Annotated in this window: 120 protein-coding genes and 1 pseudogene; 25 read left to right on the forward strand and 96 right to left on the reverse strand. The window is 51.8% G+C overall.

What is annotated here, in order from left to right:
* Positions 1-57: 57 nt before the first annotated feature.
* From MKX42_RS30390 to MKX42_RS30400, 3 genes are all read left to right on the forward strand, one after another.
* Entirely contained in the window at positions 58-1356 is a 1299-nt protein-coding gene (locus MKX42_RS30390) for an ABC transporter substrate-binding protein (protein WP_340757003.1), read from the forward strand.
* Between the two features lie 82 nt (positions 1357-1438).
* The gene (locus MKX42_RS30395; protein ID WP_340757005.1) at positions 1439-2323 is read left to right on the forward strand and encodes a carbohydrate ABC transporter permease; all 885 of its coding nucleotides are present in this window, start codon (positions 1439-1441) and stop codon (positions 2321-2323) included.
* A gap of 54 nt (positions 2324-2377) precedes the next feature.
* Positions 2378-3256 carry a carbohydrate ABC transporter permease gene (locus MKX42_RS30400; protein WP_340757007.1) on the forward strand — a complete coding sequence of 293 codons (879 nt, stop codon included), beginning with the start codon at positions 2378-2380 and terminating at the stop codon, positions 3254-3256.
* A 122-nt stretch (positions 3257-3378) separates the two neighbouring features.
* Here the strand turns inward: MKX42_RS30400 and MKX42_RS30405 are convergent, their stop codons facing one another.
* On the reverse strand, positions 3379-4161 hold the full coding sequence (locus tag MKX42_RS30405) for a hypothetical protein (protein ID WP_340757008.1): 783 nt from the start codon (positions 4159-4161) through the stop codon (positions 3379-3381).
* A gap of 240 nt (positions 4162-4401) precedes the next feature.
* Positions 4402-4785, reverse strand: coding sequence for a hypothetical protein (locus MKX42_RS30410; RefSeq protein WP_340757009.1), 384 nt, complete (start codon positions 4783-4785; stop codon positions 4402-4404).
* A 119-nt stretch (positions 4786-4904) separates the two neighbouring features.
* Here MKX42_RS30410 and MKX42_RS30415 point away from each other — a divergent pair, with 119 nt between their 5' ends.
* Together MKX42_RS30415 and MKX42_RS30420 are read left to right on the forward strand one after the other, a co-directional pair.
* The gene (locus MKX42_RS30415; RefSeq protein WP_340757011.1) at positions 4905-5687 is read left to right on the forward strand and encodes a class I SAM-dependent methyltransferase; all 783 of its coding nucleotides are present in this window, start codon (positions 4905-4907) and stop codon (positions 5685-5687) included.
* Positions 5688-5713: 26 nt separating this feature from the next.
* Positions 5714-6232 (forward strand): GNAT family N-acetyltransferase, encoded by a 519-nt coding sequence (locus tag MKX42_RS30420; RefSeq protein WP_340757012.1) that lies wholly within the window; start codon positions 5714-5716, stop codon positions 6230-6232.
* Here the strand turns inward: MKX42_RS30420 and MKX42_RS30425 are convergent.
* The 3 genes from MKX42_RS30425 to MKX42_RS30435 form a co-directional block, all read right to left on the reverse strand.
* Positions 6229-6663, reverse strand: coding sequence for a hypothetical protein (locus MKX42_RS30425; protein ID WP_340757013.1), 435 nt, complete (start codon positions 6661-6663; stop codon positions 6229-6231). The two genes, MKX42_RS30420 and MKX42_RS30425, sit on opposite strands and share 4 nt — an antisense overlap.
* A gap of 356 nt (positions 6664-7019) precedes the next feature.
* Positions 7020-8045 (reverse strand): carbohydrate-binding protein, encoded by a 1026-nt coding sequence (locus tag MKX42_RS30430; RefSeq protein WP_340757014.1) that lies wholly within the window; start codon positions 8043-8045, stop codon positions 7020-7022.
* Positions 8046-8154: 109 nt separating this feature from the next.
* A complete protein-coding gene (locus tag MKX42_RS30435) occupies positions 8155-8331 on the reverse strand; it encodes a hypothetical protein (RefSeq protein WP_340757017.1) in 177 nt (58 codons plus the stop codon).
* A 154-nt stretch (positions 8332-8485) separates the two neighbouring features.
* On the opposite strand from MKX42_RS30435, the gene MKX42_RS30440 reads away from it, so the two are divergent.
* The gene (locus MKX42_RS30440; protein WP_340757019.1) at positions 8486-10645 is read left to right on the forward strand and encodes an ATP-binding protein; all 2160 of its coding nucleotides are present in this window, start codon (positions 8486-8488) and stop codon (positions 10643-10645) included.
* Positions 10646-10652: 7 nt separating this feature from the next.
* Complete coding sequence (locus MKX42_RS30445) at positions 10653-11342, forward strand: response regulator transcription factor (protein WP_340757021.1); 690 nt, start codon at positions 10653-10655, stop codon at positions 11340-11342.
* A gap of 39 nt (positions 11343-11381) precedes the next feature.
* Here the strand turns inward: MKX42_RS30445 and MKX42_RS30450 are convergent, their stop codons facing one another.
* From MKX42_RS30450 to MKX42_RS30505, 12 genes are all read right to left on the reverse strand, one after another.
* A complete protein-coding gene (locus MKX42_RS30450) occupies positions 11382-11951 on the reverse strand; it encodes an SF0329 family protein (protein WP_340757023.1) in 570 nt (189 codons plus the stop codon).
* Positions 11952-12068: 117 nt separating this feature from the next.
* On the reverse strand, positions 12069-13295 hold the full coding sequence (locus MKX42_RS30455) for an RtcB family protein (RefSeq protein WP_340757024.1): 1227 nt from the start codon (positions 13293-13295) through the stop codon (positions 12069-12071).
* A gap of 252 nt (positions 13296-13547) precedes the next feature.
* Positions 13548-13994, reverse strand: a complete 447-nt coding sequence (locus MKX42_RS30460; RefSeq protein WP_340757026.1) for a copper amine oxidase N-terminal domain-containing protein — start codon at positions 13992-13994, stop codon at positions 13548-13550.
* A 128-nt stretch (positions 13995-14122) separates the two neighbouring features.
* Positions 14123-14839 (reverse strand): M24 family metallopeptidase, encoded by a 717-nt coding sequence (locus MKX42_RS30465; RefSeq protein WP_340757028.1) that lies wholly within the window; start codon positions 14837-14839, stop codon positions 14123-14125.
* A 154-nt stretch (positions 14840-14993) separates the two neighbouring features.
* Positions 14994-15404 (reverse strand): hypothetical protein, encoded by a 411-nt coding sequence (locus MKX42_RS30470; RefSeq protein WP_340757031.1) that lies wholly within the window; start codon positions 15402-15404, stop codon positions 14994-14996.
* A 42-nt stretch (positions 15405-15446) separates the two neighbouring features.
* A complete protein-coding gene (locus MKX42_RS30475) occupies positions 15447-15602 on the reverse strand; it encodes a hypothetical protein (RefSeq protein WP_340757032.1) in 156 nt (51 codons plus the stop codon).
* Positions 15603-15604: 2 nt separating this feature from the next.
* Complete coding sequence (locus MKX42_RS30480; RefSeq protein WP_340757033.1) at positions 15605-16324, reverse strand: SDR family NAD(P)-dependent oxidoreductase; 720 nt, start codon at positions 16322-16324, stop codon at positions 15605-15607.
* Entirely contained in the window at positions 16321-17325 is a 1005-nt protein-coding gene (locus MKX42_RS30485) for a tRNA dihydrouridine synthase (RefSeq protein ID WP_340757035.1), read from the reverse strand. The genes MKX42_RS30480 and MKX42_RS30485 overlap by 4 nt, the downstream gene beginning before the upstream one ends.
* Before the next feature lie 64 nt (positions 17326-17389).
* Positions 17390-17638: a hypothetical protein gene (locus MKX42_RS30490; RefSeq protein WP_340757037.1), complete on the reverse strand. Its 249-nt coding sequence runs from the start codon at positions 17636-17638 to the stop codon at positions 17390-17392.
* 18 nt (positions 17639-17656) lie between these two features.
* Positions 17657-19621 (reverse strand): ABC1 kinase family protein, encoded by a 1965-nt coding sequence (locus MKX42_RS30495; protein ID WP_340757039.1) that lies wholly within the window; start codon positions 19619-19621, stop codon positions 17657-17659.
* A gap of 91 nt (positions 19622-19712) precedes the next feature.
* Positions 19713-22037, reverse strand: a complete 2325-nt coding sequence (locus MKX42_RS30500; protein WP_340757895.1) for an ABC transporter permease — start codon at positions 22035-22037, stop codon at positions 19713-19715.
* Position 22038: 1 nt separating this feature from the next.
* Positions 22039-22743: an ABC transporter ATP-binding protein gene (locus MKX42_RS30505; RefSeq protein WP_340757897.1), complete on the reverse strand. Its 705-nt coding sequence runs from the start codon at positions 22741-22743 to the stop codon at positions 22039-22041.
* Positions 22744-22842: 99 nt separating this feature from the next.
* Between MKX42_RS30505 and MKX42_RS30510 the strand changes: the two genes are divergently transcribed.
* The 4 genes from MKX42_RS30510 (at position 22843) to MKX42_RS30525 (ending at position 26296) form a co-directional block, all read left to right on the forward strand.
* The gene (locus MKX42_RS30510) at positions 22843-23211 is read left to right on the forward strand and encodes a GntR family transcriptional regulator (RefSeq protein WP_340757041.1); all 369 of its coding nucleotides are present in this window, start codon (positions 22843-22845) and stop codon (positions 23209-23211) included.
* Positions 23212-23216: 5 nt separating this feature from the next.
* On the forward strand, positions 23217-24086 hold the full coding sequence (locus MKX42_RS30515; RefSeq protein WP_340757042.1) for an ABC transporter ATP-binding protein: 870 nt from the start codon (positions 23217-23219) through the stop codon (positions 24084-24086).
* Between the two features lies 1 nt (position 24087).
* Entirely contained in the window at positions 24088-24771 is a 684-nt protein-coding gene (locus MKX42_RS30520) for a hypothetical protein (RefSeq protein WP_340757043.1), read from the forward strand.
* A 304-nt stretch (positions 24772-25075) separates the two neighbouring features.
* A complete protein-coding gene (locus MKX42_RS30525; protein ID WP_340757044.1) occupies positions 25076-26296 on the forward strand; it encodes an MFS transporter in 1221 nt (406 codons plus the stop codon).
* 97 nt (positions 26297-26393) lie between these two features.
* Here MKX42_RS30525 and MKX42_RS30530 read toward each other — a convergent pair whose 3' ends face one another.
* Together MKX42_RS30530 and MKX42_RS30535 are read right to left on the reverse strand one after the other, a co-directional pair.
* Positions 26394-27224 (reverse strand): CPBP family intramembrane glutamic endopeptidase, encoded by an 831-nt coding sequence (locus MKX42_RS30530; RefSeq protein ID WP_340757058.1) that lies wholly within the window; start codon positions 27222-27224, stop codon positions 26394-26396.
* Positions 27225-27243: 19 nt separating this feature from the next.
* On the reverse strand, positions 27244-27816 hold the full coding sequence (locus MKX42_RS30535; protein ID WP_340757060.1) for a TetR/AcrR family transcriptional regulator: 573 nt from the start codon (positions 27814-27816) through the stop codon (positions 27244-27246).
* A gap of 274 nt (positions 27817-28090) precedes the next feature.
* Here MKX42_RS30535 and MKX42_RS30540 point away from each other — a divergent pair, with 274 nt between their 5' ends.
* From MKX42_RS30540 to MKX42_RS30555, 5 genes are all read left to right on the forward strand, one after another.
* A complete protein-coding gene (locus MKX42_RS30540; RefSeq protein WP_340757061.1) occupies positions 28091-29968 on the forward strand; it encodes a leucine-rich repeat domain-containing protein in 1878 nt (625 codons plus the stop codon).
* A 194-nt stretch (positions 29969-30162) separates the two neighbouring features.
* Positions 30163-32001, forward strand: a complete 1839-nt coding sequence (locus MKX42_RS30545; protein WP_340757063.1) for an HSP90 family protein — start codon at positions 30163-30165, stop codon at positions 31999-32001.
* Positions 32002-33060, forward strand: a complete 1059-nt coding sequence (locus MKX42_RS30550; RefSeq protein ID WP_340757065.1) for a hypothetical protein — start codon at positions 32002-32004, stop codon at positions 33058-33060.
* A 219-nt stretch (positions 33061-33279) separates the two neighbouring features.
* Positions 33280-33354 (forward strand): putative holin-like toxin, encoded by a 75-nt coding sequence (locus MKX42_RS33530; protein ID WP_442792678.1) that lies wholly within the window; start codon positions 33280-33282, stop codon positions 33352-33354.
* A 326-nt stretch (positions 33355-33680) separates the two neighbouring features.
* On the forward strand, positions 33681-34175 hold the full coding sequence (locus MKX42_RS30555; protein WP_340757066.1) for a helix-turn-helix domain-containing protein: 495 nt from the start codon (positions 33681-33683) through the stop codon (positions 34173-34175).
* A 59-nt stretch (positions 34176-34234) separates the two neighbouring features.
* On the opposite strand, the gene MKX42_RS30560 is transcribed toward MKX42_RS30555, so the two are convergent.
* Together MKX42_RS30560 and MKX42_RS30565 are read right to left on the reverse strand one after the other, a co-directional pair.
* Entirely contained in the window at positions 34235-34468 is a 234-nt protein-coding gene (locus MKX42_RS30560; protein WP_340757068.1) for a hypothetical protein, read from the reverse strand.
* A 6-nt stretch (positions 34469-34474) separates the two neighbouring features.
* Positions 34475-35338, reverse strand: coding sequence for an AraC family transcriptional regulator (locus tag MKX42_RS30565; RefSeq protein WP_340757069.1), 864 nt, complete (start codon positions 35336-35338; stop codon positions 34475-34477).
* A 145-nt stretch (positions 35339-35483) separates the two neighbouring features.
* On the opposite strand from MKX42_RS30565, the gene MKX42_RS30570 reads away from it, so the two are divergent.
* Complete coding sequence (locus MKX42_RS30570; protein ID WP_340757071.1) at positions 35484-36239, forward strand: SDR family NAD(P)-dependent oxidoreductase; 756 nt, start codon at positions 35484-35486, stop codon at positions 36237-36239.
* A 128-nt stretch (positions 36240-36367) separates the two neighbouring features.
* Here MKX42_RS30570 and MKX42_RS30575 read toward each other — a convergent pair whose 3' ends face one another.
* The 5 genes from MKX42_RS30575 to MKX42_RS30595 all read right to left on the reverse strand — a co-directional run bounded on the left by MKX42_RS30575 (position 36368) and on the right by MKX42_RS30595 (position 47401).
* A complete protein-coding gene (locus tag MKX42_RS30575) occupies positions 36368-40405 on the reverse strand; it encodes an S-layer homology domain-containing protein (RefSeq protein WP_340757073.1) in 4038 nt (1345 codons plus the stop codon).
* A gap of 399 nt (positions 40406-40804) precedes the next feature.
* Positions 40805-45106, reverse strand: a complete 4302-nt coding sequence (locus tag MKX42_RS30580) for an S-layer homology domain-containing protein (protein WP_340757075.1) — start codon at positions 45104-45106, stop codon at positions 40805-40807.
* A 63-nt stretch (positions 45107-45169) separates the two neighbouring features.
* Positions 45170-45982, reverse strand: a complete 813-nt coding sequence (locus tag MKX42_RS30585; protein WP_340757076.1) for a DUF6273 domain-containing protein — start codon at positions 45980-45982, stop codon at positions 45170-45172.
* A gap of 186 nt (positions 45983-46168) precedes the next feature.
* Positions 46169-46750 carry a Type 1 glutamine amidotransferase-like domain-containing protein gene (locus MKX42_RS30590; RefSeq protein ID WP_340757078.1) on the reverse strand — a complete coding sequence of 194 codons (582 nt, stop codon included), beginning with the start codon at positions 46748-46750 and terminating at the stop codon, positions 46169-46171.
* Positions 46751-47194: 444 nt separating this feature from the next.
* On the reverse strand, positions 47195-47401 hold the full coding sequence (locus MKX42_RS30595) for a transcriptional regulator (protein WP_340757080.1): 207 nt from the start codon (positions 47399-47401) through the stop codon (positions 47195-47197).
* A gap of 440 nt (positions 47402-47841) precedes the next feature.
* On the opposite strand from MKX42_RS30595, the gene MKX42_RS30600 reads away from it, so the two are divergent.
* Positions 47842-48084: a DUF7667 family protein gene (locus tag MKX42_RS30600; protein WP_340757082.1), complete on the forward strand. Its 243-nt coding sequence runs from the start codon at positions 47842-47844 to the stop codon at positions 48082-48084.
* On the forward strand, positions 48081-48308 hold the full coding sequence (locus MKX42_RS30605; RefSeq protein WP_340757084.1) for a hypothetical protein: 228 nt from the start codon (positions 48081-48083) through the stop codon (positions 48306-48308). Before MKX42_RS30600 ends, MKX42_RS30605 begins: the two co-directional genes overlap by 4 nt.
* A gap of 28 nt (positions 48309-48336) precedes the next feature.
* On the opposite strand, the gene MKX42_RS30610 is transcribed toward MKX42_RS30605, so the two are convergent.
* The 45 genes from MKX42_RS30610 to MKX42_RS30830 all read right to left on the reverse strand — a co-directional run bounded on the left by MKX42_RS30610 (position 48337) and on the right by MKX42_RS30830 (position 83085).
* Positions 48337-48741, reverse strand: a complete 405-nt coding sequence (locus tag MKX42_RS30610; RefSeq protein ID WP_340757086.1) for a hypothetical protein — start codon at positions 48739-48741, stop codon at positions 48337-48339.
* Positions 48742-48832: 91 nt separating this feature from the next.
* Positions 48833-49465: a hypothetical protein gene (locus MKX42_RS30615; protein WP_340757088.1), complete on the reverse strand. Its 633-nt coding sequence runs from the start codon at positions 49463-49465 to the stop codon at positions 48833-48835.
* Positions 49466-49606: 141 nt separating this feature from the next.
* Positions 49607-49885 (reverse strand): holin, encoded by a 279-nt coding sequence (locus MKX42_RS30620; RefSeq protein WP_340757090.1) that lies wholly within the window; start codon positions 49883-49885, stop codon positions 49607-49609.
* Position 49886: 1 nt separating this feature from the next.
* Positions 49887-50570 carry an N-acetylmuramoyl-L-alanine amidase gene (locus MKX42_RS30625; protein ID WP_340757092.1) on the reverse strand — a complete coding sequence of 228 codons (684 nt, stop codon included), beginning with the start codon at positions 50568-50570 and terminating at the stop codon, positions 49887-49889.
* Complete coding sequence (locus MKX42_RS30630) at positions 50570-50974, reverse strand: hypothetical protein (RefSeq protein WP_340757093.1); 405 nt, start codon at positions 50972-50974, stop codon at positions 50570-50572. Before MKX42_RS30630 ends, MKX42_RS30625 begins: the two co-directional genes overlap by 1 nt.
* 75 nt (positions 50975-51049) lie before the next feature.
* On the reverse strand, positions 51050-51181 hold the full coding sequence (locus MKX42_RS30635; protein WP_340757094.1) for an XkdX family protein: 132 nt from the start codon (positions 51179-51181) through the stop codon (positions 51050-51052).
* Positions 51181-51666 carry an XkdW family protein gene (locus tag MKX42_RS30640; RefSeq protein ID WP_340757097.1) on the reverse strand — a complete coding sequence of 162 codons (486 nt, stop codon included), beginning with the start codon at positions 51664-51666 and terminating at the stop codon, positions 51181-51183. The genes MKX42_RS30635 and MKX42_RS30640 overlap by 1 nt, the downstream gene beginning before the upstream one ends.
* A 12-nt stretch (positions 51667-51678) precedes the next feature.
* Positions 51679-52926, reverse strand: coding sequence for a hyaluronate lyase N-terminal domain-containing protein (locus tag MKX42_RS30645; RefSeq protein ID WP_340757098.1), 1248 nt, complete (start codon positions 52924-52926; stop codon positions 51679-51681).
* Positions 52927-52941: 15 nt separating this feature from the next.
* Positions 52942-53805: a hyaluronate lyase N-terminal domain-containing protein gene (locus tag MKX42_RS30650; protein WP_340757101.1), complete on the reverse strand. Its 864-nt coding sequence runs from the start codon at positions 53803-53805 to the stop codon at positions 52942-52944.
* 14 nt (positions 53806-53819) lie between these two features.
* On the reverse strand, positions 53820-54644 hold the full coding sequence (locus tag MKX42_RS30655) for a hypothetical protein (protein WP_340757102.1): 825 nt from the start codon (positions 54642-54644) through the stop codon (positions 53820-53822).
* Positions 54595-54834, reverse strand: a complete 240-nt coding sequence (locus tag MKX42_RS30660; protein ID WP_340757104.1) for a hypothetical protein — start codon at positions 54832-54834, stop codon at positions 54595-54597. The genes MKX42_RS30655 and MKX42_RS30660 overlap by 50 nt, the downstream gene beginning before the upstream one ends.
* Before the next feature lie 69 nt (positions 54835-54903).
* On the reverse strand, positions 54904-55425 hold the full coding sequence (locus MKX42_RS30665; RefSeq protein ID WP_340757106.1) for a hypothetical protein: 522 nt from the start codon (positions 55423-55425) through the stop codon (positions 54904-54906).
* A 64-nt stretch (positions 55426-55489) separates the two neighbouring features.
* The gene (locus MKX42_RS30670) at positions 55490-57673 is read right to left on the reverse strand and encodes a hypothetical protein (protein ID WP_340757107.1); all 2184 of its coding nucleotides are present in this window, start codon (positions 57671-57673) and stop codon (positions 55490-55492) included.
* Between the two features lie 3 nt (positions 57674-57676).
* Positions 57677-58036, reverse strand: coding sequence for a DUF6711 family protein (locus tag MKX42_RS30675; protein WP_340757109.1), 360 nt, complete (start codon positions 58034-58036; stop codon positions 57677-57679).
* A 13-nt stretch (positions 58037-58049) separates the two neighbouring features.
* Positions 58050-61061: a phage tail protein gene (locus MKX42_RS30680; RefSeq protein WP_340757110.1), complete on the reverse strand. Its 3012-nt coding sequence runs from the start codon at positions 61059-61061 to the stop codon at positions 58050-58052.
* On the reverse strand, positions 61062-61451 hold the full coding sequence (locus MKX42_RS30685; protein ID WP_340757898.1) for a Gp15 family bacteriophage protein: 390 nt from the start codon (positions 61449-61451) through the stop codon (positions 61062-61064).
* Positions 61411-61716: a hypothetical protein gene (locus tag MKX42_RS30690; protein WP_340757112.1), complete on the reverse strand. Its 306-nt coding sequence runs from the start codon at positions 61714-61716 to the stop codon at positions 61411-61413. Before MKX42_RS30690 ends, MKX42_RS30685 begins: the two co-directional genes overlap by 41 nt.
* The gene (locus MKX42_RS30695) at positions 61716-62174 is read right to left on the reverse strand and encodes a phage tail tube protein (RefSeq protein WP_340757114.1); all 459 of its coding nucleotides are present in this window, start codon (positions 62172-62174) and stop codon (positions 61716-61718) included. Before MKX42_RS30695 ends, MKX42_RS30690 begins: the two co-directional genes overlap by 1 nt.
* Before the next feature lie 9 nt (positions 62175-62183).
* Entirely contained in the window at positions 62184-62573 is a 390-nt protein-coding gene (locus MKX42_RS30700) for a minor capsid protein (RefSeq protein WP_340757116.1), read from the reverse strand.
* Complete coding sequence (locus MKX42_RS30705) at positions 62570-62962, reverse strand: hypothetical protein (RefSeq protein ID WP_340757118.1); 393 nt, start codon at positions 62960-62962, stop codon at positions 62570-62572. The genes MKX42_RS30700 and MKX42_RS30705 overlap by 4 nt, the downstream gene beginning before the upstream one ends.
* Entirely contained in the window at positions 62963-63289 is a 327-nt protein-coding gene (locus MKX42_RS30710; protein WP_340757120.1) for a hypothetical protein, read from the reverse strand.
* Positions 63289-63654, reverse strand: a complete 366-nt coding sequence (locus MKX42_RS30715) for a hypothetical protein (protein ID WP_340757122.1) — start codon at positions 63652-63654, stop codon at positions 63289-63291. The genes MKX42_RS30710 and MKX42_RS30715 overlap by 1 nt, the downstream gene beginning before the upstream one ends.
* A gap of 8 nt (positions 63655-63662) precedes the next feature.
* The gene (locus MKX42_RS30720) at positions 63663-63920 is read right to left on the reverse strand and encodes a hypothetical protein (protein WP_340757124.1); all 258 of its coding nucleotides are present in this window, start codon (positions 63918-63920) and stop codon (positions 63663-63665) included.
* 19 nt (positions 63921-63939) lie between these two features.
* The gene (locus MKX42_RS30725) at positions 63940-64821 is read right to left on the reverse strand and encodes a capsid protein (RefSeq protein WP_340757125.1); all 882 of its coding nucleotides are present in this window, start codon (positions 64819-64821) and stop codon (positions 63940-63942) included.
* 27 nt (positions 64822-64848) lie between these two features.
* Positions 64849-65433: a phage scaffolding protein gene (locus MKX42_RS30730; RefSeq protein ID WP_340757127.1), complete on the reverse strand. Its 585-nt coding sequence runs from the start codon at positions 65431-65433 to the stop codon at positions 64849-64851.
* 110 nt (positions 65434-65543) lie between these two features.
* Positions 65544-65843 carry a hypothetical protein gene (locus MKX42_RS30735; RefSeq protein WP_340757129.1) on the reverse strand — a complete coding sequence of 100 codons (300 nt, stop codon included), beginning with the start codon at positions 65841-65843 and terminating at the stop codon, positions 65544-65546.
* A gap of 52 nt (positions 65844-65895) precedes the next feature.
* Positions 65896-67011, reverse strand: coding sequence for a phage minor capsid protein (locus MKX42_RS30740; RefSeq protein ID WP_340757132.1), 1116 nt, complete (start codon positions 67009-67011; stop codon positions 65896-65898).
* Positions 67004-68497, reverse strand: coding sequence for a capsid protein (locus MKX42_RS30745; protein ID WP_340757134.1), 1494 nt, complete (start codon positions 68495-68497; stop codon positions 67004-67006). Before MKX42_RS30745 ends, MKX42_RS30740 begins: the two co-directional genes overlap by 8 nt.
* A gap of 4 nt (positions 68498-68501) precedes the next feature.
* Positions 68502-69896: a phage terminase large subunit gene (terL, locus tag MKX42_RS30750; protein WP_340757900.1), complete on the reverse strand. Its 1395-nt coding sequence runs from the start codon at positions 69894-69896 to the stop codon at positions 68502-68504.
* The gene (locus MKX42_RS30755) at positions 69889-70383 is read right to left on the reverse strand and encodes a helix-turn-helix domain-containing protein (RefSeq protein ID WP_340757136.1); all 495 of its coding nucleotides are present in this window, start codon (positions 70381-70383) and stop codon (positions 69889-69891) included. Before MKX42_RS30755 ends, terL begins: the two co-directional genes overlap by 8 nt.
* A 61-nt stretch (positions 70384-70444) precedes the next feature.
* Positions 70445-70903, reverse strand: coding sequence for a hypothetical protein (locus tag MKX42_RS30760; protein WP_340757138.1), 459 nt, complete (start codon positions 70901-70903; stop codon positions 70445-70447).
* 24 nt (positions 70904-70927) lie between these two features.
* Positions 70928-71125 carry a sporulation protein Cse60 gene (locus MKX42_RS30765; RefSeq protein WP_340757140.1) on the reverse strand — a complete coding sequence of 66 codons (198 nt, stop codon included), beginning with the start codon at positions 71123-71125 and terminating at the stop codon, positions 70928-70930.
* A gap of 150 nt (positions 71126-71275) precedes the next feature.
* On the reverse strand, positions 71276-71746 hold the full coding sequence (locus MKX42_RS30770) for a sigma factor-like helix-turn-helix DNA-binding protein (protein ID WP_340757142.1): 471 nt from the start codon (positions 71744-71746) through the stop codon (positions 71276-71278).
* Positions 71743-73128 (reverse strand): DEAD/DEAH box helicase, encoded by a 1386-nt coding sequence (locus MKX42_RS30775; protein WP_340757144.1) that lies wholly within the window; start codon positions 73126-73128, stop codon positions 71743-71745. The genes MKX42_RS30770 and MKX42_RS30775 overlap by 4 nt, the downstream gene beginning before the upstream one ends.
* A complete protein-coding gene (locus MKX42_RS30780) occupies positions 73125-73406 on the reverse strand; it encodes a VRR-NUC domain-containing protein (RefSeq protein WP_340757146.1) in 282 nt (93 codons plus the stop codon). Before MKX42_RS30780 ends, MKX42_RS30775 begins: the two co-directional genes overlap by 4 nt.
* Before the next feature lie 283 nt (positions 73407-73689).
* The gene (locus MKX42_RS30785) at positions 73690-76041 is read right to left on the reverse strand and encodes a virulence-associated E family protein (protein ID WP_340757147.1); all 2352 of its coding nucleotides are present in this window, start codon (positions 76039-76041) and stop codon (positions 73690-73692) included.
* A gap of 33 nt (positions 76042-76074) precedes the next feature.
* Positions 76075-76296, reverse strand: a complete 222-nt coding sequence (locus tag MKX42_RS30790; RefSeq protein WP_340757149.1) for a hypothetical protein — start codon at positions 76294-76296, stop codon at positions 76075-76077.
* Positions 76297-76619: 323 nt separating this feature from the next.
* A complete protein-coding gene (locus MKX42_RS30795; protein WP_340757151.1) occupies positions 76620-78584 on the reverse strand; it encodes a DNA polymerase in 1965 nt (654 codons plus the stop codon).
* Positions 78585-78982: 398 nt separating this feature from the next.
* On the reverse strand, positions 78983-79576 hold the full coding sequence (locus tag MKX42_RS30800; RefSeq protein ID WP_340757152.1) for a DUF2815 family protein: 594 nt from the start codon (positions 79574-79576) through the stop codon (positions 78983-78985).
* A gap of 5 nt (positions 79577-79581) precedes the next feature.
* On the reverse strand, positions 79582-80778 hold the full coding sequence (locus tag MKX42_RS30805) for a DUF2800 domain-containing protein (RefSeq protein WP_340757154.1): 1197 nt from the start codon (positions 80776-80778) through the stop codon (positions 79582-79584).
* Positions 80775-81161, reverse strand: a complete 387-nt coding sequence (locus tag MKX42_RS30810; RefSeq protein WP_340757155.1) for a hypothetical protein — start codon at positions 81159-81161, stop codon at positions 80775-80777. The genes MKX42_RS30805 and MKX42_RS30810 overlap by 4 nt, the downstream gene beginning before the upstream one ends.
* 17 nt (positions 81162-81178) lie before the next feature.
* Positions 81179-82075: a hypothetical protein gene (locus tag MKX42_RS30815; protein ID WP_340757156.1), complete on the reverse strand. Its 897-nt coding sequence runs from the start codon at positions 82073-82075 to the stop codon at positions 81179-81181.
* Between the two features lie 67 nt (positions 82076-82142).
* Positions 82143-82361, reverse strand: a complete 219-nt coding sequence (locus MKX42_RS30820) for a hypothetical protein (RefSeq protein WP_340757157.1) — start codon at positions 82359-82361, stop codon at positions 82143-82145.
* Positions 82362-82585: 224 nt separating this feature from the next.
* Positions 82586-82891 carry a helix-turn-helix domain-containing protein gene (locus MKX42_RS30825; RefSeq protein ID WP_340757158.1) on the reverse strand — a complete coding sequence of 102 codons (306 nt, stop codon included), beginning with the start codon at positions 82889-82891 and terminating at the stop codon, positions 82586-82588.
* 2 nt (positions 82892-82893) lie between these two features.
* Positions 82894-83085: a helix-turn-helix domain-containing protein gene (locus MKX42_RS30830; RefSeq protein WP_340757159.1), complete on the reverse strand. Its 192-nt coding sequence runs from the start codon at positions 83083-83085 to the stop codon at positions 82894-82896.
* 844 nt (positions 83086-83929) lie between these two features.
* On the opposite strand from MKX42_RS30830, the pseudogene MKX42_RS30835 reads away from it, so the two are divergent.
* The 3 genes and pseudogenes from MKX42_RS30835 to MKX42_RS30845 all read left to right on the forward strand — a co-directional run.
* Positions 83930-84049 (forward strand): annotated as a pseudogene (locus tag MKX42_RS30835) (helix-turn-helix domain-containing protein); the annotation flags it as partial.
* 7 nt (positions 84050-84056) lie between these two features.
* On the forward strand, positions 84057-84515 hold the full coding sequence (locus MKX42_RS30840) for an ImmA/IrrE family metallo-endopeptidase (protein ID WP_340757161.1): 459 nt from the start codon (positions 84057-84059) through the stop codon (positions 84513-84515).
* 75 nt (positions 84516-84590) lie between these two features.
* On the forward strand, positions 84591-85817 hold the full coding sequence (locus MKX42_RS30845) for a tyrosine-type recombinase/integrase (RefSeq protein ID WP_340757163.1): 1227 nt from the start codon (positions 84591-84593) through the stop codon (positions 85815-85817).
* Here the strand turns inward: MKX42_RS30845 and rlmD are convergent.
* From rlmD to MKX42_RS30865, 4 genes are all read right to left on the reverse strand, one after another.
* Positions 85802-87286, reverse strand: a complete 1485-nt coding sequence (gene rlmD, locus MKX42_RS30850) for a 23S rRNA (uracil(1939)-C(5))-methyltransferase RlmD (RefSeq protein ID WP_340757164.1) — start codon at positions 87284-87286, stop codon at positions 85802-85804. The two genes, MKX42_RS30845 and rlmD, sit on opposite strands and share 16 nt — an antisense overlap.
* A 319-nt stretch (positions 87287-87605) precedes the next feature.
* The gene (locus MKX42_RS30855) at positions 87606-88499 is read right to left on the reverse strand and encodes a diacylglycerol kinase (protein WP_340757165.1); all 894 of its coding nucleotides are present in this window, start codon (positions 88497-88499) and stop codon (positions 87606-87608) included.
* A gap of 242 nt (positions 88500-88741) precedes the next feature.
* Positions 88742-89506: a sirohydrochlorin chelatase gene (locus MKX42_RS30860; protein ID WP_340757167.1), complete on the reverse strand. Its 765-nt coding sequence runs from the start codon at positions 89504-89506 to the stop codon at positions 88742-88744.
* 3 nt (positions 89507-89509) lie between these two features.
* A complete protein-coding gene (locus tag MKX42_RS30865; protein ID WP_019913624.1) occupies positions 89510-89800 on the reverse strand; it encodes a YerC/YecD family TrpR-related protein in 291 nt (96 codons plus the stop codon).
* 374 nt (positions 89801-90174) lie between these two features.
* On the opposite strand from MKX42_RS30865, the gene MKX42_RS30870 reads away from it, so the two are divergent.
* Positions 90175-90723 (forward strand): tyrosine protein kinase, encoded by a 549-nt coding sequence (locus tag MKX42_RS30870; RefSeq protein ID WP_340757168.1) that lies wholly within the window; start codon positions 90175-90177, stop codon positions 90721-90723.
* 26 nt (positions 90724-90749) lie between these two features.
* Here the strand turns inward: MKX42_RS30870 and corA are convergent, their stop codons facing one another.
* The 13 genes from corA to MKX42_RS30935 form a co-directional block, all read right to left on the reverse strand.
* Positions 90750-91709 (reverse strand): magnesium/cobalt transporter CorA, encoded by a 960-nt coding sequence (gene corA, locus MKX42_RS30875; protein WP_340757169.1) that lies wholly within the window; start codon positions 91707-91709, stop codon positions 90750-90752.
* A gap of 202 nt (positions 91710-91911) precedes the next feature.
* Positions 91912-92814 carry a response regulator gene (locus tag MKX42_RS30880; protein ID WP_340757171.1) on the reverse strand — a complete coding sequence of 301 codons (903 nt, stop codon included), beginning with the start codon at positions 92812-92814 and terminating at the stop codon, positions 91912-91914.
* Positions 92815-92817: 3 nt separating this feature from the next.
* On the reverse strand, positions 92818-94107 hold the full coding sequence (locus tag MKX42_RS30885) for an ATP-binding protein (protein ID WP_340757173.1): 1290 nt from the start codon (positions 94105-94107) through the stop codon (positions 92818-92820).
* 87 nt (positions 94108-94194) lie between these two features.
* On the reverse strand, positions 94195-94845 hold the full coding sequence (locus tag MKX42_RS30890) for an amino acid ABC transporter permease (RefSeq protein WP_340757175.1): 651 nt from the start codon (positions 94843-94845) through the stop codon (positions 94195-94197).
* 29 nt (positions 94846-94874) lie between these two features.
* The gene (locus MKX42_RS30895) at positions 94875-95525 is read right to left on the reverse strand and encodes an amino acid ABC transporter permease (RefSeq protein ID WP_340757177.1); all 651 of its coding nucleotides are present in this window, start codon (positions 95523-95525) and stop codon (positions 94875-94877) included.
* A gap of 185 nt (positions 95526-95710) precedes the next feature.
* Positions 95711-96559 (reverse strand): glutamate ABC transporter substrate-binding protein, encoded by an 849-nt coding sequence (locus tag MKX42_RS30900; RefSeq protein WP_340757902.1) that lies wholly within the window; start codon positions 96557-96559, stop codon positions 95711-95713.
* Between the two features lie 39 nt (positions 96560-96598).
* Positions 96599-97327 carry an amino acid ABC transporter ATP-binding protein gene (locus tag MKX42_RS30905; protein WP_340757179.1) on the reverse strand — a complete coding sequence of 243 codons (729 nt, stop codon included), beginning with the start codon at positions 97325-97327 and terminating at the stop codon, positions 96599-96601.
* Between the two features lie 431 nt (positions 97328-97758).
* Positions 97759-98748, reverse strand: coding sequence for an inorganic phosphate transporter (locus tag MKX42_RS30910; RefSeq protein ID WP_036693255.1), 990 nt, complete (start codon positions 98746-98748; stop codon positions 97759-97761).
* A gap of 11 nt (positions 98749-98759) precedes the next feature.
* Positions 98760-99377 carry a DUF47 domain-containing protein gene (locus tag MKX42_RS30915; RefSeq protein ID WP_209875491.1) on the reverse strand — a complete coding sequence of 206 codons (618 nt, stop codon included), beginning with the start codon at positions 99375-99377 and terminating at the stop codon, positions 98760-98762.
* A gap of 204 nt (positions 99378-99581) precedes the next feature.
* Positions 99582-100697, reverse strand: a complete 1116-nt coding sequence (locus MKX42_RS30920; protein ID WP_340757181.1) for a DUF3048 domain-containing protein — start codon at positions 100695-100697, stop codon at positions 99582-99584.
* A 169-nt stretch (positions 100698-100866) separates the two neighbouring features.
* Positions 100867-101643, reverse strand: a complete 777-nt coding sequence (locus tag MKX42_RS30925) for a DODA-type extradiol aromatic ring-opening family dioxygenase (protein WP_340757183.1) — start codon at positions 101641-101643, stop codon at positions 100867-100869.
* 83 nt (positions 101644-101726) lie between these two features.
* Positions 101727-102557 carry an alpha/beta hydrolase family protein gene (locus MKX42_RS30930; protein ID WP_340757185.1) on the reverse strand — a complete coding sequence of 277 codons (831 nt, stop codon included), beginning with the start codon at positions 102555-102557 and terminating at the stop codon, positions 101727-101729.
* 203 nt (positions 102558-102760) lie between these two features.
* Positions 102761-102961 (reverse strand): hypothetical protein, encoded by a 201-nt coding sequence (locus tag MKX42_RS30935; RefSeq protein WP_340757187.1) that lies wholly within the window; start codon positions 102959-102961, stop codon positions 102761-102763.
* Between the two features lie 185 nt (positions 102962-103146).
* Between MKX42_RS30935 and MKX42_RS30940 the strand changes: the two genes are divergently transcribed.
* Both MKX42_RS30940 and MKX42_RS30945 read left to right on the forward strand, forming a co-directional pair.
* Complete coding sequence (locus MKX42_RS30940) at positions 103147-103809, forward strand: DUF1129 family protein (RefSeq protein WP_340757189.1); 663 nt, start codon at positions 103147-103149, stop codon at positions 103807-103809.
* Between the two features lie 41 nt (positions 103810-103850).
* Positions 103851-104789 (forward strand): hypothetical protein, encoded by a 939-nt coding sequence (locus MKX42_RS30945; RefSeq protein WP_340757191.1) that lies wholly within the window; start codon positions 103851-103853, stop codon positions 104787-104789.
* A 94-nt stretch (positions 104790-104883) separates the two neighbouring features.
* Here the strand turns inward: MKX42_RS30945 and ilvA are convergent, their stop codons facing one another.
* The 8 genes from ilvA to purH form a co-directional block, all read right to left on the reverse strand.
* Positions 104884-106146 carry a threonine ammonia-lyase IlvA gene (gene ilvA, locus MKX42_RS30950; RefSeq protein WP_340757193.1) on the reverse strand — a complete coding sequence of 421 codons (1263 nt, stop codon included), beginning with the start codon at positions 106144-106146 and terminating at the stop codon, positions 104884-104886.
* 127 nt (positions 106147-106273) lie between these two features.
* Positions 106274-108358 (reverse strand): methyl-accepting chemotaxis protein, encoded by a 2085-nt coding sequence (locus MKX42_RS30955; protein WP_340757196.1) that lies wholly within the window; start codon positions 108356-108358, stop codon positions 106274-106276.
* A gap of 312 nt (positions 108359-108670) precedes the next feature.
* Positions 108671-109207, reverse strand: a complete 537-nt coding sequence (locus MKX42_RS30960) for a PadR family transcriptional regulator (RefSeq protein WP_340757904.1) — start codon at positions 109205-109207, stop codon at positions 108671-108673.
* The gene (locus tag MKX42_RS30965; protein ID WP_340757197.1) at positions 109208-110050 is read right to left on the reverse strand and encodes an NmrA family NAD(P)-binding protein; all 843 of its coding nucleotides are present in this window, start codon (positions 110048-110050) and stop codon (positions 109208-109210) included.
* 56 nt (positions 110051-110106) lie between these two features.
* The gene (locus tag MKX42_RS30970) at positions 110107-110406 is read right to left on the reverse strand and encodes a hypothetical protein (protein ID WP_340757200.1); all 300 of its coding nucleotides are present in this window, start codon (positions 110404-110406) and stop codon (positions 110107-110109) included.
* A gap of 48 nt (positions 110407-110454) precedes the next feature.
* Positions 110455-111777 (reverse strand): SEC-C metal-binding domain-containing protein, encoded by a 1323-nt coding sequence (locus MKX42_RS30975; RefSeq protein ID WP_340757202.1) that lies wholly within the window; start codon positions 111775-111777, stop codon positions 110455-110457.
* 228 nt (positions 111778-112005) lie between these two features.
* A complete protein-coding gene (gene purD / locus MKX42_RS30980) occupies positions 112006-113271 on the reverse strand; it encodes a phosphoribosylamine--glycine ligase (RefSeq protein WP_340757204.1) in 1266 nt (421 codons plus the stop codon).
* Positions 113272-113294: 23 nt separating this feature from the next.
* The gene (gene purH, locus MKX42_RS30985) at positions 113295-114842 is read right to left on the reverse strand and encodes a bifunctional phosphoribosylaminoimidazolecarboxamide formyltransferase/IMP cyclohydrolase (RefSeq protein WP_340757206.1); all 1548 of its coding nucleotides are present in this window, start codon (positions 114840-114842) and stop codon (positions 113295-113297) included.
* Positions 114843-115343: the final 501 nt, after the last annotated feature.

Raw genomic sequence — 115343 nt, forward strand, 5'->3', positions numbered from 1 at the left:
GAATCGCGTAGTCGCATCAGCTTATTGGCCCATACAAATCGAAGGAGCGATGAACAAATGAACAAAAGGAATATTGCACTGGTCTCAACGCTGCTGGTTACCGCCTTGACGGGCTGCTCTTCCGCAGCCTCTAATGACAGCTCAGCCAATAACGGCGGGTCCGGTGCTAAACAGGATACCCTCCGGATTGCTATGGGCTCGCCCGGCGAAGGCTTGATCAAGGTCTGGGAGACGATCGGCAAGGAGTTCGAGGCACAGCATCAGGGGATGAAGGTGGAATTCAACTATCAGGACGATGACACGTATCAGACGATTGGATTGCCCAATCTGCTAAGCGGCAAGAACGCTCCTGACCTGTACTTCGAATGGGCCGGACAGCGTCTGCAGACCCGAGTCACGGATGGTTATGCCGCAGATATTACCGGACAGCTTGAGAGCTCCGGACTGAAGGATATGTTCGCCGAAGGTACCTTCAATGGGATGGTGATCGACGGCAAGACGTATATGATTCCCACTGCGGGCGATGTGACGAACGTAATCTTTTACAATAAAAAGATGTTCAATGATCTGGGCCTTCAGCCGCCAGCCACCTGGGAGGAATTCCTGAAGGTATGCGAGACTATTAAGCAGGCAGGCATCACCCCGCTCGTCATCGGCAACTCCGATCTGTGGACGGCAGGCAACTGGGTCGCCCATATCCTCTCACGTGTTGTGGGCGAGGACGCCTACAGCGAGGCTATGCAGCTCAAGCAGCCGTTCAATTCCCCTGATTTCGTCAAAGCCTATGGTTATGTGAAGGAGCTCTGGGATAAGGGCTATATTAATGACAATATTACTGCCGCAAGCGACAGCGAAGCGGATATGCTGTTCCTGAACGGCAGCGGTGCTATGCATCCGATCGGCAGCTGGCTGGCCGCAACCGCTGTGGAAGAAACCCCTGACCTTGAGCTGGGCTACTTCAATACACCGGCCATGCCGGACGGCAAGGGCAATCAGGAGAGCGTAATCGGTGTGTTGAACGGAATGGTAGTCAATAAGAACTCCAAGCTGATCGACGAGGCCATTGAATTCATGAAGCTCTACAGCTCCCCCGAATCCTCGAAGAAGCTCTCAGACGCCGGTGCTGTGCCTATTACCAAAGACGGGATCGACAAGAAGACCATGCTTCCGCTCTCGCTGGAGTTGAACGATCTGATGGAGAATGCCCCGGTGCTTGTGTCGCCGCCCGATACCGGCTATTCCATTGAGGTCGCCAACGCGCTTAATATGGCCACCTCTAAGGTTATCGGAGGCGCGGAGTCCCCTGAAGCTGCTCTGGCTGAGCTGGAGACTACCATTGCCCCTCTGAAAAAATAACGGTGAATCCGCCGCAAGGCGGCTTCATCCCGAAAACCGAAATTATGTACTACCTTGTACATCAAGAATTGGAGGTGGCCCCATGTCCGGCCGAAGCAATAAGCTCTCTCCCTACCTGTTCATCTCTCCCGCCCTCCTGCTGTTTGGCTTCGTTGTTCTGGTCCCCGTGCTGATGACCTTCGTCTTCAGCTTCTACGACTGGAACGGGATCGGCACGATGCATTTCACCGGCTTCGACAATTACATCCGCGCTTTTCAGGACCAGGTCTACATTAACTCTTACGGACACACGCTTATCTATATTGTTGCTACGGTCCTGGTTGAGGTCATTGCCGGACTCGGACTCGCTGGCTTAATCACGATGGGCCGCAAGGGCAGCGGACTCTTCCGGCTCGCTTTCTTCGTACCCGTCATGCTGCCGATGATTGTCGTCTCCTACCTGTGGAAGTTCGTCTATAACTCCGATTTTGGCCTCATTAATATCCTGCTGGAGAAAATTGGCCTGGAGAGCTGGACCCGTGTCTGGCTGGGCAACCCCGATACCGCGCTGTATGCCATCTGTATCGTGTCCGGCTGGGTGTACGCAGGCTTTTATATGACCATCTTTTATTCCGGAATCCAGCGCATCTCCAAAGAAGTCTACGAATCGGCCTATCTGGACGGCGCAGGGGAAGCACAGATCTTCTTCAAGATCAAAGTCCCTATGATCCGCAATCTGGTGGAGACAGGCATCATGCTGTGTGTGCTCACCGGCTTCCAGTCCTTCGATCTGTTCTATGTAATGACTAACGGCGGACCGTACAATTCAACCGAGATCGTGACCACCTATCTGGTCAAAGTCGTCTTTACCCATATGAGCATCGGCTACGGCTCCGCGCTGGCTGTCATTATGACGATTGTAATCGCGGTGATCGGGCTTGTGGCCGGCAAAATGAAGAAGAAGGACGACGGTGTACTGGAGTATTAGCGGGGAACCCGGAGCATGTAAACTGTGACATTATGAGAAAGTGAGGTGTATCCCTTGACGACCACGGCCCTGGATATCAAGAAAAACTCCTATAACAGCGGGGAAGCCGCCAGCCGCAGACCGTTCCCGCATATCCTGTATTATCTGTTCATGATCGTCATTTCCTGCTTCTATGCCTACCCGATCCTCTGGCTTATTCTCTCTTCCTTCCGGGAGAACCGGGAGATCTTCTCCTCTCCGTTCGCGCTGCCGGAACAGATTAATCTGCAGAACTGGTCCAAAGCCTGGACGGTCGGCAATATGAGCACCTACGCCAGCAACAGTGTAATTGTCACCTCGGTCACGGTTGCGGGCATTCTGCTCTTCGCCAGCCTCGCAGCCTTCGCCTTCAGCAAGCTGCGCTTCCGCGGCAGCAGCCTGCTGATGCTGCTGTTCGTCTTCGGACTGTTCATGCCGCTGCAATCCTTTTTCATTGCCCAGAGCTATATTTTTGAGCAGCTGAATCTGAAGGATTCTTATATGGGCTTAATCCTCCCTTATATCGGCACCGGACTGCCGCTGGCCATCTTCCTGCTCAAGGCTTACTTGGACTCGATCCCGAAAGAGCTGCTGGAGGCTGCCCGGATTGACGGCTGTGGCGACTGGCGGATGTACGGCAGAATCATTCTTCCGCTCTTGATTCCGAATATGGCCACCGTGGGGATCTTCTCTGCGCTGAATGCCTGGAATGAGCTGCTGCTGGCCATGCTGTACATCCAAGACGACTCCCTGAAGACGATTCCGGTGGGTCTGCTGGCCTTCTCCAGCCGCTATATGACCGACTATAAGCTGCTGTTCTCCGCACTGGCGATGATTACGCTCCCGATGATTATTGTCTACCTCTTCTTCCACCGCTATATCGTGGCCGGCCTGACCGAAGGGGCACTGAAATAAGCGGCTGGCAGTAAGGTCATCCGTATGAACAACGAATAGCCCCTTCAGCAGACATAACCGGAACCATGACCTCATGAGATTCCAAGTCTATGCTGCCTGGAGGGGCTATGTTGCGAACACTCTCATGCTATCTTCGGATTCGGGGGGAACCATGAGCTTAGCCTTAGCAGGACAATGGTGATCACCACCACAGCCCCCAGCAGCATCATATTCCAGCGGTCAAAGGTCCGGTGGAACAGATCCGGCGACAGGTACGCTCCATTCTGATACAGTGCCTCGTCAATAAGCCGTGCGAAGGCATGCGCCCCCCGGTTCAGGGTCCAATATTCCTGACGTACCACAGTGAGAAAAGGCTTGTTTGCTCTAATCGCTGATTTCATTACAGCCTCTATGCTATCTATTCTAATATAATAATACTCCTCGCCCAGTCCAGGGCTTGCCGCCTCTGCCGTCTTGAACGGCCGGACATACCGCCACCCCTTCTCATACGTAGGATAGCTGGTATACCCGTACCCTAACTCATAGAATGAAGATTCCGGGGAATACTGCGGAATGGCCTCAATGGCCGTCCCCTTGGGGATATGTAGGGCAACCGCCGTATCCTTGCTTGGAATCTCACTATAATATTGCAGAGACACAGGCGCTTCTACAAAATGCGTTATCGAATAGGCAGGCTCTCCAGATATACCGGGAAAATAAGAGCTATACATGCTCAGATCCATCTGCTCCAGCGGAATGCCTTGTTGATAGGGACTGGCTGGTGCCGCAGCTGAGAAATCATTACGCAGCTGATGGTTGTGATCCAGGGCGGACCCTGTCCGGTAGACAACAACGCCAAAGAGGATAGTCACCGTCAACACGGCACACCACCATAGCAATGATCTGGAAGCAGCGGGAACAGACACGTCATTATCCTCCTTATGGGTCCATTTAAGTTAATTAACCTTTACGATGGAAGCTGGCAAGCTATGCGTAGTAATTAGGTAATGAGTACCCCACCCCGAACCCCAATTCCTTTGTCGCTTCAGATTTAAACCTTGCTATCCAAGAATGACTATCTCTATAATAAAAAAGCTTCACTGACAACTGCTGTCGGTGAAGCTATGTAAGCTGAACATATTTCCTTAAGTCTAACGCTTACTCTTTCACTTCAGGCCATATATTTCGCTCACAATCTCTGATGTGAACTCCCGTTCCTTACCGTTTGGCTCAACAATAGACATCTGTTCAGGCTGATGTTCCAGGCTTTTTCCTCTAACCAGCAGCTGCCCGCCCCCTTCTATTTGGTACTTTCTTATATACACTCCTGAACCGGTATCCTCGAACGGATACTTGTCGAAGTCATTCCAGCTTAGTAGGGTTCCCTTTTCAGATAAGCTCTTTAATTCATGTAAAGAAATAAATTCACCTGCTTTCTCTTCCTCTTTATTTTGGCAGGATGTAAAGATCAATAATACAAAAAACAATGTCATTAAAAGCTTAAGGCATCTGGATAATGTCATATAGGCTCCTCTCACCTTCCTAATCATTTCCTTTCCATCCTATCAATAAAAAACGGCTATAATCAACAGTTCCATCCCCCCCCTATTAACAGCTATGCTATCTTACCATTATGCACTTATATTGTATTGGCAAGGAGGAGCTGGCATTGACTGCGCACAACAATCTGGAAGAGTACCGGGACCCGATCAACTATGATCTGGAGTTCGGCGGGGAGACACGGAAATATCAGTTCTATCTGGAATGGGCCAAGGCGTCTGCCGGAGAGGTTATGGAGCTGGCTTGCGGTACCGGATTGACGACGCTGCCGCTGGCTCAGGCGGGAATAGTAATGACTGGCGTCGATATTGCTTCCTCTATGCTGGCTTATGCGAGGGTGAAGGCCGGGAACTTGCCTGTAGCGTTTATTGAAGCTGATGCGCGAACCTTCCGTTCCGATAAGAAGTTCGCTATGATTTATTTGACGGGGAATGCGTTTCAGGCATTTTTGAGTGATGAGGATCAAGCCGCCTTACTCGGTACAGTCTACAATCATCTGGAGCCCGGAGGACGTCTGATCTTCGAGATGCGCAATCCCGCAGGAACTGACCTGTCCGATGAAAGGGAGACGGAATGGGGCCAATTCATTGATTCAGACGGCAACGTAGTCAAGGTATCGGGCACACAGACCTACGATGCGGAACGTTCCATCATGCACTGGGTAACCTTTCGCGATTGGGGCTATAAGCGGACAGAGTCCCGGATCGACTGCCGGTTTACAACATACGCGGAGCTGACGGAGTTACTGACCCGTTACGGATTTCGTATCGAGCATCAGTATGCGGACTGGGACCGCACACCGTTCACCCCCTTCTCCCCACTCCTTATTAGCGTATGCACTACAATGGTTTGCTCACCTTCAGTTTGTCGTCTGAAGAACTCAGGACACTGAGAAGAGAATAATATATGGAGGTTACTATGATGACCACAATTCAACGAATAACAGCTACAAACAAAGAAGCATTTGCGAACTTATTTAATTACTATCTCTATGAGCTCTCTGCTTACTCACGGGAGGATATTGGAACAGAGGGCACCTTCGTAATGGAAGATATCTCACCCTATTATAGGGACGAAAGGTTATATCCTTACTTCATCACATTTAATGAAACAATCGTCGGATTTGTTCTGGTCACCTCCCCTCCTTATGTTGCAGAAGAAGTGGACTATTCGGTGCAAGAGCTGTTTGTATTGCCCAAGTATAGAGGCACGGATATAGCCAAAGATGCTGTCATGCAAATCTTCAAACTATATTCGGGCCGTTACGAGGTAGGGATGTTCAAATTGAATCTAAAAGCCGTTAAGTTCTGGACAAAATTGATATCAACACTTGAAATCCCAGTCTTCGTAGAAGATGGTTCCATTGAAATTGAAGGAAATGTAGTGCAGACAACTAGTATGAAATTCACGGTATCCTGCGGGTCTATTAGTCACTAATTTGAGAATGAATCTACCCTTTCCTTAATCAAGCCGAGGATCTGCTCCAGCTCCTGTTGGTTCAGGACAGCATACCAGCGGCTGGTGGTGTTATCCTTGCTAATTTTCAGCAGAAGCAGCTCCTTCTTATCTTCGGAGACATTCAGAATCACTCTTATGCTGCCCTGGACGTCTAGCCATATGGAGTCGAAGTGATCGGGCCCTTTGTGGTCACTTTTGGTCTTCTCCTTCACTTGCAGGCTGGAGAGCCGGTTCAGCAGGTCGCTAAGATGATTATCGCCGGTAATCTTGAATTCGTTCTCCGGGTCATTGCCCGGAAGGAAGGTCAGTGTGGTGATCTCCTTGTCAGGTAAGGCAGTAACCACCCCTAACGTTGTGGTTACGGGATTGAGCCAGATCCTAATGGTGTCGCTATAATTGCGGATCAACATAAGCGCTATACGCTGCGGATATTCAGCTCTAACCTCTCGGCGATCTGCTGCGCGGTCAGCTTCCCGCCCGTGTTCAGCATCCATAGGATGGCTGGCAGGTTATCTTTTTGGGCATAATGGGAACCCTCATTCGTCTTGACATCGTTGTGACATTCACCCCCAAGTATATCATAAGCTGGTGAAGCCCTCCTGTCCGCGCGGCAAAGACGCCGCAGGTGAACCCGGGCGTCCTCTGTTTCTTCTATATAATTCTTCTAACTCATCGCTTGCTGAGGGTTGCCGTGCCCGATAAGATGCAGGGAGTAAGTAAGGAATTAAAATATGCAGCGGGCATGATAATTAAACCTGACGCTGTATTAGTTCTTGCCGCCATACCCCTTATACGTCGCGTATACGGCATTCGCATACTGATCCGCCAGAATCGGGCGGCCGTAGGAATCGGTAGCGCCTGGATACCAGTTGTCGCCCCCGTTGTAATGTAAGAGTCCGTTGTAGATATTGCCGAATCTTGCGATCTTCTCATCGAGAATCAATCCGCCTAGAGCTACCTGATCCTGTTCGCTGCTGTGATTATACGTGCGGCCGAATTTGGCGCTGAATTGGGAGGCATACGCGGCGCGTGTATTCGGTTCGACCTGCATCAAGCCGTCACCGGCGGATGGACTGCCGGGCAGGCCTGCTCCGAAGCTGCTCTCCTTCTTGATCACCGCGCTCAGGAGTAGAGCGAAATCTCCGCCTTTGCCGAATTTATTGTCCACATTCATGGCATACGTCCAGATCTGGCTGGGCACCTCGGAGGGGCGGGTGACGCCGGTTGCGGGCGGCGAACCGGTGTAGATTTTGACCGAAGACATCTTGTCATTCACACTGTCGCCGACCCAGGAGGAGCTTGATGTATAGATCCACTTCGTGCCGCTGAAGTTATCGTCGGCATACACTTCCACCGTCCAGCCATTCGGTACCTTGAGCGAGGACATCCAGTCATTCGGAATACCCGCATTGTTCAGCTGGGACAGCACATAATTGCCTGTTCCCAGGGTGACGGCCTTGCCGCCATAGTCCCTGTCTGCATAGAAGATGGCTCCGTTCGTAGCTGGTGGCGTTGTGGGCGTGGGCGTGGGTGTCGGTGTGGTGGTGCTGCCGCTTTTCCATAGTGCAGGAACATTCGGCGGCTCCCAGCCGGTCAGGGACGTATGCGCCTGAAGACAGGTATATGTACCTCCGCCATAGGTTACGGTGTCATTCACCGCATAGGCCGTGTTCGGCGACCACGCTCCTCTCGCGGCTGCATTTGCATTCGGTAAGGCAGTGAAGAACACGGAGAGCAGTAATGCGAATGCGGCCAACAGGGATACAGCTCTAGCTGACACTTTGGTATACAATAGTCAAGCCTCCTTAGATCGTTTGCCCTCATAAAATAACCCCACAAAGCCCCAAAACATAACACCAAGCGGAAACGGCATTGCCGTCCTTATAAAGGACGGTACCGTTTCAGCGAGAAAGATAAGGATCATTATAGCGGGAAGCATATAAATTCTTATCTTTTAAAAAGAGCCCTCCAGGGGGCCATCCATCAGGGTAGTATATTTTATTACCGATTTTGTAATTCATTCCAACATTTTTGTAGTTTTTAATCACCCCGAAAAACTTACAATTTTCTACATTCATGTCAACTTGCCTCGCATTCTTCACAGGAATTCAGCCTGTTCATGAAAGAAAAGAAAACTTTAAATAGTGCAATTTCACACAATTTTCGGCAATGATGCTATCATTAAGGCAATGAGCTTAAGAATGACGAATTTTGTAGATTGGGGTCGGCTTCATGATGAGGGGTATACTAAGGTCCGGTTCTCGTAATATCTGGTTACATATCGCTGTGGTCGTAGTTATCGGGCTGATCGCAAGCTATCCCATCCTGTCTGCAACGCCGGATGCCCCTAAGCCTCGAAGCAAGGAAGGCCTTCTGGATCTCACGCATACCTCTATCCGGATGAATCCGCTGAAGTTACAGGGAGAATGGGCCTTCTATTGGCACAAGCTGCTCTCGCCCGAGGATATACGAAGCCTGATCGCAGACGGGGAACCAGCCGACCAGGACCGGTATATCAACATCCCCAGCTCCTGGCTGGGCTACCCGCTGGACGGTCAAGCGCTGAAGGGCGAAGGCTATGCCACCTTCCGGCTGGTGATCCGGCTTAGTGAGCAGGATAGCAAGGAGCAGCTGGCTCTGCGGCTGCCTACTATTTTTCATGCGTATAAATTGTGGGTGAATGGAGAGCTGCTGACAGAGGTCGGTGTGGTCGATCAGGACAAGAAGGGCATGACGCCGAGTCTGGCGACGAGACTGGTGTTCTTCCAGCCTGAAGGCGACACGGTGGAGCTGGTTATGCAAGTAGCGAACTTCCATCATAAGCGGGGCGGCATCACTAAGAATATTGAGCTGGGCGGCAGTAATGTGTTAACGGTCCGGACCCATCTGAAGATTGCTGCGGATATGTTCATCACGGCCAGCCTGCTGGTGATCGGCGTGTATCATCTGCTGCTGTTCATGCTGCGGCGTAAGGACCGGGCCCCGCTATACTTCGGTCTGTTCACTGTGATGTTCACTATCCGCTCCCTGCTGAACGGCGAGCTGATGCTTACCCAGTGGCTGCCTCATTTTCCGTGGGAATTGCAGTTCAAGCTGGAGTATCTGATCCTCTGCCTCGGCGGATGGGTGATCACGATGTATTTTGAGTGCATTTTCCCGGATTACGTGTCGCGGTGGTTCCGCTATGGCAGCCGGATCGTCACTGGCGCACTCTGTCTGGTGGTTATGGTGACCCCTGCCCTCGTCTATTCCCGGATGCTGGTGCTGATCGGTGTGGTCGTGGTTCTCCATATGGTATATCTGATGGTCGGACTGGCTCATGCGGCCTTGCGGCGGATGGAGGGAGCGCTGATCTTCCTGCTGGTGTCGGTGGTGGCTCTGGCTACGGTGATTAACGATTTCCTCTATTATAACGAATGGTCCCCCATCGGGAACAGCTCGCCGTTCGGGCTCCTCATCTTCACGGTTGCCCAGATGCTGCTGCTCTCTTCAAGATTCACGCGGGCGGCAACGAATGAAGAGCGGATCGCGCGGGAGCTGCAGGAGGCCAATCTCAAGCTGACCGGGATGAATGCCAATCTGGAGCAGATTGTGCTGGAGCGCACCCATGCCTTATCCGCAGCCCACGAAGATCTCCGCCTGTCGTATGAGCGGTTACTGCACTCCGAAGAAGGCAGGAAGAAGCTGCTAGCCTATATTACGCACGATCTGCGGATGCCGCTGTCCAGTATGCTGGGTTATGTCGAGGCGGTGATGGACAGGGTGAAGCCGGAGCGCAATGAACAGTACCTGCAGTATATCCGCGATAACACGATAAGGATTAACCGCATGATCGGGGAGCTGAGCTTCTTGTCGCATCTGGAGACAGGGCAAGTGGAATACCGGATGGAGCCGGTACAGGTCATTCCGTTCCTGGACGGCTTCTATGAACAATATGAGCTGGTGGTGCGGGATGCGGGGCTGGATTTCGATCTGGACATCGGGGATACAGCAGACCCAATCGCTGACCTGCCCGTTGCCCGGATCGATACGCAACGCTTAGGACAGGCGTTATTCAATCTGGTGTCGAACGCGATGAAGTTCACGCCTGGCGGCGGGCTAGTGCGCCTTACGTTGGCCGTGGACGAAGTGAACGATACGCGGTGTGCGGTCATCAGCGTACAAGACTCCGGCATGGGTATTCCTCCAGAGCAGCTGGAGCAGATCTTTGACCGCAATTACCGGGTGGACCGGCCGGGGCTGGACATGGGCGTAGAAGGTAGCGGGCTGGGGCTGGCGATATGCAGGGAAATTGTTCAAGCGCATGGCGGGAGTGTCCGGGCGGAGAGCGACGGGAAGACGGGGTCGATTTTCCAGGTCATATTGCCATTGATTCAGGAAGCAGGAGAGTGACAATAGAATGGACACATACCGAATTATGATCGTCGACGACGATCCCCATATCTGTGAGATTGTTCAGCTATACTGCCAGCGGGAAGGCTTCGAGTCCTCATCTTGCCACAGCGGGGCCGATGCTATGCTGCTGCTGGCGTCATTTAACCCGGATCTGATTGTGCTGGATGTGCTGCTGGCGAATGAGAACGGCATTGACTGGTGCAAGAACGCACGAAATTACACGAATGCCCCGATTGTGTTCCTAAGCAGTCAAGAGGAGGATGAGGTGAAGATCAGCGCCTTGTCCTATGGCGGAGATGATTATGTGACCAAGCCGTTCAGTCCGGGCGTACTCATGGCCAAGATCAAGGCCCATCTCCGCAGGGTATCCACGGGCAGAAGGGAACAGCTGCTGGAGCTGCCGGGACTAACGCTGGATTTCTATGCACAGTCTGTCCATATGGGCCGCAGAACGATTTTTTTGTCGAAAAAAGAATTCAGCCTGCTCTCCTACATGGCACAGAACGTGAATCAAGTGGTCACTGCCGACACGCTGTTTCACCTCATCTGGGGGATGAAGAGTCTGGAGGATACGCGAACAGTGGCGGTCCACATCAGTAATCTGCGCAAAAAAATCGAGGACGATCCTGTTCATCCCGAGCTGATCATCACCGTCCGGGGGGCCGGATATATGCTGGTTGCCGGCAAGCGCTGAACCAGGCGAATCGCGCTAACGGCTGCCGCTATAACACAATCATCGTGCCCCGCGCCGCAGATCATAGAAATACTCCACCGCCGGATGCTTCCGCTGCATCTTCACGCCCATCCCCTCGATCCGCTTCCGCCCGACTCTCCGGTCCATCAGAGCCAGGATATTCAGTACTATATCACTGCTCTCCAGGCTCTCCCCGATAGGAGTAACCAGGAATTTATTCGCCACCACAATGAAATTCGATTTCGTCAGGGCAGCCTGGGCCAACATTAATGCTTTGGCGTGTTCGGTGGTTAAGCGGCTTCGGGCCATGATGATTAGGCGATCCTCAGGGATGGGCCCCTTGGCCGTCAGTCTGACTGCTTCAATGTCTTCATTGGTGACGGAAATATGGAGCTCCGGGTCATTCTTGACCTCCAGCTCGGACGAGTACCAGCGGATAGGGCTGGACTTATCAGTCATGCTGAGAATGTTCTTCTTGTCCACCGTAATATAACAGGTGCCTGATTTATCAGGCGAATAGCGGTAAGCGGGCGCCCGGTACTCTACCCGTCCTTCTAAGGATGGGCTGAGGAAGCCCTCCAGTTGTTGCTTGAGTTTGCTCCAGGACATGTAATCCCTCCATCTTGAAAATGGGAAAAGGCCTGTCGGCCTCTTCCAGAAGTTCTATGTTACCATACTTCCCGTCCTTGTTGCCCGCCTGGGAGACTTCGTGATGGATTATCCCTCTCAATCCTTATACGGATCGAACTCATCCGCGCCGGCCATACATACGCCCACCGGCTTCAGCACATGCATAACCTCAAGGGTCCCGGCGTGCGCGTCCAACACATCTTGCAGCTTCCGGTAGACAAAAGGACTCTCGTCCGTCCCCGCGCCGCGCAGCACTACGCCGAACTGCCGGACCGCCTCCAGCATTTGCGCTGTCGTAATTTGACCGCCGCTGCGGGTACGGGTTTTATAGTTCATCCGGCCCGCAGCCTGGGTCCGGCTCATGATTCGGCCCGCTCCATGAACGGTGCTGTAATAAGCCTCCCGGTTCTCCTCACTGTCCTTCCCCCGGACGATTACGGAGATGTCTCCCATGCTGCCGCCAATGAAGCCCATCTGGCCGGGTGCGGATGGGGTAGCCCCTTTGCGGACGACGATGACTTCCTGGCCGTTATGTGTCTCTTTCCAGGCATAGTTATGATGGTTATGCACTTCCAGGTCCGCCTCTGTCCCCAGAATCGCCAAGACCTGCTCGATGACATAGTCTCTTCCCGCATAAGCATAGCGACCGGCCAGCTTCATGGCTCTGTAATACATATCGCCCAGCTCACTGTTCAGGTCGAGCAGTACGGGCGGCTGATCCATCTTTTCCCCGGGGGCATTCGCCAGGAAGTCTCTGCCTGCCGCCAGGTTAAGAAATCCGCTCGCCGTCTTATGCCCGAACCCCCTGCTGCCGAAATGGTTGGCGATCCATACCCGGCCGGTTGCGTCTTCTTCTAGTATGTCTACGAAGTGGTTGCCGCTGCCGACGGTACCCAGCTGATTCTGCCCCAGGACCTTCAGCTTATCATGTACTCCGCTGCCCACCGCCTTGAACACCGCCCAATCCGGGTCGTCGAACAGCTCGTGGTCCACCCGCTCATTATTGATCCGGCCTATGCCGAAGGAGATTCTGCGGGCAATCTCGTCCATGATTCCTGAGAGCCGCGGCCGCAGCTCCTCTATCTTCAAGCCGGTCCGCACCGCCTTATTCCCGCATCCGATATCGTAACCCACGCCAGACGGAGAGATCTGTCCATCGTACACGACTACCCCGCCGATCGGCTGGCTGTAGCCTTTATGATGATCCGCCATCAGCAGAGTCTGCACCACATTTCCGTTCTCCGCACACATCCGGGCCTGCACCAGGGCTCCTTCGTCCGGCTTCCCCCAGACCCGCACACCGTCAATATTCTGATAAGCCATTATCGTTCAACCTCCTATAATCGGGATCACCGCGATGGTACTGCGGCATCCTCCATGCCCACTTAAGCTTCTGTGTCTATATTCGCTTATCGGGGGACCAAAGTACATGGCGGAAGTATTACGAGTTGGGGATATCTAACAATGTAATATAAGTTATCGGAATTCAGGAACCTAAATAGACCGCCCCGGTAAAGGAATCGGCCTATTTACTATCACATAAGATTATATTCTTTCTGTACGATTACACGGAGTTTATTTAGTGTCTATAGTTGCAATCTTCTTCACATTATCCCAGCTTATAGTTGCCCCTACGGCTTGACTAATACAACGGAGGTTCACATAAACCGTGCCTTCAGGTGTATTAAATGGCGTTTGAGTTAAAGTGAATTCTTTGCCATTGGCATTGGCCTTAAGGCTATCCACTGTCATTTTAATCGTTATCCCTGTGGTTTGGGCCGTAACATTTCCGGTTTTGGAATCCCATTGGACATTCATATTTAAGGCTTCAAATATTTTACGAAACGGTACCATCGTGTTCCCATTGATGATGATGGGCTTATCATCGAAGCCAAGTGGCTTCCCGTCTACAATAACGGAGCCATACGTGGTTGGTGTCGCTGCACTCACACTGGAGACTGAAATACAGTCTACTGAGGCCATGATGAAAACAAGAAACGGTATTATAAATTTCAATTTCATAAGGCTCACCTCCATTACTCCTTCATCCCTACGCATTCGAGTCCAGCATCGCCGGAATAATGATTTCCTTCAAACAGGAAGCCTTGGACATTGTGTACGTATCCTCTTATGCATATATCCGTACGTTCTTATAAAATAAGTAATTTTCCATCACGGAAATAATAAATATTCTCCCGTTTAAAACCGTACAATCCATTTCTGTGCTTAATATGCGGCTCAAATGTAAATAGTGATCCTTCACTAAGCTTCATCTTATTCCCGGACTCAAAGTATTTTCTGTGATCTTTATCGAATTCGATGGTATGCCCCAAATTTCCGGAAAAATCAAGATTAATGTAACCAAGTTGTTGGATAACCTCATTCATATATAAGTAGACTTCTTCAAAAGTCATGCCCGGTCTTACAAAATCAATAAATTTGTTATGGAGCTCCTTTTCGGCGTTAATTCCATGTGAAAATTCTAGTGCAGATTCATTATTGGTATGTGCAAGTGCGTCTTCGGCAATTACTTTTCCATCAATCACTATTAGTGTTCGTGCATAGTCTCCCCAATAGGCGTTAATCTCTGGACTAAGATCTATGGTCACGATATCATTTCTGCGGACAAATGTATCCGAAGGCTTATACTCCTTACCCGACTCGGACCTAATTGTTCTCTTCCCAACGTGAACAAATGCCCCTACACCATGATACCAAAAACTATGAATCCCCTTATCTCTCATAATCTCTTCGGTTCTATAGACGATTTCCTTTTCTGTGATGCCTTCTTTAATTATCCCTCGCAATTGACTTATAGTAGCTTTTGCGATCGATTGAACGTAAGTATACTGTGACAGATGCTCCACTCTAAAACCTCTCTCCCCTTGACCGCGCGGATCGCGGCTGCTGGCATTCTATTAAGTCTGATTCTCCGCAAACCTAAGGCAAGCCATAGGCCTGATGAAAGAGTGACGGCCCCAAAAAGCACCCAAAAAGAGTGCTTTCTTCGGGTTGGACTTGTTAGGATGAATCTGAGGTTCCAGGCAACACGATCACTGTCGGATAACCGATATCCTTGCCACCATGGGCTTGATAATTGAGACCCTTGATCCCGTCTTCTCTTAACTCTGCGGTCTGCCCGCTTCCATAAGTGAATTTATCTTGCTCTATGCGAACCGTTGCACTAAGCTTATCCATTTCCGCTCCACGAAGGATATGAAGCATACGCTCTTTGAGTATGTCGTACTCCTCTTGCAGCATATTCGCCAGATCATCCCGGGTGTATATTGCAGCATCATATCCGAATACAATCTCGCCGCTGATCGATGCCCAATATTCTTCACTTACCAGTTCATTTACAGCTTTATGATATTGTCTATATGATTTATGAAGGTTAAGGAGATTATACTTATTCTGTTCAACGGTCCTCACCTGCTCCACCATCTGAGCTTTTATAGCTCATGCTCCTCCCCCTTACCTGCCGATTGTCTGAGCCACTGCGTAATAATTGCGGTTATCGTCTATCAATCTTGCGGCCCCGCCATATTTACGCACCAGGTCTCTTGGCGTCAGCTGCCCGCCTGCTTCTATGGGCCCCCGAAGCTCTTCTAACCGCGCAACATCCTTCATCCCTACGCATTCGAGTCCAGCATCGCAGGAATGTTAATCTCTTTTACACAAGAAGCCTTGGACAGGTTCATGACGCATTGCACCAGGGATACGATATCCTGAAGCGGGATCTGTGCACCGTTATAGGCGGACAAGACAGGCTCAGCCCCCGCCTCCAGCGGAATCTGGGTAGCAATCTCCCCGGGATTGATGACAGTCACACCGATGCCGTACGGCTTCACATGCTCCCTCACCGCATTGGCAATCCCGCGCAGACCGAACTTGGACGCGGCGAACGAGACCTGGGTGTAGTCATTATGATCCAGGCCTGCCGTAGAACCGATCAAGAAGAGGTTGGCATGCTCAGACTGCTTCAGATTCGGTAAAAGCTTCTGGATGCACGTAATCGCCGCAGTCACATTGATGTTAATGATGCTGGCAATCTCAGCCGGGTCGTCCTGTTCAAAATCATAGTCAGCGCTGAAGCCCTTGCTCTCCCAGACGCCAACATTATAGATGAATACGTCCAGGGTAACGCCGTTCAATGATTCTGCAATTCGCCCCGCAGCATCCGGCTTCGCCAAGTCGGCCTCAATCCAGGTCCGCTGCACTCCATCCTCCAGCTTCATGCTGTCCGGATACGTTCTGGAGACCACCCAGACCTGATCGCCCGGCACCGGCAGCGCCTTGACGAAGGCCTCTCCTAAGCCCTTGCTTGCTCCGAAAATAATAAATTTTCTCATACGCCCTCCCTCGAATCCCCAAGCTCCTCCGCCCCGTCTTGTTCCTTGGCTGCGAATTCATCCAGCAGCGCACGAACCTCGCGGGTGGACTTGGTGTTCATTAGATTATTTCTGAGTTCACTGGCGCCGCGGAAGCCGCGGACGTAGATTTTGAAGAAACGGGGCAGCGGCTTGAAGGAACGGGATTCCAGCGCCGAATAGTGGTCATGGAGATCCAGATGCAGCCGTAGCAGATCCATGAGCTCCTTGCTGCTATGCTCCCTCGGCTCCTGCTCGAACGCATACGGATTCTGAAAAATCCCGCGCCCGATCATAATCCCGTCCACCCCATACTCTGCGGCCAGCTTAAGGCCAGTCTCCCGGTCCGCAATGTCACCGTTAATCGTCAGCAGGGTATCCGGCGCGATCTCATCCCGCAGCTTTTTAATCTCAGGAATCAGCTCCCAGTGGGCATCCACCTTACTCATTTCCTCCCGCGTACGCAGATGGATGGACAGATTCACAATATCCTGCTGCAAAATATGAGTCAACCAGCCCCGCCATTCGTCCACGCTGCTGAATCCGAGCCGGGTCTTGACGCTGACGGGCAGTCCTCCGGCCTTCGCCGCCTGAATGATCTCCGCTGCGGTCTCCGGACGGCAGATCAAGCCGCTGCCCTTCCCGTTCTCAGCTACATTTGCTACAGGACAACCCATGTTCAGATCGATGCCCTTGAAGCCTTCTTCGGCCATACTGATGCTCATCTTCCGGAAATACTCCGGCTTGTCCCCCCAGATGTGCGCGACCATCGGCTGTTCATCCTCGGTGAAGGTTAACCGCCCCCGCACCGCCTGCTTCCCCTCCGGGTGAGCATAGCTCTCTGTATTCACGAACTCCGTAAAAAACACATCCGGCCGGCCCGCCGCGCTCACCACATGACGAAACACCACATCCGTCACATCCTCCATCGGGGCCAGTATAAAGAAAGGGCGTGGCAATTCACGCCAGAAATTATTTATCATATGAAGTACCTCTCTATGTGCGCCAGGATAATCCCTTATCCGGCCATAATAAAGCTAAATTATATCATATCTCTGCCTGTCCGGGCAGACAGTAAGGCTCCGGTTCAGTGGCAGGCTCCCAGATGAAATCCTCAAGACCGTGCACTGTCCCGTACAGATCCCAGGGGAACACCTGGCTCCCGCTGCCGGTCTCGAAGGTATTATCGTAGAAATGCAGCCCCTCCCGGAAGGCGACCACAATCTGCGACTGGATGAAGTTCGGATGATAGAACCAGATTCTCAGATAAAAAGGTTCACTGAATACACCCGCCATAATCTCTTCTGCCCTCCGTTAACTCTTGGGTTTCAGCTGCTTAATCACAGACATCATCAGGATAATCATCCCCGTGCCGAATCCTGACATTGATAAGGGAGCCAGGACGAACCGCATGATCTCCCCCTGCACCCAGAAACTTGCCAGCATAACGGACATACAGATCACGGTGAACATCCCAACCGTCAGCGTCCCGATGAAATCCGTCAGACTATGATTGTCCTCACGCGCCAGAGTGATCCGGTTCTCCTTCAGCAGCGGCAGCTCCAGCAGCTTCGGGATATAATCCTCCAGCCGCCCCTTCACCTTGCTTAGCTGCTCCTTGACGATCTCTCCCGTATCCATCTGGTCTGCGAAGGACTGGCTCGCTGCCGATAAGGAGTACGACTCATCCACAGAGGACAAGGTCCCGTCCAGGGTGATAATCGCCCGGAAGGCCCCGGCCACCGTCGGCTTCAAGGACATGCCCAACTCGGTAATCATCGACATCAGCCGTCTCATCATGACACTGGTAGGATCAGGCGAGAACGAGGCTTCGGACAAAAGTCTGCCGAGGCGCCGCTCGATCATCCGCACATCCAGCAGCTCCCCTTCTTCACAGACCCCGGCCAGGCCCTGGGCCATCTGCTTCGTCTCCTTCCGGCTGTAGCCCATCAGGAAGTGGAGCATCCCGGCCCGCTCCTCCTCCGTCAGATACCCCACGGAACCGAAGTCAATCAGCGCAACCTTCCCGTCCTGGGTCAGCATCAGATTGCCGGGATGCGGGTCGGCGTGGAAGATACCGATCATCAGAATCTGCTGCAGGAAGGCATGCATAATCATTTCCGATACTTCATTTGTAACCTTTCGGGTGAACCGGTGCCCTTCAATATATTCCATGGTCAGAATCTGCTTGGTCGAGTACTCGGCGTAGATCTTCGGCACTTGGATCGGAATATCGTGTTCCTTGAACGCTTGGCGCAGCAGGTTGGTATTCAGCGCTTCAATATCAAAGTCTGTCTCTTCGATCAGATTCGTTTTGAAGCCTTGGGCAAGCTGAACTAAGCCGAGTCTTTGGATTTTGGGGGAGCGCTCGGAGAGCCGGCTCACGAATTGGATTAATAAATCCAGATCCACGCTCATCTTCTGCTTCACATCCGGACGCAGGATTTTGACAACTACCTTCTCGCCTGTGGACTTCAGCCGCGCCAGATGCACCTGACCGATCGAAGCGGCTGCGATAGGCTGCATCCCGAAATCTTCATACGTCTCCTCCAGATCGCCGATCCGGCTGTCGATGATCTCCTTCAGCTCCTTCCGGCTGAGCGGCTTGACCTGGTCATGCAGGCTGGAGAACGCTTCGATGTATTGTGCCGGGAGCATATCTTTTTTGGTCGATAAGACCTGCCCGAACTTCACGAAGACCCCGCCCATGTTATCCAGAATGGCAGCAATCACCTGCGGCAGCTTCGCATGATCCTGCTGGAGCAGATGATTCAGCCCTTTGCGCGAAGCGATCCACAGCAGACGGACCATACGCCTGAAGCCGCGCACCTTGCCCATCATATACCCGAGCGGGTTCCCGGACTGCAGCAGCTTGAAATTGAACACGCTAAGCAGCATGTAGACATAACAGGAGATAAATAGAATCAGCAGCGGGTAATAGATGAACATCACCCTGACCATCTCCGCTTCGGAGGGAACCACAGGCTGCTTGAAGTAGGTTGAGGTTAGGATCAGAGTTACAATAGATGTGCTGAACAAGATAGCTACCATCAACTGGAACTGTTCATGCTTGAAGGTCCTGATGCTGCTTATGATGAAATACAGAATGAACGTCACGACAATAATGCTGCTCATATAGAATTGCTCCAGCACCTGGACCAGCATACTGACCGCCACCGCGCTGATAAGCGGCATCACGAGCTTATGCTTCGCATTGAATATATAGGCAAGCGCTGTGAACACACCGAAACCTACAAGCATTACTATGAAAAAGAACATCCTCCAGCCCCCTGTATCCGCTTCATTATTCCCAATATAGCACACTAGGCTGAAGATGCGGAAACAGGATAAAGGCGCAGCCACCCCGCCGCTATTCCAGCCCCTTAAGCGATTCGATCATGTTGATCCGGGTCACCTTGCGTCTAAGCAGCAGGTTAGCCATAAGGGTAAGCGCGAACGCAACCACCACCGACATCAGGAGGCTGGCAATGCCTAATTGATCCGGGATCTGCTGGTGAGTGCTGGATAATGCTTTTACGACCAGTGCATACACATAGCCGCAGATCGGCAGGGCGGCCATGACGGCCACTGTGGTGATTATTATATTTTCCCGGAAAATAAGCCGGTTGATCTGACTCCTGTAATAGCCTAATACCTTGAGCGTCGCCAGCTCGCGGTTCCTCTCATACATATTGATCGACGAGATCGTGTAGATCGCGCCAAAGGACAGGATCACCGCGCAGACAATAAACATAATAAAGACAAAGCTGTTCTGCTGCAAAATATAACGGCCTTCCTTCTCCAGCTCCTCCTTGCCTGAGATAGCTTCCACCCTTGGATCTTTCCCGAACCCGCTCCGAATACCGGTTAGAGCTCCCGGAGAATCAGCTTCCACCAGCAGGGCGGACGGTTTGTACACGATCCCGAAGCTTGCCAAATAGTCTGGCGTGATATAAAAGGCCGGGCTTGAATATTGTGTAGAAATACCGAGCACCTTCATCTCTACCGCCTTGTTCCCCAGCTCAGGCGCCGCAAATGCAATGTTTAGGGTATCCCCTTCCGCAATACTGTAATGGTCCGCGTATGATTTGGGCACCAATACGCCATGGTCCTCCAGATGCAGCGGATGGTCTTTGTCATCATAGAAATGAATGAGCCGGTTATCCCGCTCCGTGACGATCAGCTCCGCTTTTTCGGACTGCTGGTTCTTGTTCAGTTCAATGGGGAAGGCGGACAACGCATAATGGCTCTTGATGCCTGAAGGAAGAGGCTGCCCGGCCAAGACTTCTCCCGCTTTATAATCGACACGAAGGTCATAGGTGTACACTTGCCGGAACTGGCCGGCTACCTTTTGCAGGGAGGCTTGGGTGCCGAAAGCGGTTATTAGCAGCACTGTACTGACCATCACTCCGGCCGAGCTTGCCAGCACCTTAACCTTGTTCAGAAAAATATTCCGCAAAATCAGCTTGTACCTGTACGGCAGCCGTCCCCAGAGCCCCGGAATTCTCTCAATGAGTATAGGTTGTATGGATTTGGGCGGCTTGGGGCGCATGGCCCGTGACGCACTTTCCTTCAACAGGCTTCTTCCGCTGAAATAACAAGCGAACATCCCGAACAGGCTGGAGACGAGCATGGGCGGAAAGATCAATCCAACCGACAGGTCAAATTGTATGCCCGGCAGAGTGAAGGACCTGGCATTCGATACCGCGATAAGGGGCACAAATACAGCCGCAGACAGGATATATCCCAGAATCGAACCTGCTACGCCAACCAGCACGGGATAGCCCATATAATGAAGCATGATGCTGCTCCGGCTCACACCGAGTGCCTTCATGATGCCCACCTGATTCCGCTGGGAATCAATTATTCTGGACATGGCCAGGAATAAGATAATCGCTTCGATCAGGAAGAGCACCAGCGGAATGACCTTGCTCATTAACCCGTTATTATGGAGCGTAGCCTTCAGGCGCGAATAGCTGAATGAGCGTTCCTTGCTCTCTTGGCCCAGATATTGCAGCCCTTGGGATTTCTCTTCTATAGACTTGCCGATTTGATCCACATCGTAGCCTTCCTTGGCATCTACCAGCAGTTCATTATAGACCAAAGCGCCTGCAACCTCAGGGATAGAGGCCTCGCTGACGTAAGCAACGCCCTCATGCTTATGATCCTGTGTTTCATTCTTTTTGGCGTGCTCCACATTCTCCCCTAAGCCGCTGATCCTGAAGGTCAGTTCTTGGTCTTGAACGCGGACCGTCACGTGATCCCCAACCCCGTAGTCATGCTCGGCGGCATAACGGGAATCCAGTACAATCTCGTTGGCCCCGGACGGAAGTCCTCCCTCCAGCATCGCCAGCGTGTTGATTTCATTATTCACAGGGATGGAGTGAATCCTAAGTGTAGAACGGTAACCGTCAAATGTCTCTGTGGCATTGAAGGTATACCGCCCTTCCAGCTTACGGATGCCCTCCACTTGGCTGAGCGGCGCGATCCTCTCCGGCGGGAGCTTGGTGTAATAGAGATTCAAATCGCTTAATGCGTGTTCTGCAAAATAAGCCTTGGTATAATCATTCAAATGATTGCTTAAGGTCGCCAGCCCTGTATAGAAAAAAGCACCTACTGCGACAATCAGCACGAAGGAGAAAAACTGGCCGGGCGACTGCCTGATATCCCGGAACAGCTTGAATAGAAGCTTCATCTCACCACTCAATCCCTTCAGCACTTTGTCTGTGTTCATTCATCGTAATACTTTCAATTCTGCCGCTCTTCACTTTAATGATCTTGTCCGCCATCTGGGCAATCGCCGAATTATGCGTGACCAGCACGACGCATTTGTGCGTCTCCCTGTTCAAGTCCTCCAGAAGCTTCAATACGGCTTTGCCCGTCACATAATCAAGTGCCCCGGTGGGTTCATCACAGAGCAGAAGCAGCGGATTCTTGGCAACGGCTCTGGCGATCGCCACCCGCTGCTGCTCGCCCCCGGATAGCTGGGACGGGAAGTTCCGGTTCCGGCTGCTTAACCCCACCTTATGCAGTACCTCCTTGGCATCCAGATGATCCTTGCACACCTCAGCAGCAAATTCGACATTCTCCAGTGCATTCAAGTTGGGGATAAGGTTGTAGAACTGGAACACAAAGCCAACCTTCTCCCCGCGGTAGCGGGTCAATTTCTTCTCGCTGTATTTCGTGATGTCCTGGCCACCCACAAGAACTTGGCCTGATGTAGCCGCATCCATGCCTCCCAGAATGTTAAGAATAGTGCTTTTACCTGCTCCGCTTGCTCCTAGTACAACGACGAACTCCCCTTCGGATATGGAGAAGTCTACGCCGTCAAGCGCCCGGATGGTCACCTCCCCAACTTGATACTCTTTGGCTACATCCTTGAACTCAATCAGCTTATTCACTGCTGCTTCCATCCCCTCTGCTTCTCTGAAAGGTCTACAACCGCATGACTGGGGCTGTTATTTACGCCTTCAGTATGTTAGAGGACGAATGGTGAAGCCATGACCATCACTTTTGACGATAATCTACCGATATTCCAGCAAGTCGCCCATATCATTGAGGATGATATTCTGAACGGCACGTTTCAGGTGGACGAGCAGATTCTTTCGGTTGTCCAGTTCTCCCAGCTGTTTCAGATTAATCCGGCCACTGTGGTTAAGGGGATTGGCTTATTGGTTAATGAGGAGATCCTGTACAAAAAAAGAGGGCTGGGCATGTTTGTCGCGGCCGATGACAAAGAGAAAATTCACTTGAAACGAAGAGAGCGGTTTACGAAAGAGCTCTTGTCCGATCTGCTGAACGAAGCCGACAAGCTTGGGCTGACCACCGGAGATATCATTGACATGATCACACAACTGAGAAAGGACTGAAATCCGTGAGTATAGCATTAGCTTGCGGCCATCTGACCAAATCCTTCGGCTCTGCTCCGGCTCTGCGGGCGCTGGATCTACAGCTGGAGGAAGGCGTCATTTACGCATTGCTCGGGCGAAACGGTGCCGGCAAAACCACTTTACTGAATACCATTGCGGGTGGAATTGCGGCAGATTCCGGTACGATTGAGGTTGGCGGGAGGCGGCTGCGCAGGGGAGAATTGCCGAAGGACTTGTGCTATGTGCGCGATCACTACCAGCACTTCGGGGGAGCGAGAGTCATCGAAGCTTTGCAGATCGCCGCAGCTTTTTATCCCAGATGGGATGGGTCTTATGCCCGCGAACTGCTTGACCTTTTTCTAATTGATAAGGACCAGAAGATCCGGCAGCTCTCCAGCGGTAACCAGTCGCTGCTCCAGAATGTAATCGGACTGGCCAGCCGGGCGCAGTTAACCTTATACGACGAGCCTGTGCTACGCCTTGATGTGTTGATGAGGGAACTGTTCTACAAGGCACTTATGGAGGATTACGCCAATTATCCGCGCACGATTCTGCTGTCCACGCATTTGATCGATGAGATCGCACCGGTCGCTGAGAGAATGATTATCCTTGAGTCAGGCTCCCTCCTGCTTCAGGATGATATGGAGCAATGCCGCCAGTCGGCTTATCTGATCCGGGGACATTCGGAGGCTGTAGCTTCTTATACATCCGGCAAACGGGTAATCTACCGCGAGGACTATGGAAGAGGTACGCTGGCCGCTCTTTACGAGAAGCTGAGTGACAAGGATAAACGGTTAGCCCGTGAGCAGGACATATCGCTTGAAGCGCTGAGTCTGCAAAAGCTATTCCTGTATTTGATCGAGGGAGGTCTCTAGATTGAGTGCGTTGACCGTTCATTTAAAAGCAACCTACAGACAGCTTAAACTATATATCTGGCTGGTTCCGATGATTATTGTGCTTGGCCGGACGACAGAGCTTATGATTACCCTCCTGACAGACACGATGGGTGCCTCCCGTCTATCCGAGAGCAATATGCTTATTCTTCTATTGCCATTGTTCGCCGTCACGCTGCCGCTGAGCTATTACAAACGAATTGTTCATTTGGGCGCCAGCCGGGTGCAATATTATAGGGGGATGCATGCCGTTTTTGCCGTCTGGGCGGCAGCCGTCGCCTTGGTGAACTCCCTATGGCTCGCCTTGCAGGTCCATGTTTTTCACAATTATGATAACGCCATTGATCTGATCGCCGCCTTTCATTGGAACGACTATGGCTTTGCCGGTTCTTTTCTGTATCAAACAGCCTTTTACCTGATGGTAATGGCTTTGCTGAGTATGCTGGTCTCGGGATTCTTCACCCCCGCAGGCTGGCTGCTGTCTATACTGATTGTTGCGGCCATTCCGGTTGGAACAGCAATCCCTGAGCTCCGGGTTCACGTGGCCTCCTTCTTCCGCACCTTGCTGCTGAGCGATTCTCTGTTACTTGGCACCGGGTTCAACCTGCTGCTTTATCTAGTTTTCGCGGCTGGCGGCTGGCTGTTTACGAGAAGACGGATACATTGATGATTGAACCGGGTCCGATCCTATTGACACCCCCAAGATTTCAATGATAAGCTTCGGCTATAAAATTTGAGGAGGATGGCAGCCGATGATTCCACGTATATGGTAAGCACGCCCAACAAAAGCTGATTTCTCACCAAGTGTGGGCTTTTTTTGAGCTGCTGCTATTTACGTTAAGGACATCGGTTGCGATCCGCTACGGCTTATTTCACTATGCCCGGTTTCGCACTGTCCCATCATGTAATTGTTGCAGACCCAAGCCCCTATGCGGACTTGGGTCTGTCTTTATTAGGGAGGGTACAAACTTATGAATATTCAATGGAAAAAGACGTTCGCCTTCATCTTCAGCGGGCAAATCTTCTCAATACTAACTTCTGCAATGGTTCAATTCTCCATTATCTGGCACTTGACCGCGACGACGGGTTCGGCCGCCGTGTTAATGCTTGCCGGTCTGGCCGGGTTCCTGCCGCAAGCGCTCTTAGGCCCGTTCATTGGTGTCTGGCTGGACCGGTGGAACCGTAAGCTCACCATGATCGCCGCGGACAGCGCCATTGCACTAACCAGTCTGATTCTGGGTGCTTATTATCTATGGGGCGAGCCCAACCTATGGATTGTGTATTCCATCCTGCTCATTCGTTCGGCAGCTTCGTCCTTCCATGCCCCTTCGTTTCAGGCTGCGATTCCTCTGATTGCGCCGGAAGACCAGCTCACGCGGGTGGCAGGCTGGAACCAGCTCATCTTCTCCGCTTCCAGCGTCCTTGGACCAGCGCTTGGAATAGCGGTATACTCGGCTACTTCACTAGGAACAGTGTTACTTTTAGATGTGGCAGGTGCCTTAATCGCTAACCTTATGCTTCTGTTCGTTCAGATTCATCAACCGAAGCCGGAAATGGTAGAGACTCCTTCGTTCCGCAAGGAGTTCATTCTTGGCTGGAGAGCATTCCTGTCACACAAGCCCATTGTAACGATAACGGTTGCCATGGCGGTCTTCAGCGTTGTATTCATGCCGCTGGCGATGCTGTTTCCCTTGATGACGCTATCCCATTTCGGACGCGGCGGTTACAGTGCCAGCCTGATTGAGGCCGTATTCGGGATGGGGATGATCCTTGGCGGTGCGCTGCTGTCAGTGCTTGCCTCCAAGTGGAAGGACACCACCTACATGAGTGTGAGTCTGGTTGTGATTGGGCTCACCTGTGTCCTGAGCGGGATGGCCGGGCGCGAGGCATTCCTTGCTTTTACCATCCTCTCGTTCCTGATGGGTGCCGCAGCACCCTTGTTCAACGGCCCTTACATGGCGATGATCCAGAAGTCTTATGAGCCTGAGCTCCTGGGGCGCGTGCTCTCCTTCGTGACGAGTATCGGACTCTTGTCTTCTCCGGTCGGGCTTGCACTGGCGGGTCCAGTGGCCGGCCGGTTCGGCGTTCCGTTCTGGTTCTTCTGGTCGGGGATCGTTGTGGTCCTGATTGGATTATTCGTATTTGTCAGGTTCGCGGGGAAAGGTACAGACAAGCAACCTGCTAGTAAGTAAATGATGCTAAATAGACCGTCCTCCTGTAAGTGGGAAGGCGGTCTATTTGCCTTACATCAGCGCTATTCGCCCGAACTGCCGCAGGACTTCACCAAGTTTATCTATCTGCAAAGCGCTTCAACCGTCTAGATCTGAGCCATAAGCCGAATCCGATGAACAGAATCGTTGTAAACACGCCGGTCGTCGGGCTAAACCACAGTTCGCCTGCCGGCGTGAAGGTAATGATCCCCGCAACCGATACCAGCAAAGTAGGCACTCCATCCTCCACTGCGTGCATGAGTACACACGGCCACACCGATTGTGTAAGACGATAGATTTCAACATACATGATGGACCAAGCAACCATCAGCACACATCCTATGATGACATAGCCCCATCTCGTGGTTGTCCCGAAGTAAGTATCCGGCAGGAAAACCAGATAATAAGCCGTATGCCACAGCGCCCAGACCAGACCGGACACAAGATAGATCATCCAGTCATTCAGCTTCAACGCGATCAGCTTCGGAGTCAGGTAGCCGCGCCAGGCGAATTCCTCGAAGATGTTCTTAACAAAGCTGCCAGCGAGCGATATCCCAACCAATGACAGAATCGTATGTAGTTCGACCTCTGAAGCGTTGGCGCTATTAAATAGCAGAGCAAGCCCCACCACAATAACCATGATTACCGGATAGACGGCAAAGGCTGCACCGTACCACTTCCTATTTTCTCTAAAATTGAACCTTACGCCAATATCCTTCCAATCACGGTTCACCAGCCGCAGTACGAGCATGGCGATCATCGGCAATATCAGCCATACGCCCATTCCCAGCGAATTCCCTTCCGGCTGATCCGGCAGCTTCGTATCCACCCATACCCCAATCCAGCCGCTGGCCAGCACAATAACGATGAACAATAGAAGACTAAGCTTATTTGTTCTACCTGCTGTCATATGATCATCCCCTCCGGGTTCAAGATTTCTCCGAGCTACGCTTCGCTGTGCTGATGACATCCTCTGCCGCGCTGTTCAATAGCTGAATCATCTGTTCCTCCGTATAATCGTCCGGCAGCAATTCGTTCGCAACCATTACACTCATCCCGACCTGGAACATCTTCATCTTGAGCAAAATCATCCTCAGTTCATCATCGGTTAATCCATTCAGATCCGGGTCCGTTCGCATCATCTGAATGAACCCTTGCGTCTCTGCCTCATTGTGTTTCACCTGACCGTCCTTCTTCATCACCAGATCCCGGAACAGCACCGGATACTCCCTGGCAAAACGGATGCTGGCCACCCCGATATCGTGGAACGGATGCCCGGAGTTCTGCTCCAGCAGAATCTGTCTGCTCACCGTAAGCGTTCTCTGATACACTTCCTCCACCAGTTCACCAGCCTCTTCGAAATTGACATAGATGGGGGCGATGGAGCCTCCCAGCTTCTCCGCCACCTTGCGGATGGTCACGGCATCTAATCCTTCAGTCCTCGCAATCTCAAACGCCGCATCGATGATTTGTTCTTTGGTGTACTTTTTTTTGGGTGCCACGGGCTTCCTCCTGAAATAGAGCATTAAATGCATAACTAATGATATATATCAGATGATATATATAAAACGTCCCAGGTGTCAACCTAATCTTAACGGCTTGATTCTCCTTTTTAACAACTGTTGTGTTCTGAGCATTTATTCATATAGAATCAAATTATCAGCTTCTCTCCAGAGAATAATGGAACAAATCAGCGTAACTCACGTAAATTCCGATAAGTTAATTCAAGTGATACCGGCGCAATTTCATCATCACATCATGAAGGAGGCGGAGCCCGTGGCATTTATCCCGTTAAATTGTCCCAATTGCAGCGGAAGAATTGAATACAAGGAAGGCGCGATTCTCAAGTGCCCTTATTGCCAGACCGAGCTTCTGCTCAAGCAAAATAATGTCTACTATGTGGATCAGACCATTAATCATTATCACGGGGCACCCCCTCCCAAGGCCGCGCCGAAGCCACCCGTCTCCGTCTCTATCCCCATTAGGCTTGTGCTAATTCTGCTGCTGGTGCTGGGCGGGGCCATCGGTACTTATTTCTATTACAGCCTCAGCTCTCCGCAGCAGTCAACCAAGGCTAATCTGTCTGTACGGACGATGCCCGAAAGCGAGGTCCTGCTCACCTTCCTGCGGGAGACCCTGGGTAAAGGCTCTGCCATGCCGACAGAGGAGGAATTGGCCTCATTGCGTTATTTAACTGTGGAGCGTTCGAAGAATGACCAGTGGCAGTTCACTTACAGCTTCTCCGATCCGTTCAGTGATGCGCAGGCCGAGAAGCTCACTTATGTGACTCAGGATAAGCGGCTGAATACCCAGCGGATTGATCAACGGGATTTCGAAGCCTTCAAGGGACTGACGGCACTGAACCTGACGAATACCTACGAGATCAACCAGGCGGACCAGACAACGCTTGCCCATATGCCCGGATTAAAAAGCTATGGCGGCGCCTTCAACGAATCCTTCAGCACCTTCTCCGGTTATTTCGGCGATAAATCTAAAATTACGGAGCTGTCCACCCAGCTGCGCAGTAATCAGGAAGTGGCCCTGCTGCTGGAATTTCCCAATCTAAGCTCACTATCCATTACCTATGTGGATGAGTCTATAACGGATTTGCATCTGCTTAATAAGCTGCCGCTGAAGTCCCTGTCCCTTACCTTCGTCAATGACCTGGGGTGGTTATCGTCCATGACCGGGCTGTCTTCTCTGGCTATCTATCACAGTGAAACCACAGATCTGCAGCCGTTATACGCCTTAACCGGGCTCCAGGAGCTTAAGCTTTCCTATTTATCCAATGTGAAGTCGATCGACTTCCTGCAGAACATGCCTGCACTGCAGACGCTTGATCTCGAAAATGTGAATTTCTCCAGCCTGGAGCGTCTGGCCGGCAAAACCTCTATTACCTCGCTCCGCCTGGCTTCCTTAAGCCAGCTTGGCTCGGTAAAGGCCGTGAATAGCTTGTCCTCGCTGCGGGAATTCACCTTGGACGGTTATTACGAGCAACCAGACAGCCTTACTTTGCCGGGCGTCAAACGGGTGGAAATCCCAGCTTCCTTCCTCTCCGGGCTGAAGGCCCCTGCGGTAACGGATCTGACACTCCGGGGCGGAAGCGGGGAGCTTAATATGGCTGAGCTGAAGAAATTCCCTGAGCTTGGAGAGCTGTCCCTCTGGGGGGTTGATGAAATGGCTGGTCTCGCCGCCCTCGACAAATTGCCCCGCCTACAGAAGCTAAGCATCTTCGACTCGTCGCTGTATATGGAGAGCGATGCCTTATTCCGTCTGAAGCAGGTGAACACGCTGGTATGCTCGGAATGCCGCCTGAATTTCAAGCAGACAGCAGCAACGAATAGTGTGCTTGAGCATCTGACCTTGGACCGGCCATACTTCTCCATGAACAACAACTCCGTTAGTGAGGTTGACCAGGTGATGCCTTACTTCGCGGGCCTGACTGCCCTGCGTTCCTTCACCCTGCAGGACAACAACCTGGCTTCTCTGGCCTTCATGAGCAAGTGGCAGGCCATCGAGGAGCTTCATCTGGAGAACAACGCGATTTCCAATATAGAGCTGCTAAGTAAGCTGCCTAACCTGCAACAGGTATTCCTATCTGGTAATTCCGTGGCGAACAAGTCCGTGCTTGATGCGGGCGTGCTGGTATATTAATTCCCATGTATACGCAAATAGACCGCCCTCCCGTCAGAGGTTCGCGGTCTATTTTTCAATGATAGAGAACGCTTGGGAATATATGTTTCTCCTCATGCAGATTCTGGGTAATACATAGAGTTGTCTCTGTCTACATAGAAACTGATTGTTGGCATGAAGCATAATCAAAATGATTACAGAACAGGAGAATCAAGATGGAGAACCAAAACCGGGATACCTACCGCTTTCAGGTGAACTTAAGCGGTATGATCAACATTTTGTCTAACCATTTGTATAGCAGCCCGAAGGTATTCTTAAGAGAGCTGCTCCAGAATGGCATCGACGCGATTACTGCACGGCAGGCCTATTCCCCTGCTGGATATGAAGGCAAGATTCATGTCGAGGTCAGCGGAACCTCCACCCGGGCGACTTTATTGGTCGAAGATAACGGAATCGGGTTAAACGAGGCCGAGATTCATGAGTTCCTGGCCATGATCGGACAATCCTCCAAGCGGGGTGAGGACTTCCTCTCCACCAATACCTCTTTTATCGGCCGGTTTGGCATCGGGCTGTTGTCCTGCTTCATGGTGAGTGACGATATCGTCATGGTTACCCAATCGGCCAAGGGCGGCCCTGCCCTGGAATGGCGCGGGAAGCCGGACGGCACCTACACGATCCGCAAGCTCGAGGGACAACATGCTCCTGGTACCAAGGTTTTTTTGCGTTGCAAAGAAGGCTCCGAAGCCTACTTCGAGGAGAACAATCTGCAGGAAGGGCTGTTCCATTACGGCGCTCTGCTGCCTTATCCGATCCAGCTGGTGTCTGACCGTAACACCCGCCTGATTAATCCGTTGACCCCGCCGTGGGTCAAAGATCCGCAGCTGGCCCGGAAGCATCGTGACGAGGTGCTGTCCTTCGGTAAGCAGGTGCTGGGGGAGACATTCCGTGACTTCATCCCTCTGCACACCGCCTCGGGCCGGACGGGAGGCATCGCCTTCATTCTGCCGCACGCGGTTAATCTGAATGCCAAACGCAATCACCGGGTGTACCTGAAGCACATGCTGGTCTCCGAAGCTGCCAGCAATATCCTGCCGGACTGGGCATTCTTCGTGAAATGTCTGATCTGGACCGATGAGCTGCAGCCGACCGCTTCCCGGGAGCATTTCTACGAGAATGCCCAGCTGGAGCAGGTGCGGGAAGAGCTAGGGAACTCCATTCGTCAGGAATTGATGCGGATGGCCGAGTACGACCCGGACCGCCTGCAATCGATCATTTCATTGCACGCCTTATCGATGAAGGCGCTCGCGGTGGAAGATTCGTCGTTCTATTCGATCATTCATGAGTGGTTACCGTTTGAGAGCACGTATGGCAGAAAGACACTTGGTGAGCTGAAACAGCAGCCTCCCCTGTACTTCACGGCGACGCTGGACGAATACCGCCAGATTACCCACGTGGCTTCGGCCCAATCCATGCTGGTGGTGAACGGCGGGTATATTTATGATGCCGAGCTGCTGGCCAGGCTGCCGCTCATTGACCCGGATGTGCAGACAGAACGGCTGCTGCCGGAGGAGGTGTCGTTATCCTTCACCGATATCACTCCTCAAGAGCGGCTGGACTACTATGAATCCGTAAGACTCGCAGACAGTGTACTTCAGAAGTTCCGCTGCCAGGTGCAGCTGCGCCGCTTTAAGCCAGAGGAGATTCCGGTGCTCTACACGCTGTCTGAAGAGTCTGCCCAGTGGCGTGTAATGGAAGCGACCAAAGAAGTGAGCACCGATGCCCTGGCCTCCGTGCTGGGCAGCTTGGGCGCTTCGCTTAAGGAGACGGCATACGCCACACTCTACTTTAACCTGAATAATCCTGTCATCGGGCGGGCCTTTCAACAGGCGAACCAGAAGATGCTGCCCTCCATTGTCGAGATGCTGTACTGCAATGCGCTATTAATGGGACATTATCCGATGAACCGCCAGGAGATCGCGCTGTTGAACCAGGGCATTATTCAATTCATTGATTGGGGATTGACGGCTAACCAAGTCACAGGAGGAGACGAATAGATGAACCTTACCGAGATGGATTTTGACGATCTGATGGAAGAAGCCTATGGCCTGCCCGGAGGCAAGGCTAAGCTTGCGCTGCTGGAGCAGGCGGTACGGGTAGCCGATGCCGCAGGAGATATCGACCAGGGCTATGAGGCCCGCAGCGAAATCGTAGAGCTGGGCAGCTTCCACGGCTATCCGATGAAGGCGCTGGTCGCCTTTTCCTGGCAGCTGGGGCAGTATGACAAGAACCCGGGCCGGTTCGATGATTACAGTCTGATGTGGTCGTACAAGTGGGTGCTGGACCGCATTACCGCTTTTGCAGATATTAGCCGCACTCAGATTGAGAACCTGCTGGAGGATATGAAGACCCGCTACGAAGCCGAAGGCTACAGCAGCCGGACCTATCACTATTACCGGGCGAATATTCTCGAAGATTTCGGGGAGCTGGAAGCTTCACAGGCCGAATGGGCGATTGTCCAGAGCATGGACCGGGACGAGATGAGCGATTGTGAAGCTTGTGAGCAGCATGGATTGGTCGAGTTCCTGGCGAAGCAAGGAGACGATGAAGCAACCGTTAAGGCGGCAGAACCGATTCTTCAGGGGAAAATGAGCTGCGGCGAGGTCCCTCATGTGACCATCACGAAGGTGCTGTTCCCCCTCCTGCGGCTGGGCCGCCAGAAGGAAGCCGATAAGCTGCAGAAGAAAGGCTATAAGCTGGTCAAAGGAAACCGCGATTTCCTGTATCACCAGGGAGAGCATATTGGCTACCTGACCTTAACCGATCCGGTCAAGGCGCTGGAGGTCTTCGAAGAGTATATCGCATCCTCGCTCGATCATGAGAACCCGGCCGATCAGATGATCTTCAACGCTTATTCGGCCAAGATGTTCCGCCGTCTGTCTGAGGAATCCATCCGCTTCCAGGTCAAGCTTCCGGCTGGGCATCCGTGTGAGCGCCAATCCGAAGACGTAGCTTCGCTTGCGAAGTACTTCAAGCAGTTAGCTCTGGCCACAGCGGAGAAGCTGGATAAGCGGAATGGCAACGGCTATTATACTGAGCTGATAGAGAAGCTGTAGGCCTGCGTTCCGGCAGCATCCTATAAGGACAAACGCAAATAAGAGCAGCTCCCGTATTGGGGGCTGCTCTTTGTGTATTTCAAATACGCATTTACGTCAAAAATTCTCCAAATTCAGGAAATACCGAGGCATTTGATATGTTATACTGATTGAGCAATAGAATAGGCTTAAAAGGGTCGGTCGGCTACCTCTCTCAGAAGGGAGGGATGCCTTGTGACAGTGTTTGAAGCAATCATGCTGATGCTAACCTTTGGTTTGCTTATCGTAGCGCTGCTGTCCAATACACACAAATAGACCGCCCTCGACAAAGGCTTGCGGTCTATTTGTCGTATCCTGTTGTTGATGCCTACCGCCCTTAAAAGCGGCTATTGCTCTAGAGAGTCGTGTTAGCGCACGGCTCTCTTAGCATTGTACGCCCGATATGCTTATACTATACCACAGCCGTTAACGCATGTTAACAGTGGTTAACAGATTTGTGAGCACCAGTTCGAAGACGTAGTTGCGCTTCTTTCCAACCCAGTGTTGGAAAATCCTTAGGGATATCCAAGCAACGCTATATGGCAAACGTTAGGCTCCGGATGTACAATGATTCCGTACCAAGCGTAAAGGAGGAACACATAATGAAAACAACGGGTATACATAAGCAATTTCAGGAACTGCGCAAGAACAAGGGAAAGACGCAAGAAGAGCTCGCGGAGGTCTTCGGTGTAACCAATCAAGCCGTATCCAAATGGGAAAGCGGGGCTTGCTATCCGGATACCGCTTTATTACCCGAGATCGCTAATTATTTCGGAGTCAGCCTTGACTTTCTATTCGGCCGTGTCCCGGATATCAATGATCAGAGTGTAGTGAAAGACATCAAGCTTCTGTTTGAACAGACCCCTGCCAAGGAGCGTTTCACGCTGGCCTGCCAGATAGCCTTCTACCTGCATGAGGGCATCGTATCCAATGGTTACAAGGGCTACCTGCCCTGGGACCCGATAAGACGTATGATCAGCAGACTTGGGGAACCTCTATTTGCAGCGAACCGGAAGGAGTTACTATTGCCAGACAAGGGATGCTCTTCTTTTCCGATCACGCCGATAAACGGGAACTCGCTCCAGATCAACTGTTAAGCCTGTACGGTGTGCTTCGGGCCTATGCGGATGCTGACAGATTAACGGTATTATTCGCATTATATCAGTTGACCAGGCATGACTTTGACTCCTTTGTTTCTATGGAGAATATCGTAAGAGCAGCCGGTCTGGATGAGAGAACCATAGGGGATGCATTCCTGCATTTGCCGGTTCACTGCAAAAGGCTTGAGGACAGCAGCATAGGTTACCGGATTGAAGCCAGCAATATGCATCTCCCTGCGCTGCTTATGCTCTTCATGCCGTTCTATTAAGCTGGAATTGGCTCTTGGCATGACCTTCTAATCCCTCATGCTTTCAATTTGTCTTAAGCTCTCCGTGTCACGTGCTGGAGATGCACCGAAGAATCGGGAATACTCTCTACTGAACTGTGAGGGACTTTGATAGCCAACATGATATGCGGCACTTGCTACTGGATAGCCCTCGAAGGCAATGAGGTTTCTGGCCTCCAGGAGCCTTAATTGCTTTTGAAATTGAATAGGACTTAACCCCGTAGCCCGTTTAAACTGCCGGTGAAAGGTATTTATAGCCATCCCCGATTTCGAAGCCAGCTCACCAATGTCTATGGGCCTCATAAAATTACTCCGAAACCATTTTACAATTTGGGATATCCTGGATAAATCACTTTCCCGCTGACCAAATTGCCTCAGATACCCTCCTTGTGGTCCCATCAGTACGCGATACAGGATTTCGCGCTCATAAGCTGGTGCAAGAGCCGGAATATCTCTTGACGCTTTCGATAATCGCAATAAACGCAGCCATGCCTCCATCAATTCAATATCCATGTCGCAAGCTGCGAATTGCCCGGAAGCAGCCGGTAATAGATGCTCTTGGAGATCTCTTAGCAGACTCTGAAGAACATTCTGATTCAACTTGAGACCAAGAGACATGTATGGATGGCCATCACGGTCTGGATGTACAACCGCCGTTGCAGGAACGTGCACTGGTAACACGTAATAAGATGGTCCTGCCAGTTCCGTGCTGCGCCCCCCTATTGATAGAATCTTTCTTCCTTGAACCGTAAAGCCAATCATCGGCTCGTATAGCGCTGCAAGCTGATGATGAGGGATCGCTCCCTTAATCATACTCAGCCCCGGTACTCCGGTTTCAATCTGCCTGGTGCCCGCATCTTTCATCAGATCCATTATTTCTTCAAGGACATTTTTCATGCACATAGTTTATCACACGAATGGTGCTTTTAGGCAATCAATAGGCATTTTCAGGTCTATTTTGGTGGCGCAGCTGCGGCTACAATTAGAACCAAGCCAAACACAAACCAAGGAGGATCTTATGACAATTGCGATAGTAACGGGTGGAAGTAATGGCATTGGAAAAGCGGCGGCGCTGGAGCTTGGCAAGCGCGGAATTAGCGTCATTCTCACCTATAATTCCTACAAGGAACGTGCAGAAGATGTGGTTAAGGAAATTGAGAAAAATGCAGGTGTCCGGGCAGCCGCACTGAAGCTGGATCTGACGCAGATATCAACCTTTGCAGGCTTTATTCAAGAAGTGAAGGAGAGTCTCCAAAACATTTGGAACCGGACAACCTTTGATTACTTGGTGAATAATGGCGGTATCGGCGGACCCATGCTGTTCACTGAGATGAGTGAAGAATATTTCGACAAGATTCTGAATACAAACTTCAAAGGACCTGTTTTTCTAACACAACAGCTTGCCGGATTCATGGAGGACGCCGGAGCTATTGTCAATACCACGAGTTCATCGAAAAATCAATCATTTCCGGGCTACTCCGTCTACGGCTCGTTAAAAGCAGCCTTCTCAACTTGGACCCGCTATATTGCCAAAGAGCTTGCACCGCGCCATATTCGGGTCAACGCCGTGTCGCCTGGTCCTACGCACAGCAATTTCGGCGATGGAGTATTCGATAAACATCCCGAATTCATTAAGCCGCTGGCTGAGCAATCTGTATTTGGCAGAATCGGCCACCCCGAAGATATAGCGAAGGTTATTGTGAGCTTGTTGTCCGATGAGTTCGGGTGGGTTACAGCCCAGGACATTGAAGTGTCTGGCGGACATTTGCTTTAATTCTGCTCAAGTGGAAACGGCTTAGCCGTCCTTTTAAGAAAAGGTCACTGTCCCATATATGCCAAAAGACCGTCCTCCCGGCAAAGAAGTACGGTCTTTTGGACGTATTCTGTTCCTATGCGAATCTCTTACTTATTGTACAATCTGTAGAGGAATACCGCCGCTTCTGCTTTGGTGGTATTGCCGGCCGGATTGATCTTGTTACCGCTGCCTTGGATAAGCCCTTCCTTCACCATGGCGGCTACGCTGCTCATCGCATAGGAAGCCACCTTGGACTTGTCGGAGAATTTCTCCAGATCCGCAGTTGTACCCTGGGTATTCAGCTTTTTCTCCAGCTTCAGGGCCCGTTCGGTCAACACCATCATGTCCTGCCTTGTAATCTTCTGATCGCTGCCGAAGCTGCCGTTGTCGAGGCCATTCGCAATTCCAAGCGCTTTGGCAATGACAAGTTCATTATAGTAGTAAGCATTCTTCTGTACATCGCTGAAATTGCCCTCTGCCTTCGCAGTCAACCCAAGTGCTCTGACAAGGGAATACAGGAAATCCGCTCTGGTGATGTCCGTTGACGGATTGAATAACTGTCCTTCTGTCTTGAGAATATCCTTCGATGCAAGAACTTCGACCGCGTTCTTCGCCCATGTCACCTTTCCGAGATCTGTGAATGTCTTGGATGCGTAAGATACTGCGAAATCGCCGAAATGAGTAGTTGTGAAGGTGACCCTACCAGTCTTGGAAACATACCGTCCGCTTGGTACGGTCATCAACTTTCCACTTTCGTCCATGTACCGGATAACGATCATTTCAGGATTCTTCAATTCATCCGCAGTTGGCTGGTAAGGCACGGATACCGTTACAGGTGCACCGGGATTGCTCCAGGTTGTTTCTTTGCCATCCACCTTAAGGCTAAGCTGAATGAACGGTCTATCGCCTAGAGCCGCCTTTTCTTCCGCTGTGAGCCCCAACTTGTCGCCTTTTCCAATCTCCAGCGCTACTTCCTTGCCGCTGCTTTCAGGTGTGCCTGTCAATAGATTACCGGAAATGACAACCTGACCGAATTCGGTGGAAATAGTCAGTTTGTTATCCTTGGTTCCGCTGGTCAGTGCTGCGGCAGGCAAGCCTACCGAGTATGAATTCACTCCTTGCACGGCAGGAATGTCCAGCGTCACATTTTTCCCGATGAATTCCTTTGCTTGTGCCAGATCCGATACCTTAACTGATGCAGTCGTATTGTTCACTGTTGCCTGCATGGTTACTTTCTGGCCTTCTACAACGGGTGCTGCAGGTGTTGGAGAAACTGCTGGTGCAGACGTTGCATAGGTTCCAGGTGCAGACGTTGCAGGCGCAGGTGTTGCTGGTTCAGGTGTTGGTGATGGTGTTCCAGGCTTGGGAGTGGCCGGAGTCTCCGTCTTACTGTTGGTTACTTTCAGGGTATAGGTCTTTACCCTTCCGTCTACCCCTGTAACCTCAACCTTTATATCTGTTTTGGTGCCCGGTGTCAGCATTATAGCTTCGGAAGCTGTACCGCTGGCAACCACCGTATCGTTGACTTTCAGGGTTGACCTGCTGTCTGCCGCCGCCGCTGTCACGGTAATGCTGCTGGCATCCTTCAGGGACACATCATACTCTGTGGTGGCCGCGTTGAACGCTGGCTCTAGTGTTCCTGCACTCAAGGACAAGCTGCTGAGGTCGGCGTTCACGCTATTAGGTGTATAGACTCCAAGATCGCCAAGGTCGATGGCATTATTCCCGATGGCCTGATATTCGCCAGTAAAATAATCATCCAAATAAGAATGTCCCAGAATGAACCGGTCCGGCTTCATAGCGCCATAGTACCCGGCATTCGCATTACTTTGGCCGTCAAACAGGACATAGCTTCCCTGCCATCCGGAACCGGTTACGCCCCAGCTGATGATGTGATCAATATACGGGGCGAACTTGTTAAACATTTTGTAGAGCAGTGCGTACTGATAACCAAGAGCGTCCGACTGTCTGACATTAAGCACTGCCGGAGCAGTTGCGCCTCCTCCAGGGGCATCGGTCGGCACCTTAAGATCCAGCTCTGAATAGGTAATACCCGACAGCAGGCCCCGGTCAACGAGAGAGGCATAGAGGGCCATCGCATATTGGTTGTCACTTGCAAGGGTCTTACCTACCGCATCATGTCCCTGGATTCCGATATCTTCGATCAGGGGTCTTCCGTCATACAGCGGATCAGAACGCCATGCGGTGTTTAATTCGAGAACCATATTGTATACGGTTCTAGCTTTGCTGCGGGTGGCAAGCCCGTAATCGTTGTAAGTCAGCTTCGGAGGATTGTCAACGATGTAGCTGTCAATGCTGCCTTTGGTGTCGTGTCCATCCAGCTTCATATACTCTGGAAGGTTAGCGTAATTGGCTTTGTAAGCTTCCGCCATCTTGGCGTTGGGGGCCGCGATGTGCGCGTTTTTGAACAGCAGGTATACGTAATGATCGGTGATGTCGCCGCCAATCTGATCATCCGACATGGCAGCAAGCCAGTTAGTATGCTTCAGGCTCGTTCTCCAGCTGTTCGCATCCTTAGGGATAATCTCGCTGTGGCGGCTCTCGTGTACTTCTTCGTTCAGCACATCCCACGAATTGAAAGGAATGACGCCCCGGGCTTCACTGGAGCCGTATTTCGTATCTGTGGTCAGGAAGTGCCGCATCACATACATCGTATGGTTAAACTGCACTCTTCTCGCCATTTCTTTGTCTACCTTAACCGTAGTCGTAACGCCGTTGCCAAGTCCGTAGAACTCGGCACTGCCGTTATACCCGGAGGGCAGGCTTGCAGGGATCATCTGCGCCATCCAACCAGGGGCCTGGTTATACCATGCCAGAACATGACCGTGAGACTTGTACTGTCCAGGAGTTCCCGAATCCCGGATCGCCTGATAAGAGTTAGTCGGGAAGCTGTATTCCGCTAAGCCAGGGGCAGTGGTTGCGCCGTTCATAGCCTCGCCGTTCACGTTCTTCAGCCATTCCGGCCCACGGGGGTGCGTGCCTTCGGCCTTCAGATTGTTGCCGTCGACGAAGATCTCATAGTGATTGGCTCTGGTTCCGGTTACGGGCCCTGTGCCGATCGCGCCGACCATGAACAAGCCATTCTTCTTATTGTACAGACTCTTTAGAGGCGCTACGACACTCTGGTTTTCCTTGTTGACTACGTTCGGAAGGGCCTCGCCATTCGGATCTGGAGCAGTGATCTGGATGTTCGAGACCAGCAGCATACCGGTTTCTGCAGGACGGGAATTCTCTCCATGAAGCTCCAGAACGAAGTTTGAGGAAAGCCCCGTTGAGGCATTAATGCTATGATGCGCCTTCAACCAGGATTCTCCGTTGTAGCTGCCCACCCAGTCCGGATTGAGATTGTTGTATTGGTAATCTCTGAGGTAGCTGTCGCTGGGAGAAGGAGTGTTATTATTATTTCTGATTCTCCATCTCATGAATTTGCCTTGTGCGCTCTTGGGATAGTAGACATCGAATTCAATTGTTGAACCCTCTGTAACATTGACGGCCGGGGACAACGGGGATTCCAGACTTATGCCGCCGAAGGTGCTTTTCCCGTTGTGGGCGTAATTAATCTGGAGCACTTCCGATTTACCTTGGGCATCTGCAAAAGGATACGCGATCGTCTTGAATGTGCCGCCGGCAAAGTCGGCAGGAACGCGGTTGTCCAGCGGAGTTCTAGCCGTCCAGCCGTTAGTGGCCGCAGTAACTTTTACAGAAACCTTACCGGGACCCGGATCAAGACGGAAATAAGGATCGGAGCCGTCTGATTTAATATTTTTGCTGAAATTCATTATTGCTTCTTTAAGTGTTGCAACAGCTTCGTCATTGGGAGTGTTCGCATTACGCGCGAGCTCAATCGCATCATTCAGAGCTTGGAGCTCGTCAACATGCACCCACGGCCAGGCCTGCTTCACATCAGAACCATAAACTGATCCATACACGGAATGGCTGACTTGGAGCGGGAACTCCGTATTGCCGGTTTTTAGAGCTTCGGCCTCTGCAATGAGACCGCTCAGTTCAACGGACGGTTCCTCTCCAGCCGCAGCCGCCGGGACCGGAGTATACGTGAAGATGGAGAACAACATGATGATAACGAGAAGGCGGGAGATGCTGATTACATATTTTCTACTGTTCATCTAAGTTTGACTCCTTTTCTTATGAAGATTCTTACCCTTGGTTACGCCAAGCCTGGCTTGACAGTCAATCCCGCACCTCCCTCTGAACCTAATGGCAGACAATGTTTGTAAACGCATTCACAAAAGCGGATGATTAGGCTGTAACAGCTTTCATATTAGCAACTGGAAGGGAAAGTCTAAATACGGGAAATGCACGAATGATTTTAATATATTACGAAAATAGACACACTTCTCAGCCGAGTCTGACAGTAAAAAGGAAATATGGTGCAGGAATGGGATTTGGTGAACGCAAATAGACCGCCCTCCCACCAAAGGTTTGCGGTCTATTTGTCGTGTCCTGTTTATAACTCTGCGTATTCTATTCGAGCGCTTGTCAAGGTTCAATCCCCAGGTTCGGGGTTACTTATGATGGTAATTTTCCAGTTCGTGCAGAACCGTTGCGCTCTCTGCGCGTGTAAAGTAACCTTTCGGATCAAATAATTGATTTTCTTTGCCTTTGAGCACACCCGCATTTGACCAGTATGCCACCGCATCAATCGCCCAAGCCGAAATTTCTTTCTTGTCGGTATATGCAAGGGATAACCCTGTAACCGGCGGTTTTTTATGAATGTTATACAAAATAACAGCCACTTGCTCGCGCGACAGGTTATCATTAGCCCCAAATCTGCCGTTGCCATAACCAGTAACTATTCCATTCGCCGCTGCCCAGCCGATATATTTGCTGTACCACGCACTTTCGGACACGTCCGTGAACGAAACTTCGCCATAACTCTCCACATCAGCTCTATAGTATCGTGCCAGCATCGCTACAAATTCAGCCCTTGTAACTGGCTTAGCTGCAGCAAATTCCCCGTTCCCTATACCGCTTACGATTCCATTCTTAACGGCCCACATAATGTGTTCATAGTACCATGCACCCTCAGCAACATCCGTGAATGTATTTATAAATGCAGGTTCGTCTGATTTAATCAGGGAGTCTCCTTGTACTACAATTACACTCTTAGTAATGCTTGAGCCATTGTAGTTACCTTCACCCGGATAAGATATAACTATCGTGTGTTTGCCTACAGCCAAATTAGATAATGTGTATACTTCACCAGATTTTGCATCAGTGACGGCGACACCATTAACCGTTAACTTCAGTGCTTTCGATAACTTTATCGAGCCTGAATTCAGCACGGGTGTAAACGAATAAACCTCACCCCGTTTGATTGTATCTTTAGCATCCGGAAGCGACAGCGAAGTGGATTCCATACTAATGGATAGCTGCGGTGCAGGCGGATTATATCCTCCTCCTCCTCCAGATGCTTCTGCTCTTGTTACTGTTATCGTGTATGTCTTCTTTGACTTGTTATCCTTAGCAGTAACGGCTACGTTTATCGTATTTTCCCCAACACTCAGAGATTTCAAGCCTATTCCGCTAATGGTAGCGCCAGGATCACTGGAGGCCGCAGTTACTGTTATGCTTGAAATGCCATTACCAACACTTGCAGTATAACCGGTATGCTCCGGACTGAACGCAGGTGTAAAAGCGATATCCTTACCAAGCGAGAGCGTAGCCAGATTAGCATCACTTGAGACTGTACTTACAAATCTGGCGGTTATATTCGAATCACTATCCACGCGGAATCTATACGCTGCATCTTTAGATATAAGCACCTTATCATCCTTATACCAACCCAGGAACTGACTATCGTCATACGCAGTTGCTTCAACTTGGGCAAATGTTCCCAGCTGTCTCGTACCAGAACCCTGCACCAATCCAAGCCTTTCATCATTCGTTGAAGCATTTATTGTAAAATAGGCAGAAGTAGCCTTTTCACCTGATAAGTCATCACTTGAGGTAATCTCAGTTCCTTTTGTTTCCAAGCGATATACAGTATCCGATGCTTCCTCAGCTGTGTTGTTTAAGGAAGAAGGATTGTACGCCGGCACTACGCCAGAAAGCTCTTGACCGGTTACAATCGGCACATCGTTGTAGTTAATGAGCCTGTTCACTTCACCAGCTTCAGGACTGTATTCATTTATAGAATAAGTCATCCGGTCATCACCAGTAGCCGTAATTACAACCGTATACTTTTCCGATGCAGGCAGGAAGACTAATTTCTCCCCATCCTCATTAAGTGCAGATATAATCGTGCTTACTTCTTGAGGCACATCGTCAATAATCGAGGCGACCAGTTGGTTGTCATTGTTGAACACTTGCACATCAACCGGACAGTTGATCCGCACAATTCTGTACTTGCCGCTTGAGAATCCTACCGCACCGCCAGGTGTATAGTAAGAGTCCATAGATTGCATCCACGCAAGCGCCAGCTCCGGATGATGGGCTTGCCCAATGCCACCGATGTTCTTAACCATTGTCGTTGCCAGGTTCGGATGGTTAGTCAGAACAGCTGCAACCAGGTCTAGCAGAGTAACTACTGCATTATCGAATTCAGTCTGTGAGTAAGCTGTAATTCCAGCCTCGTCCAGACTTTCTTTCAGATACTGGGCGACCTTTTCATAGGCATCCTTTTCATTGTTTCCCCAAGGATTTAGATTGGGCTTAAGCAGCTCATAGGCCAGCCAACCCCATTTACTGGAGAATTTCTCCGTTGCTGCAGCAATTAACTTCTCACTTTGCGATGAACTTGCTCCAAAGAACAGGCCGCATATATCCCTAATTCCGTTTTGGAACTTACCCACAAAGTTCGACCGGCTCTTCAGGAAATCCTTAGTCAGCATTGTGATATACGCATTCAGGAAGGCATTCTGGGACTGGGCGTTCTTCGTATCGTCAATGATACTAATAAACGGATCGCCGCCGGGAAGTATTTTCCACCCGTCAATATTAATCTTCTTCATCAAAAAATCATCTACGACATACGGTGCAGCTTCTTCTAAGGCATTGTAACGCGCAAGCATTTTCGATAAACTTTCGCTGTAGATTTTTTCCGAATCTGTCTCTGCACTTGGAAGCCACTTGTCAATACCATAGCGGGTAAAAGACCACACTGCAGGAGCTACCTTCGGTACTAAATCACTAGGATTAATAATATTAAATATATTTCCGTACACATCACTATTCATGTCGGATAACAGTGCACCTGCTGGCGTTTCGAACGTATAGGCATACATATCTTGGAGTGCAAGTGTTGTTCCAGGGAAGGTTACTCCACCCTCATCAATTTTACCTGCAACCATATTTGCTGTTGCCGCACCACGGCTAAATCCCGTAATCCACAATTTAATGTCGCCTTGGATCTCTTTGTCACTTATGTATTCTTGTAAAAAGGTGAGTACTTGGTCACGGGCCTCACTGAAGCCTTGATGTTGACCACTCTCACCGATAGTAAAGTTACTTGCCCACTCGCTTTCGTATCCGCCTCCGCGAACAGCTAAAGCGACGAGAGTATAATCTTTACCGTCTTCCGTAATTTTCTTGCGGGCTGCAACTGCACCGATAGAGTCTTTTGTCGGCTTTATTTTGAACCAGTCATTCGATTCGAAGTCAGTAAACCCTATGTCGGTTAGAAGGTTATGTGCATTGTTACTTTTATTATCATAGGAGTCACCCACATCTGCACTCGCCCAAGCCGAAAGTTCAAGATTGAGAGACATTGTAGCAAGATGTTCATTGTATAGATATGAGCTATTATAGAAGTAGGAGTCCTCGTAATAATAGGTCGCGCTGTAGTCCCGGCCAACCCCCAGATACTTAAATGTACCGGTTTTCTTGACAATGCTATTAGCCACTTCACCGAACACAAACTCTAAGTCATTTGGATCCTTCACATCATAAAAGTGCTGTGTTGATGTCGCCCAGTCCAGGGCACTCAGCTTGAAGAACTGCGCTACTTCCTTTCCTTCTTCCGGCATGCCCTCAAATGTCTGAAAAAGCCCGATGGTGTTTAGGGTTGCCTTTTTCTTAAGAGCTTCCGCCGCTTCATACGCTACGTTCGCATACGCATATAATCGGATTTCCGTATCCATGCGCCGCCATTTGCTGCCAACCGTACTTTCATCATAGTGACCATTATAATTAGACTTTCCATCATTGGTCATCCCGGTCGTAACAAGAACAACATTTTTCACTGCAGAAGGTTCAGATATGTCACTGATTAGCTTATCCGCAGCTTGAAGTCCGGCTGCAACATTCCGGTTATTTTTTGATGCATAAATACTATCAATTGCTCTCCCTAATGCCTTCACATCAGTTGAAAACGGAGAAACAACGGAAGCTTGGGAGCCTTTATAAGAAACGATAGCCACGTAATTCGTTCCATCTGCAACTTGAGTGGCTTCAATAAATTTCTTCGCAGATGTCTTAACATAATCTATAGCTGTATCAGCAGTGTAAAAAACATGGCCTTTCGAATCTACGAAATCAGAAGAAGCTGATGTATCCAGCACGAGAACAGAATAACGAAGCACTTCGTTCGTAGGCAATGGTAATACTTTTGCTGCTTGGAGCCTCTGATTGGATTGCAGCGGTTGAGCAGCCGTCATATGAACTTGTGGCGGATGAATAGGCAAATAAACCTCACTGGTCACTGTTTGACCTTCTGTAAGATCCTCACCAGAGGAAATTGCCTGCATCATACCAGACATGTTATCCGGTAACTCTTCTGCATAAACCGCTGCATTTAATAGAGGTAATGAAGCCCCTCCCGTTATAAGACAGACTGCAAGTAAAATAATCAATAAACGTTTAAACAACCTAATCATCCTCAATTCTTCTTTATATGATAACGCATATAAGCGGTACCTTCTCTACGTGCATCATTCAATAACAAAAACCTTCTGCCCGCTTATTATGTCTGAACGCTGCTTATACACAGTAGATCCTTCCAAACAAAAAGCCGGGCGGACCCCGCTGTGTATATCCGCACCCCCTGCACCTGTTGCCTTGGGGCCTATGGTAAAAACGATGGAGGTCTCCCAAGTTTCAGGAGTGCGTGTCCAGTATGGATTCGCTTCCTGATTGGGTAAATACGCTACTCTTCTCTTATAATCGTCGTCAAAGAACTTTAGCGTCTTGCCTTCGGCAACACTTGCCCTTGAGTCCGCACCATTCAATTCTTTCAACGACAACAAGAATACTTTACGCGAAATTTCAATCGTACTATTACCTGTAACCCCTATACTAGCTTTGTCCGTAATAGTAATATCGCTACTAACCATAGCCTCTTGTGTTGCCTGACTGAATCTGCTGATAAATTCGCCATTCAGGTATTGATCTATGGAACTATCCTCGTAATATGCTCCGTATTGACTCCGGGCCCACATATGCCTCTCATTCTTATTGAACGGCATCATCGTTTCTAGCAGTTCTCTTCTTAATAGCAGCACATTACCGCCATAGTTCGATGAAACCACAAGGTAGGGTACATACCCGCTGTCTTCTTTGAGATACACCGTGTAGCCTTTCTTCGGATTACGATCATAAGCTAAATCCAGGAGCTGCTCTTTCTTATCTGCTGAGAATAGAAATGTACCTGCCTCCAAGGCAGAAAAAGCATCGCGGCCTTTAAATACAGCTATGCAAAGAAGGCACAGAATCAGAAAAAACCAAACTTTTTTGTTGGTTATCATGGTTAAATTCTCCTAATTAAGAGTTTATCGTACCATCCTATCAAATTAATCCCAATTTGTCTTTGCTCTTATTTCCAGATACTTGTTACAAAAGTGTGCAGAAAAGAAGAAGCCCAAACGAAATTAAAAAACCTGAGTCCCTATGCATACGGACTCAGGTTGCTTTGTTATTGGCCATTGAAATACTTACAGTACTAAGCAGTTTCCATCTTCTATTCGAATAAGTTTATAAGGTTTATCGTCATACTTCTTTAAAATATCTTCTTGTTCTCTATACCGATTGCTATGTGGAAGAACACATCCACTCACTATGCCTATTCCTGTTAAGTCTTCTAGTTGAATTTCATTCCAATCAGGATGAAGTACATAAGCGTGCTCCAGGGATTGCCCAAGTACTGCTGCTCCCGCACTTTGACCCACTATTAAATGTCCTCGATCTCTTAACTTATATATAATCTCGTCAGCCTTTGAACTTCTTAAGTGATACAATAAATAAAAGGGATTCCCTCCATTCAAATAGATCACTTTATACTCAGTTATGCGATTGGCATCCTCAAACTCTACGTCCAAATAATCGACTTGGACTCCCAAACTCTCCAGTAGGCTCTTCGTTCTTACAGCATGATAGTTTTTTTCCTTATAGTCTTTGTCAGCAGTTGTAATAATACAAGCCTTCTTCTCAATTTTTTGCGTATGAATAATTTCATTAAAAAGGGCTACCCCACTTGTGTGGTACAAGCCATTAGAATTTAAGAGAATTGGCATCATTGATTCCCCCTCAATACATAAGGTTTCCGTAATTACGTATAACGTCTTATTTATAAACTTTGTAAATAACTCCATATGTAGAATATTCGCAAAAATCATTAGACTATCCTGCCCGTTAGCTTAATGATGAGGTGTAGTCTAAAACTTTGTTTGGGCTACACTAATCACTATTAATTAAAAAAGGAGACGCGATCCACTCGCGTCCCCATTCCGTCCCCGGGCATCCTCTATATTCACTCAAACCCCTTATAGATCAAGGAGCAAACAGCCTCCACATGCACCGTATGCGGGAACTGCTTTGCCTACTATAGATGCTTGTCAATTGCCTAGACCCTTAATCTATAAGGGTCTTTTCATTTGTGTTCTGAGTGGTTTATGGTCAATTTGGGCGATTCAAAAAGCATTCTGCCCCCAACTTGCCCCCAATAAAAGAGCCGCCCGGGATCACTCCTGCTGCGGCTCTAAATTCTCACGCTTTATCTTCTCTTCAATTGCTTCCAGGATAAAGGCATTACGGCTCATACCCACCGCCTTAGCAGCAGCATCGATATGCTCCCTGTCGCCCTTCTTCACCCATAGTTTTACTTGATCGTAATTTGCGGCGTTGTACTTATCCTTTGCCCGGGTTGAAGCCTTTCCTTGCTGTTCCATATGCTTGTCCCTCCTCTGCTAAAGGATATCACAAAAAATATACTGTTACCAGTATAAAACCTTTGACTTTATGGTGGTACCAGTATATAATAAAGAAGAAGAGAGGAGGTGAACAAGGCATATGAAAGATTGGGCGAACTTAGCAGTCTCCGTAGTGAACTTAGCAACAGCATTAGTCCTTCTCAAGAAAGCGACTAAGGAGACAAACAAAAAAGGAACCACAAAACGCAGCCACCGCGGCAAACGTAAATAGGTTCCCGGAGAGTAGGGGATAGGCCCCCTGCTCTCCACCCAATCATATCAAATTGGCAATTAAATAGCCAATCCCATAAGCGAGAAACGGGAGGGATTATCATGTTGAATGTAATCACATGGATCATTATCGGGGCCGCGCTGGTCGTATCTGTGGTCGCACTGATCAAGGCACAGGGGCGGCGCTAATGCTGCCCGCTCACGCAAGACTGGCGGAGCTGTACCACCTGCATAAAGCTGGTAAGCTCTCAGACGCTGAGGGGCCGGAGCTGCTGCAATGCCTGGCTATCAACGCCCGGTACTGCTGGGATGCGCTTAAGCTACGGCAGCTCTCCAATCAAGCCACGGCTACCCAGGATGCTGTATGGCTCACTGAGCTGCACATCCGCGAAGAGGCCCTACGCCTGACCGGGAGGGCACCGCTACTATGAAGCTGGAAGAGTTGCAGCCTGGGCTGACGGTGCAAATTACTGAAGGATACCATAAGGGCAAGACCGGCAAAGTGATTGCCGTGGGGACGTTTGAAGGCGGGCCCAAGCAGATTGGGGCCCTGGTGGATATTGCAGATCCAGTGTTGGTAATCGCCATGCCAGATGCGCTGGAGAAGTTGCCCGAGGAACCGGTGCCGCCAGGATGGGAAGAATTTGAGATATAAGCGTAACCCCTGCTGGCCAGTGTGGCTGTCAGGGGTTATCTAATTGACCTCGCAATGCTTCGGCCAGCTCAGTGGTGTACCGAGTCAGCCGCAGGCTAATCTCTGTGCGCATGACATCACGGGTCAGTCCGAATCTTTCTTGGTAGCCACGGCAAAAGATCATATTGTGTGTAATAAAATCGTCTTGCATGTCCTCCACGACCTTTATATCCCGCCGCTTCAGCTCCTGGCGAAGATGGTAAGCTTCCTGAATGACACGCTTTTGAATATACCGCCCCGCTGTAAGGTAGGCCCGACTAAGCACATTATGGTGCAATTCCATCTCCTTCAGACTCTTGGCCACCATGGTGTCTATGTAGGGGAGCAGGATAAGATCACGTACCATCTCCCTCTCCTCCACCGTAATCATTTTACTTCCACTGTTCACGCCCATGTTATCGCCCCCATGGATACAGTATATGCGAACTTATGTTCTTTTATCCACAAGAAAAAAGCCCCTGCTTTGGCAGAGGTTAAACCAAATGTCAATTTATTTTTCCTCTTATTTCCAGTCTCTTCACTCCATCTTCAGAAATATAATATTTTGGATTATCGTTTTCCATACGACGAATCAACTGGCCTCTTTTCGTTAAACTTTGTACAACAGTACTTATTAAACTTGGTTCAACATTCATTTCTTTTCCAATTTGGTAATAATTCCGTCCAGGAAAGGCTTTTACGAATTCTAAGACTTCTATAGCAGATACTTGCCCTCTTGGCCTAATCTCTCCTTGAGTCACATAATCATTTAATGTATATTTTAACTCTTTCAGACTAGAAATAACTTCTTCTTTCACACTACTCTCAATGGAAGATTCATTTACTTTGTCAATTGCTTCTTCAACAATATGCTCTGTCTCTGCCTTCGCTATGCTTTTCATAAAGTTGTCTTCATTTGTATAATCACTAGGAGCATATAAATTTTCCGGTTTAAACCACAAAACAATAAAAAACAACAACACTAAGAGTATTGGAAAACCTATTAGAAACCAAAGAAATGTTTCTTGAAGCTTTTCAGAGAGTGAATTTATTGCAACGGTAGCAGCCACCTCTGCCAACCCAGCAAATATTGCGATAATGGTTAGCGGATTACTAACTTTCTTTATCTTATCAACCACACTTGGCCCCTCCAGACAAATAAAAATAGCCCAGTCAATCAAAAACTGACAGGGCTATTTGCCGATACTTTCGGACTGCACGCTCGGTGCTTCCGATCCGTGTAATCGGATAATATCACAAATGGGACAATCTGTAAATGACTATTCCTTCGTAGTTCCTTCACGCTTGCTGAACGCCAGCTCGAATAGTCCGGTAGCGGACAACCCAGCCAGTGCCCCGGACCAGAGCCGTAGGACCAGCTCCAGATCCGTAAAAGGATAAGCGGCCCAGCCGATCAGCAGGCCCACAATCAGACCCACAGCGGGCAGAGCATTGCGGCGCACATTAACGGTCCGTTTGATTCCTTCAACCGCCGCCAGCACAAAAACGGCAATCACGGTAGCGAAGGCAAGAACCGTATTCAGAGCTTCATTCTGCATCTTACTTACCTCCCTTCGTGTTGATGGTCGCCGTCTTGGACACATTGTTCCACTCAACACTGGCCCCCAGCGCCTTGCCTACCTCGGCCAGAGGCACGTACACCCTACCATCAATCAGAACACTGTCCGCGCCCAAACGGTTACCATTGACTACGGTTGATGCCTTGTCTACCTTCATGTCCTTGTCCCCCTCGGATAATTTGAGCTGCACCAGCGCCTTGAACTGCGCCCAGCCTGTCCATTTGCCCCCATCGTACATCAGGCGCGGGCATATCTTGCCGGACCAGTCATAATGCCGCCGGAGCCGATCCACGCCCCAACCGCGCTCCTGGAGCATCCCCGCTACCAGTTTCACTGCATTATCCAGCGTCTGCGCATAGTTGCCGCTCTCACAGATCTCGATACCGATACTTGTCCGGTTGCCGGACTTGCTGCCGCTGCCATCCCCAGAGTGCCAAGCGGACTCGGTAAACGGCAGGCACTCTACCGCCTCCCGCTCATCCACAACAATGTGAAACGATGCTTGCCGGGTATTTGACGGGTTGGTGAGCCAGGAGCGCTCCCCTGCTGCGCTGCTAGACGGGTTGCCGGTGTTGTGTATGGTCAACGTAGTCGCGGCCATGGCGTAACCTGGGCGGCGCTTGCAGGGCGTATTGCGCGGTATGTGATCCTTGCGATATTGCATCAAAATCCCCCCTTGAATAGTGCGGCTACGATAACACCGATGGTCGCCGCGATAACGTATTTAGTGAAGTCCATCCATGATTTATTGGCCGCCTTGCTGTCGGATTGTGATTGCTGCAGCAGCTCAAACATGCGGGCGTCCAGGGTGTCCCAGCGCCTCATGATCTCGTTAAACTGAACTTCCATCTTCGTGGCTGAGTCTTTGATGTGCTTCACGTCGTCTTCCTGCCGCAACTGCCGTTCCTTAAGCAAGCGAAGCTCCACACTAAACGTGGCGTGTTCTGCCCCGAAGCGCATCAGCTCATCTGACATTCCGCTGAGCCGGTTCTCTACATCTTCCATACGATTCTCCAATGTCGCTACACCTCCAGCCCCTCCTTGTTGATCTCCCCCTGCTGCCGTCATTGAAAGACTCCCCCTCTGTCTATGTGGTCAGAAAAATAGCCCCCGGGGATCCGAGGGCAAAATAAAAACGCCTGACTATTCGGCGTCTGCTGTGATTTCCGTAGCCTGTTCGGCTGTAATCTTCTTGGCTGTGACAAATACCTGCACCTGAACCGCTGAGTAAAGCCCCGCAGCGTAGTAGCGCTTAACCAATGCGTACCAGTCCATTATAGTACACCCCCCATCACCAGGCTGAGGAGTAAGGATGCTTGATCCTGTTCGGCCTGCTCTTGCCTTGCCTGCGTCTGGGCCAGCTCCAGGAGTATACCAGCATTGTCCATTTGCAGCTGCTCGACATCCGTCAGCTCCGGCGGCTTGTTCGCCTCGGCCTCCTGGTACGCTTCCCAGGCTGCTTGTAGTTCAGCTTCCGTAGGCTGCGAAGAATCCAGGTTCCAGACGGCGATATGCGGCCCGCGCTCTATCAGGTCGTAATCCTCGCCCTCGGTCAGTAGGTTATAGTCGATGCCGTAACGGTAGTGTACGCCTTCCTGCGGCTCTTCGTTGTCTTCCGGCGGCTTGATTTCGTACCGGACACGGCCCTTCTCTTCGGCACCGGGTCGCAGCTCCGGCTCCGGGCCGTTGTCTTGAACAACAAAATCCCGCATCGGGTCAGCGCCCGGATGCAGGTACATGATTGCTAGTGCTATATTCATTCTGATTCCCCCTTATGAAATTCTAGAAACTGCAAAAGCACCTTCCCACCCAGTGGATAAAGTGTTCGCCGTTGATGATCTAACATATATCTCCAGATAATCTCCCGCAGACAATTCTACACATGCCGATCCCTTTAATTCGTAGGAAAACCCCGAAGTAACATAACAATAATCCAATCTTTGGTAAAACGACCCATTCGCGTACAAAACCATTTCCGCCGCTGTGCCACCGTTATTAAGTAAAGCAGTTGCATTTATTTGATAAACGCCAGATTGTTTCGCAACGAAACGACTCAATCCTGTATCATACTCATTAAGGTGATCATTATTCTCGCTAGGATATTGCGCTTTAGTCCAAGTATTAGCCGCCAAATTTTGGACGCTGACCCCCGATGTCGCCCGACTAAACGATCTACTAGCTGTTGTATTATCTCCCCATGGGTTAATAACACCATTTCCAAAGGTAGTAACAATCCCCCCCTCGGTGGCATATGTGAAGGTTATCCCGCTTATGGTCGGATTACCCGAAACATGAATCTTACCGCCAAATGCTGCATAATGAGCAGTATCATTTCCTTGTCCAGTACAGTCCTGTAACAAAATTTCAGCATTAACGTGCGCGCGTATAGCACTGGCCTTGTTACTGATGTTGCAACTATAGAGAAACGTTTTTCCGTTCTCAACAAAGACGCCCATTTGCCTTGGAGATGTATCTGTAACGGTTGAGCAAAATTGAAAAAACGTCTCCATTGAGTTAGTAACGACAATCGGGGCGTCCGTTCCTGCGTAAGATGTTCTAAATCCACCGAACGCAATTCGGCATGAATTTCGCTGAGAATATAGTCTCCCAGTTACCACGTATGAAGACGATTGAGTCAAGTTGCTTCCACCACTTATATTCACTACTCCCGCTCCCGAAAGACCACTAATACCGATCCCTTCATTGTACGTTCCCGGCCCGATGAAGATATTGACAGCGTGATTAACAACCTGCGGAATCATACCGATGGCCCTGCCAATCGTCTTAAACGCCCCGCCTGCCGTATTCGCCAGCCCCGTATTGGTGTCATTGCCGTCTGTACGGACATAGTAGGTAATGTCAGCAGATGTGGCCGTGACTACTGGCGTATTAGCTCCAGTACCGTTACCTATGACCAGCTCGCGGGTATCCAAAGCGTAGACCGGCTCACCTGCCGCAAATGGTCCTGCTGCTGTGATTTGCGCCTTGGTGCCGCGCCGTACTTGTATCTTATTTGCCATGTCGCACCTCCCTGATTAAAATGTGCCGCCGTCAATGACGGCTGTCTGTGCTGTGATCGCCTGCGCCACCCGCTGCGGAGTCATGTACTTCACTGCACTGGTCCCGGCCTCGGCTTCAGCCTGCGTAGCCAGCCCGAAGTTCTCCACGCTTCCCAGCCCAACATCACCTTTAGCAAGGGTAACGGCTCCGGTCCGCCCGGCAACGCTTGTAACCGCTGCGGCCGGCACCAAAAACTCTAGCCAGTTGGCAAGAGTGGAGGCAGGTTCTGCTTGAAGGATGTAGTTTTTGGCCACATCGGACCGAATCGCCACATCCCCGATCTGAGCATCCAAGGCAAGCATTGCCGCCTGGGATGTAACGGGGAACGGCTGTGTGATGGCCAGCGCAGGCAGGACTCCTGTATCCAGCTTTCCGCCAGATCCTAATATAGGCACGTTGCCTGCTGCGGTACCGGTATTTTTACTGGCCGCTGTCCCGGCATCCGTGATCTTGGATAAGGTCAGGTTAGGGATATCCGCTGCTGTCTGCTGTGCTGCACTGAGCACCCGGCCCTTAGCATCAATGGTCAACTTGGTATATGTCCCTGCCGCAACGCCGGTATTAGCCAGCACCACGGTGATAGGGGCATTGGCGGAGCCGTCAAAGGAGACAGAGCCGGTAGCATCCCCTGTGAGTGAGATTGTACGGGCCGTAGCCAGTTTGGCCGCCGTATCTGCTGCTGCCGCAGCTGGGTTGAGCAACACGACATTACCTTCGCCATCCCCGCTATAGAGCTTGCCGGTATCCAGCGCTATTGCAAGCTCCCCCGCATCAAGGACTAGCTGCGGAACCTTAGAAGATAGTCCCCGCTTTATCTGTATCTTTTTAATATCTGCCATGAATGAACCCCCTTTTAATATGTGCCGCCGTCAATGCCTGGCCCAGACGTTGTACCGTCAAAGGTCCCGCCATCAATCGGCATGTATCCCAAAAAATCCTCTAATGCCGTCACTTTCGTCTTAACATTTGTCAGATCCACTTTATCCGCAGCAGCCATCAACCCCGCCGCTGAAGATGTAGCAAGCGCAATCGGATCACTGCCGCCGGGCAAGTGGGACGAGGCGTGTGCCCCTGGAGTGGCCGTGCCGGTTGCTGTCCAAGTCACCTTTTTAGTGGCGGTATTGACTGAGATTGTGATCCCTGTCCCGCCCTCGAACGTGACAGTGTCTGACTTCGCTGAGGCTATAAGGGTGTTAATAACGGCAAAGGCGTTTTGGTTGACTTCTGCCTTTGCCTCGATTTCAGACAGCTTCGTCTTTTCCGCTGCCGTGGTATGCAGGTTACCATTATCGACATGTGTCCTTGTAGCCTCCAGGGTTATGGCCGGAGCCGTAAGGGCGCTGGACTTTCCTGTGATCCCCTTAATCAACGTGAACAGACTGGAGAACAACGCAGTGATGGTCCCGGTCAGGCTGGGCGTCACATTGTCGGTTGCCGTCCGGTTGCCTATTACGCTGTCTGTGGCGCTGTTGGCTGTCCCGGCTGCGGTTGCTATACCGGACAGCTTCGTCTTTTCCGCTGCTGTGGTATGCAGGTTTCCGTTACCGATATGGCCGTCCATTGTGGCCTTGTTCGTATCAGACTCGGCAGCCACATTGTTAAATGCAACATTGATATTTTCAAAGTCCTCACTTATCTTTCGATTGCCCGTCACTCCGCCGTATCGGCTGATTGGCATCAGGTTCAGCTCCTTTCCGTGCTTTGGCCAGCTCCGCCCTGCGGTCTTCAATGGCTTTGCCTATGCCGAGAAGGATTGCCTCTTCCTGCTCCGGCTGGTAGGCAATGACCGCCATCATAACGGCGCAGATCTCCGGCACCGGCTGGAGCGGGTCAAGCACGATACTTAATTCCGGCTTCATTATCGCCAAGGGAATAACCTCCTTCTCTCCAACACAAAAAGCCCCGCCAGTTTGGCGAGACTCTGAATGTGGAATCTATTATTTTTGTAGAGCGGCTATCTGGGCGTTCAGATCACTAATTTCATTTTTGGATTTATCAATTATCTGCTGCTCCCCTGCAATTTTAGATTCAAGTTGGTCTAACTTTTCTCTATGGGCAATCGCATCATATCCAGGAGCATTTTTTATCATGTTAATCATCGATTCATACCCATTTATTCCGCCTGTCGCTCTATCAATTTCAGCTTGCAGAACAGTAATTTTGTTATTTAAAGTACTTATTTTTACAGAATCCGGCAAAAGATTATCTGCATCTGAGCTGACTGACATAATTATCTTTTTCCCCTCCACACTCAGCGTAGCCCCCGTAGCCGCAGATACAGCGCGTATAGGTGCATAAGCTGAACCGTTTATAATAACCGCATCAGCAACCTTTGCCCCGCCTTTTTCGATGCTGTAAAGTCCCTCGACCTTTTGTCCAATAAGGCCGGAAGCGGCGAAGACAGAAACTCCTCCGAACAATAATGCACCTGCGACAAATCCAGATATAAACTTTTTCAAGGTAACAGCCCCTTTGGAATATGTTACCTCTATTATCGTCATAAAGCGGAAAAAGTTTCAATCTTTACTTAGGAATGTTAACCTGTGCAAGAAGAGCGCCTCCCGAACTCCAAAGCTTAAGGTTACGGGAAGTGGTATCGAATGTCATATTAACAGCCTTGGAATCCAGAATACTTTGCAAGCCGGAAACGCTTGAAATCTGTAGTCCATAAACGTTTATAGCTCCTGAGAAATCCACGTTCCCCCCGAAAAACACTCTATCATAAAATGATAAAATTTGAAGGGGACCATCAGCATAAACAAAGGAAAATCCATCGTTAGCATACATTCCAGCTACCTCAACGCCACTCGAATTCCAGAATCCCACCCCACCGTACTTACCTAGACCATCATTGGCGATAGAAACCCGCCTCGTCCCAGTACTGTCAAATGATCGTAAACCAGTAGGTGTAACTTCGATTCGTTCGCCGTTTTGCGCTGTACGAATGAGCGCCCCTGTGATGGTCCCGCCACTTATCGAAGACGCTGTAATTTCCCCGCTGAAAGAGCCGCTTGCGGCTTGTAATGCTCCAGTGAATGTTCCTCCGGCAGCAGACAGGTTACCGCGAAACGTCCCGCCTGCTGCATCCAGATTTCCAGTGAAGGACCCGCTGGCAGCCTGCAAAGCCCCTCGGAACGTCCCGCCAGCTGCGCTCAGGTCACCGGAGAATGTACCTCCTGCTGCGGATAAGTTACCCGTAAAGGTGCCCCCTGCTGCCTGCAAGTCCCCAGCAAATGTACCGGACGCAGCCTGAAGCGCCCCGCGAAACGTACCACCCGCTGCGGAGAGGTCGCCCGCAAAGGTCCCCGTAGCCGCCGACAGTGAACCGCTGAACACACCGTCTGTAGCCTCCAGCGTCCCGTTAAACTTATACCGGCCAGACACTGGGTCAAAATATATCTTGTCTTGGCCACCAGCTCGGAAGGCAAATTTATCAGAGTTGAGAACCACATCACTACCATGGTCCTCCCGCTCGATGTACAGCCCCGCCTCCCGCGTCACCGTCATGCCGTAATAGTCCCGGCCCTCTTTCAGCGCGGTCTTGTTCAAAGCATTTATCGCAGCGCTGATTGATCCACGCACCGGGAACTCACTTTGCTGCTCCGAAGTAGACGGGGCCTCTATGGTCATTCGGAGGCCGCCGCCAAAACTGAACACCTGGTGCATGATGAGCGTCTGATATTCGACAATTCCATTCCACGGAATGTCTGTGCCCTGCCAGGTGCTTACGGTCTCCATCCATGAGCCGCCTTCCAGCCGCTCGAAGCCGATCACATCCCCGTGGTCAAGCTGAGGGAAGCCCATCCCCTCAATATACACAGGGAGATAGGCGAAGCCGGACAGCGCCGCATGGATGCCGTTAACCATGGCCTGAGTCGCAAAGGGGTTGACCAGGGATAAGGTATGATTCCCGTCCCCGCTCCCCGCTTCATAACTCAGCTCGTCCTCTGTGTTGTATGTGACCACTACCCGGGTGTAGGTCTTGACGGGATTCGTCATTTTGACCCGGGTGTAGCTGCTGGCCGTCATTTCAAACACCGGGGTCGCGCCGGTCAGGAACCGCTTGAACTTGATGATGCCCTCTTTGCCTGCGAACACACTGGCGCTGTTGGCTGAGGCAATATGCCCCATCATCTGCCGGTAAGTGTAACCCGCTGGCCCTACCTGGATCATATGCGCCGGGTTAATGACCACACTGCTGTCAGAGGTCCACCCAAGCCGCCCCATCATTTCATTCCACACAGCCTGCATACTGGCCGGGAATGTCAGACTGGATACATACAACTGATCCGCTTGCCGCAGCTTGTCGTAACACACGAACGTCCACACGCCGTTGACCTTTTCGCGGGTGTCCACGTAAAACTCACCCAGGGGCATCCAGTCCGTGCTGGTGCCGGTCCAAGACACATTCGTGTCCAACCATGGGTAAGTCGCCTGCAGCCAGGTCAGCGCCGCTACAGACAGGGAGAGCGCCGGAGCAATCCGGGCATTCGCCGGAATCACATCATTTGTCCGCAGCTTAATGGTCAACTTAGACGGGATCACATTACCAATCTCAAAGCCCTCTGATAGGCTCAGGCTGTTCTCGATCTGGAAATCTACGATTGTTGACATATCATAGACTTCACTGCCCACCGTAGCCTGAGCAATGAACTGCCGGTCCAGCCGCTTAAGGTAATCCGCATATAGCGGTGACAATGGATACATGGCCTAATACTCCGTCAGGGTGAGCTTCAGGCCGGACCACAAGATTTCTGCCCCCTTGGATAGCGCCACGGCCGCCGTCCGGTTGCCCACGTAAAAGAGCTTTGTCACATATATGCCCTCCTGGGGATCTGGATACGTGACGGTAAACGATGCATCCGCCATAGACTTTAGTAGCGCCGATATCTCCGGCCAGCGCAGAACTCCCCAGGACATGTCTAACTGCCGCTTCACGGCGACTCTATCCCGGTGCAGCAGAGCATCCGCCGTCCGAATGGAGGAATCCGCATCGTCAATGTCCATGATGCCCGGGCTAAATTTATCCGGGTAGGCTGCAATCTCCGTTCCGTTGATCTTAATTTCCATGGTATCCTCCCTTCTACATGTTCAGCAGCGTCTGTCCTGCCTGCTGCTGCACGGTGTTGATCGACTTAATAGCCGCCCGGCCTAGCTCCGTCTCATTCAGCTTTATGACGGCCGTCTGATTGGTATTTTGCAGGGCGGCAAGGATCTGCAGCAGCACGGTCACCATCTGCTGATTGCTGCTATCCAGCATCCCTTGCAGTGTGGACAAGGGGCTGACAACCTCTGGATCTGCTGCAGCTCCCTTGTTATCCCCGACCATGGCCAGCGTAGGCCCGTAGGCCAAGCCACCTTTTGCCAGGCGCGGGATAGAAGGGATGTGAGGCAGCCCAATACTGCCGCCGCCAATTTTTTTCCCGAAGACATCAATCTCTGGAATATTGACGCTGATGCTATTTAAGCCTTCAATAATCTTGTTTACTGCATCAATAATCAGATTTAGGGGCAGCTTGACGATACCGTACAAAGAGTCAAACACTCCCTTGAATATCATCTTGACGCCATCCCAGGCCTTGGTCCAATTTCCCGTAAACACGCCCGTAACAAAGGTGATTATTCCGTTTAAGATCGTCATAACGCCCTTTAGGACCGTGCCCATAGATTCAATCACCCGGGTCACTACATCCAGGATGATCTTAAAGCCGGTGACAAACGCCGGGGCCAGTACATCAATAATTTTATTGATTAACGGCGATATGAATTTATTGAAGATAGTCGTCCCTAGCTCGATCAGGTTTAGCACAAACTCTGCCATCTGGACGGCTATGCCCTTGAAGGTGCCTTCCCACAACTCCTTGAGCTTATCGAGGAACGGGATGATAATCGGCTTCAGCACATCATCCCAGAGCCGCTGTATTATCTTCTTGATGTTGTCCAGAACCCCGCTGAGGCCGTCCAGTATGCCCTTGCCGTGCTTATCCCAGGCATCCTTGATAATCTTCAACGTATCCAGCACAATCTGCTTCACAAGATCAAATACCGGCTTAAATACAGTTTTGTAGATATCATTGATCAGGCCCACAGCCCACTTGAAGGCGCTGGCCACTTCCTTGATTGCCCATACCACCGTGTCACTAAGGATAGGGACCAGCGTATCCAGCAGCGCCGCACTGATCGGGATGATAAAGTCATTCAGGACGTAATCCACAAACGGCTTAATACTTTCATCCAGCAGGCTCTGCCACGCTCCCCCGATCTCGGGTATAACATCCAGGAACGCATCCCGGATATCCGTCAATGCCGGAAGGAACGTCCCGCTCCAGAGATCTACAATCTCCGCTACGGCGTTTTGTGAAGTCTTAGCAAACTCCAGGACTGCCCAGGCTAGTGTACCGCTAAACAGAGGCACCAGCGTCTCTGTGAGAGAGGATGAGATAGGAATTGCGAAGCCGTTAAGCATGAAATCCACGAACGGATTAATTGCCCCAGTCAGTAGCCCATCCAGCGCCCCTGCAATGACCGGCATAGCAATCAAGAAGGCGTTCTTCACCTTATCCAGGTTAGGCAACCATACCGTGGTCCAGAGCCGCGCCGCTTCATCTGTTGAATATCGGAACGTCTTATCAAACTCAGCAAACGCCCAGGTTATCTGCTTGGCAATCACCGGCGCGAATGACTTCGTGAAGCCGGTCACCAGCTGCGGGATGAAGTTGCCTAGCGTGTACTTGGCCAGAGGCACCAGCACCTTGTCCTTCAGGTCCTGGAAGGTTGCCCCGATGTTCTTCACCGATTTACTGATCGGCACCAACATATCCACGAACGGCTGAAGCGCAGGCCGCATCCCTGCCCAACCAGCAGCGATATAGGACCAAGCTCCTTTAAAACTGGACTTGATTCCGTCGATTAAATCCGCTACCCGCTGCTTGATCGGGTCCACATTGATTTCTGGAGTACCCAGGTCAAGGTCCCCGAACCCCGCGCCAAGGCCCGCACCCAAACCCGCAGCAGCTCCACCAGCTCCTGCCGCTGCATCGTCCAGGGAGTCCGCCGTGGACTTGGCCAGCGTGTTGAGCTGGTCAAACCCGGCCAGGCTCCCCTTAACGTCCTTGCCTGCCTTCTTCGCCTTCTTGCCTGTCTTGTCGGCTGCTGTGCCCATATCTCCCAAAGAGCCACCAGCACCCGCAGCAGCGTCACCAACATCGGTGATAGCCCCTGTGGCTGCCGCTGTGCCGCCTCCTACAGCATTACCAAAGATCAGTTCCGTGAAGGCTTTAAAATACGCCGCAGCCACCTGTAGCTTGGCTATGAGCCAGTTAAGCCCCCGCAGCACCGGCGTCAGCACATTGATAAAGCCCGCGCCCATGGTGCCCTGGAAGATTCTCCATTGCTCACCCATGATTTTGACCTGGTTGGCCCAGGAATTGCTTGTACGGGCAAAGTCGCCCTGTGCATCCTTAGTAACGGACATTAGGTAGTTATACCGCAGCAGCGACTGACTGGCTTGGTCCATTTTCTGATAGGATGTGGTAACCCCTTGAGATAGCGCGTAGGCTTCCATATTTGCAACGGACATGTTAATGCCCAGCGCCTTAAGTGGCTCAGTCTCTCCGGTCATACCGGAAAAGACTTTTTGATAAGCTTCATCATTGCCCAGATTGTAAAAGGAGGCCATATCTGCCGAAAGCTCGGTAAGCTGCTTGGACATTTGCTCCATTTGCAGCCCCGCCAGCCCAGAGGACTTAAGCATAGCCCCCATGGTGGATGCGTATTTCTTCCCGGACAGCTCAGACAGCCCGAAATCATTTATCAAGCCCTTGGACCAGTTATTGATATCCTGCGACATAGACTTGAACGTCACATCGACAACGTTCTGGACCTCCTGCAGATCGGATGCCAGGTTAATAGCCTCTTTACCAAATGCCACAAGCCCACCCACAGCAAAGGCCCCAGCGATTACCCCGCCGAGACCCTTAAACGCACCGCCTACTAAACCGTTTGCCATACCCGCAATGCCGTTGAGTTGGCGCTGGAATGGCCTGGAGTTAAGCTCTAGGTCTAAATCAACCCGCCCTGCACTGCTTCCTGCCATTTACGCGCCACCTCCAAACATACGGGCCAGCATATCCTCTATGCCCCGTGTCGATTGTTCCAGCGTCTCAGGATCAGCCAGCTTCCGCGCAGCTTGACTCTGCCGCCATTCGTTGTATATCCGGCGTTGATCCGAGTTGAATCCTCGCCGGACCTTGGGGTCTTTCTCGCTGCGGATCGTGACTATGCTGCCCAGCGGCGTATCCGGCATGAGTCCAGCCACAAGGGTGCAGAACTCCGACCATGGCATGTCACCGTGCTGCCGGATACGTATGCTGTACTGCTTATTCAGGCTGGCTTCAATCAGCGCCCAATCCTCACGTAGGTCATACCATTGTTCCCCGGAGGAATCAGAGCTGAAATCGCTGGGTAGCCTCTTCGTAGGTGATATCCTGCATGACGGCCATCAGGCCAGCCACCAGTACCTTGGTATTAGTAAGCCCGAGCTTCTTTGCACCGATCTCCTCACACGCTTCAGCACCCAGCGCCCCCTCGATAGCAGCAAGCAAGGATTTCACACTGCCAGCTTCTGCAACTTCTTCAAAACGCATAACCGCTTCTACAGATTTTTCAACCTCATAGACTTTACCTTTAATTTTGATCTGACCTTTTTCCTCAACCGCGAATTTATCTGAAATATTGATTACTTTTGACATTATTGTCCTCCTCCGCCCGGTGCCGCTGTAAAGGTCGGCTTACCGTCTGATAATAGTTCAAACTCCAATGCATCAATGTTTGTAGAGTCGCCGCCTGCTGGGGCGGTCAGGTTGATTACACAGTTCATGGACAGCTTGGCCCCGCTCGGCAGTGTCCACTCGAATTTAGTCTCTACATCCTGACCGGTGCCCAGCATCAGGCCCGCAATATAATCATTCCCGGGGTCGCCGTAGTGGCGCTTACCGGTGAAGCTGATTGTCATGCCCTTGCCGGTTACAGCCCGGCGCGTCCAGCCTGCCTGGTCCATCGGGGACCACTCTTCTGTATTACCATCAATGGAGATGCTGAAGTTCTCCAGATCTTTGATCTCGATCATCTGCAAGGCTGTGGAAGCCCGGCCCATGGAACCGACCTTGAATACATTGTTATGCACCGGGAAAACGCCTGTTGTCGCCAAATCAATCCCCTACCTCTCGTAATAAATGGTTGTCTCAATCACATATTCAAATATGTTGTTATCGTCTGTACCCACGCTGACAGGCTCTGCGGTACGCATCTGGAAGCTAATCACCCGCTTGCCTGCAATCACCGCAGGCTGCCCAAATAGCGCAGCATAGACCTCCTGGGCCTTACGCTCCGCTGTGTCAGCATTCTTCGACCAATGCACCAGGATGGATATTGCCTTGACTGCATAGCTGGTGTTATCCAGCCCGCCTATAGCCAGCACCGGAGTACCACTATTCAGATTGTACAGGCCGATACACTCCGGCTTGCTGCCGTCTATCTTGCCGATATACCAATTCGGGGAGCTCACCTGAGTCTTGAGCCAATCACGCACTTCAGACAGCAGCATCATTTGATAAATCCCCCTGCCAGCTTCTTCAGCAAGCGCTTGAAGGTATCCCTGACGCTTTTGGTCTTTTTACCTTCTGCCCAGGCTTCCAGCCACTTTCCCTGCGCATTACGGTTCTTATCTTTGCGGAAGTTGTACTCTGGATGCCAATACAAGCGCCGGGCATATGGCGTGTCATATGATATAGTCACCTTACCGCGTTTCACCTTAGTTGTAATGATATTCGCGCTGATCTCAAGGTGCCCTGTCTGCTTCGGCACGACTTCAGCAGCCATGATATCGCCCAGAATGCTGTCCTTTGCACCCTCTACGGTAAGTTCCAGTGCCTCTGCTGGCGCACCGGACAACCGCCGCATAGCCTTCGGGTCCATAGTCGTCTTGACCTTGACCATTTACATCAGCTCCAGTTCCGTGCTGAACACGCTGCCGTCAGGATTCGGCGGCCGCAAAGCGCTAAAAATGCTCCGTTCGGCCCCATCAATCCGCACCAGGCCCTCTATCAGCTCTCCCGGGAGGATATCCCCCTGAATGATCACCTTGCCTGCCAGCGTCACCAGGCGGCGCTCTTTGTCCAGCTTCTGCTTGGATTTGGCATCATAAGAACAAAGCCCATCGAAGATTAGATCCTCGACAGGCTCCCCGTCTTCGCTGGTATGTGTCCGGTAGACCTGGACCGGCGTCTTCAATATCCAGCGCGGGAATGGTAGTTTCCCCTTCATCAGATCAGCCTCCTACTCGTCAGCCCTGTAGCGGCCAGGAGGCTTGTCACGGCTTCCGTGGTTTGGATGCCTCCCGCTCCCTCCACCGCCTTGAACGACAGTGACACGCTGCCCGCAGAGTAGCCAGCCAGCGGGAAGGTCAAGTAATCGCCATAGGCGTTGAAGAAATCCGCCTGCTGACATACGGCCTTCGCCACCTTGAGCCGCTGGAACGGCGTCAGCCCGGCCACACCGCGCGCAGCAATACGGTTATAGGTTAAGGCGTCAATCTGATCGCTGGCCCGCTCCAGGGCGACAGGTAGCTGCTCAGGCGGTATGCTGCCATCACCGTACTGCTGATACTCCTCTACCGTAGCGTAAGCCATATTGTCACCTACTTGTCCGTTTTGGCCGCTGGCTTCTTGGCTTCGGCCAACTCCGCTTTCAATTTGGCGTTTTCGCCTTCCAAAACGGTCAGTTGAGCCTTCAGCGCCTCATAGTCCTTATACGGTACAGTTTTTGCTGGAGAAGTCTCTACTGTAGTAAGGGCATCCCCGTCTACCTCCGCGATATCGTACCCCAGCTTCAAGTAGTCGAACCGCTCCGCTTCATCAATCTTGACCTGAGCATTCCCTTTCACTGCATACAACATATAATTTACCCCTCTCTATTTAGCTCGCCGGTTCGGCGTTGATTTGGATACCATCAGCTTTCCGGTTAATCAGGAACAGGTCCGTATATCGGCGGTTCTGGTACAGATATCCATCGCCGCCGGTGTGGCTGCCGGGTTCCCACAGGTAAATAGCGGTGTGCTTAATCGGCGCAAGCACACACTGCGGATGAATCAGGATCATATGGATTTGCTTGGCTCCAACGCCCGGTACTGCGCCACTGGTGAAGTCATATACGGTCTTCATGCGGCTGGAAGGCACCTGAATGAGTGTCACATCATCCAACTGCCGCACGGCCCGGTCAATCACTCCGTTATTATTCTGAACCTGAATGACGCGCTTCATTTCTTCCGCCTGCTTGAGCAGTGTGAAAGTTGTTGGTGTGACGTAAAGGATACGACCTTCCAGTGGCACCTCCGCCTCATCCATGTTTTGCATGAGTTTATCAAAGACTTGGAGCGCATTGGCTACAGTGAGTGTCGTGGTGTCCGGCGCCTTGCCCAATGCAACATAATCCGCATAAATCTTGCTGTAACGGTATTTATCCAGCTCAGGGATCGCCTGTTCTGCCTCAAATACCGTGGTTAGGTTGGCCGCAGACACGATCTGGTTCGTTTCATCCACGTCCATCGTGTCCACGTAGAATTCGACATCCCGGTCAAAGGTCAGCACCTTCAGCTCGAAGTCATTGCTGATCCCCTGGCGATTCCACCCGCCATTACGGCTATGGTTCTTATACCCCGCTACATCCAAGCGCGGAACCTTAATTGTCTTCGCATTCAAGAAATTCGCATTTTGCGTGGTCAAGCCGCTGGAAGTCAATTCCTTCGTATACTTCTGCTGAAGAACCGTCAGGAAGCTGTCTACATAGTTATAAGGCATTTGTACATCTCTCCTTGTTAATTAAAATTACTTGCTATCCGCGACACCGAAGATACTTGCAAGCTGCTCATTGGTTGCAGCGCCCGCTCCACCTGCGCTGCCCCCGCCGCCAACACGGAAACCGCCAGTGCCTCCACCCTTCTCCTCGGGCTTAAATAAGTAGGCATCGGATGTTTGCAACCCTTTGAGCTGCTCATCCAAGCCGACCACCTTGCCGTCATCTCCAATCACCAGCTTGTTCTTGTCAATCATGCCGGTGACAACCTTCTCGTTATGAACCTTGCCATTCAGTGCCGCCGTAATGGCGTTTGTCAACGTCATGTCCTTCAAATCGGCTGCGTATTTCTCAGCTGCCGTCTTATTCTCACCCTGAAGCCGTGCAATCTCAGCTTTAAGGCCCTCTGAAGCACCTGCGTCCTTACTGAGCGTTTCAAGCTGCGTATCACGGTCCGCAACGTCCTTCTCCAGCTTCTTTCGGGTATCGGACAGCTCGTTATACTGCGACTTCGGAACAAAATGCTTCGGAAGTTCCTTGTTCACATCACCCATCAGCGCGTCAGCCTTTGTATCATCCACGCCTGCTGCTTTCAAAATCGCTTTCAACCATTCCATCAATATCAACCTCCATAGATTTTTATAGCTGCTCTCCAGCTACGGGAGTGTGCCGCTATGCTCCGGCCCTGAGCAAATAGGCCACGGCAGTCTCAACCGTGGCCTAACGATTACAGAATAGGAAAATACAAACCATCATCAATGAAGGCGCGTATCAAATCCAAGTAAACCTGAGTCTCGCTATTCCCTACGAATGTGAAACCGCTTGGCGTTTCGCTGCCACGCTCTTTGGCCCGGAGATAGCCTCGATGTGTATATCTCTGGCCGTGCCGTTCAAAATCGCCTTTTTCGATATCAAGGCGCTGATCGTAACGGATGAACGCCTGTGCAATCACCTGCACATCGTCCCGAACCTTTTCCTTTAAGGCTCTGTCCAAATAAACTCTTCCTGCATATCGGTAATTTTTCATCTCAGATCCTCCATAATCTCCCATAATATAAGCACCCTCGTAATGAGAGTGCTTAGGTAGGTGGTATTCGTACCTTCTCGCGGCTATAGTCCCGTCTCAGCTGCGGGTTAGCCTTCATGTGGCTTCGTAGGGCATTCTGCCATTGCTTGACCTTAGATTCTGCACGGGCCTTGTTGGCCTCGTCCAGGCTGCCTGCTGCACGGCGCTTATATTTGCGCACCTGACGCTCAAAGTACCGCTGACGCTGCTCCTGCTGGTAATTCAGGCGCGTTGTCGCTTCATCTACCGGCTCAGGCATCCGGCTGATACCCGGGATGAACGTTGTCATGTTGTGGCGGCAGTTCGGATGATACAACCCGGCTGCCATAGCCGTACTCAGCAGCGGATACGGCCCGTCTGATGCCTTGCCACCGCTGTACACATCATCAATGTATACCTTGCCCTGCCAGGGCAGGCAGAGGTCAGAGCAGTTGCTGTGATTAGACACCACGACAAAGGGATTTCCTATCTGCTGCCGCTTGGCTCCTTCTCCAGCGAACACTGCCCGCTGGGAAGAGGTCCGCAGGGACATTTCGGCATAACTGGCCACGTTGACACGGCGGCCGTCACGATAAGTGATGCAATCAAGCCCTTTATCCAAAAAATCCTTAGTGGCCATGTCAATAGCCTGGTCCAGTGAAGCAGCTCCACTGTTCAAGTAGACCTGACTTTTGAAAATGGTCTGCCGGAACACATCATCTGTCTGCCGTAGAATCGCCTGATTGGCCGCCCGCAGCTCCTGCTGAGCAGCAGAAGCCAGCGCATTGATCCGGCGCTCGTTCTGTTTGAAGAAATTACTGTCGTCTATGGCGTCCTGCTTGGTGGGGATCACCTTGTTCCAGATCTTCTTGAACAGCCCGCCCACCTTATCAGCACCGCGCCGGAATGCTCCTTTAACCTCCCGCTCTACGGTTGCGTCAATCTCCGGTATCGCCTTATTGACGATCCGGGAGGCTTCTATGCGGTAAGCCTTCAGGTCCTCTAATTTCCGGCTCTGCCATTGCTCCCACTCGAAGCCTTCCTTCTTCTCCTCATTCTCATGACGGGTCAGGTTCCGCTTCATACTGGCGGTCAAGTCAATCTCCATCTGTGCATAGATGCCTCGCAGGTCATAGGCTTTCTTACTCATCCGGCATCAGCTCATCATCATCTGGAGGCTTATCACGGTTATCAGGCTCGTCAAAAGTCGGCGGGGCCTGCTCTGCCTTCAAGCGGGCAACCTCTTCCGCCTTCTCCTCCTTGGTCCAGGTGTCCCCGTACAGCTCCTCCACGGATCGCTCCAGACTCATGATCTGATATGTGCGGGCCTTACCCACCGTCTCCACTACAGCGTCAAAAGAAGGAGAAGCATACTCCCCAAAGGTTACACTTGCCTCATACTCACCGGCAGAGCGGCCCTGCATGGTGTCATAGACCTTCAGTACCGTCTGTACTAGCTCCGGGATCACCTCGTTCAGCCGCTCCACAATCTTACCGCGCGTGTACAGCGTGGCCTTCTCCTTCTCGCGCTGCGCCTCGGCATTATCCGTCTTTTTGAGGTCAATGCCCAGCGTTGCCGGTGACATGATACCTTGAAGGCACATGTCTATGGCTGAAGCATAGGAAGCCACGAACGCCTCATACAGAATCTGGGGCTGCACCAGGTTAATCTGCCCCTTGGCATCCTCGGCCATGACGCTGCTGATCCGAATGAACTGATTATCAAACGGATTCGGCCGCATCAGTGCCCCGGTTTCAGGATTCTTCGGAATCATGTCCTCTGGAATGTATTTCTGCACCCGCCCGCTGCGGATCGCGTCCATCCACTGGCTGATTACCTCGTCCAGCGCATCAAAGGAATCCGCTTTACTGTCGAACAGGCTCTTGCCGCGCCCTGGCCACTTGGTAGACTTGAAGACCATAAGCGGCACGGCCATAATGAAATCGCCGTCATACTCGATATCCTTCAAATCCGCAATTTCCGGCACAAGGGAGAGCGGCACCTGCTTGCCATAGGCATCCAGCAGCTGATACCGGATATATTTCCGGCCAAATGTCTCTATAAGCCGGTAATCCCGTTTATCCACGCTGTAGTCGCTGTAGAATATGACCTCCTGGAGCCTCCCACGGGTTCGCTTGTACTCCACCTGGTCACCACTGTAGAACTCTATCAGCGGATACTTGCTGACTGCGGGGTCCAGCGTGACCTTGAACGCCCCGTCTCCTGTCGCCAGTGTCTCCGTGATGGCCCCGCCCAGCAGCTCCGGGAAGTCGTTGTCCTCGCTGATCTCCTCCCACACGGCCGTTTCAGCCTCTGCCTTGAGCGTGATGGCGTCCATATCGGCAACTACAATATCAGAGAGCCTGTCCGCCACCATGGCCGGTAGCCCGCTGTGTATCTTCCTAATCCCCAGACCATGACTTGGTACAGCCGCCCAGAAGCGGGAGCGGCCCACACTGTCCGTGATGGACTGCTTATAGAACTGGTCCAGCTCAGACGGATCACCGCGATACCATAGCCGGTTGCGCAGCACGTTAGCCCCGTAACTATACGGCTCCTGAATTGTGATAACCTGGCTTTCCGGTGCCGGTGTGATTTTCATTATCTTCATGACCATATTTCTAAACCACCCCACTCTCTTAACCCCCTAACAGAAACATTGTCTCGGCTACGCCCGTTGTGGCGTCTGGCGCATCATCATGGGTATTCTTGCCCTCGCGCTGATAGCTCGTCATAGCCTTGTAGTAGTCCGGCCAGCGGTCCCGCCAGTTCACCGGGAAGTAGACATGCTGCATGACCCAGGTCGCGTTGCTGACGATTCTGGCCGTCTTATTCTTGCTCTGGTGGAACCAGCTCACATCCGTGCGATTACTCTTCAGCTCCGTCTCCAGAATCCGCTTGATGTTCCGGGCGAACGCCTTACCGCCGTTGTTGGACTCAATACGGGCCTTGTTCACCTTGAACGCAAAAAGAGCCTGCGCTGTGGCCGGCTCTGTAATCTCCATGGGTTGCTTGGTATATATGACATCCAGGATGTACGCCTCTTTCTGATACGTGCCCCAGATGATATTGCACAGGTAATCCGCGCCATCATCGGCACTGTCACAGTAAGCGTAGACGCCTGTAAACAACGGCTCGTCGTGGCTATCCACAGGCAGCTGCGTATAGGTCTTAAAGCTGCTGTACAGCTTACCCTTGATGTCTATCGGGATCTGCTGATAGTTGGCGCTGGCGATATCTGCGCCCATGGCCCGCACCTTCATGTCGTAGCTCTCACGAGACAGGACATCCGGGCACAGCATCGTACCATCATCCTGAAGGGCCTTCATGGTCAGGTGACGGACGCGCTTCTTCTCCTCACGGAAATGCTCCAGCGCCCGCCCTGCCAGGTCTCCTGTGGCCCAGCGGGTCATGATGATAATGATCTTGCCGCCTTCCTCCAAGCGGCTCAGCATGGTATTGGTGAACCACTCCCAGTGCTTCTCCAGCGTGTTCTCGTTGCTGGCCTCCTCGGCGTTCTTGATTAAGTCGTCTATGATCAGCAGCGTGGCCCCGAAGCCTGTGGCCGTGCCCGTAGGTGATGTGGCAAGGTAGCTGTTATAGCCGCCTTCCAGGCTCCACAGGTTCATAGCCCCGTCCCCCCGTTGAATGCGGACCTGGGGGAAGATGTCGCTGTATACGATCACGTTCGGATCAGCCTTAACGGTACCGATGCCGTTACGGACGGCCTTGGAGAACGTGGTGGACAGAGTTTCGTTGTAACTGCCCGTCATGACCTTCTCGCGTGGGTTCTGCCCGAATACCCACTGTGCCAGCATGGAGGCGGTGCGGCTCTTACCGTGCCGGGGCGGCTCGTTGACGATCAGGATATCATCGTCTGACTCGTAGAAATCCTGCATCTCGCCGCACAGCTCCACCAGGTACTGCCGATCGGAGCGGTAGAAGTCTGGAGCCATCGTCTGGCAGAAGCTGAAGAACTCCCGCCGGGCCAGCTCCATACGGGCACCTCGGCGAATAGCAGCAAGGTCAACCATCACGAATCAGCTTCCTCAGCTCGTCTGTGGTCAAGTCCTTATACGGGTTGTTCACATCCACGCTGCCGCTATGCTGCACATCCTGCTTGTCCCGCCACTTATCCGGCCGGCGATTCTTCAGCCAGAAGATCTGCGCCGTGGTGTCGCCCTGGACTTCCTTCGTGACGCGCTTGGTCTCCGCTATGACCGTGACCCACTCGCCGCTCTCTTCATCCTGCTGCTTCACAGCTTCCTTGGTCACCTCGTCGTATTGATATCCTAGCGCCCGTTTCAGCAGCGCGTTCTCGACAGCACGGTCCACAACCTCCTTGCCCTTTTTTAAGGCGTCTGAAATGTCAGGGAACTTATTCTTCCAGTCATATAGCGTTTGACGCTTCACGCCCATATTCAGGGCTATCTGCTCGTCTATCAGCCCATCGCGCGCCCAACCTTCCAGCTTCAGCAGCCCTTCAGGCGTGAGCCAATCGTGATATTTACCTTTTGCCATCGAGGCTGCCTCCTTTTGCCCAAAATAAAAAGCACCCGAAGGTGCTTAAGTTACTAGACTCTTAGTTACCATATTTCCGAATCAAACGAATTAATTCTTCTTCGGGAACATGTTCTTCTTCGTAATCAAAATCTGCGTTTTCTCTTGCAATATCGAACAGTTGCCTAGCCTCTTCATAATAGTCCACATGCAACCTTTTTGTTATTTCAAGAAACTCATCAATATTGAGATTTGGTCTCTTTAACATTTCAAGCGATTTGTGAAGCCCGTCTGATCCCGTATACCAGTGCAAATGACCATCCGCTAATTTATCAGTTGGTCTATTTTTACTACACCCCTGCATCCATCTTCCGTGAACAATACGGAAATTCTCACGGACAATTTTATCGTCTTCGATAAAGTAACTGTCCCACTCCAGCATACCGTCTTTATCTGATTCTATAACACGACTGCATAAATCACACACCCACTGACTTTTTATGCCTAATTTCAATGTTAACGGCGGTTGACCGTTGGGCATATGATTCAGCTCCTTTGATTTACTTTATTTATCATCATTTGTATATTTCTTGTAAGTAATTAAGGCTGAATATAATGCTAACGGCAGCGCCTCATGAGATATGGCGGCTACAGAATACTTAATATCCGTCACATTGACCATGGATACCGTTTCTAGAAACTCATTTATATCTAATTCCAAGTCTTCCTCTGTACTTCTGCTAAATATTTTTACCTGTAACATACTAACACCCCCTTTTGCCTAATCATTTCGACAAAAGGAATCAATTTCCTCTAACATTCGAGTACAAAAAAGAGCCCTCCGCAATGGAGGACTCGTGATAGACAGACTTATAGCACTGCATGAGTTACTACACAAATTACTACAAGATTACTACAAGGGCTTTGGAAAATGCGTTTTAAGCTTATCTTTGGCCCGTGTTACGTACATATACACAGTGCTTGGTGCTATTCCAAGCTTATCAGAAATATCTTGACACAGCAAGCCCTGAGCCACATAAAGCAGAAAACATGTTCGCTCTCTGTCGGACAGGAGAAGTAGCGCATCGACCATCTGCAACTTCTCCTCGTTGTTCATTTCATCCCCTGCCAGCTTAACCAACAGCTCGCGCTGCCGGTAAACATCCGTCCGCTCGGCCCCTCTGCGGCTCCCTGGCCGTCTGCCGCGCCGCATCCAGGTTAAGGCGTAACGCATATCTGCCAGCATCCCTGAGACCGTCTCCGCCTCCTCTGCTGCTGCTGGGTCCTTCAGGTCCAGGGTATCCCGGTACCGCTCCAGCACATGCGTCTCGGCAGCATACTGCCCGATCAGCGTTTCGATCCATGTCGCCTTAATAATACTCATGCTGCTTCCTCCTTCGCTATTTTATCTATTCGGGCTTTGACCGCAGCCATTAATGCGTTTTGGCCTGCGGCCTTACGCTCCAGGGCTTCCACGGCCTCGCCGTCAATCGTGTCCTCGGCCACCAGACGAATGACCACAATGTTATGTTTAACGCCCTGCCGGTGAACCCGGGCATTGGCCTGCTGGTCTTCCTCCAGGCTCCAGATCTGGTCAAACCACACTACTGTCCGGCAGCTCGACTCCTGGAGGTTCAGGCCGTGACCGGCACTCTTGGGGTGAAGCAGCAGCAGCTGAATCTCGTCATTGTTCCAGGCGGCTATGTCCTCATTGCCTGCTGCACCCTTCCGCAGGATCTGCGCCTGCGGGAAACGCTCCTGAATCCGGCTCAGGCTGTGCTTAAAGTTGTAAAACACCATGACTGGCTTCCCGTTAGCCGCCTCGATGATGTCTTCCAGCGCGTCCAGCTTCGCATCATGAATGTGCTTGACTCCCTTATCCTCGTCATACACAGCGCCGGAGGCCATCTGAAGAAGCTTACCAGACAGCACTGCCGCCGTTGTGGCCACCACATCTGAATCCATGAAGGGCAGCAGCAGCTCCCGCTCCAGTTTCTTGTACTGCTCCCTAGCCTTCGGTGACAGCGGAATCGAAACCGTCCGATCAATCCGCTCCGGTAGCTCCAGCCAATCCTCAGCCTTCATGCTGACAGCAATATCTCCAATCGCCTTGTATATATTCTCCTCGGCTTCTTTTTTCACCCGCCAGTCATGAACCACATGACCGCTACGGCCTCCGGCGTTGAAATATCGGTCCCGATACCCTGTAATTGTCTTGCCAAGCCGCTCCCCTTGGTCCAGCAGGTATACAGGTGCCCAAAGGTCCATCAGACTATTGGGGGCTGGGGTGCCGGTCAGGCCAATAAGTCGCTTGATCATAGGCCGCACCCTCCGAAGCGCCTTGAAGCGCTTGGACTGGTGATTTTTAAAGCTGCTTAACTCATCAATAACCACAGTGTCAAACGGCCACTTGCTGCCGTACTCGCTGACCAGCCATTCCACATTCTCCCGGTTAATGACCCACAGGTCCGCATCTGTCTTAAGCGCCTTCCTGCGGGCGTCTGCACTACCCAGCACCTTACTGATGCGCAAATGCTGCAAGTGGTCCCACTTGGCCGTCTCCCGCGCCCAGGTGTCTTGTGCCACCCGAAGCGGCGCAATCACCAGCACCCGGGAAGCATCGAACAGGTCATACAGCAACCGGTCAATCGCCGTTAAGGTACTAACGGTTTTGCCTAAGCCCATCTCTAGCAGCAGCGCAATGAAATTAGTGTCAAGAATCCTAAGAGTCGCATAATCCTGATATGTGTGGGGGATGTACTTCATTTCGGCATCACCTCCCGTATGAAACTCGTGACATCCTCCAGCGAATCTATCTTGTAATGCCGCTGTCCCAATTTCAGCAGCTTCCGCTTCCAGTGTTCTTGAAGTGGCTCCAGTTGCTTACCTGGGGCCTTCATCTCGACATACACCGTCAATCCATTCGGCAAAATGACCAGGCGGTCCGGCACCCCGCGATTCCCGGGACTGACCCACTTCGGAGCCAGGCCACCGATCCGCTTTACCTCTCGGACTAGTTGGCGCTCCAGCGCTGACTCTCTCATACTCTCAACCCCCTTGTTGTTGTCGCGCACACGCACGCGTATGTGCACTATTACGTGTAGCATACGGGCGCCCACTTACATAATTTACCTACTCCTATGCTACTTACATTTAACCGTTACAGTAGAGTTTCACGGCAACATCAGCAACAATGTGGCCTGAATCCTTGCCCGGCTTACGCTTGGCGTGTTTCCGTGAAACTGTTTTTTCTGGCAACGTCTTCGCAACGTTAGCAACTTTGCTTTGTTGCAGCATATCCGTCAAGTTGCTGCGAATTTCGTATATCTACAACGGGGGTAGGCAACGTTCAAAAACCAATTGAACACCGTAACCGGGTATCCTAGCCTTACCTTTACGCTCTTCCCAACCAGGCATTTTACGCATGATGTCCGCAATTTCTCTGGCTTCCCAGGGACGGATAGACCCCGCTCTATTAAACAGGCATTCCGTCCAGATCTGAGATGCACACACTCGCGTCCTGTAATTGGCCGTAACCTGACCTAGCTCATCCTCGACCGGCTTCTCCAGCCACTCCTGAATGTTGCCTGTTCGTGGGTCAACTTCAAGATGCTCCTGCTGCATGAACGCAGCGGCTGCTTTCGCCACGTTATCCAAAGCTAGAATTTCCCCTTCATTATAAGCATGTAGCGCCTCAGCCCAGATCTGCCCCACATGCCAGTCCGTCAGGTGATCCCAATGGCTAAACTTAGCCTTCACCGGAAATACCTCCACGGGCCAAAAGCGCCGGTTCCCTGTGGCATCTCGCAGGAAGTCCCGTGTATTCGTCGTGCCAAAGAAAACGCACTTCCGTGGAAACTCCGATACCTGCCGATCATAAGCCACCCGATACCGGTCCTCCGTCTTGCTAAGAAACGCCTTCACCTCATCGACTTCAGACTTCTTCATTGCACTCAGCTCACCGATCTCGAAGATCCAGCCCGACTGCAAATGCTCCCCAGCTTCCTTATTTTCAAATGTCCGCAGCGAATCGCTGAACCACTTGCGCCCCAGCTTCGCCAGCAGGCTGCTCTTACCTGCACCCTGCGGACCCACCAGCACCAGCATTTCATCAAACTTGCACCCAGGCATATACAACCGAGCCACGGCCGCCAGCAGCGCCTTGCGTGTCACCTGCCGGATATAGTGGGTATCCTCAGCACCCAGATAATCAATAAAGACCGTGTCCAAGCGCGGCACCCCATCCCAGGTCTGAGCCTCAATATACTCTTTAATCGGGTGGAACTTGTTCGCATGGGCTACCTCCGTAAAGGCGTTCTGAATCATAGCCGCTCCGCGCAGCTTGTGCGCCTTGGCGAACCAATGCTGCAGCCGCTTATCATCGGCACCCAGCCACGGCTCATAATCCGCTTGCGGGCGCTCACGGCCCCGCCAGGGCAAGGGCTTACGGATGACCTCCGTATTACCAAAAGCGTCATAGCCCAGCACACCGCCCCACTCCTCATGCGACAGCAGCAGCTCTATATTGCCCGCCGTAGGCAGCAGGTCGCCCGTCTTACTGTGCAGTTCCAGCTGCTCCTTCCAGGCATCGTCACCCTCTGCCGTGTCTTCCTCCGGGTCATCGTCCAGATCACCATAGGACTCTGATATCTCGGACATACGCTCCCGCTTGACCTCCGGGAGCTGAATGGCCCATGCCTCCATTGCCGCGACACTCGGCAGCTTAGAGACATTGGTCTTCTCGCTCACCCGCTCATCCAGGTGGCCAAACTTATGAATGCGCACCAGGTCGAATAGGTTATAGCTGCGGCCGTCTGCTGCTGGGTCACTGTCCTGGTGCGAATACGCCAGCTCCTGGTCTGGAAAGACCTCCAGGCCATTCCCAGACGTTCCCTTGTTGTAGGTGTAGCGGTTCTCCATGGAGCCGGGGCTATACTCCTCCTGAAGGAAGCGGTCAATACCTTCTTCTAAAGTGAACGAACGGCAGAACAGCCCAATGGTGCCGGTCTTCTCCCGGGGGTCTTGGGGCTTCTTATTAGAGAGAATCGGGTCAGCAGCGTGCGGATGCCGGGGCCACTGCATGACGTCCGTCCAGTCCTTGTAATGACCCAGGATGGCGTCAACATCCAGCGCATCGCCCTCCAGCACCTCCAGCACCGGCTCTGCGTCCTTGGAACAGGACGGCAGATACATAAGCCGATGAACATCAAAGGTCGTCTTGTCAAAGTAGTCCATGCCGATCAGCTCCGCCAGCTTGCGGCTGACGGCGGCGTACTCGTCTGGACTCATGGCACGACTTGCCGGGATAATAAGCCGGTACTTCGGACGGGCGTCCCTGTGGCTGTGCGTGGAGTAGATCACATAAGCGGTGCCGCCGATCATCAGGTCCACGGTGAGCAAAAAGTCCTCGTCCCCGCTGTCTACGTCCAGCGTGATCAGCCAGCGGCTGTCGATGTTCTCCTTCTTGCGCCGGCCGCCCCGGACAAGCCCGCCGACAAACGCCGGGCCATCCTTCACCTTCCCCCGCCGGATATTATCCCAGCGGTCATATTCGGCCATTGTCTCCGCGCTCCGGCGCACCTTGCGCAGCCGGTCCACGAATTCATCCCATGACAAGTATTCTGTTTTCCAGTTGGTGTCGCTCCGGTTCTTCCCGAAGCTAATATCAAGCTCTTGCATGGTGCCACCTCAATCTTTGTATAAACTTCTGAATCACGGCTTATCCGTCCAGCGCTGCCGCCAGGCTTCCGCAGCGAGTTTCTCCGGCTTAAATTGCTTAAAGCGACCAGCGTATGTCAGGGAGACCACGCCGCGGCTATTCACCTTCACCGGGAGAAACTCTCTTGACCTACTCCGAGAGCTGAACACCTGGCCGTCCCGGGATACATGGTAACCGGGCCAATTCAGCACCGGCCTAACTTCTAGCTGTGTCATATCCGCTTACCTCCTTCGATTTACCTTCTTGCAATTCGATAGAGATATAACATTGTAAAAAATTTATAAATGCTGTAAACTTCTAATCTAGAAGGAGTTGATGGTATGTTAATCAAAATGTTGAACATGCCCTCGTCTTGGTGGCGGCGGCCACATTAATAGTCAAGCGACCTATCTTCGGATAGAAGACGATTGTCAGCAAACCTTCTGACCGCCTACGGGCGGTTTTTTCTATTCCTTTGTAGCGTGCACTAATCAATTTTGATGCCTAAATGATCCTCTAGGCTTATATCTTGTATCTATTATGAATTTTTCACTATGTGCTAATCTTTCATGTAGAAATCACACTCAAAGCCTGCTGCCTTCAGGGGCAGCCCTGGCGCCCAGTCAATCGAACGCCCCATGATCTCCGTCATCTCATCCACAGAACCGAAGTCCTCCGGGCAATCCGCCACAATCTCGTCATGCACATGCAGTACAATCGGATACTGTGCCTCATGCAGCCGGACCAGGCTTTCCGCCAGACAGTCCCGCGCTATGGCCTGCACCAGGTTCTCGACCAGCGTCCCGCCCCAGGTGCGCTGTTGCACCCATTGGCTGCGGTCATCCAGCGCATAGAACACAAGGCCGTCCTTGTTGAACTTCGTATCAGGCTTAATCTCCGGCTGCGGGTACGCCAGACTGTGCCCGCTAGGCAGATCAGCAAATAATATTCCGCCTTCATACCGGTACTGCACACCGTGGGCAAGCTTAACGGTTGTCTTCTCCCGTACCGCCTTCATGGCCGCATCCTCCGCGCGGTACCAGAGCTTACGGATATTAGGGTTAGCTTCGCGCCACTGCCGGACCAGCGGATCATACTGTTCCGGTGCAATCTCCTTCTTCTTGTCCATCTTCTCCATAGCCGCCGCGCCACCGCCGAAGCCACAGGCCAGAGTGGCCACTTTGCCAGAAGCACGGTATTTGTAATTCTCATGGCCTTTGGTGATAGATTCAAAGGGAACACCGAACATACGAGATGCTGTGGCTTCATAGATTTTGCCGTGATCTGAGAAGACGGCCAGCACCCATAGCTCATCAGCCAGCCAAGCAATGACCCGGGCCTCGATGGCGGCGAAGTCAGCCACCCTGAATTTATTGCCCTTCGAGGGAATAAGCGCGGTGCGCACAAGCTGAGACAGCACGAACGGAGGCGCTCCATAGATCATCTCCAGCAGGTCATAGTCGCCACTGCGCAGCGTACCCCGGGCCAGCTCCAGGTCTTTCAGATCCTCCAGATGGTTCTGTGGTAGATTGTGCATCTGGACGTTACGTCCGGCCCAGCGCCAGGTGCGATTCGCCCCGCAAAACTGCAAGATCCCCCGCACCCGGTCATCTGCGCACAGCGCCCGGTCCATGGCGTCATATTTGGAGTTACTGGTCTTGCCCATCTCCTGCCGAAGCTCAAGCATTCGCTTCGTTTCTTCATTAGGAGCTGCATCCAGTAGAATAGGCATGAACTCCTTGCCAAGGCCGTCCGGCGTCTCCAGGCCGTTCTCAGCCAGCCACGCCTTGACTTGCGCCAGGCTGTTCGGGTTATCCAGTCCTGTCAGCTCCTTGGCCTCAGCGACCAGCCAGGCGGTGTACTGCTCCGCGCAGGCAATGGCGTGACCGATGAACACCGGATCAAGCCGGACACCCCGGTCATTAATAATCTGATCAAGTGCCCACAGCCGCCACTCCTTCGCCGGTACGGGAAACCGCTCCAGCTTCCGCCGCACTTCCCGCTCCACCACAACGTCCTGAACGTTGTAGGCTTTGTACTGCTCCCACTTCTCGGTGTCGTGGTATGGATGGTTACGGGTCCGTTGCCCATTGACCTTGGTCGGCTTGCAGGGGACACTGAAATATTTAATCAAGGCTTTACCCTTGGCATCCTTCAGGGCGTCCAGCTTCAGCACCTTGGCTGCCTTGTCCAGAGACCCAGGCAGGCCAAGCGCATAGGCCCAAACCATCGTGCAGCGCCACTGGTAAGGATTACATTCAATCCCGAAGTGCCGGGCGATAGCTGCCCGCTCAAATGCTGCATTGAACGCCGACTTAGTAACGAACGGGTCCATCAGATCCTGCCTCACCCGCTCTGGCAACTCCTCTAAATCGGTCAGGTCAATGATCGTCACGGGATCATCGTCATAGGCATAGGAAAAGAGTAGAATCTCAAAATCGGGAGACTCAACATACTTATGAAGCCCGCTCTTGCTCAGATCTACGCTGCTGTAAGTCTCAACATCTATTTGTAAGATTGGCATAGGCTCTCCTTTCCATTAATTTGTTATCTATCAAACAAACGTTCCGAATTTCTAAGTAAGGTAAATTGTGGTATATTTAATCCGCAATACACATAGCTTTACTCCTTTTCTGAATCTATAGCTTTATTGTTTTACTATGTCCAATACATAGGGGCGGGCTGAGTATTTCCGCTCATATGTGCACGGCGAAAGCCCTGCATGTACATAGAAAAGGAGCTGAGAAAATGGAACTCAAATGGGGTAATTTTGAGTTGATCATCAAGCAGCCTGTGCTTCTTGCGATAATTACTATTATCGCGAATCTACTAGGCATTGGTGCCTCCCTATTACAATAGGGAGGTTTCTCTTTTATTCGGTTAAGAAAAGGGGACCCTTGCGGAATCCCCCATAACACGGCTTTAATTCAAGAAATCATCGTCATCGTCCTGACCCAGGTCTTCATCAGCGAAGGCTTCACGGGTATCCCCGCCACCGCCGCCGAATGACTCACCGTTCTGAGTCTTCACAACCCCATCCAGTATGGCATTGATGCCTTTATTTCCGGCTTCATCGAACGGCCACAAGGTAATGCGCGCCCGGCCATAGCAGCCGCTCCAGAACTCTGTGGTGTCCGTAATGTCCACCAGGATGTTCCGTCCGTCCTTGTCTTTACCGTTTGGCTTGAGCACATCCGGTGCGGAGGTACTCTTCGCATTGATATACCAATGGTCTTCATGCTCTGGATATTTCTCCAGATCCACCTCGTCGCCATCCTTCAGCGGCAGGTCAAGCTTGGTCGGCACCTTACCGCCCCACTTCTTGGTCTTGCCCAGCTCCTTAGCCACCGCCAGAGCCTGCTTATAGCGCTCAAGGAATTCGGTGTCTGACTTCGGAATGAGTAAGCGCACCGAATATTTTTCTGGTCCACCGGCGAATGATTCCGGCTCAAATACCCGGGCGAAGGCAAAACGTACTTTATTCGTAGTCAGCTTACTGGTTGGTTCGGTTGTCATAGGTATCAGTCCTCCAGGTTAATGTCCGCGAATGCATCACGGGTATTGTTTAATGTTGATCTTGGGTCACTCTCAGGAACAAGTACCGGCTTGCCTTCGGGCTTGATAATGAGATCACCCAATATCTTAGCCAGCTCCTTCTTGCCGATCTTCTCCAGCTCTCCAATGCCTTGCAGGTCTTGCGGCTTAAGGTATTTCGTTTCAGGCACTCCTGCGGCAGCGAGAGCTGCCATAGCCGCCGATTTATCACGGATCACACGGTCGCTGCGCCCTTCAACCAGCTTCCAGCTCGGAATCTTTGCACCGTGCTTGGTCGCTTGCTCAAAGGCATAACCCGCCAGCTCCTTCGCCCACTTCTGCAATTCTGGCGCTACATACAGCACCGCGCTTATGTCCTCCAGCGTCATGAGTGCAGGGTCCTTGAACTCGTACTGTGTCGCAGCCATATAGAAGTCAGTCCGGGCCTTGCAGGTGAAGCGGGCCTTACAGAAGCCGCTGGAGCAATGAGGCCCAGGAACAAATTCTCCCTCACCCGCCCACGCCTTAGCCGCTGCGGGCTTAATACTCTCGCCCCACTCCCGCAGCGCCTCTACGTCCATGACATCCTCAGAAATACTGTCCAGCCGGATCTGCACAATGGTCATGCGCACAGACTGGATGTCATAAAGGAAATCGTAGCCTTCGACAGCTCCCAACGCGTATAGCCGCATCTGGCTGTTATTCACTGCGGACACAGGGACACCCTTGCCATACTTCAGGTCGATAATCTCCAGGCAGCCGTCAGCAATGATCACGACATCGCCAGTCCCTCTACCCTCCGGGGCATATGCTGAATAATCCAAACGCTCCTCCAGCAGCACAATGACATCCGTAGACTTCGCCCTGGCCGTGTTGACTCTCTCCAGGACAAGGCCCACATACTCATGCACATAGTCCTCCATCTCACGGGAGTAGTACGGCCCTTTTTGGGCTTCTTTCCAGCGCTCTCCATGTTCCCAAGGCTTCAGCTGCCCCAGATGGTAAGCGAGGTGTATCTCGGAAAGCTCATGCGCGGCTGAGCCTTCATCTGAATACGTAGAACGGCTCTCCGGCAGCTTCTCCTCCAGCCGGGCGCTTGGCGTACAGGTCAGCCATTTCTTGGAGCCGGACGCAGAGAGGATGGCGTGATCCCGCTCTGCGTGTGCCCCTACTTCTTTGCTCACAGCTGTTCCAGACGTTCCATGAAGACTGCACGGTCCGCTTCGGCTACGTCACTTAACGCCTTATAGCCAAACTCCGTAAGCAAGGCTTTAACCTCTTCACGTTTCCCTGACTTGGTCACTTCAGTAGCCTTAGCCTTCAAGTCAGCAGCAGAGGGGTTATCCCCTCCCCCTGAACCATCATCTTGCTTAGTTTGCGGTTTCGTTTCGGCTTGGGCCCTCTCTGGCTCTTCCTGCTTCGATTCAGCAGGTTTCGTTGTTGCTTGGGCCTTGGCCTTCTGCTTATCGGTTACAGGCGCAGCGCCTACCAGAGCGGCAGCCAGTCCCCCAATCTCCTGTAAAGCTTCCTTTGCGTTCTCACCAGTAATCGTAATTTGAACGGGCATTGTATAAATCCTCCTATTTAATTAGAATAATTGCGTTCAATCGTTGGCCAATCTCGAGCCACGGCTTTTAAAGTGTCCTTGGCCGTCTCTTCTCGGTCCCGGGCCTCTTGCAGCAGTTCCAAGTCACAAAGGTCTGTCACAGCGTCACGGATCAGCCCGTCAATTACATCAGGACGCAGCGCATCCAGCTCCCAGCATTCATGCCCAAACTCTGCAATGTAGCCCGAAGCCCGGCTATCGGTCAGCTTAGTAGGATTGGGAGGCGGACCGTACTCCTCGATCTGGTCATAGTTCAAGGCGATTCGTTGGAATTCAATGGACACCCCGAACAGTTCAAGCCGGTCCACGATATCACGGCTCATATCTTTCCCGCTTGGGTCGTGATCACCTAAATGAACAATGTGAATAGACTTCTGAGCAGAGAACTGTTCCAGACGTTGAGCTGCCGCCCACATTTCAGATTGGGAAACATAGCCTCTGCACGAGAAGTATGGGATGTCCAGCTCTTCACAGACTTGACCTACGATACCGACCAAGGCGTCTTTCTCCACCCATACCTCTACATAGCTGTCCTGGTCTTCCCATTTGTCGTAGGCAAAGGAATAGGCCGCAGAGTGAATAATAGAGCCAGGTGAAGTCCAATGGCTGTTTTTGCGAAGGTTCCGGGTGCGGTCTTCGATGGCATTCCAATCAATAAGACCGGACATACGGCCATCGGAAATGAGATTTCCAAGGTTTTTATAGCTGCGTTCATTGTTGGGGATGACATCCCGTGAAACGAGCTGGTAATATACCTGCCGAAGCGTCAAAGAGTAACCCATATCTTGATATTCATGAATGATGGCATTAACCTGTTCAATCAGGCGAAGACTCTCCGAACGGAAGTTAATTTCCCGATAGCAGATTTTTGACATTGCTTCTCCCTTCAGTCAGTGATAAACTGACCTCATATTGTGATGTATTGCTATGACCTGACGGCTCCTACCCCGTTAGGTCATTTTCATGTTCTGTTGCACCACCCCCTTCGCGGCTATCGTCGGCCTCTATCACCACAGCGCCGATACCTTCACACAGGCAGTGATTACCGCAATAAAGATCCTTTCCGTGCTTGATTGCCTTCTGTCCAAAATAGATATCACCTTGACACTTCGGATTAGCACAGTAGTCTATCACTTCAAGTGGCCCCGTTACTTTGCTCATTTTTCTCACCACCCTTCATAAAGTGCTGATCTGTTCCGCGATACTTGATAGCGCAACTCGCATGTTGCAGCCGCCATCCACCCCGGTATCGCTCAAAATGCCCCCTGCCTGCTTCTACCGGTTTGTCGCAACGGTAACAGCTCCCGGGATACTTGTTTCTCAAGAGCTAACCTCCTTATCTACGGCTACGCCAGGCATATCCTGACTAATACTGAACTTAATTGCTACTTCACGACTCCGTTCCTGACGAAATTCCGTTCCTCTTCTTCTCGCTTCCACCGATCAAGACTAACGGTACTGAATAGATAGCGGGGATTCTTGCTGCCCTCCGCGCCAACGGTACGGTGTGGTATCCGCTTCGTTTTGCAAAGTTGCCGAAGGGTATAGTCGCTCATAGAGAGGTATTCACATGCTTCTGGGATGGTCATTGTTCGGTTATCTGAAATAGAAAGGCTTTCCATGATACGCTTTTCTGCTTCGGCAACATGCACGGCCACAATGTCTGCGATTGCCTTTTCAAGAGCTGTCATGCTTACACCTCACATTTCAGCCCGAGCATCTCAGCGATACGCGGCTTTTGTTTCTCTCCAGGACGCGTTCCTTTCAAAATCTCTGATACATAAGTAACAGAAACGCCAAGTTCGTGGGCCACATCTTTCATCTTGATCTTCTTCTGAAGCATGACCTTCCGCGCTTCTGCTCCAAATTCGGTATAATTCTGCATTTTGCAAACCTCCTTTTGTAAAGAGTTGTAAATAATACAGCTAAATCGTTGACAGGTATCTGAAAATATTCTATTATCAGAAAGAAGGAACACAAAATAAACGTCGTTGGGGAACGATTTTAGATGGGACAACTGGTCCCACAGTTATTTTTGTTTCCTTTTTTGCCAGCGATTAAGCTGTTGACTGTAGTTTATCTGAATATATTCAGAGTGTCAACGCTTATTCTGATTATTTTCTAAATAAACTACATTCGGAGGTTATTTTGTGTTAGATATTATTCAGAAACTCTGTAAGGAGAAAGGCATTTCCATATTCAAGCTCGAAAAAGAATTAGGATTTGGGAATGGTACTATCTACAAATGGGATAAAAGTTCCCCTGCTGTCGATAAACTGAAAAGAGTTGCAGAGTATCTCGGTGTATCTACTGATTTTCTACTCTATGGATTTAATAAAGGTGAATTTACTTCAATCGTGAATCTGGTCAGACACAATAGATCCGTAAAGAAATTTGCCTCAGACACAGGGCTGGATGAATATTACCTAACTAGACTTTGTTCAGGAATGGAATATAAACAACCCTCTATTGATACTGTTTTAAAAATTGCAATCGAAAATGAGCATTGGCTGGTTGACGCTAAAACAATTTTTAACGCAGCCGGCTACGACCTTGAGGAAGTAAGCGGAGATTTATTAGAAGATATTCCATTAGAGCTGCTACACCACTACCAAGAGAAGGGCATGAGTGGAGCAGAAATGGCCATAGCTTACGCTGAATTTAGGGAAGCTGAATATAAAGACGCTATGAGCGATCCCGGCTACGAGGAGTATTTAAAGGAGCATAGTGAAACAGAAACTATTGCGGCCCACCATGATGGAGAAGAGTGGACTGAGGAAGAATTGGAAGAAATAGAGCGTTTCAAGGAGTTTGTCAGAATGAAGAGAGGACCTCGCGCCGGGGAGTGATGCCGCCTTGACCTATGAAAGTCTACTTAGAGAAACATCTAAAAAGGATATTGAGGTATATGAAGTAACCCTACGTGGTAATCTGAAGGGACTGTATAAAGATCAGATCATTTGGCTGGACAAGTCTATTTCTGACATAGAAAAGCATTGCATCCTTGCGGAGGAAATGGGTCATTACGAGACGACAACCGGAAACATTCTTGATCAGAATGACATCAGGAATCGTAAACAGGAGTTAAGAGCACGGCAATGGGCCTATCAGAAAATTATCCCACTGTCAGCCATTGTACAAGCTCATCATTCTGGAGCTAAAGGTCGTTTTGAGATCGCTGAATTTATCAATGTGACTGAAGATTTTTTACAATCAGCCCTTGATCGATTTAAAGAAAAATTCGGCGTTCTCATTACGATTGATAATTACATCATATATTTGGACCCGCTCAATGTTGTTGAAGTCCACCTATAACCTTCGTGCTTCCCGGCCGCAAGGCTGTTTAAATATACCAAAAATAGAACATACGTTCTAAGGAGAGTGGAAAATATGCCCTATTATGAAAAGCGCGGAGAAGCTTCATGGCGTCTCGTAGTTGAAATAGGGGACAAACTAGATGGATCTCGCGACCGCCGTTATAAAACTGTGCGGGTATCAGACAAGGCATTGCTGAAATCTTCCCGAAAGCTTGAAGCCTATTTGAATGAGGAATTAGTTAAATTTAAAATCGAAGTGGAGGCCGGAGAGTACATTGCGCCAGAGAAGATGAATTTCAGCGCATTTGTAGGGGAATGGAGAGATAAATATGCAAAAGAACATCTGGAAGAAAAAACGATTTATACCTATGAAGTCAATTTGAGAAAACATATCATCCCAGTCTTTGGCCACCAGCGCCTTGATCAGATCAAACCTTTGCACATCGTGACTTTTTTAAAGAAGCTTGCTGAGCCGGGAAGCCGTAAAGATGGCAAAGCTCTCTCATCGGGTAGCATTCAGATTAATCATCGGGTGCTGAAGAACATCTTTAAACGTGCTGTTGAGTGGAAAGTAATAAAGGAGAATCCAGCCGCTGCCGTACAAAAGCCAAAAGTCACAAGCAAGCAGAATACCCCCTACAATGAGCAGGAGGTAGGGCAGCTTCTTCAGGCGCTTCAAAAGGAACCTTTTCATTGGCGTATGATGATAACGTTGGCTATCACCACTGGCCTTAGACGCGGGGAACTACTAGGACTGGAATGGAAACATATTGACTTTAAAACAGGCATTATTAGCGTAGAGCAAAGTGTTGCTCTCTCACCAAAGGGGAACGCTCATGTAAAGGCCCCAAAGACTAAAGGATCTCGGCGTAAAGTATCTTTGCCTGCTGTCGTTCTGGAAGAGCTAAAAGAGTATTCAAAGTACCAGGCTAAAGAACGTGATCGGAATGAAGTCATTTGGGAGGGCGGAGAACGGAAGTTTCTCTTCTGTCATCTGAACGGAAAAGCCTATCATCAGGAGCGGCCATATCTTTGGTTCCGTCAATTCCTCCAAAAGAATGGCTTCCGTTATATTCGCTTCCATGATCTTCGACATACCTCGGCCACGCTGCTGATCAACCAGGGCGTTCATGCCAAGATCATTTCGGAACGACTGGGACACGGTAACATCTCCACCACTATGAACGTTTATGGCCATGCCCTTCAAAGTGCAGACCAAGCTGCCGCAGACAAATTCGATTCTTTACTTCGCCCCCAGTCTGCCCCCAATACCGTTTCCGGTACTCAAAAACCCTTATAGATCAAGGAGCAAACACTCTCCACATGCACCGTATGCGGGAACATATCCACCGGCGTAACCTCCACCGCCCGGTATCCCCCATCCTCCAGCACCCGCAAATCGCGGGCAAGGGTGGATGGATTGCATGACACGTACACGACACGCTCCGGCTGCATCAGCAGGATGGTCTCCAGCAGGCGCGGGTCGCAGCCCTTGCGCGGCGGATCGACGACGATGACGTCCGGGGTGATGCCCTGCTCTTTCCAAGCGGGGATGACATCCTCCGAAGCGCCGACTTCGAATTTCACGTTATTCATTCCGTTCAGCTTCGCATTAGCGCGGGCGTCCTCAATGGCTTCGGGCACGATCTCAACACCATACACCTGATCCGCATGCTGAGCCAGGAAAAGTGAGATGGTGCCGATGCCGCAGTAGGCATCAATCACGGTTTCCTTGCCGGTGAGTGCAGCGTATTCCAGCGTTCTTCCATACAGCACCTCGGTCTGCGCCGGGTTCACCTGGTAGAAGGAACGCGCAGAGATGGCGAACTGTACATCTCCAATGTAGTCATAGATCACCTCGCTGCCCCAGAGGACACGGGTATCGTTGCCGAAGATGACATTGGTCCGCTGCGTGTTGATATTCTGGCAGATGCTGACCACTGCCGGAAGCTGCTCACGGATACTGCCGATCCAAGCATCCAGATGCGGGATATCCCTGCCGTTCGTGACCAGCACCAGCATCATCTGGCCGGTGCGGAACGCCTTCTTCACCACAACGTGGCGGAGCAGGCCACGGCCGGTCTCTTCGTTGTAGGCGGTGATACCCAGCTCGCGGCCGAGGCTCTTGACGGCGGCAACAACCTTGTCGTTGTCCTCATGCTGGATCAGACAGGTCTCCATGTCGATGATCCGGTGACTGCCCCGTGCATAAAAGCCGCCGACCAACCCGCCTTCGGTCACCCCGATAGGCACCTGGGCCTTGTTGCGGTAACGCCAGGGCTCGTCCATGCCGAGCGTAGGCAGCACGCGGATGCCTTCGCCTTGAGTCCCTGATGTACCCACTACACCTCTGCTAACCGCACCGGCCACCTCCAGCTTCCCGATCCGCAGCAGGTTGTCCACCACCAGCTGCCGCTTCCACGCGAGCTGCGCGGTGTAATCCATATGCTGCAGCTGACAGCCGCCGCATTGATCATAAATAGGGCAGGGCGGCGCGATGCGGTCGGGGCTGGCCTGCACCAGCTCCAGCAGCTTGGCGTAGCCATACTGCTTCTTGGTCTTCAATACTCTGGCCCGGACCTTCTCACCGGGGAGTGCGCCCTGCACAAAAAGGGTAAAGCCTTCGACGCGGCCTACCCCTTCTCCTTCATGGGTCATGCCGATAATATCGAGCAGGACCTCATCGTTCTTATTCACCGGCAGTCCGGCGACAGGGGCCGCCCCTTGTTCCCGGCGGCTTGCGCTGCGCCTGCTGCGTTGTTTATTCATGTGTATAGGTTCACTTCTTTCATGTTCTTCACTATTCATCTCATTAATCATTAGGGTGCTGACAGAACAAACTCCTCTTCCTTACGGACCGTACGGACGTTAATTACCATAAAACTTATATTTCAGCCGTGCTAACGGACCGTACAGCGCTTATCTCCTCTCCCATAGGCATTTTAGAGGCCAAAGCGGGCAACTAAAGGCGCTGGAGTCCGTTAGCATACGTAAAGTGCAATTTTGGGCGAAATAAGAGCTGCCCAGTCCGTTAGCGCAAAGATTTCGAACTTCTAACGATTCTGCGCGTTCCATTCCCGCCAACCCACTAACTATTCTGCGCGAAAATCCGCAGATGCTGCGGCAGGATGCTGAAGTTGCCCGGCAGGGTGCCGCCCAGCTCGCCGTCCAGGTTCAGCTGCACGTGGCCGGGAGAGGTTACCTCCATGGCATCGGTACGGAAATGGATAACCTTCTTGTCACTCAGGTGCTCTCCGCGGATGGTCAGACGCACCAGCCGGATGAACTCGGCCAGGTTGCATTTCTTAACGGCAATAACATCGAGCAGGCCGTCATCGATACGCGCCCCCGGGGCCAGCTTCTCAAAGCCGCCGACCGAATTCGTGTTGGCGATCAGGAAGAGCATGAACTCGTCATGGATCATCTCCTGGCCGTTCGCGCGGATATACAGCTCTTGCGGAGCAAGGCTGGCCATCTTCTCGATCCCCTTCAGGTAATAGGCAAGCTGACCCATCATGGTCTTCAGCTTGCTGGGGACCTCATAGGTCAGCTCTGTCAGCTGTCCGCCGCCTGCTATATTAATGAAGTAACGGTCATTGGCTTTGCCGAGATCAATCAGGCGCGCTTCCTGACGCAGAATCAGGTCGCAGGCTTCCTCCCAATTCTTCGGAATGCCCATGGCCCGCGCGAAATCATTCGTCGTTCCCAGCGGCAATATACCGAGCGGGGGAAGGTTGGGCTTCTCTGCCATCCCGTTAATCACTTCATTGAGCGTACCATCGCCTCCGGCAGCTATGATCAGATCATAAGTACCGCGTTCCACAGCCTGGGCTGCAGCCGCAGTAGCATCGCCCTCTCCCGTTGTTGCATGGCAGGTAGCTTCGATACCGCCCATATCCAGCCGGTCTAGAATATCGGCGAGTCGTCTTTTCATTTCTTCCCGACCAGAAGTGGGATTATAAATCAATCTCGCAGTTTTCATTACCGGAACGCCACCTGTTTATATAATGGATAACTTTACTGATTATACCCAATTCTGTACCCCACAAGCAATGTCAGGGGGACGGAGAAGGGATATATTTATACCCGCCGCCCGGGCTTCAAGCCTAGAAGAACGGCACAAAGTATAGATATATGTATGCAGCAGTGGCAGCCATGGCTACATGGAACACTGGGTGCATCCTATAATCAGCTCCATTACCGCGTACGAATTAACGTTGACCCTCAAGCCTCCAGGCGCTGGAGCGCTGCTTCCACCTGCCGCTGAATCCAGCGCGGCAGCAGCGGATGCGGCAGCAGTGTCTGGCCGGAATAGGCATACTCTAGCCCCTCAAGCCGCTGCGGAATGACCACTTTGGTGAAATACCCCTCACTCAAAAAAAGCGGTGCTACCAGCACATCATAGCCCTGCTCCTGCCAATGCTCCACCCGGCTTCTTACACTGTCCGGGTTCAGCAGCCCGTAATCAGCTGCAGCCAGCCCGCTAACCTCCCGTACCCGTGCAGCAAGAGAAGAGATGCCCTGCTCCCAGCGCTGCCGGAAGCCGTCATGCCTGCTGCCGTGTCCGACCAGCAGCACCATCTCCCGCCCGGGATGCTGCGACAGTTCCCGGAGCTTATCCCACAGCATCTGTGCAATATCGGGATCGTCATCGACCGGATAGCCGTAGTGGACCTTCGCGGCAACCCTGAACGGCGCAAGGTCGGTCTCCCGCTCAGGAACCGGCTTAGCACCCAGCGCATACTCTATCTCATCGACATGCGTGCTGCCGGAAGAAACAAACAAGGGGATCACAATAATATCTGTGACCCCTGCATGTTCCAGCTTATCAATTCCATCCTGTATCAATCGTCCTTCTACCAGCTCTAAGAAAGCAACCGCCATAGGCAACTCCTCCCGGAGCCTGAGATGACTCACTGCCTCGTCCACCATTGACACCCAGGCCTGGTCACGGGAGCCGTGACTGATTAACAATACGCCCGGAACCATAGATTATCGGCCCAAACGTTCCAGTGTAAGCTTATAACCGTCATTGCCGTAGTTCAGGCAGCGCTTCACGCGGGAGATAGTTGCTGTACTGGCTCCCGTCTCGGCTTCAATCTGATTATATGTAGACCCCTTGCCCAGCATCCGCGCAACCTCAAGGCGCTGTGAGAGCGATTGAATTTCGTTCACTGTGCACAGGTCATCAAAGAATACATAACATTCTTCCATATTTTTCAATGTTAAAATAGCCTCAAATAATTGATCGATACTTTTATCGTTTAGCTTCTTTAGCTGCATCGCCCTATCATCCCCTAAACATTAACTTAATGTGACTATCTTGCCTCTACTATATTGTACTGGAGCACATTTTTCAAGCATTAACGGTTTCACGCTGTAAAGAGTGAAATCGACGGACAAACGTCCACCCCAGGCGTACAACATAACCGGAGCTCATTCTATTCTACTTCCGGCTTCCAGGTTAGACCGCCTTACTCATAGTACTACAAAACCGTGCGAAATCAAGCATGGACACGGTTTCTTCACTTCCGCCTGCCGCTCTATAGGCATCCGCCCTTTTCCGCTGGTATCCCGGTTACCCGGGCATTCGTCTATACCGTCTGTTCGCCCATGACATACAGTATAGCAAACCACTAACGAAGGAATGTGATCCTATGCCTCAGCATTACTATAATCATTCCCGCCAGCAAGGCCGTTCCCTGGCTGAACCCTACAATCCGTCACCTTACCCGGGACTATCTGCTTATACACCTGCCCCGCTTCCCGGAGAACCTGAGCTGCTGCCTGCTTATGGCGCTGAAGTCACCGATACGGCACTCGCGCTCCCTGCGGCAGAAGCTTCTACCGCGAAGGCCGGAGGCCTCCTGGGTGGACTCGGCAATCTTGGAAGTCTGGCGAATATGGAACAGCTCAAGGGAATTGTTGACCGGATGGGCGGTATTGACGGAATCGTCAACACCATGGGCAAGGTGCAGAAGGTGATGCAGGGCTTTTCACAGATGGCTCCGATGGTGAAGCTTGTGATGGGCGGGTTCGGCAAAGGCAAGGGGAGCGGAGCGGGAGAGCTCGCCGCCGAAGAGGATGCAGCCCTCTATAGCCCCAAACGGCGCAAAAAAAGACGCCCCGTCCCGAAGCGCCGCAATACCACCTCCAAAAAGCGTAAATCCGGTGGGTCTTCCTCCGTTAAGCGCCGCCGTTCCTAAGCGGCGGCGCTTAACGCGCTTTTCTTTTACTTAAACCAGCCGCTCCGCCGGAACCAGCCGAACATTCCGATTCCCAGCACCAGCATAAGCAGCAGCACCGCAAAATAGCTGTATTTCCATTCCAGCTCCGGCATCACCCTGAAGTTCATTCCATAGATTCCTGCAATCAGCGTCAGCGGCATAAATACCGTGGTAATCACCGTGAGTGTCTTCATAATGGAGTTCATCCGGTTGGAGTTGAGCGAGATATAGCTGTCACGCAGGTCGGCGGTCATTTCCCGGTCAACTTCAATCATGTCGGTCAGCTTCAGCAGATGATCATAGATATCGCCGAAATAGACCCGCTCCTCCCCATTGCTCTGCACATGCTGCGAATTGACGATCCGGTACATCAGATCACGCATTGGCACAATCGTCCGCCGCAGCTTCAGCAGCCTTCCGCGCACATTGAAGACCTGGCTCATCAGCTCCTCCACCGATTCGTTGCCGCCCTGGCTCTCCAGATCCGCGAGTTCATCCTCCAGCGTATACAGGGACGGGAAATATCTGTCCACCAGCTTGTCCATCACCGTGTAAGCAGCGGCCATCGGCCCGCCCGACCAGCCCTTGCGGCTATGAATCTCAGCTTTGACCATCTGCCACGCTTCCTCCATCTCCGGCTTGTCCTGATGATGGTAGGAGACGAGGAATTTCGGGCTGAGGAACAGGTCGATCTCTTCGGCCTCCAGCGTCCGCTCATTCAGCGAATGCAGCACGAAGAATTGCACGTCCTCGTAATAATCCAGCTTCGGCCGCTGCAAGACATGCATACAGTCTTCAATGGCCAGCGGGTGAAAATGAAAATAAGTATCCAGCTTCAAGGTTTCTTCCTCCGTCGGCATAGCGAAATCCGCCCAGATCCAGGCATAATCATCCAGGACAATATCCTGAAGCAGCAGATCGGTCAGTATCTCGCCCGTATGCGTTACGGCAAGTGTTCGTATCATAATATAAGTCCTCCGCCCTATGTAGGCAATTCGCAGCAGAGCCGCGCTGTTCTAATTGCTTCCTCCCATTGTACAGCATGTCTACGCAAAAAAATAACCGCCAGCCCGCTGACCAGCGGCTCCGGAGGTTTCTTGGTCTTGCCTCTGTAGTTGACGATGCCATTTGCAGCAAAAGGCCCGGACCCATGGTCCCGTATCCGGCTTAGCGCCCCAAGCCTTCCAGCACCTCCAGATGCAGCACCTGCAGGAATTTCTTAATGTTCACCTTCACCTTGCCGCTATCCCGGCCCTGTTCGATCTCCTTCATCTTCAGACGCACCTCTTCAAAGTCGAAATATAGCGGCGCATAGTGCTCGAACTTCGGATTTCCGTAATCCGTCAGACCGATGGACGCGAGACTTGTCAGACCCGCCGCCAAGGCGCGGCGCAGACGCTGCTCAATAGCCTTGACCTCTTTGGCTGCCTCTGCAGGCACCGGTCTGTACTTGGCAGCAGTCAGCTCATACAGCTCCTTCAGAGACGGAAGACTTCCACTATTCCCTTCGGCTACCGCCAGTTCCATGATCGTGATAATATCACGGCTGCCATTCTCCGAAATCATGCCCATATTCATCAGAATCGGCTGGACAATCTCCTTGACGGTCCGTTTGCCCGGCGGCAGCTGCGGCAGTCCGAACTGCAGGCCCTCCAGCTTGCCCAGCGTCAGTTTGATCTCATCGAGGTAACGGCCCATGGCGTAACGTTCATTCACTTTATATAGAACAGATTCGACTTCAATCTTGTTGATCGGCTTGCGGATGAAGAATTCAATCCCGCTCCTGTAGGCGCGGCTGACCATATCCCCGTTCTCAATCTGCGAGATCATGACGAATTTGGAGCGGCAGCCCTGTGCCTGAAGAGAGAGGATGGTCTCAATCCCGTCCTGGTCCGGCATCAGCAGATCCATCAGCACAATGTCCGGGGTCTCGCTCAGGATCAGAGCGATCCCCTCCTGTCCGCTCGCTGCAGTACCCGTCACCTCACCAAGCCCGCTATCCTCAATAATATGCTGCAGCATTCTTCTCGCCGACGCGTCGTCATCTACAATACAGAATGATAGCGGCATCCTCTATTCCTCCTTCCGCAGCTTCATGCTCGGCACTGTAATCTGGAACATAGCCCCTCCGGTATGTGATACCGGCTGAACCGTAATGCTTCCCTCGAACATATTCACTATATCCCGTACATGAGAGAGCCCGATCCCCGTGGCAGCGATGCCCTCTTCATCGAATTTCGTTGTGAAGCCCGGCTCGAACAGCAGGCCCAGATCACGCTTCCCAATGCCCGTCCCGCTATCTGTCACTGTCAGAATCGTCATACCGTCCTGCTCATAAGCGTTCAGATGGATGCTGCCTGTCCCTTGGATGACTTCCACCGCATTGGCAGTGAGATTGTTAAGCAGGGTCAATAGAGGAATGTAGCTGTCGGTTGTGTAATCGGAGGTGATGTGAATATGGAATTTAATCTCTTTACCCAGCATTTCCGCATATTTGGCATTGCTCTTGACCGCGAACTGCAGAATACCTGATAACGGCATGTCCCCGTTCACCTCACGCTCCACCAGCTTCACCAGCCCTGCCAGAATCCGCTGCGAATCCTTCTTCACCTCATGGAGCTGCTGGGTGATGTCGAGCACCTGCCGGCTGTAAGGTCCTGTGCCTTCTCCGTCCTTCAGCTTGCTGTACAGCTCGAAGCTGTTCAGCGTTACCTGCTCCAGGGTGCCTATGGACTTCTTCAGATAGAACACTTCCCCGTACAGGCCGGAGCCGAATCCGAGCATCTGCTGGGTCCGTTCATGCTGCTCCCGCTCCCGGATACGCAGCTGGCTGACAGAGATGCTGCTGTATACCCCGGTGGTGAAATACGTACGCAGGACCGCAATCGCCATCAGGTACGTCCACTCGTTCAGCCGGAAGGTAGCCGAATCCAGCACAATCAGCCGGGTCAGCAGCTCCATTTCATTTGAAAGGAGATCAATCACTGCGGCAACCGCGCCAAGTACCAGCGGATGGAAGGTATCAATCCGGCTCTTGATGACATGCATCAGTGCGCCGAACACGATGTAATAGATCATTGCCGAGAAGTGGCTGCTAAGGCTCTGCTCTACCGTCAGTCCGCTTCCCTCCACCATATCCATGGCAGTCCGGAACAGCAGCACAACCACCCCGGTAGCACAGCCTGTGCGGATATACGGCAGTTGTCTCATTAACAGCAGGAAGAGGAGAAAGGCGCTGCTGCCCATGGCAATGCGGAAGATATCTCCGTCAAACGGGTTGATCTTGAATTCTCCGGCTACCGCAGTAACGGCGGCCACCAGCAGAATCTGTACCGCCTTCATTCTCAGAATCGATTGTCCCATCGCCACTGCTCCTGCCTAGAGAGGTTGACAACTATAGTATCATAGCCGCAATGGATTGAATATGGCTTAATCCTCATCCGGCTAAGGTTATACCGCTCTGTGCTCAAGCCTTCTGGACAGCAGCGACAGCAGGTAATTGACGACAAAATAAATCAAGGCAACCAGCGCCAGCGTAGGGATGGCATAGCTGTAGCTGTGGCCGATGACAATGTTGGCATTATGCATCAGCTCCGGCAGGGAAATCACAACAGCGAGCGAGGTATCCTTCAGCAGGGAGATGAACTGGCTGACCAGTGGCGGAACCATGCGCCGCAGCCCCTGGGGAAGCACGATATGCCATAAGGTCTGCACAGTGCTGAGACCGGAGGAACGCGCCGCTTCAATCTGCCCCTTGTCGATCGACATTAAGCCGCCGCGGACAATCTCGGCAATCATCGCCGCCTCGAAGATGGTTAATGCTGCAATGGCCGCAGTAATCAGTCCGAGCTTGATCCCGACCTCCGGCAAGGCGAAGCGGATGAAGAAGATAATCAGCAGCAGCGGCAGATTACGGATCAGCTCCACCAGATAGAACATGACCGGAGACAGCACCGGCACCTCCGAGTAGCGGATGACGCCAATCATACAGCCGATGATAAAGCTCAGGAAGATCGATACAAAAGCAACGATCAGCGTCACATACAATCCGTCCAGCAGAAACTTCAGATTATCGGCAGAGTACGCACCTATGAAATCCATAATATCCCTCCTTTATCTCAAGCATTCTCTTAATATTTGCGCTGCAGCCGGCGCTCCCAGATCCGCACGCCGTAGCTGAGCGGAAGCGTAAGCACCAGATAGAATACCGCTACGAAAATGTAGGTGTCAAAGGTACGGTAAGTCTCTGTAGAGATCCCGTCGGCGAAGTACATCAGATCAAGACCGGCAACCAGAGTCAGTACGGAAGAGTTCTTAATCAGGTTAATGAACTGGTTGCCGAGCGGCGGAATGACCAGCTTGATCGCCTGCGGCAGAATGATATGCAGCATCGTCTGTATGTAGCTGAGACCGGAGGAACGTGCCGCCTCCATCTGTCCCTTGGGCACGGCCATAATTCCGGCACGGATCGCTTCGGCGATGAAGGCCGAGGTATATACGGCGAGTCCGATGGTTCCTGCCTTGAAGCCGTCCAGTGTGAAGCCCAGAGCGGAAGGCCCGTAATAGAAAATATACACGACCAGCAGCAGCGGAATGTTGCGGATGAACTCCACATACACCGCACCGAACCAGCGCAGACCCTTGACTGAAGTCATGCGGAAGACGGCAACGACCGCGCCGATCAGGAAGCTGCCGATCAGGGCCAGCACACTGGACAGCAGCGTACCGTAGAAGCCTTCCATATACAGTCCGAAGTAGTTCGTTAATATTGAGAAATCCATCAATGTTCACCTGCCTTTACCTACGGATGAGTTCGTTCCTGCCCGGCATGGCCGCCGTTCCTACAAACAAGTAGAAACGGCGTTGCCCTCCTTGGAAAAGGCGGTACCGTTTCTACGAGAAATTCGTGTGAAACCCGTTTATTCGTTCTTACCTTGATTGAAGCAAGTTCTTGCTTGGAGCAGGCTTATTTAGCCGGGGCTTTACCAATCCACTTGGTATAGATGGCATCATACTCCCCGTTCGCCTTCAGTTCAGCCAGTGTATCATTAATCGCCTTAACTACATCCGCGTTGCCTTTCTGTACTGCAATGCCGTAAGGCTCATCGGTAAACGGCTTCCCTACCACCTCGAAGCCGGGGTCCTGGGAGGCCATTCCGTACAGAATCGCATCATCCGTAGTGAGCGCGTCACCCTGACCCGCCTTGAGCGCGCTGAAGGCATCCTGGTAGTTATCGAATTCAAGCACGGTTACGCCCGGCACCTTCTCTTTGATATTCTTGATTGAGGTTGCCCCCTTGGAGCCGAGAATCTTCGTATCCTTCGTAACGCTCTCCAGGCCTGTAATCGGGCTGCCCTTCTTCACCAGCAGGGACTGGCCGGCCTGGAAATAGACGTCGGAGAAATCGACTTCCTTCTTGCGGTCCTCCGTAATGGTCATGGTAGCCACCACCATATCGATCTCGCCGTTATTCAGCATCGGAATGCGCGTCTTGGAGGTGACCTCCTTCAGCTCGATGGCATTCTCATCACCGAGAATTGTCTTAGCGATGGCCTTGGAGATATCGATGTCGAAGCCTTCCACGTTACCGGAGGCCGGGTCCTTCAGACCGAACAGGCGGGTATCGAACTTCACGCCGACGAGCAGCTTGCCGCGCTCCTTGATCTTGGCAATGGCCGCAGAGTCAGCGGCTGCTCCTCCGGCAGCGTTGCCGCCTGCCGCATTGTCGTTCTTGCCCTTGTTGTTGCCGCACCCGGCAATGACCAGCATGGCCGCAATCATCAGCACACTTAACACCTTGAAGCTCTTGGACATTTTCATTTCGTTTCCTCCCCGGATTCCTATATTTTTAGTTTAGTGGCTTAATACACGGCTGAGAAAAGTACGCGTCCGCTCTTCCTTCGGGCTGGCGAAGAAGGCTTCCGGCTCCGCCTCTTCCACGATCTGCCCCTGATCCATGAAGATGACCCGGTCCGCTACCTCACGGGCGAAACCCATCTCATGGGTCACAACGACCATCGTCATACCTTCGCGGGCCAGGGCGCGCATGACATCGAGCACCTCCCCGACCATCTCCGGGTCCAGCGCCGAGGTCGGCTCGTCGAACAGCATAATCTTGGGCTTCATCGCCAGCCCCCGGGCAATCGCCACCCGCTGCTGCTGCCCGCCGGATAGCTGGGAAGGATAGGTCTCCGCCTTGTCGGCAATGCCGACCTTCTCCAGATAATACATTGCGGTCTTCTCCGCTTCCGCTTTGCTTAAGCCCAGCACCTTCACCGGGGCCAGCGTGATATTATCAATGACCTTTTTGTGCGGGTACAGGTTGAAGTGCTGGAAGACCATTCCGATCTCTTTGCGTAAGGTATTGATATCTGTCTTACGTTCATTTACAGTTATACCGTCCACGGTTAATCCGCCGCTCGTGATCGTCTCCAGACGGTTAATGCAGCGCAGCATCGTGCTCTTGCCGGAGCCGGAAGGACCGACTACAACTACTACTTCCCCTTCCTGAACATGCAGGTCAATGCCCTTCAGTACATGGAATTGTCCGTAATGTTTGTCTACCTGATGAAAGTCGATCAATGGCTAGGCCTCCTTTGTCTATTCGGGTGTTTGTCAGCAATGATAACACTTAAAACAAACCTTACTCCAGAGACTACCAAATCCTACATAATACTACGCAAAATCCATTTCCCATATGTTATTTTCTTTTAATTATGTGATGTATTTCATTTTCTTTGTATGCCTATTAACATTTTTTATCAGTTTGGTGTAGCCTTTTGTGACATTCTTCTCTTGAAAAACAAGTGGAAACGGCTTTACTGTCCTTTTAAAGGACGGTACCGTTTCAGCGAGAAATAGAAGGATAATTTATCGTGTGCAACATATAAATTCTTATATTTTCAAATAACCCCCGCTTACGCCGAGGTTTACCGCTGAACGCAAAAAAAGATGTCCTAAAGCCATCCATGGCTTCTGCGACATCTTGTCCAGGCAATCTATTCTGTTCAGTCCTAGAAGAAGAGCTTGAAGATCACTCCAGACAGCAAGGCGCTGATCGGAATGGTAATGAACCAGGTAACCACGATCCGTCCGGCCACTCCCCATTTGACAGCGGAGAAGCGCTTGGCTGAACCTACACCCAGAATCGATGAGGTGATCGCGTGGGTTGTACTTACCGGCAGATGCAGCAGCGTAGCCGTGAAAATAACAGAGGCCGCCGAAATATCCGCCGCGAAGCCGTTGATCGGCTCGATTTTAAAAATCTTCGTGCCCATTGTCTTAATGATCTTCCAGCCGCCGATAGACGTTCCGAGTGCCATGGATGTAGCCGCTGCAATCTTAACCCAGAGCGGAACCTCCATTGTCTCAAGCCGTCCCGAGGTAACGAGGGCAAAGGTAATGATCCCCATCGCCTTCTGTGCGTCATTCGTACCATGGGTGAAGGATTGCAGTGCGGCCGTTACGATCTGCATCGAACGGAAGCCCTTGTTGACCGTATGCGGACTGCGCTTCGCGAAGATCCACTTCAGGATCGTCATCACAATATACCCGATTACAAAAGCGATCAGCGGGGAGAAAATCAGCCCCTCTACGATCTCAATGAACCCGCTCCATTTGATATGCTCTGTACCTGCCCCGACATACACCGCACCGGCTAACGCACCGATAAGCGCATGGGAGGAGGACGAAGGAATACCCAGCCACCAGGTCACGAGATTCCAGATAATTGCCGCAATGAGCGTCGCTGTGACAATGTCTATCCCGTTGTCCAGCAAGGTCGGATCGGTAATGCTGCCCCCGATCTTCTTCGCCACGCCGGTGAACATCAATGCGCCGATAAAGTTCATCGAGGCGGCCAGCATGATGGCTGTACGCGGCTTCAGCGCACGGGTCGAGACAGAGGTAGCAATCGCATTGGCGGTATCATGGAAGCCGTTGATGAAGTCGAACGCCAGCGCAAGAAAGATAACAAAAGCTAGTACATATATAGATGTATCCATATTGAGGCCCCTTATGAGTTACGCATGATGATCGATTCCAGCATGTTGGCTACGTCTTCACATTTATCCGTGGTGGTCTCGAGCCGCTCATACAATTCTTTGCGCTTAATCAGCTCAATCGGGTCCTTCACAGTCTCGAACAGGGCCTTGGTGCAGATACGCAGGACTTCGTCGCCCTGGTTCTCCAGATCATTCAGACGGATGGTGTATTCGCGGATCGCCAGCAGCTTCTTCTGGGAGAGCAAATGAACCGCCTTCTGGATCTCGTATGCACTCTGGCGGAGAATCTCTGCGAACTGGACAATATACTCATCCGCATCCAGCAGGTTATACATATAGAAACGCGAGGCAGAAGCCTCCAGCCCATCAATGACATCGTCCATGCTTGTAATCAGATCCATGATGTCGTCCCGTTCCAGCGGCGTAATGAACGTCTTGTTCAATTCCTTGATGACAGTGTGTGTGTAGGTATCGCACTGGGATTCGTATTTCTTCATCTCCGCGGCGAAGTTCTCCACATTGCCCTGGAGAGTCGAGATATTCTGAGCGAAATAATCCGCCGCCTGAACAATGGTGTCAGCCATGTTTTCCAGCGTCTCAAAGAATATATCCTTTTTTCTGAGCCTCATTAGCTTTATACCCCTTTACATGAAATTGCCGTAAAAAAATGCAGCCATCCAAATGTAAATGCATGAAAATGAATGACAACCCTTGTTATCTTATCATATCGACAGAAGGGATAGAAGACAAAAAACCGAACTTTTTTACACTATAATAACAATTCCCTGCAACTTACGAAAATAATCATCCGAACATTCAATCTCCAGCCGGAATTAGGGGGATGCAGGCGCCTGCGCGTATTCGAGATGACTGCTGAACGAAGGGCTGTTCGGAACGATCAGAATATGGGTAATCCCCGGGAACATCAGCGCCTCCTTGCCGTCCTTCTTCACGAACCGGATGACGTCTCCGGGGCTGCGCGACCACTTGCCGTTCATCGCTACGCCGCGCTGTAACAGCACTGCTTCTCCCCCCAGCTCCGTATCCACCTGCAGCCGGCCGACATCGTCCAGCACCTTATGATCCGAACCCATCACGATGATGTTTGCCGCTTCCACCGGACGGTTATTATTCAGATCGAGATGCGGCTTGCCGTTCACCCAGCGGGCGTATGTGCGCTGCTCTGCGTTATAATGGTACCCGACATTGTAGCTCTTCAGCAGGAAGTTCACACCCAGCGCAAGCGCCGGGGTGCCCTCCACAGGAATGTACTCCGGATCATGGAAAAGAAAACCCGGTACCTTCACGCTCTCCGCATAACCCAGCTTCACTGCCCCCTCCCGCAGCTTGGCGGCATTGCTGTACAGGTTATGCGGGGCCTTGCGTTCCTTGTCCCGCCAGAAGTAGGCCCCCGCGCGGCCGATTTCGTCCATATCCGCCTTCTTCTGCCGTTGCAGAATGGCATAGGCATCCGGACTGCCTCCGGCATGCACCGTTATGCCGCCATAGCTCTCGCCGATATCCAGCAGGTAAGGGCGGATACTGCGGATCGGCCCAATCTTCACCACCCCGGCATGACTCTGAAAGATACCGATCAGCCGGGTAATTCCGCCTTCGGCCAGCACCTCGTACAGAATATCCGCCTCGCTGATCCCGGACTGCGGGCGGGCCGCCGGGGCATTATTGATCATGACCGCGAGCGGCCGGGGCAGGATCTCCTCCTCAACCGGCAGGCCTGTTAAGCCGGAGACTGCTCCGGCGGCAGGCTCAGGAGAGGGGGACTGTACCACCTCTGTCGGCTGTGGCTCCAGGGTAGGCGCTGCTGTTGGTGCAGACGTGGGTACGGGCACAGGGCTGGCCTGCTCGTTACTGCAGGCAGAGAGCAGCACGGCGGCAAGGACCAGAGCAGATACAGGACGGGATACATAACGGTTCATCGATATAGACACGTTGTTCCTCCTAATCGTAAGTTACAGCTTGCTTCTCGCGATTCTATTCTGTGAAACTCGCTTCCTTCATTTAATCATAGCTGGCAGAGTTTGTCTTGAGCCAAGTGGAGACGGCAGCAGAAAAAGGGTACAGCCCTTGTAGCAGCTGTACCCTCTATTCATTCTTATATTAGTCAAACATCCAGCAGTTCAGGCTGAGCGTACCGTATTGATAGGCCTGAATCATTAACTGTGCCGCCCTGCCTTCATCGGCTGCACCCATTACGTAGAAGAGCGGGATGAAATGTTCCTTGCCGTAGGCAGGTACGGCCTCCCTCACATGCGGTGCTTGCTTCTCATAGGCATACAGGGAGGGAAGATCCCAGACCGCAAGCCGCTCTGCAATCCACCCGTCGAAGTCAAGCGCCCATTGCTCCGGCTGATCCTTCTGCTTCAGCAGCCTGAGGTTATGCACCAGACCGCCGCTGCCGATCAGGAGGACACCTTCCTCGCGCAGCGGTGCCAGCATCCGTCCGATGTTGTACTGCTCCTCAGGCGAGCGGAGCGAATCCACGGATAAGGCCACGACCGGAATATCCGCCTGCGGGAACATGGTGCTCAGGATGACCCAGGCGCCATGATCCAGCCCACGGCCCAGCACAGGCTGATGGGGCAGATTACTATTCTTGAACAGTTCCGAAATACGGCGGCTGAGTGCAGGATCACCTGGAGCAGGATAACTCAGCTGATACATCTCTTCCGGGAACCCGTAGAAATCATGCTGCGTTTCATGCTGTGCGTCCACTGTGATCAGCTGCTCTGGACTGTCCCAATGAGCTGAGAAGATCACAATGCCGCGCGGCTTCCCCAGATCCGAACCCAGCCGCTGCAAGAAACGCGTGTAGTCGTTATCCTCAAGTACCAGCAGCGGGGAGCCGTGCGCAATGAAAAAGGCCGGTAATTTCATAGGGTAAGAGCCTCCATTTCCGGTATGGTCTTCCCCTTTATTTTACAGCTAATTCCCAGCCATTGCGAGTGCAGTTACCGCTCCTATATCATCCAGTTCTGCCATTCCTCCTGCAGATGCTCCTGCTGGTTCATCCAGTCCCGGGTGCGCTTCAGCACCTGTTCCTGCGCCGGACCCGAAGAGAAGGTATGATCACCCTGGAAAATAATTTCTTTGTCGCACCGTCCTTCCGGCCGGGTCCAGAACAGCTTCTGGTAGAGGAACGCATAGTCTACAGGAATCACATCATCGGAGGTTCCGTGGATGACCAGCACATCGCCGCTGAACTTTCCGGCTTCCTGGAACGGCTGGAAGGCGGCCAGGGAATTGAAGTATACCGGAGTGAACGAATAGCCTGCATAATCTGCGCAGCCGCTCTTCACCGACCGGTCGAAGGCTTCCCTGCCGACAATCTTGACGATATCATTGAAGGGATAGCCGACGGCTGACCACAGTACAAGATTCTTCACACGCCGGTCGCGGACACCGGTCAGCAGCGCCACCGCGCCGCCCAGACTGTGTCCGATCAGCGTTACACGCTGCGGGTCCACATCGGCCGAGCTGATGCCGTAATCCAGCACCGCCCGGGTCTGCCCGATCATCGACTCCATATCCTCGCTGCCGTAATCACCGCTGCTCTCCCCGCAGCCCGCATAATCGAAGCGGATTACCATATAGCCATCCTGCGCCAGCTCACGGGCTGCCTTGACGAAGATCCGGTCGACACCGATCCGGCTGCCCACGAAGCCGTGGCAGATCACTGCAAGCGGCACCCGGTTCTTGCACCGTCCTGTCGCTGCCCGGTCTGCGGCCGGATAATGTATGCTCGCTGTCAATTCCTCTCCGTTATGCCGGATGATGATATTCCGTTCCATTGCGGCGTCCTCCCCTGAATGGCTGATTTATTTTATATTATAATAATTCCGATTAACTTAGTATGATTAATGTCTCTATTATAATATCTGCGCTAATTTGTTGTCAATACGCATGAAGCCCGCAGCTTAAGACTGTTCTACCGGAGAAAGGCCCCTTCCACTCCCTTAGGAGCAAAAGAGGCCCATATCCGCTTAGGCATCACTCAGTCATAGCTGTCGTGAAACATGTCGTGTGTCTCCTGCCGGCCTTCCCAATCCCCGAGCCCGTTCTCCTGGCCCTGCCCCGCAGCATCCCATAGGCTGAAGCCGTCAGAATTGCCCCAGTCCCCCACATCATTAGTCGGTACAGGCGCGGTGCCGCCGTTCACAGCCTTGCCGGGTTCCTGCTTGTTGTCCTGTTCCATAACGCTCCCTGCCTTCCCTCTAGCTATAGTTGGTGAAGCCACCACCTCTTCAGTGTTTACTCTTCCAAAAGGATTATTCAAACCTTCGTGAACGAACGTTGTCCTTGCACACGGCTGGTGCACAAACGTATACTCTAGGTTGAAGGTATCCTGATCACTCAATGCTGGAGGTATAGGTCCACACTATGAAAGTCAAAGCTATGATTAAGCAGAACAACCTGCTGCGGGAACAGATGACGCCGTCTAACCGCTCTTATTTCGAAGATATGATTCTGGCGATGCGCGCCAGTTCAGTAGATGCTGTACGTGCAGAGGAGCTGCTGCTGGAGGCGGCCGGGCTGCTGCTGAAGGGACAAGCCAAGGGCAAGAATGCCAAGCAGATTTTTGGCGAGAAGCCCGGTGATTATTTCAAGGACGTGATGGACAGCGCCCCGCCGCGCACACCGCGCAGCCGGCTGAAGAACTCTCTGATGATCTCCTGGTCCGCTCTGACCCTGCTGTTCGGGACGATGGGCGCCTGCGGTTTGATTACGCAGTGGAGCGGCGGTCCGCACGAACTGTTCGGCCAGCTCAGCCTGCTCACGCTGGTCGTTGTCGGAGCAGGCTCCATCCTGCTGGTTGAGCTGATTATGAAATGGATGGCCTCCCTCTCGGAGGACGACAGTCCGAAGCCCAAGACCTTCGATATTAAGGCCCTGGGCATTTATATTGGAATTGCCGTGATTGCGGTATTCGCCGGTATATTCCTCGATAATCTATTCCCGGTGATTCCGGTTTCGCCTTGGGTTAGTCTGGCTCTGGCCGCTGCCGGAGGGCTGGGGCTGAAATTCATATTCTTCCCATCTTAGAGGCTGTATCCCACATCCATTCCACACAGGAGGAGACTCGAATGAAAAAGCATGCCGTTCTATCCGCCGCAATCACCCTGCTCATAGGGCTTCAGGCAGGCGCAGCTGTCCCGGCCGGTGCCGAAGGCAGCGGAAGCAGCCGGACAGGCACTTCCGGTGCAGCTGCAAGCGCTAAGACTGCCAGCCATGCAGAAGCGGTCTACAAGGGCGCGCTGCCGCTGCTGTCCAGCGGTAACCTGCCGGGCACCATTGCCTATATGAAGACGAAGCTATATGCAGTCACTCCTTATCAGGCGACTGTACTGACGCTGAAGCTGGAGAACCTGCATAAGGCGCTGCTCCCCTCCTGGGAGAAGAAATTCAGCAGCAGCGACATCCAGCGGAAGCTTCTCACCGTCTACAGAGGGGGAGTCAGCATGCAAAAGCTGGCTGAGGGTACGGATAACGCCGCGCTGCGCACCCTGCTGCAAAATGCAGGAGAGAGCGGATACAAGCTGGATACGGCCGAGGGCAGCTTTTACCCGGTGATTGATTATGCCGGTTACCGCAAATATAAGCCTTATGTAACGGAGGATATCAGCAGTTATATTTCCATTATGGCGGCTGAATCAGATCTGCCCCCTTCCAAGGATAACGGGCTGATCATTGCCTGGGGAGAGGTGGCCGACCGTGCACTGACCCAGGAGCAATTCATCCAGACCTACCCCAAATCCAACCGGGTGCAGGCCGTTAAGACGCTGTATAACCAGTATGCTGTGAACACCTTCTACGGCCAGAACAATACCCCGCTCTTCCATTATGATAATCTGGAGATGGATCTGGAGGCGCAGAAGGCCTACACCAGCATCCTGGCCAAGAACAGCAGCACAAGCGCCTTCCTGCAGAAGCTTGAGGGCTTCATGAAGCTGATGAAGAGTAACGGCTACCTGCTGGACGACGCGGCGGAGCAGTATCTGAAGACTGAGGTGCCTCAGCCGTAGGCGGTTCAACTACATCCCACACAACGTGAAACAGCCCCGTCCAGACTTTGCTGGGCGGGGCTTACTTTGTCTATATGCAGCTACTCGCCGCAACTCAGATCAGCATACTGAACAGATTAACATCCTTGTTGATCTCCACGTAATCGACGCCCTTCTGCTCCATCCGCTCAATCAGCGGGGCGTAGGCATCGGTAGACATCAGCTCAATGCCGACCAGGGCCGGGCCGTTCTCCTTCTCATTCTTCTTTGTGTATTCGAACCGGGTAATATCATCGTCCGGTCCGACCACCTCGGTCAGGAACTCGCGCAGGGCACCTGCGCGCTGCGGGAAGTTGACCATGAAATAATGCTTAAGGCCCTCATAGATCAGGGAACGCTCCTTGATCTCCTGCATCCGGTCAATATCGTTGTTGCCGCCGCTGACGATGCAGACCACGCTTTTGCCGCGGATCTGATCACGGTACATGTCCAGTGCAGCAATGGGGAGCGAACCGGCAGGCTCCACCACAATGGCGTTCTCGTTATACAGCTCCAGAATAGTGGTACAAGCCTTACCCTCTGGCACCTTCACCACATCATCCAGAAGCTTCGAGCAGATATCGAAGGTCAAGCCACCGACACGCTTCACCGCCGCGCCGTCCACGAACTTGTTAATCTCCTTCAAGGTGACCACCTCACCGCTCTCCATGGCCTCAATCATAGAAGCTGCGCCGCTAGGCTCCACACCAATCACCTTAGTTGCCGGGCTCACCGTCTTGATATAGGTAGCTACACCGGCTGCCAGCCCGCCGCCGCCGATGGTGACGAACACGAAGTCCGCAGGCTTGTCCAGATTCTCCATTACCTCCATGGCAATGGTTCCGTTGCCGGCAATAATACGCGGCTCATCGAACGGGTGAATCAGGGTCATGCTATAGTCAATGCAAGCCTGGAGTGCTTCATCATAAGCATCATCGAAGGTATCCCCCTTCAGAATCACCTCAACGAATTCGCCGCCAAAGCGCCGGACCTGCTTAATCTTCTGATTAGGGGTAGTGCTCGGCATGAATATCTTGCCTTTGATGCCGAGTGCCTTGCAGGAATAAGCCACGCCCTGGGCATGATTTCCCGCGCTGGCGCAGACGATGCCCTTGGCTCTGTCTTCGTCAGACAAACTGCGGATCATATTATAGGCTCCCCGGATTTTGAAGGAGCGTACAATCTGCAGATCCTCACGCTTCAAGTACACATTACAGCCATATTTGGCCGACAATACCGCATCCAGCTGGAGCGGTGTACGGACGATAACCTCCCGCAGCACATGGTGTGCTCGTACAATATCTTCCATTCCTACGATCCGGTTTTCGCCTTCTCTCATGTTTTCCCCGCCTCACTGTCTCTTTCTTATCGTTTCGCTTCTTGTAACATACTCTTCCAAGGACTTTTTTTCAACCCTTGTCCTCTCCACACACCATAACATCCACTGAGAGTGGAATTGTTGAAGCCTATACCTTAAACCTCGACACCGCACTCAACAACTGCGCCGAGCTGAGCTTAATCTCCTCCATCTCCGCTACGATGCTGCCGGACCGCCCGATGATCTGCTCCGCTCCGGCAGCAATGGCTCCCGCTCCTTCCGCCCCCTCATTCGTTGCACTGCCCGTCTCGCTGATCGCAGTAAGCATGCTCTGGATGGAAGCCAGCAGCTCTTCCGAGGTAGCGCTGAAGTCGGTCACCAGCTCCCCGATATACCGGGCATCCTCCCTGTACCGCTCTCCGGTCTCCTGCATGGCATCGTAGTCCTTCTTCACCTGGTTGTCCATGAAGCCCAGCATACTCTCCGCAGCCTCCACCAGATTGGACACCGCCTCGATTACTGCCCCAGTCACTCCCTGAATCTCCGTCACCGTCTCACGCGAGTTGTCCGCGAGCTTACGGATCTCCTCCGCCACTACAGCGAACCCCCGGCCCGCTTCCCCGGCCCTTGCTGCCTCAATTGAAGCATTCAGCGATAACAGGTTGGTCTGGGCGGCGATCTCCAGAATGGCGCCTGTAAGCACGCTGATCTGCGAGATCGCCCCCGACTGTTCAATGGCCGTGCGCAGCTTCTCTTCACTAAGCCCGTACACAGTATCCGCCTGTGTGCGGGATTCCCAGGCCCTCTCCTTCAGCCGCTCCGCCCGTACGTTAATTTCTCCGGCAGCTTCCGCCCCCTCCTGGGCTTTGCGGGCAATCCCGTTGATCGCAGCCTCGATCTCTATTGTGCTGGCATTCATCTCCTCCATCGAGGCGGCGGTCTGCTGCAAGCCTGCCGACAGCTCCTCCGTAACCCCCGAGATATCGGTGATGCTGCCGTCCAGCACGAATACGTTCTGCTCTGTATTCCCTACCGCCCCCGAGATACTCTGCGAGCTGTGCATGATCTCTTGAATCAGTAACTGTTGCGACGCGATCATATCGTTGAAGCCTTCAGCCAGCACCCCGATCTCGCCTCCCGCGGTTACTCTTGCCCTTACCGACAGGTCTCCGTCCTTCGCCTGCCCGAACGCAGCCGTGAGCAGCGGAATCTGCTTCAGGATACTGCCCGAGACCAGATACAGCAGGACAGACAGCACCGCAATCGAAGCAATAATAGAGAGGAAGAAAATCAGCTCGAAGCGCTTCAGCTCCAGCTCCGCATGCTTCTGCGGTACGATCAGCGCTACTGACCACTGGTTAGCCACAGCCGGTGAATAGGAGACATAGCTGGGCTCGCCGTCTATGTCCGTCCGGATGACATTAGAGCCCCACTGCAGCATTTTATCGCCAACAGTCTTCCACGATCCACCCAGGTCAGCCATCTTCTTCAGCAGGATATGATCCGGATTGGGATGGTAGATGAAGGTCCCTGTCTCATCAATCAGCACGGCATAGCCGCTGCCCTTATAATTAAAAGCGCCCAGCGCCGCTGTAATCTGCTCAATCGAAATATCTGCACTCGCCACACCGATCAGCTTGCCCGAATCATCAAGCAGCGGTGTGCTGACACTGACGACCATTTTGCCCGACCCGGCATCAATATAAGGATTGGTAATCGTAACACGCTTGTTCACAGCCGTAGTGGAATACCAGCTTCGCTCCTTCAGCACATAGTCTGCCGGAGGCTCGAATTCATCCTGGGTTATCACCTTGTTCACCGCATCCAGACCTATGTATACATTGAGCAGATTCTTATTGTTGTTCTTGATCAGGTTCAGCGTATCGATCAGTTCAGCGTACCCTTCTGTGGTCTTCAGCGTCTGCGCATCCTTCACCCTCAGAATGAAATCGCGGAGGTAGGCGTTGGCATTGAGCAGTGCTACACTGTCCACAGCAGGCTGCAGCAGGTCATTGACCTGCACCCCGATCTCCCCTTTCTCGTACGTCAATGAGCTCTTCAGTCCGTCCACGATAAGCTGCTTGGCATTGCTGTAGATCACTGCAGACACCGCCATGAAAATAATCACCACAGACAGAATCACCGACAAAAACAGCTTGCCGCGAATCCCCATATTACGGAGTGAGCCGATAAGCCCCCTCTCCCTGACCCTCTTACTCTTTCCCAGTGCCATAGACCCTCCCACCTTCCATGTATAAAGACCCGGGGCTGTCCCGAATCTTCTCTGTCTTTTCGACTTATTTCTGCAAAAAATCCCTTTATCCCTGTACCGTTTTCCCATAGGCTGTGAAATAAGTGTGTCCATGTTAGGTATTTTCTCATAATTATCGAGTTAAGCTTCTTATTTATCCATATTACCGCTTGTTCATGTCAGGTTATTTGCACAAAAAAACACTCCCTTGTATCTGCTGTATTCAGCAAACAAAAGGGAGCAGGATCTCTATACACCAATTTTCCAATTCATCTTATCCAGCAATCTGCCGCACTACTGTTCCAGCAGCTCCTGAAACCACATCAGGTTCAATTCATGGTGCGCTCTGACATTATTCATCATCGATTTTGCAGTATCGTAGATCTTATCATGCTTGGCATCCAGCGCATGGTCAATCTCAGCAATCTTACGCCGTGTCTGCTCCATCTGCACCGCTACAGCCGCCTTGAATTGCTCAGGATCATATTGGTGGGCAAACAGCGTCGTCATATAAAAGGCTAACGTAATATCGTCCGTCTGCAGCGAATATTTGGCCATCAGCCCTTTGAAGTGCTCGTCGCCCTGCGGTGTAATCTCGTAGATATATTGCTCGGGATAATTGTTCACGCTAACGACCTCCACCAGCCGGACCAAGCCTTCACCCGCTAACTTCTGGAGGTTGTAATACAGCGATCCCTTCGTCATATGAACAAGATACCTGTAATCCCGCTCCTTGAAGACACTGAGTAATTCATAAGCGCTGGATTGTCCGCAATCCTTCAGCAGACCCAGTATAAGTAAGGGTATAATAGTGAATTCCTCTTTCTGTATTTATTGAAAATCACCGAGATGCTCCGCAATCCATTCTCTGAACGTATAAGGCTCCCGGCCAAGTATCGTCAGCACCGTGTCCGTCACGGCGAGCTTATGCTTCAGGCTATACTCCCAGTCCTGGACTCTAAGGGTAATGTACTCTTCAGCGATGTAATTGCTCATATAAGAACGGAAGTCCTCGATCGCCTGCTCTTCCAGTCGAACGGATTGTCCCAGTTGCTTGGAGATTTCCGTCAATATGTTCCGCTGGCTAAGAATATTTGCTCCTGTGAGCGTCAAGACCTGCCCGGAGAATCTGTCAAAATCCGCTACAACCTTACTGATCACTTCGGCAATATCTGCTTCATGCACACTGGCCAGCTTTGCCTCCAGGGCCGGTAACCGGATCGTCCCCTTATTGTATCTAAAAAGGTCCCTCCAGTAAACGGTATTGTGCATGAAGGCCTCCGCCCGGATATACACATACCGAAAGCCATACGCCTGAATCTGCTCCTCGACCTTCTTATGTTTCATAGCATTCTCATTGTAACCGGCATCCGAGCGGTTGATGGAAGCTGAGGATAAGAACACAATGTTCCGTACACCTTTGTCCCGGGCAGCCTGCAGAATCTCTTCGGCATCATCCAGCAGGATCAGGAATAAGGTCTCCACACCGCTCAGGCTGTCTGACCAGGCGCTGCAATCCTTAATATCGCCTGTGACGACACTCATGTGATCGCTCTGATCGCTCATCAGCTTCTCCGGTGTCCGGGTCAGGGCTTTGAAATGGATATCCTTAGACTTGAGGTGTTGTACAACCCGATTTCCGACAGTTCCAGTTGCTCCAGTAATGAATAACATTAGGAGGACCTCTTTTCAGATAATTTAGTCTAATTAGACTATATTGGCAAGGGGATTTATACGTAGCCCAATCCCACCGCCAGTGTAGTCGGTTTTCCGACTACATTCGGCCATTCACCTGCGCCACTGCCCATTGTGGTCGGTTTTCCGACTACATTCGCCCATCCACCTGCGCCACTGCCCATTGTGGTCGGTTTTCCGACTACATTCGCCCATCCACCTGCGCCATCGCTCATTGTGGTCGGTTTTCCGACTACATTCGCCCATCCACCTGCGCCATCGCCCATTGTAGTCGGTTTTCCGACTACATTCGGCCTGTGTCCGGTGATAGCAGCGAGGTCACTCCTAATCTCCATAAAAAAACACAGCCCCGAAGGACTGTGCTCTAATATCCTATATTATTCCTATTGCTTCAGCATCCACTTAAGCAGGTCCGGCAGGCTCGCCCACAAGCGCGAATGCATAATTACATATTCAATCGCTTCATTGGGATCACCCATACCGACAAAATCCGGAAGGTTATTCGGCAGCCGCTTCAAGCCCAACAGGTAATCCGGCACATGCTTGTTCACTCCGCGGGCTATGCGGTAGAGCATTTTGAGCTGCGAGGTAATACCGTTCTTCTTGAACTCCAGTACAATCCGGTCATAGGCAAAAGCCGCCGCCGCATCCTCTTCACCGTAGTTCTTAATGATCCGCTCTGCTTCTTCGAGCTGGTTGCTATACAGATATACAGCAGTCAGCAGATAGCGGGCACCGGTATTATCATCCTTATTAAGCTCCAGAATGTGCTCCAGCATCTCTGTTGCTTCCTCCGCCTTACCGCCGAACCAGCAGGATTCCGCGTAGCTCTGGCACATCCGGATATAAGGACGGGTCTCATAGAGCCCCCAGAAGAACCCTTTATGCTTCGTAAAATAAGACTCGCCCAGCTCCCGTCTGCCTGCGGCGATTCCCGCCTTCAGCAGCTCGCGGGCTTCCTCCTCATTCTCCATTTCCTCGGCGAGAATAAGGTAGGCTTCCGGGCTGTCCGGATAGAGCTCCAGTGCCTTCTCCGCCAGCTGGACCCGGCGCTTCGCAGAGGTTGCCTCCATAGCTTGGGCCAGAAGGGTCTGCGCCTTCTCCTGCGGAGTTTCCGCCCCGTTCAGCGCCATTAAATCGTCTGCTTCCCCGGTCATGCCGTATTCCTCGACATAGTTATATATTTCTTTAACCTTGCGGGAGATCGTGGCCGTGGTAATCGCGTATTTGTCCGCCAGCTCCGCCTGCGACAGCATGAAGCCGTACTCCTCGGACAGCAGGTATTCGATCGCCGCACAGAAGGAGCCTGTCTTCTTCACGGCCGGCTTGGTCTGGCGGGAGAAGCCGTTCCACAGCAGCAGTGCTTCCAGGATCAGCTCACGGTCATACTGGTCTCTCATGTGCTCAATCAGCTCCAGCGCCAGCTGTTCATGGGCCGGATGCTCCCAGCTCAGCTCCTTCGCCACCATCTTCTTCAGCTTGGGCAGCGTTAGCTTGCCCGCAGCAGGGGCAGCACTTACCGTAGCCGGCTGTTCCTCGTGTACGATTACGCCGGGTATGGTTACAGGTGCTTGCGCCGCTGCATCCCCTGCGGTAACCAGCCGCAGCATCGACTGGGCCGCCGCTCTGTCTTTCTCCATGCAGCATTTCTTATATTTGTTCCCGCTTCCACACGGGCATAAGTCATTTCTTCCTACCTTACTCAAAACTAATTCCCCCTTAAATCAGTAACTGTACATCTGCATAAGCATCGCTGTTATTGTACTATTATAACATTCGTAGCGTCGAACATAGGAATTCTTCTATTTTAAAAAAGGCCTTTCCTTAGAAAGGAAAGACCCTTTATCTGTATATATCCGCACATTTTCCCCCGTACGAGTTGTATTATAGCACTTCTCCTACAACTTGTCAGTCCTTTTTTTGGGACTTTCTCCTCAGACCAGTGCCTTCATTGCGATGTCAGTGCGGTTCTGTTTACCCGCAAACGTAATAGTCTCCGCACTGGCATAGGCCGATATACGTGCTTCGGCAATGGTTGCCCCCAGGCCTACCACTCCAAGCACGCGGCCGCCGGTGGTCACCCAGCCGCCGTCTTCGCTGCGTGCGGTTCCGGCATGGAAGACCAGCGCAGAGCCGCTGTCTTCCAGCCCGCTGATCGGCACGCCCTTCGGGTAAGGCCCGGGATACCCCTCCGAGGCCAGGACCACGCAGACTGCTGCCTCTTCGCTCCACTCAATCGGAATATCGGCGAGTCTGCCTTCGGTCACAGCCAGGAAAATCTCCAGCAGATCGCTTCGCAGCCGGGGAAGAACCACCTGGGTCTCCGGGTCCCCGAAGCGGGCATTGAACTCAATCGTCTTCGGTCTGCCGTCCGGCGAGATCATCAGCCCTGCGAACAGTACTCCGCTGAATGGCCGCCCCTCTGCTACCATTGCTCTGGCTGTCGGTTCAATAATCGTCTCTACCGCTTCACGGATGATCGCTTCATCGATATGCGGCAGCGGGGAATATGTACCCATGCCTCCCGTATTAGGTCCTTTATCGCCGTCGAATACAGGCTTATGGTCCTGGGCCGCAGCCATCGGCCGTACCGTTTCGCCATCCACGAACGCCAGAATCGACATTTCCTGCCCGGCAAGGAACTCCTCAATGACTACGTGCGCCCCTGCTTCCCCAAAGACCTTGTCGACCATGATCTCCTGAAGGGCCTGCTCCGCTTCCTCCCGGGAATACGCCACGGTTACCCCTTTGCCTGCGGCCAGGCCGTCCGCCTTGATGACAATCGGCAGCTCTTGGCTCCGCAGATAAGACAGGGCTGTCTCATAATCGCTGAATTTCTCATACGCGGCTGTCGGAATGCTGTATTTATGCAGCAGATCCTTCATGAAGGTCTTGCTGCCCTCAATCTCTGCGGCATTCTTACGCGGGCCGAATACAGGGATATCCTGGGCTTCGAAGGCATCCACAATGCCCGCAGCGAGCGGATCATCCGGTCCGATGACTACCAGGCCTACCTTCTTCTCCTTGGCAAAAGCGGTCAGCTTATCGAACTCGAAGACGCCGACCGGCACACATTCCGCAAGCTGCGCAATCCCGGCATTGCCGGGCGCGCAGTAGATTTTACCGGCACGGGGACTGCGGGACAAGCTCCAGATGATCGCATGCTCGCGCCCGCCGCCGCCGACTACTAAAATATCCATAAGGCTCTGATCCTCCCAGCGTGCTAGTGTTTGAAGTGGCGTACGCCGGTGAAGACCATGGCAATGCCGTATTCATTGGCAACCTTAACCGATTCCTCGTCCTTGATCGAGCCTCCCGGCTGAATAACTGCTGTAATGCCCGCCTTCGCAGCCATTTCCAGGGTATCGCCCATCGGGAAGAAGGCGTCTGATGCCAGCACAGCACCCTTCGCTTTCTCGCCTGCTTGTTCAATGGCAATCTTGGCCGCACCGACACGGTTCATCTGTCCTGCACCTACACCGACCGTCATATCGTCAGCCGCCAGCACGATGGCGTTGGACTTCACATGCTTCACGACCTTCCAGCCGAACAACAGCTGCTTCAGCTCTTCTTCGGTAGGCTTACGGTCGGTTACCACTTGCAATTCCTCAGGATTCACGGAGTGTACATCGCTCTCCTGCACCACCATTCCTCCTTCAACGGAGGTGACCACAAAGCTGCTCTTGCGGGATGCGGCAGTGCTGAGGTTGCCCAGCTTAAGCAGGCGGATATTCTTTTTCTTCGTCAGGATCTCCAGCGCTTCGTCCGTGAAGCCTGGGGCCAAGACGATTTCGAGGAAAATATCCTTCAGCAGATTAGCCGTGTCCGCATCAACAATCCGGTTGGCTGCCACAATTCCGCCGAAGATGGAGGTAGGGTCCGCATTGTATGCTTTTTGATACGCTTCATAGACACTTGTGCCTACGCCGACTCCGCAAGGATTCATATGCTTCACGGCTACAACGGCAGGCTCTTCGAACTCTTTGACAATCTGCAGCGCCGCGTTCGCGTCATTGATATTGTTGTAGGACAGCTCTTTGCCGTGCAGCTGCTCAGCAGCCGTCAGGGTATCCTGCGCCGCCAGCGGCTTGCGGTAGAACGCAGCCTTCTGATGCGGGTTCTCCCCGTAACGAAGATCCTGGATTTTCTCATAAGTGACCGTATAGCGCTCCGGCAGCGGTTCCCCGGTGACATTCGCCAGATAATCGGCAATCAGGGCGTCGTAAGCCGCCGTATGGCGGAAGACTTTGGCCGCAAGACGTTTGCGGGTTGCAAGGGTTGTATCTCCACCGGCGCGTACTTCTTCAAGCACATTCGCATAGTCGGCCGCATCGACCACCACACTGACAAACGCATGGTTCTTCGCCGCAGAACGCAGCATCGTCGGTCCGCCGATATCAATGTTCTCAATAGCCTCTTCATAAGACACATCCGGCTTGGCAATCGTCTCCGCGAACGGATACAGATTCACCACAACGAGGTCGATGTAATCAAGGCCAAGCTCATTCATCTGACGGGTATGCTCTTCATTGTCACGAACGGCCAGGAGGCCGCTGTGTACGGCTGGATGTAAGGTTTTGACACGTCCATCCATGATCTCAGGGAAGCCGGTAACATCAGAGATGCCAATGACCGGAACGCCTTCCTTCGCCAAAAGTGTGCTGGTGCCGCCTGTGGAGATAATTTCTACGCCTAATGCAGACAACTCGCGGCAAAAATCCACGATGCCCTGTTTGTCCGATACGCTGACCAGCGCTCTCTTGATACTCACTTTGAATAGTCCTCCTCTGGATTCACGCTAGATTATTGGGGTGTTGTAAGAGTTACTTGATGAATCGGCTGCTCTTGAAGACGGCTTGCACCCACTCATTGGCGCTGCTGATTTAGTTGGATTTTTGTTATCTAATTCCGGCGGGGAAGCACGTAGCGGGGCAGTAGTTGGAAAATGTACACTTAAATGACGCCAGATAAGGTCAATCATTCGATTGGGGCCGGATTAGCTGTACTTTTTCCACTTACGCTCCGTTCACCGCATAGATCAGCCAGATTAGATGGAGAAAATCCACCTGTTCCAGCAGCTTAGCTTAATGAGTTGGGAATACTGAACCTTTAAATCAAATGATCCCCGTGCCTATGAATGTTTGCCGGATGAACTCCGGATGATTACAGCAACGAATCCTGTAGAACAAACTATTAATTTAGAATTCCCTGGTGTTTCTGTCCTGCTATTTGTGCTTCTGTCCTTATGCCAGCAAACCTGTATTTTCGCAAT

Origin of the sequence: Paenibacillus sp. FSL R7-0204 (genome assembly GCF_038002225.1) — a bacterium.
Taxonomy (GTDB): Bacteria; Bacillota; Bacilli; order Paenibacillales; family Paenibacillaceae; genus Paenibacillus_AQ.

Bases quoted from the DNA above. Each gene is read 5' to 3' on its own strand.
- MKX42_RS30390 (WP_340757003.1), top strand. From the start codon at position 58: ATGAACAAAAGGAATATTGCACTGGTCTCAACGCTGCTGGTTACCGCC.
- MKX42_RS30395 (WP_340757005.1), top strand. From the start codon at position 1,439: ATGTCCGGCCGAAGCAATAAGCTCTCTCCCTACCTGTTCATCTCTCCC.
- MKX42_RS30410 (WP_340757009.1), bottom strand. From the start codon at position 4,785: ATGATTAGGAAGGTGAGAGGAGCCTATATGACATTATCCAGATGCCTT.
- MKX42_RS30420 (WP_340757012.1), top strand. From the start codon at position 5,714: ATGATGACCACAATTCAACGAATAACAGCTACAAACAAAGAAGCATTT.
- MKX42_RS30425 (WP_340757013.1), bottom strand. From the start codon at position 6,663: ATGTTGATCCGCAATTATAGCGACACCATTAGGATCTGGCTCAATCCC.
- MKX42_RS30435 (WP_340757017.1), bottom strand. From the start codon at position 8,331: ATGAATGTAGAAAATTGTAAGTTTTTCGGGGTGATTAAAAACTACAAA.
- MKX42_RS30440 (WP_340757019.1), top strand. From the start codon at position 8,486: ATGATGAGGGGTATACTAAGGTCCGGTTCTCGTAATATCTGGTTACAT.
- MKX42_RS30445 (WP_340757021.1), top strand. From the start codon at position 10,653: ATGGACACATACCGAATTATGATCGTCGACGACGATCCCCATATCTGT.
- MKX42_RS30450 (WP_340757023.1), bottom strand. From the start codon at position 11,951: ATGTCCTGGAGCAAACTCAAGCAACAACTGGAGGGCTTCCTCAGCCCA.
- MKX42_RS30455 (WP_340757024.1), bottom strand. From the start codon at position 13,295: ATGGCTTATCAGAATATTGACGGTGTGCGGGTCTGGGGGAAGCCGGAC.
- MKX42_RS30460 (WP_340757026.1), bottom strand. From the start codon at position 13,994: ATGAAATTGAAATTTATAATACCGTTTCTTGTTTTCATCATGGCCTCA.
- MKX42_RS30475 (WP_340757032.1), bottom strand. From the start codon at position 15,602: ATGAAGGATGTTGCGCGGTTAGAAGAGCTTCGGGGGCCCATAGAAGCA.
- MKX42_RS30480 (WP_340757033.1), bottom strand. From the start codon at position 16,324: ATGAGAAAATTTATTATTTTCGGAGCAAGCAAGGGCTTAGGAGAGGCC.
- MKX42_RS30485 (WP_340757035.1), bottom strand. From the start codon at position 17,325: ATGATAAATAATTTCTGGCGTGAATTGCCACGCCCTTTCTTTATACTG.
- MKX42_RS30490 (WP_340757037.1), bottom strand. From the start codon at position 17,638: ATGGCGGGTGTATTCAGTGAACCTTTTTATCTGAGAATCTGGTTCTAT.
- MKX42_RS30495 (WP_340757039.1), bottom strand. From the start codon at position 19,621: ATGTTCTTTTTCATAGTAATGCTTGTAGGTTTCGGTGTGTTCACAGCG.
- MKX42_RS30500 (WP_340757895.1), bottom strand. From the start codon at position 22,037: ATGAAGCTTCTATTCAAGCTGTTCCGGGATATCAGGCAGTCGCCCGGC.
- MKX42_RS30510 (WP_340757041.1), top strand. From the start codon at position 22,843: ATGACCATCACTTTTGACGATAATCTACCGATATTCCAGCAAGTCGCC.
- MKX42_RS30525 (WP_340757044.1), top strand. From the start codon at position 25,076: ATGAATATTCAATGGAAAAAGACGTTCGCCTTCATCTTCAGCGGGCAA.
- MKX42_RS30530 (WP_340757058.1), bottom strand. From the start codon at position 27,224: ATGACAGCAGGTAGAACAAATAAGCTTAGTCTTCTATTGTTCATCGTT.
- MKX42_RS30545 (WP_340757063.1), top strand. From the start codon at position 30,163: ATGGAGAACCAAAACCGGGATACCTACCGCTTTCAGGTGAACTTAAGC.
- MKX42_RS30550 (WP_340757065.1), top strand. From the start codon at position 32,002: ATGAACCTTACCGAGATGGATTTTGACGATCTGATGGAAGAAGCCTAT.
- MKX42_RS30555 (WP_340757066.1), top strand. From the start codon at position 33,681: ATGAAAACAACGGGTATACATAAGCAATTTCAGGAACTGCGCAAGAAC.
- MKX42_RS30560 (WP_340757068.1), bottom strand. From the start codon at position 34,468: ATGCCAAGAGCCAATTCCAGCTTAATAGAACGGCATGAAGAGCATAAG.
- MKX42_RS30565 (WP_340757069.1), bottom strand. From the start codon at position 35,338: ATGGATCTGATGAAAGATGCGGGCACCAGGCAGATTGAAACCGGAGTA.
- MKX42_RS30570 (WP_340757071.1), top strand. From the start codon at position 35,484: ATGACAATTGCGATAGTAACGGGTGGAAGTAATGGCATTGGAAAAGCG.
- MKX42_RS30575 (WP_340757073.1), bottom strand. From the start codon at position 40,405: ATGAACAGTAGAAAATATGTAATCAGCATCTCCCGCCTTCTCGTTATC.
- MKX42_RS30585 (WP_340757076.1), bottom strand. From the start codon at position 45,982: ATGATAACCAACAAAAAAGTTTGGTTTTTTCTGATTCTGTGCCTTCTT.
- MKX42_RS30590 (WP_340757078.1), bottom strand. From the start codon at position 46,750: ATGATGCCAATTCTCTTAAATTCTAATGGCTTGTACCACACAAGTGGG.
- MKX42_RS30595 (WP_340757080.1), bottom strand. From the start codon at position 47,401: ATGGAACAGCAAGGAAAGGCTTCAACCCGGGCAAAGGATAAGTACAAC.
- MKX42_RS30600 (WP_340757082.1), top strand. From the start codon at position 47,842: ATGCTGCCCGCTCACGCAAGACTGGCGGAGCTGTACCACCTGCATAAA.
- MKX42_RS30605 (WP_340757084.1), top strand. From the start codon at position 48,081: ATGAAGCTGGAAGAGTTGCAGCCTGGGCTGACGGTGCAAATTACTGAA.
- MKX42_RS30610 (WP_340757086.1), bottom strand. From the start codon at position 48,741: ATGGGCGTGAACAGTGGAAGTAAAATGATTACGGTGGAGGAGAGGGAG.
- MKX42_RS30620 (WP_340757090.1), bottom strand. From the start codon at position 49,885: ATGCAGAATGAAGCTCTGAATACGGTTCTTGCCTTCGCTACCGTGATT.
- MKX42_RS30625 (WP_340757092.1), bottom strand. From the start codon at position 50,570: ATGCAATATCGCAAGGATCACATACCGCGCAATACGCCCTGCAAGCGC.
- MKX42_RS30630 (WP_340757093.1), bottom strand. From the start codon at position 50,974: ATGACGGCAGCAGGGGGAGATCAACAAGGAGGGGCTGGAGGTGTAGCG.
- MKX42_RS30635 (WP_340757094.1), bottom strand. From the start codon at position 51,181: ATGGACTGGTACGCATTGGTTAAGCGCTACTACGCTGCGGGGCTTTAC.
- MKX42_RS30640 (WP_340757097.1), bottom strand. From the start codon at position 51,666: ATGAATATAGCACTAGCAATCATGTACCTGCATCCGGGCGCTGACCCG.
- MKX42_RS30645 (WP_340757098.1), bottom strand. From the start codon at position 52,926: ATGGCAAATAAGATACAAGTACGGCGCGGCACCAAGGCGCAAATCACA.
- MKX42_RS30650 (WP_340757101.1), bottom strand. From the start codon at position 53,805: ATGGCAGATATTAAAAAGATACAGATAAAGCGGGGACTATCTTCTAAG.
- MKX42_RS30655 (WP_340757102.1), bottom strand. From the start codon at position 54,644: ATGCCAATCAGCCGATACGGCGGAGTGACGGGCAATCGAAAGATAAGT.
- MKX42_RS30670 (WP_340757107.1), bottom strand. From the start codon at position 57,673: ATGTATCCATTGTCACCGCTATATGCGGATTACCTTAAGCGGCTGGAC.
- MKX42_RS30675 (WP_340757109.1), bottom strand. From the start codon at position 58,036: ATGGAAATTAAGATCAACGGAACGGAGATTGCAGCCTACCCGGATAAA.
- MKX42_RS30680 (WP_340757110.1), bottom strand. From the start codon at position 61,061: ATGGCAGGAAGCAGTGCAGGGCGGGTTGATTTAGACCTAGAGCTTAAC.
- MKX42_RS30690 (WP_340757112.1), bottom strand. From the start codon at position 61,716: ATGTCAAAAGTAATCAATATTTCAGATAAATTCGCGGTTGAGGAAAAA.
- MKX42_RS30700 (WP_340757116.1), bottom strand. From the start codon at position 62,573: ATGATGCTGCTGTCTGAAGTGCGTGATTGGCTCAAGACTCAGGTGAGC.
- MKX42_RS30705 (WP_340757118.1), bottom strand. From the start codon at position 62,962: ATGGTCAAGGTCAAGACGACTATGGACCCGAAGGCTATGCGGCGGTTG.
- MKX42_RS30710 (WP_340757120.1), bottom strand. From the start codon at position 63,289: ATGAAGGGGAAACTACCATTCCCGCGCTGGATATTGAAGACGCCGGTC.
- MKX42_RS30715 (WP_340757122.1), bottom strand. From the start codon at position 63,654: ATGGCTTACGCTACGGTAGAGGAGTATCAGCAGTACGGTGATGGCAGC.
- MKX42_RS30720 (WP_340757124.1), bottom strand. From the start codon at position 63,920: ATGTTGTATGCAGTGAAAGGGAATGCTCAGGTCAAGATTGATGAAGCG.
- MKX42_RS30725 (WP_340757125.1), bottom strand. From the start codon at position 64,821: ATGCCTTATAACTATGTAGACAGCTTCCTGACGGTTCTTCAGCAGAAG.
- MKX42_RS30730 (WP_340757127.1), bottom strand. From the start codon at position 65,433: ATGGAATGGTTGAAAGCGATTTTGAAAGCAGCAGGCGTGGATGATACA.
- MKX42_RS30735 (WP_340757129.1), bottom strand. From the start codon at position 65,843: ATGAAAAATTACCGATATGCAGGAAGAGTTTATTTGGACAGAGCCTTA.
- MKX42_RS30740 (WP_340757132.1), bottom strand. From the start codon at position 67,011: ATGAGTAAGAAAGCCTATGACCTGCGAGGCATCTATGCACAGATGGAG.
- terL (WP_340757900.1), bottom strand. From the start codon at position 69,896: ATGGTTGACCTTGCTGCTATTCGCCGAGGTGCCCGTATGGAGCTGGCC.
- MKX42_RS30755 (WP_340757136.1), bottom strand. From the start codon at position 70,383: ATGGCAAAAGGTAAATATCACGATTGGCTCACGCCTGAAGGGCTGCTG.
- MKX42_RS30760 (WP_340757138.1), bottom strand. From the start codon at position 70,903: ATGCCCAACGGTCAACCGCCGTTAACATTGAAATTAGGCATAAAAAGT.
- MKX42_RS30765 (WP_340757140.1), bottom strand. From the start codon at position 71,125: ATGTTACAGGTAAAAATATTTAGCAGAAGTACAGAGGAAGACTTGGAA.
- MKX42_RS30770 (WP_340757142.1), bottom strand. From the start codon at position 71,746: ATGAGTATTATTAAGGCGACATGGATCGAAACGCTGATCGGGCAGTAT.
- MKX42_RS30775 (WP_340757144.1), bottom strand. From the start codon at position 73,128: ATGAAGTACATCCCCCACACATATCAGGATTATGCGACTCTTAGGATT.
- MKX42_RS30780 (WP_340757146.1), bottom strand. From the start codon at position 73,406: ATGAGAGAGTCAGCGCTGGAGCGCCAACTAGTCCGAGAGGTAAAGCGG.
- MKX42_RS30785 (WP_340757147.1), bottom strand. From the start codon at position 76,041: ATGCAAGAGCTTGATATTAGCTTCGGGAAGAACCGGAGCGACACCAAC.
- MKX42_RS30790 (WP_340757149.1), bottom strand. From the start codon at position 76,296: ATGACACAGCTAGAAGTTAGGCCGGTGCTGAATTGGCCCGGTTACCAT.
- MKX42_RS30795 (WP_340757151.1), bottom strand. From the start codon at position 78,584: ATGCCAATCTTACAAATAGATGTTGAGACTTACAGCAGCGTAGATCTG.
- MKX42_RS30800 (WP_340757152.1), bottom strand. From the start codon at position 79,576: ATGACAACCGAACCAACCAGTAAGCTGACTACGAATAAAGTACGTTTT.
- MKX42_RS30810 (WP_340757155.1), bottom strand. From the start codon at position 81,161: ATGCCCGTTCAAATTACGATTACTGGTGAGAACGCAAAGGAAGCTTTA.
- MKX42_RS30815 (WP_340757156.1), bottom strand. From the start codon at position 82,075: ATGTCAAAAATCTGCTATCGGGAAATTAACTTCCGTTCGGAGAGTCTT.
- MKX42_RS30820 (WP_340757157.1), bottom strand. From the start codon at position 82,361: ATGAGCAAAGTAACGGGGCCACTTGAAGTGATAGACTACTGTGCTAAT.
- MKX42_RS30825 (WP_340757158.1), bottom strand. From the start codon at position 82,891: ATGACAGCTCTTGAAAAGGCAATCGCAGACATTGTGGCCGTGCATGTT.
- MKX42_RS30830 (WP_340757159.1), bottom strand. From the start codon at position 83,085: ATGCAGAATTATACCGAATTTGGAGCAGAAGCGCGGAAGGTCATGCTT.
- MKX42_RS30845 (WP_340757163.1), top strand. From the start codon at position 84,591: ATGCCCTATTATGAAAAGCGCGGAGAAGCTTCATGGCGTCTCGTAGTT.
- rlmD (WP_340757164.1), bottom strand. From the start codon at position 87,286: ATGAATAAACAACGCAGCAGGCGCAGCGCAAGCCGCCGGGAACAAGGG.
- MKX42_RS30855 (WP_340757165.1), bottom strand. From the start codon at position 88,499: ATGAAAACTGCGAGATTGATTTATAATCCCACTTCTGGTCGGGAAGAA.
- MKX42_RS30860 (WP_340757167.1), bottom strand. From the start codon at position 89,506: ATGGTTCCGGGCGTATTGTTAATCAGTCACGGCTCCCGTGACCAGGCC.
- MKX42_RS30865 (WP_019913624.1), bottom strand. From the start codon at position 89,800: ATGCAGCTAAAGAAGCTAAACGATAAAAGTATCGATCAATTATTTGAG.
- MKX42_RS30870 (WP_340757168.1), top strand. From the start codon at position 90,175: ATGCCTCAGCATTACTATAATCATTCCCGCCAGCAAGGCCGTTCCCTG.
- corA (WP_340757169.1), bottom strand. From the start codon at position 91,709: ATGATACGAACACTTGCCGTAACGCATACGGGCGAGATACTGACCGAT.
- MKX42_RS30880 (WP_340757171.1), bottom strand. From the start codon at position 92,814: ATGCCGCTATCATTCTGTATTGTAGATGACGACGCGTCGGCGAGAAGA.
- MKX42_RS30885 (WP_340757173.1), bottom strand. From the start codon at position 94,107: ATGGGACAATCGATTCTGAGAATGAAGGCGGTACAGATTCTGCTGGTG.
- MKX42_RS30890 (WP_340757175.1), bottom strand. From the start codon at position 94,845: ATGGATTTCATAGGTGCGTACTCTGCCGATAATCTGAAGTTTCTGCTG.
- MKX42_RS30895 (WP_340757177.1), bottom strand. From the start codon at position 95,525: ATGGATTTCTCAATATTAACGAACTACTTCGGACTGTATATGGAAGGC.
- MKX42_RS30900 (WP_340757902.1), bottom strand. From the start codon at position 96,559: ATGTCCAAGAGCTTCAAGGTGTTAAGTGTGCTGATGATTGCGGCCATG.
- MKX42_RS30910 (WP_036693255.1), bottom strand. From the start codon at position 98,748: ATGGATACATCTATATATGTACTAGCTTTTGTTATCTTTCTTGCGCTG.
- MKX42_RS30915 (WP_209875491.1), bottom strand. From the start codon at position 99,377: ATGAGGCTCAGAAAAAAGGATATATTCTTTGAGACGCTGGAAAACATG.
- MKX42_RS30925 (WP_340757183.1), bottom strand. From the start codon at position 101,643: ATGAAATTACCGGCCTTTTTCATTGCGCACGGCTCCCCGCTGCTGGTA.
- MKX42_RS30930 (WP_340757185.1), bottom strand. From the start codon at position 102,557: ATGGAACGGAATATCATCATCCGGCATAACGGAGAGGAATTGACAGCG.
- MKX42_RS30935 (WP_340757187.1), bottom strand. From the start codon at position 102,961: ATGGAACAGGACAACAAGCAGGAACCCGGCAAGGCTGTGAACGGCGGC.
- MKX42_RS30940 (WP_340757189.1), top strand. From the start codon at position 103,147: ATGAAAGTCAAAGCTATGATTAAGCAGAACAACCTGCTGCGGGAACAG.
- MKX42_RS30945 (WP_340757191.1), top strand. From the start codon at position 103,851: ATGAAAAAGCATGCCGTTCTATCCGCCGCAATCACCCTGCTCATAGGG.
- ilvA (WP_340757193.1), bottom strand. From the start codon at position 106,146: ATGAGAGAAGGCGAAAACCGGATCGTAGGAATGGAAGATATTGTACGA.
- MKX42_RS30955 (WP_340757196.1), bottom strand. From the start codon at position 108,358: ATGGCACTGGGAAAGAGTAAGAGGGTCAGGGAGAGGGGGCTTATCGGC.
- MKX42_RS30965 (WP_340757197.1), bottom strand. From the start codon at position 110,050: ATGTTATTCATTACTGGAGCAACTGGAACTGTCGGAAATCGGGTTGTA.
- MKX42_RS30970 (WP_340757200.1), bottom strand. From the start codon at position 110,406: ATGGAGATTAGGAGTGACCTCGCTGCTATCACCGGACACAGGCCGAAT.
- purD (WP_340757204.1), bottom strand. From the start codon at position 113,271: ATGGATATTTTAGTAGTCGGCGGCGGCGGGCGCGAGCATGCGATCATC.